102 protein-coding genes, 1 tRNA gene and 1 riboswitch (2 of these 104 only partly in view) are annotated in these 113432 nt (G+C 69.0%); of the genes, 63 read left to right on the forward strand and 40 right to left on the reverse strand.

Annotated features, from left to right (window positions below; genetic code table 11):
• Window positions 1-565, forward strand: the 3' portion of a protein-coding gene (locus tag JL100_RS04095; RefSeq protein ID WP_202681728.1) for a zinc-dependent alcohol dehydrogenase family protein. The gene continues 422 nt to the left of window position 1, outside the view; only the last 565 of its 987 coding nucleotides appear in the window; its start codon lies beyond the left edge, outside the window; it ends in the stop codon at window positions 563-565.
• A 77-nt stretch (window positions 566-642) separates the two neighbouring features.
• Window positions 643-1086, forward strand: coding sequence for a hypothetical protein (locus JL100_RS04100; RefSeq protein WP_202681727.1), 444 nt, complete (start codon window positions 643-645; stop codon window positions 1084-1086).
• 313 nt (window positions 1087-1399) lie between these two features.
• Here the strand turns inward: JL100_RS04100 and JL100_RS04105 are convergent, their stop codons facing one another.
• Entirely contained in the window at window positions 1400-3370 is a 1971-nt protein-coding gene (locus JL100_RS04105) for a YjbH domain-containing protein (RefSeq protein WP_202681726.1), read from the reverse strand.
• Between the two features lie 141 nt (window positions 3371-3511).
• Window positions 3512-4735, reverse strand: a complete 1224-nt coding sequence (locus tag JL100_RS04110) for a pentapeptide repeat-containing protein (RefSeq protein WP_228421302.1) — start codon at window positions 4733-4735, stop codon at window positions 3512-3514.
• 271 nt (window positions 4736-5006) lie between these two features.
• Here JL100_RS04110 and JL100_RS04115 point away from each other — a divergent pair, with 271 nt between their 5' ends.
• The 6 genes from JL100_RS04115 (at window position 5007) to JL100_RS04140 (ending at window position 12375) form a co-directional block, all read left to right on the forward strand.
• Window positions 5007-6686 (forward strand): L,D-transpeptidase family protein, encoded by a 1680-nt coding sequence (locus tag JL100_RS04115; protein ID WP_202681724.1) that lies wholly within the window; start codon window positions 5007-5009, stop codon window positions 6684-6686.
• A gap of 239 nt (window positions 6687-6925) precedes the next feature.
• The gene (locus tag JL100_RS04120; RefSeq protein ID WP_202681723.1) at window positions 6926-7507 is read left to right on the forward strand and encodes a DUF882 domain-containing protein; all 582 of its coding nucleotides are present in this window, start codon (window positions 6926-6928) and stop codon (window positions 7505-7507) included.
• A 508-nt stretch (window positions 7508-8015) separates the two neighbouring features.
• On the forward strand, window positions 8016-9056 hold the full coding sequence (locus tag JL100_RS04125; protein WP_202681722.1) for a polysaccharide deacetylase family protein: 1041 nt from the start codon (window positions 8016-8018) through the stop codon (window positions 9054-9056).
• Between the two features lie 63 nt (window positions 9057-9119).
• A complete protein-coding gene (locus JL100_RS04130) occupies window positions 9120-10940 on the forward strand; it encodes a tetratricopeptide repeat protein (RefSeq protein WP_202681721.1) in 1821 nt (606 codons plus the stop codon).
• Window positions 10937-11851, forward strand: a complete 915-nt coding sequence (locus JL100_RS04135; protein WP_202681720.1) for a 4-(cytidine 5'-diphospho)-2-C-methyl-D-erythritol kinase — start codon at window positions 10937-10939, stop codon at window positions 11849-11851. Before JL100_RS04130 ends, JL100_RS04135 begins: the two co-directional genes overlap by 4 nt.
• A gap of 95 nt (window positions 11852-11946) precedes the next feature.
• Window positions 11947-12375 (forward strand): flagellar basal body-associated FliL family protein, encoded by a 429-nt coding sequence (locus JL100_RS04140; protein WP_202681719.1) that lies wholly within the window; start codon window positions 11947-11949, stop codon window positions 12373-12375.
• A gap of 275 nt (window positions 12376-12650) precedes the next feature.
• Here the strand turns inward: JL100_RS04140 and JL100_RS04145 are convergent, their stop codons facing one another.
• The 3 genes from JL100_RS04145 to JL100_RS04155 all read right to left on the reverse strand — a co-directional run bounded on the left by JL100_RS04145 (window position 12651) and on the right by JL100_RS04155 (window position 15235).
• On the reverse strand, window positions 12651-13460 hold the full coding sequence (locus JL100_RS04145; protein ID WP_158043979.1) for a MetQ/NlpA family ABC transporter substrate-binding protein: 810 nt from the start codon (window positions 13458-13460) through the stop codon (window positions 12651-12653).
• Window positions 13461-13536: 76 nt separating this feature from the next.
• Window positions 13537-14205 (reverse strand): methionine ABC transporter permease, encoded by a 669-nt coding sequence (locus JL100_RS04150; protein WP_158043980.1) that lies wholly within the window; start codon window positions 14203-14205, stop codon window positions 13537-13539.
• Window positions 14174-15235, reverse strand: coding sequence for a methionine ABC transporter ATP-binding protein (locus JL100_RS04155; protein WP_202681718.1), 1062 nt, complete (start codon window positions 15233-15235; stop codon window positions 14174-14176). Before JL100_RS04155 ends, JL100_RS04150 begins: the two co-directional genes overlap by 32 nt.
• 43 nt (window positions 15236-15278) lie before the next feature.
• Window positions 15279-15356, reverse strand: a riboswitch (SAM riboswitch).
• 200 nt (window positions 15357-15556) lie between these two features.
• On the opposite strand from JL100_RS04155, the gene JL100_RS04160 reads away from it, so the two are divergent.
• The 4 genes from JL100_RS04160 to JL100_RS04175 all read left to right on the forward strand — a co-directional run bounded on the left by JL100_RS04160 (window position 15557) and on the right by JL100_RS04175 (window position 17472).
• Window positions 15557-15631, forward strand: a tRNA-Gln gene (locus tag JL100_RS04160).
• Window positions 15632-16020: 389 nt separating this feature from the next.
• The gene (locus tag JL100_RS04165) at window positions 16021-16257 is read left to right on the forward strand and encodes a hypothetical protein (RefSeq protein ID WP_202681717.1); all 237 of its coding nucleotides are present in this window, start codon (window positions 16021-16023) and stop codon (window positions 16255-16257) included.
• A 2-nt stretch (window positions 16258-16259) separates the two neighbouring features.
• A complete protein-coding gene (locus JL100_RS04170) occupies window positions 16260-16853 on the forward strand; it encodes a DUF2335 domain-containing protein (RefSeq protein ID WP_202681716.1) in 594 nt (197 codons plus the stop codon).
• Between the two features lie 292 nt (window positions 16854-17145).
• A complete protein-coding gene (locus JL100_RS04175) occupies window positions 17146-17472 on the forward strand; it encodes a helix-turn-helix domain-containing protein (RefSeq protein WP_202681715.1) in 327 nt (108 codons plus the stop codon).
• 715 nt (window positions 17473-18187) lie between these two features.
• Here the strand turns inward: JL100_RS04175 and JL100_RS36460 are convergent.
• Window positions 18188-19414: a DUF4384 domain-containing protein gene (locus tag JL100_RS36460; protein WP_202681714.1), complete on the reverse strand. Its 1227-nt coding sequence runs from the start codon at window positions 19412-19414 to the stop codon at window positions 18188-18190.
• Between the two features lie 330 nt (window positions 19415-19744).
• Here JL100_RS36460 and JL100_RS04185 point away from each other — a divergent pair, with 330 nt between their 5' ends.
• The 8 genes from JL100_RS04185 (at window position 19745) to JL100_RS04220 (ending at window position 30746) form a co-directional block, all read left to right on the forward strand.
• The gene (locus JL100_RS04185) at window positions 19745-20380 is read left to right on the forward strand and encodes a TetR/AcrR family transcriptional regulator (RefSeq protein WP_228421062.1); all 636 of its coding nucleotides are present in this window, start codon (window positions 19745-19747) and stop codon (window positions 20378-20380) included.
• 114 nt (window positions 20381-20494) lie between these two features.
• Window positions 20495-21682 carry an efflux RND transporter periplasmic adaptor subunit gene (locus JL100_RS04190; protein WP_228421063.1) on the forward strand — a complete coding sequence of 396 codons (1188 nt, stop codon included), beginning with the start codon at window positions 20495-20497 and terminating at the stop codon, window positions 21680-21682.
• On the forward strand, window positions 21679-24810 hold the full coding sequence (locus JL100_RS04195; RefSeq protein WP_202681713.1) for an efflux RND transporter permease subunit: 3132 nt from the start codon (window positions 21679-21681) through the stop codon (window positions 24808-24810). Before JL100_RS04190 ends, JL100_RS04195 begins: the two co-directional genes overlap by 4 nt.
• A gap of 37 nt (window positions 24811-24847) precedes the next feature.
• Window positions 24848-25855, forward strand: a complete 1008-nt coding sequence (gene denD, locus JL100_RS04200; protein WP_202681712.1) for a D-erythronate dehydrogenase — start codon at window positions 24848-24850, stop codon at window positions 25853-25855.
• Between the two features lie 184 nt (window positions 25856-26039).
• Window positions 26040-27251 carry an ROK family protein gene (locus JL100_RS04205; RefSeq protein ID WP_228421064.1) on the forward strand — a complete coding sequence of 404 codons (1212 nt, stop codon included), beginning with the start codon at window positions 26040-26042 and terminating at the stop codon, window positions 27249-27251.
• Window positions 27248-28738, forward strand: a complete 1491-nt coding sequence (locus JL100_RS04210) for a sugar ABC transporter ATP-binding protein (protein ID WP_202681711.1) — start codon at window positions 27248-27250, stop codon at window positions 28736-28738. The genes JL100_RS04205 and JL100_RS04210 overlap by 4 nt, the downstream gene beginning before the upstream one ends.
• A gap of 9 nt (window positions 28739-28747) precedes the next feature.
• Entirely contained in the window at window positions 28748-29755 is a 1008-nt protein-coding gene (locus JL100_RS04215) for an ABC transporter permease (protein WP_202681710.1), read from the forward strand.
• A gap of 28 nt (window positions 29756-29783) precedes the next feature.
• Window positions 29784-30746 carry a substrate-binding domain-containing protein gene (locus tag JL100_RS04220; protein ID WP_202681709.1) on the forward strand — a complete coding sequence of 321 codons (963 nt, stop codon included), beginning with the start codon at window positions 29784-29786 and terminating at the stop codon, window positions 30744-30746.
• 60 nt (window positions 30747-30806) lie between these two features.
• Here the strand turns inward: JL100_RS04220 and JL100_RS04225 are convergent, their stop codons facing one another.
• Window positions 30807-33875, reverse strand: a complete 3069-nt coding sequence (locus JL100_RS04225) for an autotransporter outer membrane beta-barrel domain-containing protein (protein WP_202681708.1) — start codon at window positions 33873-33875, stop codon at window positions 30807-30809.
• 119 nt (window positions 33876-33994) lie between these two features.
• Complete coding sequence (locus JL100_RS04230) at window positions 33995-34243, reverse strand: helix-turn-helix transcriptional regulator (protein WP_202681707.1); 249 nt, start codon at window positions 34241-34243, stop codon at window positions 33995-33997.
• 114 nt (window positions 34244-34357) lie between these two features.
• Between JL100_RS04230 and ybaL the strand changes: the two genes are divergently transcribed.
• From ybaL to JL100_RS04310, 16 genes are all read left to right on the forward strand, one after another.
• Window positions 34358-36130 (forward strand): YbaL family putative K(+) efflux transporter, encoded by a 1773-nt coding sequence (ybaL, locus tag JL100_RS04235; protein WP_228421065.1) that lies wholly within the window; start codon window positions 34358-34360, stop codon window positions 36128-36130.
• A 54-nt stretch (window positions 36131-36184) separates the two neighbouring features.
• The gene (locus tag JL100_RS04240; RefSeq protein WP_202681706.1) at window positions 36185-36937 is read left to right on the forward strand and encodes an IclR family transcriptional regulator; all 753 of its coding nucleotides are present in this window, start codon (window positions 36185-36187) and stop codon (window positions 36935-36937) included.
• Window positions 36934-37704, forward strand: a complete 771-nt coding sequence (locus JL100_RS04245) for an enoyl-CoA hydratase/isomerase family protein (RefSeq protein WP_202681705.1) — start codon at window positions 36934-36936, stop codon at window positions 37702-37704. The genes JL100_RS04240 and JL100_RS04245 overlap by 4 nt, the downstream gene beginning before the upstream one ends.
• 1 nt (window position 37705) lies before the next feature.
• Window positions 37706-39370: an acyl-CoA mutase large subunit family protein gene (locus tag JL100_RS04250; protein WP_202681704.1), complete on the forward strand. Its 1665-nt coding sequence runs from the start codon at window positions 37706-37708 to the stop codon at window positions 39368-39370.
• Between the two features lie 61 nt (window positions 39371-39431).
• A complete protein-coding gene (locus tag JL100_RS04255; RefSeq protein ID WP_202681703.1) occupies window positions 39432-39830 on the forward strand; it encodes a cobalamin B12-binding domain-containing protein in 399 nt (132 codons plus the stop codon).
• Window positions 39827-40951 carry a CaiB/BaiF CoA transferase family protein gene (locus JL100_RS04260; RefSeq protein ID WP_202681702.1) on the forward strand — a complete coding sequence of 375 codons (1125 nt, stop codon included), beginning with the start codon at window positions 39827-39829 and terminating at the stop codon, window positions 40949-40951. Before JL100_RS04255 ends, JL100_RS04260 begins: the two co-directional genes overlap by 4 nt.
• The gene (locus JL100_RS04265) at window positions 40948-41865 is read left to right on the forward strand and encodes an ArgK/MeaB family GTPase (RefSeq protein WP_202681701.1); all 918 of its coding nucleotides are present in this window, start codon (window positions 40948-40950) and stop codon (window positions 41863-41865) included. The genes JL100_RS04260 and JL100_RS04265 overlap by 4 nt, the downstream gene beginning before the upstream one ends.
• A gap of 112 nt (window positions 41866-41977) precedes the next feature.
• Complete coding sequence (gene dctP / locus JL100_RS04270; protein ID WP_202681700.1) at window positions 41978-43006, forward strand: TRAP transporter substrate-binding protein DctP; 1029 nt, start codon at window positions 41978-41980, stop codon at window positions 43004-43006.
• Window positions 43007-43082: 76 nt separating this feature from the next.
• Window positions 43083-43652: a TRAP transporter small permease subunit gene (locus JL100_RS04275; protein WP_202681699.1), complete on the forward strand. Its 570-nt coding sequence runs from the start codon at window positions 43083-43085 to the stop codon at window positions 43650-43652.
• Window positions 43649-44959: a TRAP transporter large permease gene (locus tag JL100_RS04280; protein ID WP_202681698.1), complete on the forward strand. Its 1311-nt coding sequence runs from the start codon at window positions 43649-43651 to the stop codon at window positions 44957-44959. Before JL100_RS04275 ends, JL100_RS04280 begins: the two co-directional genes overlap by 4 nt.
• Window positions 44959-45744, forward strand: coding sequence for an enoyl-CoA hydratase-related protein (locus JL100_RS04285; protein WP_202681697.1), 786 nt, complete (start codon window positions 44959-44961; stop codon window positions 45742-45744). The genes JL100_RS04280 and JL100_RS04285 overlap by 1 nt, the downstream gene beginning before the upstream one ends.
• 96 nt (window positions 45745-45840) lie before the next feature.
• Window positions 45841-47139, forward strand: coding sequence for a nickel-dependent lactate racemase family protein (locus tag JL100_RS04290; protein WP_202681696.1), 1299 nt, complete (start codon window positions 45841-45843; stop codon window positions 47137-47139).
• The gene (larC, locus tag JL100_RS04295; RefSeq protein ID WP_202681695.1) at window positions 47136-48308 is read left to right on the forward strand and encodes a nickel pincer cofactor biosynthesis protein LarC; all 1173 of its coding nucleotides are present in this window, start codon (window positions 47136-47138) and stop codon (window positions 48306-48308) included. Before JL100_RS04290 ends, larC begins: the two co-directional genes overlap by 4 nt.
• Window positions 48305-49096 (forward strand): adenine nucleotide alpha-hydrolase family protein, encoded by a 792-nt coding sequence (locus JL100_RS04300; RefSeq protein WP_202681694.1) that lies wholly within the window; start codon window positions 48305-48307, stop codon window positions 49094-49096. The genes larC and JL100_RS04300 overlap by 4 nt, the downstream gene beginning before the upstream one ends.
• Window positions 49093-49746: a nickel pincer cofactor biosynthesis protein LarB gene (gene larB / locus JL100_RS04305; RefSeq protein ID WP_202681693.1), complete on the forward strand. Its 654-nt coding sequence runs from the start codon at window positions 49093-49095 to the stop codon at window positions 49744-49746. The genes JL100_RS04300 and larB overlap by 4 nt, the downstream gene beginning before the upstream one ends.
• An 81-nt stretch (window positions 49747-49827) precedes the next feature.
• On the forward strand, window positions 49828-51282 hold the full coding sequence (locus JL100_RS04310) for an FHA domain-containing protein (protein WP_202681692.1): 1455 nt from the start codon (window positions 49828-49830) through the stop codon (window positions 51280-51282).
• Window positions 51283-51513: 231 nt separating this feature from the next.
• Here the strand turns inward: JL100_RS04310 and JL100_RS04315 are convergent, their stop codons facing one another.
• Window positions 51514-52032: a TspO/MBR family protein gene (locus tag JL100_RS04315; protein ID WP_228421066.1), complete on the reverse strand. Its 519-nt coding sequence runs from the start codon at window positions 52030-52032 to the stop codon at window positions 51514-51516.
• 138 nt (window positions 52033-52170) lie between these two features.
• Between JL100_RS04315 and JL100_RS04320 the strand changes: the two genes are divergently transcribed.
• Window positions 52171-52479 (forward strand): hypothetical protein, encoded by a 309-nt coding sequence (locus tag JL100_RS04320; protein ID WP_202681691.1) that lies wholly within the window; start codon window positions 52171-52173, stop codon window positions 52477-52479.
• Here JL100_RS04320 and JL100_RS04325 read toward each other — a convergent pair.
• From JL100_RS04325 to JL100_RS04340, 4 genes are read right to left on the reverse strand one after another with little or no spacing between them, the layout of a single operon-like run.
• On the reverse strand, window positions 52447-54543 hold the full coding sequence (locus JL100_RS04325; RefSeq protein ID WP_202681690.1) for a hypothetical protein: 2097 nt from the start codon (window positions 54541-54543) through the stop codon (window positions 52447-52449). The genes JL100_RS04320 and JL100_RS04325 overlap by 33 nt on opposite strands.
• Window positions 54540-57287 (reverse strand): DUF4159 domain-containing protein, encoded by a 2748-nt coding sequence (locus JL100_RS04330; protein ID WP_202681689.1) that lies wholly within the window; start codon window positions 57285-57287, stop codon window positions 54540-54542. The genes JL100_RS04325 and JL100_RS04330 overlap by 4 nt, the downstream gene beginning before the upstream one ends.
• Before the next feature lie 4 nt (window positions 57288-57291).
• A complete protein-coding gene (locus JL100_RS04335; RefSeq protein ID WP_228421067.1) occupies window positions 57292-58203 on the reverse strand; it encodes a DUF58 domain-containing protein in 912 nt (303 codons plus the stop codon).
• Between the two features lie 6 nt (window positions 58204-58209).
• Window positions 58210-59217 carry an AAA family ATPase gene (locus tag JL100_RS04340; RefSeq protein WP_202681822.1) on the reverse strand — a complete coding sequence of 336 codons (1008 nt, stop codon included), beginning with the start codon at window positions 59215-59217 and terminating at the stop codon, window positions 58210-58212.
• 196 nt (window positions 59218-59413) lie between these two features.
• Here JL100_RS04340 and JL100_RS04345 point away from each other — a divergent pair, with 196 nt between their 5' ends.
• Genes JL100_RS04345 through JL100_RS04365 form a run of 5 tightly spaced genes read left to right on the forward strand, consistent with a single transcriptional unit; the run spans window position 59414 to window position 62518 of the window.
• Window positions 59414-59971, forward strand: a complete 558-nt coding sequence (locus JL100_RS04345; protein WP_202681688.1) for a DUF1285 domain-containing protein — start codon at window positions 59414-59416, stop codon at window positions 59969-59971.
• Window positions 59911-60594 (forward strand): CoA pyrophosphatase, encoded by a 684-nt coding sequence (locus JL100_RS04350; protein WP_202681687.1) that lies wholly within the window; start codon window positions 59911-59913, stop codon window positions 60592-60594. Before JL100_RS04345 ends, JL100_RS04350 begins: the two co-directional genes overlap by 61 nt.
• Window positions 60588-60890 (forward strand): DUF6111 family protein, encoded by a 303-nt coding sequence (locus JL100_RS04355; protein WP_202681686.1) that lies wholly within the window; start codon window positions 60588-60590, stop codon window positions 60888-60890. Before JL100_RS04350 ends, JL100_RS04355 begins: the two co-directional genes overlap by 7 nt.
• Before the next feature lie 3 nt (window positions 60891-60893).
• Window positions 60894-62081 (forward strand): CCA tRNA nucleotidyltransferase, encoded by a 1188-nt coding sequence (locus JL100_RS04360; protein ID WP_228421068.1) that lies wholly within the window; start codon window positions 60894-60896, stop codon window positions 62079-62081.
• Window positions 62082-62104: 23 nt separating this feature from the next.
• Entirely contained in the window at window positions 62105-62518 is a 414-nt protein-coding gene (locus tag JL100_RS04365; RefSeq protein ID WP_202681685.1) for a hypothetical protein, read from the forward strand.
• Window positions 62519-62624: 106 nt separating this feature from the next.
• Here the strand turns inward: JL100_RS04365 and JL100_RS04370 are convergent, their stop codons facing one another.
• Genes JL100_RS04370 through JL100_RS04380 form a run of 3 tightly spaced genes read right to left on the reverse strand, consistent with a single transcriptional unit; the run spans window position 62625 to window position 64503 of the window.
• The gene (locus tag JL100_RS04370; RefSeq protein WP_202681684.1) at window positions 62625-63125 is read right to left on the reverse strand and encodes an REP-associated tyrosine transposase; all 501 of its coding nucleotides are present in this window, start codon (window positions 63123-63125) and stop codon (window positions 62625-62627) included.
• On the reverse strand, window positions 63126-64010 hold the full coding sequence (gene hemF, locus JL100_RS04375; RefSeq protein ID WP_202681683.1) for an oxygen-dependent coproporphyrinogen oxidase: 885 nt from the start codon (window positions 64008-64010) through the stop codon (window positions 63126-63128). It lies immediately after the preceding gene.
• A gap of 4 nt (window positions 64011-64014) precedes the next feature.
• Window positions 64015-64503, reverse strand: a complete 489-nt coding sequence (locus tag JL100_RS04380; protein ID WP_202681820.1) for a tRNA (cytidine(34)-2'-O)-methyltransferase — start codon at window positions 64501-64503, stop codon at window positions 64015-64017.
• A 289-nt stretch (window positions 64504-64792) separates the two neighbouring features.
• Here JL100_RS04380 and petA point away from each other — a divergent pair, with 289 nt between their 5' ends.
• The 5 genes from petA to JL100_RS04405 all read left to right on the forward strand — a co-directional run bounded on the left by petA (window position 64793) and on the right by JL100_RS04405 (window position 68884).
• Window positions 64793-65362, forward strand: a complete 570-nt coding sequence (petA, locus tag JL100_RS04385) for a ubiquinol-cytochrome c reductase iron-sulfur subunit (protein ID WP_202681682.1) — start codon at window positions 64793-64795, stop codon at window positions 65360-65362.
• Between the two features lie 20 nt (window positions 65363-65382).
• Window positions 65383-66642, forward strand: coding sequence for a cytochrome b (locus JL100_RS04390; RefSeq protein ID WP_158044014.1), 1260 nt, complete (start codon window positions 65383-65385; stop codon window positions 66640-66642).
• 1 nt (window position 66643) lies between these two features.
• On the forward strand, window positions 66644-67411 hold the full coding sequence (locus JL100_RS04395; RefSeq protein ID WP_202681681.1) for a cytochrome c1: 768 nt from the start codon (window positions 66644-66646) through the stop codon (window positions 67409-67411).
• A 94-nt stretch (window positions 67412-67505) separates the two neighbouring features.
• A complete protein-coding gene (locus JL100_RS04400; RefSeq protein WP_323378410.1) occupies window positions 67506-68051 on the forward strand; it encodes a DUF924 family protein in 546 nt (181 codons plus the stop codon).
• Window positions 68051-68884, forward strand: coding sequence for a VOC family protein (locus tag JL100_RS04405; protein ID WP_202681680.1), 834 nt, complete (start codon window positions 68051-68053; stop codon window positions 68882-68884). Before JL100_RS04400 ends, JL100_RS04405 begins: the two co-directional genes overlap by 1 nt.
• 3 nt (window positions 68885-68887) lie before the next feature.
• On the opposite strand, the gene JL100_RS04410 is transcribed toward JL100_RS04405, so the two are convergent.
• Both JL100_RS04410 and ychF read right to left on the reverse strand, forming a co-directional pair.
• Window positions 68888-71332, reverse strand: a complete 2445-nt coding sequence (locus JL100_RS04410; RefSeq protein ID WP_228421069.1) for an EAL domain-containing protein — start codon at window positions 71330-71332, stop codon at window positions 68888-68890.
• Window positions 71333-71487: 155 nt separating this feature from the next.
• Entirely contained in the window at window positions 71488-72588 is a 1101-nt protein-coding gene (ychF, locus tag JL100_RS04415; protein WP_202681678.1) for a redox-regulated ATPase YchF, read from the reverse strand.
• A gap of 154 nt (window positions 72589-72742) precedes the next feature.
• Between ychF and JL100_RS04420 the strand changes: the two genes are divergently transcribed.
• On the forward strand, window positions 72743-72967 hold the full coding sequence (locus JL100_RS04420) for a hypothetical protein (RefSeq protein ID WP_202681677.1): 225 nt from the start codon (window positions 72743-72745) through the stop codon (window positions 72965-72967).
• A gap of 21 nt (window positions 72968-72988) precedes the next feature.
• Here the strand turns inward: JL100_RS04420 and pth are convergent, their stop codons facing one another.
• The 6 genes from pth to lgt all read right to left on the reverse strand — a co-directional run bounded on the left by pth (window position 72989) and on the right by lgt (window position 78313).
• A complete protein-coding gene (gene pth, locus JL100_RS04425; RefSeq protein WP_202681676.1) occupies window positions 72989-73552 on the reverse strand; it encodes an aminoacyl-tRNA hydrolase in 564 nt (187 codons plus the stop codon).
• Between the two features lie 4 nt (window positions 73553-73556).
• Window positions 73557-74168 carry a 50S ribosomal protein L25/general stress protein Ctc gene (locus tag JL100_RS04430; RefSeq protein WP_202681675.1) on the reverse strand — a complete coding sequence of 204 codons (612 nt, stop codon included), beginning with the start codon at window positions 74166-74168 and terminating at the stop codon, window positions 73557-73559.
• 161 nt (window positions 74169-74329) lie between these two features.
• Complete coding sequence (locus JL100_RS04435; RefSeq protein WP_158044023.1) at window positions 74330-75265, reverse strand: ribose-phosphate pyrophosphokinase; 936 nt, start codon at window positions 75263-75265, stop codon at window positions 74330-74332.
• 294 nt (window positions 75266-75559) lie between these two features.
• A complete protein-coding gene (gene pgeF / locus JL100_RS04440) occupies window positions 75560-76330 on the reverse strand; it encodes a peptidoglycan editing factor PgeF (RefSeq protein ID WP_202681674.1) in 771 nt (256 codons plus the stop codon).
• 44 nt (window positions 76331-76374) lie between these two features.
• Window positions 76375-77472, reverse strand: coding sequence for a class I SAM-dependent methyltransferase (locus JL100_RS04445; protein WP_202681673.1), 1098 nt, complete (start codon window positions 77470-77472; stop codon window positions 76375-76377).
• The gene (gene lgt / locus JL100_RS04450) at window positions 77465-78313 is read right to left on the reverse strand and encodes a prolipoprotein diacylglyceryl transferase (RefSeq protein WP_202681672.1); all 849 of its coding nucleotides are present in this window, start codon (window positions 78311-78313) and stop codon (window positions 77465-77467) included. The genes JL100_RS04445 and lgt overlap by 8 nt, the downstream gene beginning before the upstream one ends.
• Before the next feature lie 219 nt (window positions 78314-78532).
• On the opposite strand from lgt, the gene JL100_RS04455 reads away from it, so the two are divergent.
• The 5 genes from JL100_RS04455 (at window position 78533) to JL100_RS04475 (ending at window position 81184) form a co-directional block, all read left to right on the forward strand.
• Entirely contained in the window at window positions 78533-78907 is a 375-nt protein-coding gene (locus tag JL100_RS04455; protein WP_202681671.1) for an accessory factor UbiK family protein, read from the forward strand.
• A 262-nt stretch (window positions 78908-79169) separates the two neighbouring features.
• Window positions 79170-79676: a type III secretion system chaperone family protein gene (locus JL100_RS04460; protein WP_202681670.1), complete on the forward strand. Its 507-nt coding sequence runs from the start codon at window positions 79170-79172 to the stop codon at window positions 79674-79676.
• Window positions 79677-79679: 3 nt separating this feature from the next.
• Window positions 79680-80495, forward strand: coding sequence for a pyrroline-5-carboxylate reductase (gene proC, locus JL100_RS04465; RefSeq protein WP_202681669.1), 816 nt, complete (start codon window positions 79680-79682; stop codon window positions 80493-80495).
• 99 nt (window positions 80496-80594) lie between these two features.
• Window positions 80595-80876, forward strand: a complete 282-nt coding sequence (locus JL100_RS04470; protein WP_202681668.1) for a type II toxin-antitoxin system RelE/ParE family toxin — start codon at window positions 80595-80597, stop codon at window positions 80874-80876.
• A gap of 14 nt (window positions 80877-80890) precedes the next feature.
• Window positions 80891-81184, forward strand: coding sequence for a HigA family addiction module antitoxin (locus JL100_RS04475; protein WP_202681667.1), 294 nt, complete (start codon window positions 80891-80893; stop codon window positions 81182-81184).
• Window positions 81185-81250: 66 nt separating this feature from the next.
• Here JL100_RS04475 and JL100_RS04480 read toward each other — a convergent pair whose 3' ends face one another.
• A complete protein-coding gene (locus tag JL100_RS04480) occupies window positions 81251-82114 on the reverse strand; it encodes a sigma-70 family RNA polymerase sigma factor (RefSeq protein ID WP_202681666.1) in 864 nt (287 codons plus the stop codon).
• A gap of 197 nt (window positions 82115-82311) precedes the next feature.
• Between JL100_RS04480 and JL100_RS04485 the strand changes: the two genes are divergently transcribed.
• The 4 genes from JL100_RS04485 to JL100_RS04500 all read left to right on the forward strand — a co-directional run bounded on the left by JL100_RS04485 (window position 82312) and on the right by JL100_RS04500 (window position 85290).
• On the forward strand, window positions 82312-82947 hold the full coding sequence (locus tag JL100_RS04485) for a TetR/AcrR family transcriptional regulator (RefSeq protein WP_202681664.1): 636 nt from the start codon (window positions 82312-82314) through the stop codon (window positions 82945-82947).
• 116 nt (window positions 82948-83063) lie between these two features.
• Window positions 83064-83516 carry a phasin family protein gene (locus JL100_RS04490; protein WP_202681663.1) on the forward strand — a complete coding sequence of 151 codons (453 nt, stop codon included), beginning with the start codon at window positions 83064-83066 and terminating at the stop codon, window positions 83514-83516.
• Between the two features lie 154 nt (window positions 83517-83670).
• The gene (locus JL100_RS04495) at window positions 83671-84006 is read left to right on the forward strand and encodes a tRNA-binding protein (RefSeq protein WP_202681818.1); all 336 of its coding nucleotides are present in this window, start codon (window positions 83671-83673) and stop codon (window positions 84004-84006) included.
• A gap of 141 nt (window positions 84007-84147) precedes the next feature.
• Window positions 84148-85290, forward strand: coding sequence for a cache domain-containing protein (locus tag JL100_RS04500; protein WP_202681662.1), 1143 nt, complete (start codon window positions 84148-84150; stop codon window positions 85288-85290).
• Window positions 85291-85318: 28 nt separating this feature from the next.
• On the opposite strand, the gene JL100_RS04505 is transcribed toward JL100_RS04500, so the two are convergent.
• From JL100_RS04505 to JL100_RS04525, 5 genes are all read right to left on the reverse strand, one after another.
• Window positions 85319-87256, reverse strand: a complete 1938-nt coding sequence (locus JL100_RS04505) for a glycosyltransferase (RefSeq protein WP_228421070.1) — start codon at window positions 87254-87256, stop codon at window positions 85319-85321.
• A 31-nt stretch (window positions 87257-87287) separates the two neighbouring features.
• Window positions 87288-88409, reverse strand: coding sequence for an HlyD family secretion protein (locus JL100_RS04510; RefSeq protein WP_228421071.1), 1122 nt, complete (start codon window positions 88407-88409; stop codon window positions 87288-87290).
• 192 nt (window positions 88410-88601) lie between these two features.
• Window positions 88602-89969, reverse strand: a complete 1368-nt coding sequence (locus JL100_RS04515; protein WP_202681659.1) for an ATP-binding protein — start codon at window positions 89967-89969, stop codon at window positions 88602-88604.
• Window positions 89970-90012: 43 nt separating this feature from the next.
• Entirely contained in the window at window positions 90013-90696 is a 684-nt protein-coding gene (locus JL100_RS04520; RefSeq protein ID WP_202681658.1) for a response regulator, read from the reverse strand.
• A gap of 54 nt (window positions 90697-90750) precedes the next feature.
• The gene (locus JL100_RS04525; RefSeq protein WP_158044038.1) at window positions 90751-91257 is read right to left on the reverse strand and encodes a MarR family winged helix-turn-helix transcriptional regulator; all 507 of its coding nucleotides are present in this window, start codon (window positions 91255-91257) and stop codon (window positions 90751-90753) included.
• 77 nt (window positions 91258-91334) lie between these two features.
• On the opposite strand from JL100_RS04525, the gene JL100_RS04530 reads away from it, so the two are divergent.
• Together JL100_RS04530 and JL100_RS04535 are read left to right on the forward strand one after the other, a co-directional pair.
• Window positions 91335-92231, forward strand: coding sequence for a branched-chain amino acid aminotransferase (locus JL100_RS04530; protein ID WP_202681657.1), 897 nt, complete (start codon window positions 91335-91337; stop codon window positions 92229-92231).
• Between the two features lie 362 nt (window positions 92232-92593).
• Window positions 92594-94267: a methyl-accepting chemotaxis protein gene (locus tag JL100_RS04535; protein ID WP_202681656.1), complete on the forward strand. Its 1674-nt coding sequence runs from the start codon at window positions 92594-92596 to the stop codon at window positions 94265-94267.
• Window positions 94268-94455: 188 nt separating this feature from the next.
• On the opposite strand, the gene JL100_RS04540 is transcribed toward JL100_RS04535, so the two are convergent.
• Window positions 94456-95370 (reverse strand): phytanoyl-CoA dioxygenase family protein, encoded by a 915-nt coding sequence (locus tag JL100_RS04540; RefSeq protein WP_202681655.1) that lies wholly within the window; start codon window positions 95368-95370, stop codon window positions 94456-94458.
• Between the two features lie 230 nt (window positions 95371-95600).
• Here JL100_RS04540 and JL100_RS04545 point away from each other — a divergent pair, with 230 nt between their 5' ends.
• The gene (locus JL100_RS04545) at window positions 95601-98663 is read left to right on the forward strand and encodes an NACHT domain-containing protein (RefSeq protein ID WP_202681654.1); all 3063 of its coding nucleotides are present in this window, start codon (window positions 95601-95603) and stop codon (window positions 98661-98663) included.
• A 357-nt stretch (window positions 98664-99020) separates the two neighbouring features.
• A complete protein-coding gene (locus JL100_RS04550) occupies window positions 99021-99689 on the forward strand; it encodes a terminase small subunit (RefSeq protein ID WP_202681653.1) in 669 nt (222 codons plus the stop codon).
• Window positions 99690-99708: 19 nt separating this feature from the next.
• On the opposite strand, the gene JL100_RS04555 is transcribed toward JL100_RS04550, so the two are convergent.
• The 7 genes from JL100_RS04555 to JL100_RS04585 all read right to left on the reverse strand — a co-directional run bounded on the left by JL100_RS04555 (window position 99709) and on the right by JL100_RS04585 (window position 108428).
• Window positions 99709-101019 carry an OmpP1/FadL family transporter gene (locus JL100_RS04555; RefSeq protein ID WP_202681652.1) on the reverse strand — a complete coding sequence of 437 codons (1311 nt, stop codon included), beginning with the start codon at window positions 101017-101019 and terminating at the stop codon, window positions 99709-99711.
• Window positions 101020-101222: 203 nt separating this feature from the next.
• Entirely contained in the window at window positions 101223-101657 is a 435-nt protein-coding gene (locus JL100_RS04560; protein WP_202681651.1) for a CBS domain-containing protein, read from the reverse strand.
• Window positions 101658-101791: 134 nt separating this feature from the next.
• Entirely contained in the window at window positions 101792-102319 is a 528-nt protein-coding gene (locus JL100_RS04565; protein WP_202681650.1) for a hypothetical protein, read from the reverse strand.
• Window positions 102320-102334: 15 nt separating this feature from the next.
• Window positions 102335-103477, reverse strand: a complete 1143-nt coding sequence (locus tag JL100_RS04570) for an NAD(P)/FAD-dependent oxidoreductase (RefSeq protein WP_202681649.1) — start codon at window positions 103475-103477, stop codon at window positions 102335-102337.
• A gap of 112 nt (window positions 103478-103589) precedes the next feature.
• A complete protein-coding gene (smc, locus tag JL100_RS04575) occupies window positions 103590-107051 on the reverse strand; it encodes a chromosome segregation protein SMC (RefSeq protein ID WP_202681648.1) in 3462 nt (1153 codons plus the stop codon).
• A 58-nt stretch (window positions 107052-107109) separates the two neighbouring features.
• Window positions 107110-107880 (reverse strand): DsbA family protein, encoded by a 771-nt coding sequence (locus JL100_RS04580; protein WP_228421072.1) that lies wholly within the window; start codon window positions 107878-107880, stop codon window positions 107110-107112.
• An 83-nt stretch (window positions 107881-107963) separates the two neighbouring features.
• The gene (locus tag JL100_RS04585) at window positions 107964-108428 is read right to left on the reverse strand and encodes a DUF721 domain-containing protein (protein ID WP_202681647.1); all 465 of its coding nucleotides are present in this window, start codon (window positions 108426-108428) and stop codon (window positions 107964-107966) included.
• Between the two features lie 160 nt (window positions 108429-108588).
• Between JL100_RS04585 and mutY the strand changes: the two genes are divergently transcribed.
• Window positions 108589-109665: an A/G-specific adenine glycosylase gene (gene mutY, locus JL100_RS04590; RefSeq protein ID WP_202681816.1), complete on the forward strand. Its 1077-nt coding sequence runs from the start codon at window positions 108589-108591 to the stop codon at window positions 109663-109665.
• Window positions 109666-110379: a DUF1194 domain-containing protein gene (locus JL100_RS04595; protein ID WP_202681646.1), complete on the forward strand. Its 714-nt coding sequence runs from the start codon at window positions 109666-109668 to the stop codon at window positions 110377-110379. It abuts the gene before it with no gap.
• A 29-nt stretch (window positions 110380-110408) separates the two neighbouring features.
• On the opposite strand, the gene JL100_RS04600 is transcribed toward JL100_RS04595, so the two are convergent.
• A complete protein-coding gene (locus JL100_RS04600) occupies window positions 110409-111407 on the reverse strand; it encodes an NAD(P)/FAD-dependent oxidoreductase (protein WP_202681645.1) in 999 nt (332 codons plus the stop codon).
• A gap of 137 nt (window positions 111408-111544) precedes the next feature.
• Window positions 111545-113432: the 3' portion of a malate synthase G gene (locus tag JL100_RS04605; RefSeq protein WP_202681644.1), read on the reverse strand. The gene runs 293 nt beyond the window's last position; 1888 of the gene's 2181 nt are visible here — the last part of the coding sequence; its start codon lies off the right edge, out of view — the gene reads right to left on this strand; the stop codon is at window positions 111545-111547.

Consider the following 113432-nt stretch of genomic DNA (forward strand, 5'->3'; position numbering starts at 1 on the left):
GCCGGGCGACACGGTGCTGGTGACGGCGGCCGGCTCCGCCCTGGGGCGCATCGTCATCCAGCTCTCCCGGCGTCTCGGCTTCAAAGTGATCGGCACCGTCCGCCGGCCGGCCCAGGCCGACGAGCTGATGGCGCTCGGTGCCCACGCCGTCGTCTCGACCGCTGACGAGGACCTGCGCGGGCGCGTGCTGGAACTGACCGGCGGCCGGGGCGCCGACGGCGCGATCGAGGCGGTCGGCGGCGCGGTCGGGGCTGCGGCGGCCGGCGCGCTGGCGCCGGGAGGCACGATGCTGGTCTATGGGCTGATGTCCGGCGAGCCGATCCCGGTCCCGGTGTCCGACATGATCTTCAAGACCCTGTCGATCAGGGGATTCTGGCTGGCCGACTGGGCCAGGCAGGCGCCGGACGACGTGCGAAGCGACGCCATCTCCCATGTATTCGGCCTTCTGGCCCAAGGGGAGGTCGATCTTCCGGTATCCGCCGTCTATGATCTGGCCGATATCCGCGATGCGGTCATGGCCGCGGAATCTTCCGGCCGTCCCGGCAAGGTCCTGCTCGGCGGGTAGGCTACCAGTATTTAGGATTTCCCCGGACCTTCGCCCTGGTGCATAGAACCTGCCGCAAAAAAGAGGAGGACTCCATCATGAAGACGAACCGCGCTCCGGCCATGGCGATTCCCGTCATGCTCGGAGCCATCATCCTCGGCGCCGCCGGACCGCTGGCGGCCCAGCAGTCCGCGCCCGCCGTCACGGCGACCCCCAACCGCCAGATGCAGCCGTCCGCCACCGGCCGCACCCAGGCTTCGCCGGCGGTTCCGATGGCCCCGTCTTCCGGCGCCTCGACCGGGACCCAGCTCAGCCTGGAGCAGGGGCGCCCGTCCGTCACCGACCGCATGGGCGACGACCAGCGAGAGATGGAACTGGTGCAGACCAGCCTGCTGAACCGCTTCGGCGGCATGGGCTTCGCGGAGATGCGCAATTTCCGCAAGATCGGGGAGAACTACGCGGCCGAGGTGCGGACCGTGGAAGGGGTCTGGGTCAACGTCGTGATCGATCCGGCGACCGGCGCGGTCACCGTCCAGCAATAGAGCGGTGCCCGATCAGATGGATCCGCATCCGGCCTGCCTTGTTCGAAGCCGGCATGGGATGAAGAAAATCGGCCACAGATGACGGCGATATCCTCAGATTATCCAGCCCGTATCTTTGTCCATCGCCGTAATCTGTGGCAAGAACCTGAATTACGGCTGCGTCGCCCCCGCTGGAGCGGTGCCCGATCAGGTCGATCCGCCCCAGGGCAGCCGGACCGATGCGTTGGGCGGCAGGCCGCATGGACCGGAGCGGTTCGACCTGGTCGGAAACCGCTCTGGCGATACCCTCCGGGTGCGGCACCGTCCGGCCGGCTCACTCCAGCAGGCGGTCCCAGGTCCCCATGATCCGGCCGACGCCGGAGCGCCCCGTCAGGTCGTACAGGCGCAGGGGCTGGTCGACCCGCTGGCCGGCATCCCGTCCCAGGGATCTGACGGCCGCTTCCGACGCCAGCCCGCGCCCGGAACCGGACAGCGGTCCCGGCAGCAGTCCGAGCGGTATGCGGATGCTGATCCCCTGGTCCATCGCCCCGGTTCCCGCGTCGGTGACCGTCGCATAGGCGCCGATGCGCACGCCGCCCTCGAAGCCCCGGCTCAGCTCCAAGGTCGCCCCGAGGTCGCCCGCCAGGTAGCGGCCGGCCCTGATCGTCCCATGCGTCAGGCCGTCGCGGCTCTCGTAATACAGGCTGGCATGGGCCGAGGCGTAGCCCTGCGCCTCGAAATAGAGCAGGTTGCCGGGAACCCGCTTCGCCACCAGGTCGGCATCGATTCCGACCGCCCAGCGGGCGCCGAACGGCCGGTACAGCACCTCGCCTTCCCAGCCGCCGAACATCTCGTCCAGATGTCCCGCGGACAGGCGGGCATGCCAGTCGGAGACCGGGTTCCACAGCCACGCGGTGTACAGGTGGTCGGCCGTGACGGCGACGCCGTCGGCGTACCGGGCGATATCGCCGCGCACCGTGGGCAGGCCCGCGTCGGGCTCGTCGCGCTCACCGGCCCGCAGCCCGGCCAGGTCGCCGCCCAGGTTGAAGCGCAGCCCGGCGCCGGTGACGAAACCGCCCGCCAGCCCGCTGACCACCGCGGCGTCGAGGGTCGCGCGGTAGGCCGGCGAGCCGGAGCGGAAGGCGGGCGCCAGTTCGAGCCGCGGGGTCAGCCTGAAGTCCCAGCGCTCGCCCGGCGGCCGCGGCGGGGCGTCGGTGCTCGCGGCGCGGTTCAGCTCCGCCGTCCGCCGGATCTCGGCGGGCGAACCGGCGTTGCGGCCGGCGCGCTCCAGGTCGGCGCGCAGGATGGACACCGCGGTCCCGTTGAGCTCCGCCGGGCCGAGCACCACGGTGAGCATCTCGACCTCTGCCGGTGCGCGCGCCGCCATGACCCGGGCTGCCCGGCCGGCCGTGCGGGCGGGCGGTCCGTCGGGAACCTCGTCCAGCCAGGCCGTGGCCTCCTGGTCGTCGACCCTGACCGCCCGGGCGGCCATCCCGGCGGAGCGGAGCGCCGCCAGGATGCGCCGCTCGGCGGTCCGCGGCGTCGTCCGGGCCGGGCGGGCTCCCAGCGGGGGGCGGGCGTCTTTTCCGGGCGGATCGGCGGAGGCGCGACCGTCCAGCCCGGCGGCGTCGAGGACGAGCGCTGCCCGCAGCATGGCGAAATGCCCCTGCTCGAGCCCGGCGCCGACCTCGATCCAGGGCAGGGGGCGCCACGCCAGCCCGACATTCACCGGGAACGGGCGGGACAAGCCGGGATGGGCCGCCCGCTCGGCCCGCAGCAGGTCGCCGGTATAGTCGAGTTTCAGCGACAGTCCGTCGACCGGGGTCCGGATCTCGACCCCGCCGATCGGCGAGAGGCCGGAGCCGAACAGGTTTCCCTGCCCGAACCGGCCCCAGCCGAGCCCCAGGGTCCAGTCGGTGTCGAACCACCGCCGGCTCATCACGAGGTAGCGGGCGGCCTGCCCGCCGCCCTGGAACAGGCCGCGGGCACCGACCGCGACCTCGGGCCGGGTGGCGTTCTCGCGCAGCAGCCTGAGCTTCAGGTCCAGCCCGCCCCACTGTCCACCAGGACGCTCGAAAGTCGCGACACCGGTGGACTGGCGGAGCGTCGCCTCCAGGTCCGGCAGGGCCTGGAGCGTGACGAAGCCGTGCCGGTACAGCGGCGTCCAGGCCGCGCCCATGGCCAGGGTGTCGGGCGGCAGCATGCGGGCGCCGGGGACCTGCAGCAGCCCGGCTCCGCCGGTGTCGGTCAGGGAGGGGCCGGCACCCGCGGGAGAAGCCAGGGTGGCAGCCAGGAGCGCCGCCATACCGACGAGGGCGTGCCTGCATGACCCGGTGGATGGAACCATTGCCGACACGCGCACCGACCGTATAGGAACTTGGAGACGTCTCCTATTTAGACGCGGCATGCATGCGTGTGCAACCACCGGAGCGTCGCACAGGCCCCGTCAGCGGAGATAGGTCGCTCCGGGCAGCTTGGCCCCGGTCAGGTCGGCGCCTTCCAGGTCGGCGAGGTCGAGGTTCGCCTCGCTGAGGTTGGCCGAGGCCAGCTGCGTACCCACCAGATGGGCGCGGCGCAGGTCCGCCCCGAGCAGGGAGGTCGCCCAGATCCGGCCGCTCGGTTTGCCGTTGCCGTCCAGGATCTGCGCGGGGCACAGAAGCGCGTCGTGCAGGTCCGCGCCGATCAGGCGGGCATAGCCGAGGTTGGCGCCGGACAGGTCGGCCCCGCTGAGGTTGGCACCGGACAGGTCGGCGCCGGACAGGTCGGCCATGATCATCTTGGCGCCCGCCAGCAGGGCCTTGACCAGCGACGCTCCGCGCAGGGTGGCGCCGCTCAGGTTGACGTTGCGCAGATCGACGCGGTTGAGGTCGGCGCCGTCCAGCTCGGCCCGGGCGCCCCGCGCGCCGCCGCTCCCGATCCAGCGCTCATGGTTGTTGATCACCCGCTGGATCTCCAGTCCCAGGGTGTCCAGCATCTTGGTGAAGTGCGCGCCGGCCAGGTCGGCATGGGTCAGGTCGCAGCCCGAAAGCCGGGTGCCGACCAGATCCGCGTTGTGGAACCGGGTGCCGACCAGGGCCGCGCCGTCCAGGTTCGCGCCGCACAGGCGGCATTCCGACAGGTTCGTGCCGGTCAGGTCGGCTTCGCTGAGATCCGCATTCTGCAGGTTGCACCCGGTCAGGTCCGCCCCGGTGAGGTCGGCGCGCCGCAGCGACGCGGCGGTCAGGTCGGTCCGCGAACACAGTCCGGCGGGCACCGGCAGGCGGGGCGGCACCGTCCTGTCCCGCGTCGGCAGGCCGTGCCGGGGGGTACGAGGCATGGCCCCCAGGTCCGGCGGGCCGCCGTCGGCGGGGGGCACCAGGTTCCCCTCGCGCAGATCGGCATCCCGGAAGTTCGCCCCGGTGCAGTCCGCCGAATGGAGCCGGGCGCCGCGCAGATCGGTGCCGGAAAGGTCTGCGCCGCGCAGGTCGCAGTGGCGCAGGTCGACGCAGAACAGGTCGGCGCCGGACAGATGCGCGCCCGCCAGGGTGGTCCTGGCAAGCTTGGCGCCGCCCAGGATGGCGCCGCGCAAGTCGACGCCGCGGAGATCCAGTCCTTCGAGGTTCGACAGCGAAAGATTGGCGCACGCCCCGCCCGCCAGACCCCTGACCCAGCGCGAGTGCCTGTCCAACACATCCTGCAAGAATTCGGGCGTCATCGTCTTCCGTCGGCGGATCTTAGCACCAGGCGAGCACCCTGGTGTCCGCTCATGCTTTGCGTGCAGAATGGCCGTAATTCATTACAGAACAATAAACCCTTATGATTTTGCGGTTGCCCTCGAAGCCTGCCCTCGAAGCCAGCCCGGCGTGGTCGCCGGACCACGATCCGGGACAAAATTGGAACCAAGGTGCCTACCACTTCATTTAGGTGTATAGTCGGACCGAAAGAGTTGTGGTGGAAAGTCGATGAGAGCCCTTTTCCGTGGAGTCCTGGTCCTTTGCGCTCTCGGCGGATTGCCGGGCGCGGCGTCGGCGCAGGCGGTCGAGCCGTTGCTTCCGACGCTGGCCGAGGCGACCGAAGCCGATGTCGCGATCGCGCGCCGGCTCAGCAAGGACGGACCGCTCGAAGTGGACGGCCAACGTCTGCGCAATCTTGCGGCACTCCGCCGTTTCTATGCCGAGAGGGGCTTCGATCCGGCCTGGACCGACGGCGCCGGCCTTGCTCCCGCGGCACCCGGGCTGGTGGCACTGGTCAGGCAGGCGGAGCGGGAAGGGCTGGAGCCGCAGCACTACCATCCCGACGCGATCGAGCGGCGGCAGGGCATGGCCGGCGTGGCGACGCTGGCCGAACTGGACCTGCTGATCACCGACGCGGTCATGGAGTATGCGGTCGACCTGCGCGCCGGGCGCCTGACGCCCCGCCAGATCGCCCCGGACCTGGCCGCCGTGCCGCCCCGCCTCGACCCGCAGGAGATCGCGCGGACCGCCCTGGCGGCGCCCGACCTCGCCGCCTTCCTGATCGGCTTCACGCCGCCCCATCCGCAATACGCGGCCCTGCGCGACGTGCTGAAGCGCTACCGGGCGGTCGCGGCGGCGGGCGGCTGGCCCGCGGCGGGCGACGGGCCGGTGCTGAAGCCGGGCATGCAGGATGCCGGCGTGCCGGCCTTGCGGCGGCGCCTCGCCGCGACCGGCGACTATGCCGGCAAGGACCTCTCCTCCACGCTGTACGACGGGCCGCTCCAGGCGGCGGTGAAGCGGTTCCAGTCCTACAACGGCCTCGACCAGGACGGCGTGGTCGGGGTCTCGACGCGGGCGGCCCTCAACGTCCCCGCCGCCCGGAGGGTCGGCCAGATCATCGCCAACATGGAGCGCTGGCGTTGGCTGGAGGACGACCTGGGCGAGCGGCACGTCATGGTGAACATACCCGGCTACACGCTCAAGGCGGTGGCGCCGGGCGCCGATCCGCTGCGCATGCCCGTGATCGTCGGCACCGTGGAACGGCCGACGCCGGTTTTCAGCCACCGCATCACCCATCTGGTGTTCAATCCGACCTGGACGATCCCGCCGACCGTCGCCCGCAACGACATCCTGCCGAAGCTGATCCGCAATCCCGGCTACCTGAAGGAACACGACATTACCTTGTACGAGAGCTGGGCCGCCGGCGCGCGGAGGATCGACGCGCGGGGGATCGACTGGCGCGGCGTCGGACCCAGGATCACGCGCTACCGGATGCGCCAGGACCCGGGGCCGAAGAACTCCCTGGGCCAGGTCAAGTTCATGTTCCCCAACGATTTCGACGTCTATCTGCATGACACCCCGGCGCGCGACAAGTTCAGCCGCAACGCCCGCGGGTTGTCGTCGGGCTGCGTCCGCGTCGGCAACCCCGACGCCCTGGCCGGGTTCCTGATGGAGGGGATGGAGGACTGGACGGCGGAGCGCCGCCGGCAGGTGCTCGACGCCGGGGAAACAAAGACCGTCTGGCTGCGGCAATCCATCCCGGTCCACCTGACGTACCAGACCGTCTTCGTCGACGACGCCGGCCGGACCCAGTTCCGCGACGACATCTACGACCACGACGGCGCCTTCATGAACGCCCTGACGAAGCGGCTGCCGGTGCAGCAGACGGTGGCGCAGGCGGTGAACTGACCCGCCTCGCGCCGGTCGCCCCGGCGCGGCCCGCCCGCGACCGGCGACCGAGGCTCCTCGGCATGTCTCGAAAAAATCACCTCGCAACCGCCGGATTATAGCGGTATCAGCGGCTTCTCCCGTGTATGTAAACCTTTGCTTAACCCGCCCCGGCAATGCTGGGGCAGTCACGACGACATATTCATACCGTCGATGGGTTTTATTTGGAATTTTAGGCGTTTTTCACTGGGGGCGGGACGATGCGGGACGAGCGCGCGGAGCAGTGCCGGGCAGATACGGTCGGACGTCGTTCATTCCTCGGCTTCGGCCTTGCCGCCGCCGCCACCGCCTTCGTCCTGGATCCCGTCCAGGCCCTGGCCGCCAGCCGGGTCGTTCCGCCCCGCCGGGTGTCCCTCCTGAACACCCATACCGGCGAGAGGCTGACGGCGGAATACTGGACCCGGGGGCGTTATCAGCGCGACGCGCTGCGCGCCATCGACAGGATCCTGCGGGACCATCGCACCGACGCGGTACACCCGATCGACCCCGGGCTGCTGGACACGCTCCACTCCCTGCAATCCCGGCTCGGCATCCGTGCGCCGCTACACGTCATTTCCGGCTACCGCTCGCCGGAAACCAACGAGATGCTTCGGGAAACCGGAGGCGGCGGGGTTGCCCGGAGCAGTTTCCACATGCGCGGGATGGCGATCGACATCCGGGCGCCGGGGACCGACACCCGGATCGTCAGGCGCGCGGCTCTGCGCCTGCGGGCGGGCGGCGTCGGCTTCTATCCCCAGAGCGATTTCGTCCATGTGGATGTCGGGCCGGTCCGCTCCTGGTGACTGCGGAGATGGCGGCACTCCCGAAGTAGTTTTGCCGCTTTTTTCATCATCGAACGAATTTTTATCTGCATCCGCCCATTCCCTCGATAGATGAATCGGGGGCGGGCGCTTCTGGTTTATGGCGTAGAAACATGCCCGGCACCTTCGTGTAAGGTGAGCGACATGGCCGCAAGTCTAGTGCTGCTTGGTGCGATCTGCCAATTACTCGAAGGGTTACGGTAGATCAAAATATTTTTCATTAAAAGTCTATTCCGTTCGAAGTAACGTTTGAGGGGTGTTATCCTCGAAATAAAAAGCATACCGGGACGGGGCAAACGATTTCTGCGATCGGGGTAGCCGATTTTCTTCCGGCTGTCGGCACTGGTAGCGCACTCCTGGCGCTTTAAGTGAAATAATGGGTCACTTGATCATTTCCTCTTTTCGAAGCAATGTATTGCTTCATGGATCGGGGACAGACAGCTGTTTTGGTGGTTGTCGATGCAGGCATTTTCAGCCCAGGGGACATTCGTTGGGTAAATTCATCATCACGATAGATACCGAGGGCGACAACATATGGAACGGTCCGCGTGAAACCACCACGCGCAATGCCGCGTATCTGCCACGCTTCCAGGATCTTTGCGAACGGCACGGGCTGAAGCCGACATATCTGGTGAACCACGAGATGGCCGTTTCGCCGGCCTTCGTCGAGTTCGGCCGGGACGTCCTGGCGCGGGGGCAGGGCGAGGTCGGCATGCATCTGCACGCGTGGGACTCCCCGCCGTCGGCACCGCTCACCAAGGACGACCATAAGTACAAGCCGTACCTGATCGAGTATCCGGTCGAGGCCATGAGGGCCAAGATCGACTATATGACCAAGCTGCTGCAGGACGTCTTCGACACGCCGATCACCAGCCACCGCGCCGGGCGGTGGGCGATGAACGAGACCTATGCCGGCATCCTGATCGAGCACGGCTACCTGGCCGACTGCTCGGTGACGCCTCATGTGGACTGGCGCGGGACCCCGGGCGATCCGGCCGGCGGCGGCGGCACCAATTACCAGGGCTATCCCAGCGTTCCCTATTTCGTCGATCCCGCCGACATCAGCCGGCCGGGCCAGTCGCAGCTCCTGGAAGTGCCGATGACGGTATGCAAGCGCCTGCCGCCGGCGTTGCGCGACGTCTTCGACGGATACCTGCCGCAGGGCGGCCTCCCGGTGCGGCTGCTCAACCGGATGCTGAAGAACCACTGGCTGCGCCCGAACGGCAGGAACGGCGCCGACATGGTGACCCTGGTGCGGTCCGAGGCGGCGGCCGGGGCCGCCCATGTGGAATTCATGCTGCATTCCTCCGAGTTCATGCCGGGAGGCAGCCCGACATTCCGCGACGCGGAGTCGATCGAGCGGCTCTACGCCGATATCGACTCCGTCTTCCACGAAGCCGCCGCCCGGTTCGAAGGAGCCACCCTGGCCGAGTTCCGCTCGGGCTTCGCCACGGCGGTCCAGCCGATCGCCGACCCGATCGAGGCGATGGCGTCGGGCGGCAACGTGGTTATTGATGGCTTAAGGAGTTGACCGCTACGGTATAGTCCATCAGGTATGGATGGACCGGCTCGGCCGGGGCAGGATGAGGACGGCATGGACACTCTCTTCGTCGCTCTGAAGCGCGGCTTTCTCGCCGGTACCATGGCGGGAGCCATTGCCGTCGGCGGGGCCTCGGCTCCGGCTCCGGCCCGCGCGATGACGGCACAGGCGGGGACCGAGGGCCGGCTGTCCGTCGAAACCCTGTCCGCGGTCACGACGGTCACCGGCAGCTACCTGGCCGGCCGGCACGCGCAGCAGTCCGACGACTGGGCAGCGGCGGCCGAGTTCATGGCGCGGGCGCTGGCCGACGATCCGGGAAACCTGGCGCTTCTCCGGCAGACATACCTGTTGCAGCTGGGCGACGGACGGCTGGCCGATGCCGCCGGCTTGGCGCGCCGGCTTACCGTGGCGGAACCCGGCAATCATCTGGCGGCGACGCTTCTGGCGGCGGACGACGTGATCGCCCGACGCTTCGCGGAGGCGCAGGCCCGGCTTGCCGGCGGCACCGACGGCGCGCTGGCCCGCTATGTCGAACCGATCATGCTGGCCTGGATCGCCGTCGGCCGGGGCGACCTGCCGGCCGCCTGGGCCGCGCTGAAACCCATGTCCAGGGCGCAGGGCTTCGCGGTCCTGCACAATTACCATGCCGGGCTGATCGCGGAGCATACCGGCGACGCCGTCGCCGCGGAGAGCTGGTTCCTGAAGGCGATCGGCGCCGGGGCGCCGCTGCGGATCGTCCAGACCGTCGGGGGCTTCTTCGAGCGGGCCGGACGGACGGAGGAAGCCCGCGCCCTCTATGAAAAATTCATCGCCGACAATCCCGGAACCCTGCTGCTCCAGGGCGACCTGGACCGGCTGGCACGCGGCGAGAAGCCGGCCCCGACCGTCGCGGACCCGCGCCAGGGCATCGCCGAGGCGCTGTTCGACATCGCGAGCGCCCTGAACCAGGAGGGTGCCGGCGAACTGGCGCTGATGTACGGCCGCATCGCGGTCCATCTGCGCGCCGACCTGCCGCTCGCCCGCCTGATGATCGGCGACATCCTGGCCCAGCGCACCCGCCACGAGGCGGCGCTGGCGGAATACGCCGCTGTCGGCGGCGGCGACGGGCTGCGCTGGACCGCCCGGCTGCGCAGCGCCGGCCTGTTGGAGAAGCTGGGCAGGACCGACGAGGCCGTGGCCCTGCTGGACGCCATGGCCGCCGAGCGGCCCGAGCGGGCCGACGCGCTGATCGAGCTGGGCGACGTGCAGCGCGGGGCGGAGCGGTTCGACCAGGCGATCGCCGCCTATGACGCGGCGCTGGAACGGCTGGGCGAGCCGCAGGCGCGCCACTGGCTGCTCTACTACACGCGCGCGATCTCCTACGACAAGACCAAGCGCTGGACCGAGGCCGAGCGGGATCTCCAGCGGGCGCTGGAACTGTCCCCCGACCAGCCGTTGCTGCTGAACTACCTGGGATATTCCTGGATCGACCGGGGCGTCAACCTGGACCGCGGCCGGTCCATGATCGAGCGGGCGGTCGAGCTGAAGCCGAGCGACGGCTACATCATCGACAGCCTGGGCTGGGCGCTCTACCGCCTGGGCGATTTCGGCGGCGCCGTCACCCACCTGGAACGCGCGGTGGAGCTGAAGCCGCTCGACGCGACCATCAACGACCATCTGGGCGACGCCTACTGGCAGGTCGGCCGCCGGGCGGAGGCCCGCTTCCAGTGGCGCCGCGCGCTTCAGAACGCGGAGGAGCCCGAACTGGCCAAGACGATCCAGGCCAAGCTCGACAACGGGCTGCCGCGCCACCAGACCGCCGCCGACCTGAACGCGCCCGCTCCGCAGTCGCCGGCTCCCCCGGGTCCCGCGCAGGGCCAGCCCGCCGCCAGATGACCTCCGGCCCGATCACCTCCGGCCCGATCACCTCCGACCGGTCCTCGATCGTCGAGCACGCCCCGGCGAAGCTGAACCTTTACCTGCACGTGCTCGGCCGCCGCCCCGACGGCTACCATGAACTGGACAGCCTGGTCGCCTTCGCCGACGTCCGGGACACCGTGACGGTGCGCCCGGCCGACCGCCTGACGCTGGAGATCGACGGCCTCTTCGCGCCCGCCCTGACCGGGGAGGCCGCCGGCGACAATTTGGTGACCCGGGCCGCCGTCCTGCTCGCGCGCGCTCTCGGTCGGGACGAGCCCGGCGTCGCGATCACCCTGACCAAGCGCCTGCCGGTCGCGTCCGGCATCGGCGGCGGATCGGCCGACGCCGCCGCCTGCCTGCGGGCGCTCGCCCGGCTGTGGGACATCGGCGCGGACGATGCCCGGCTGGCACCGATCGCCGCCCGGCTGGGGGCCGACGTGCCGGTCTGCCTCAGCGGCAGGCCCGCCTATTTCGGCGGGATCGGCGACATCGTGGATCCCGCGCCGCCGCTGCCGTCCTGCGCCGTGGTGCTGGTCAATCCGGGAACGCCGCTGGCGACCCCGGCGGTGTTCAAGGCCCGGAGCGGCCCGTTCTCCCTCGCGGCCCGCTTCGACGGGGAGCCGCCGGCCGACGCCGCGGCCCTGGCGGAACTGCTGGCTGGCAGGGGCAACGACCTGACCGCCCCGGCGCGGACCCTGGTCCCGGCCATCGGCGACGTGCTGGACGCGCTGGGCCGGACGCCGGGCTGCCTGCTCGCCCGCCTGTCGGGCAGCGGCGCCACCTGCTTCGCGCTCTATGCGGACCGGGATGCAGCCGCCGCCGCGGCCGCCGGTCTGGAGAGCGACCATCCCGGATGGTGGGTGCGGGCGGGCGGGCTGCTGGCCTGAGAGATTTTTTCTTTTCCGGTTCTTCACGATTGGTAAGCCCGTGCCGGTGTATGGAGGGAACCGGTAACCCGATCCCTTCCGACGGCGGTGCGTCCATGAGCGATTTCGTGAAGTTCCTGCGGGCGGGCCTCGTCCTCGCGGGCGTCCTGGCTTGCGCCGCCCCCGCGTCCGAGGCGCAGGCGTCCGAGAAGAAGGAAGGCCCGGTCTCGCTCAGCGTACCGATCACCAACCTGACGCTGCCCCTTCTTCTGGAGGACCGCAGCATGGTCGGCCGCCTCGACCTTGTCCTGGACGTCCAGGCGACCGACGCCGCGGCCGTGACCCGGATCGAGGAGCAGCTCCCCCGCATCCGCGACCTGCTGCTGACCCGCGTCACGCCGGCGCCGATCCCCGGCAGCAGCAACGTATCGGCCGAGACGCTGACCGACATGAAGAGCCGTATCCTGGCCCTGCTGCGCGAGGTGGTCGGGGCCGACGCGGTGAAGGCCGTCTATATCGTCAAGGCGATGACCCGGCGGAGCTGAGCCGCCCGCCGAGCCATGCGCCACGTCCTCGCCGGGTCACCAGCACGGCTGTCCGGCACGGTGATTGCCCCATGAGGAAAAGTATTGGCCGTAGGCAGAAACACCCCCTTTTCGTCATGGCCGGACTTGATCCGGCCATCTTATCGCAGGTCTCATCAGGGCTCCGTGGCCGGAGATGCCCGGATCAAGTCCGGGCATGACGATAAAGGGAAGACAAAGTATTTTTAGGATCACCTTCAGGTTGATAGGTAAGTGCCGTGCCGGACAGCCGGGAGTCACCAGCCGGCGACTACCGAGCCCTTGAACTTGTCCTGGACGAACTGCTTGACCTCCGGCGAGTGGTAAGACTCGACAAGCTGCTTGACCCAGGGCTTGTCCTTGTCCTGCTCGCGCACCGCGATGACGTTGGTATAGGGGGAGTCCGCGCTCTCACGGGCGATCGCGTCGGTCAGCGGGTTCAGGCCGGATTCCAGCGCGTAGTTGGTGTTGACCGCCGCCGCCGTCACGTCGCCCAGCGAGCGGGGGAGCTGCGCCGCGTCCAGCTCGACGATGCGGATGCCCTTCGGGTTCTCGACGACGTCGATCGGGGTGGCCTTCAGCCCGGCGCCCTCGGCCAGCTTGATCACGCCCTCGGCTTCCAGCAGCAGCAGCGCCCGGCCGCCGTTGGTCGGGTCGTTCGGCACGGCGACGGTGGCGCCCTCGGGCAGCTCGGCCAGGCTCTTCACCTTGTTGGAGTAGATCCCCATGGGGAACACCACGGTCTTGCCGACCGAGACCAGGTCCAACCCCCGGTCCTGGACCTGGTTGTCCAGATAGGGCTGGTGCTGGAAGGAGTTCGCCTCAATCTCGCCGGCGGCCAATGCCGCGTTGGGAATGACGTAGTCGGTGAACTCGATGACCTTGATCTCCAGCCCCTGCTTGGCGGCGATCGGCTTGACCGCGTCCAGGATCTGGGCGTGCGGGCCGGCCGAGACGCCGACCCGGACGGTCTCGGCGGAGGCAGCACCCGCGAGGGCGATGGCGGCGGCGCCGACCAGGGCGGCGCCGAAGCGCCGGGACAGGATCTTGGCGGAGGGGATGTTCATGAGGGTCCCACTTTCTTCAGGCTGTTGTATTTCAGGCTATCGGACTTCACGCTGTCGAAACCGTTGTCCGTCTTGGTCAGCGGGTTCCGATGGCCCGCTTGTTGAGCTTGCGGGCGAGCCGGTCGCCCAGGCTCTGGACGATCTGGACCAGCACGATCAGCACCAGGACGACGGCGGCCATCACCTCCGGCAGGAAGCGCTGGTAGCCGTACCGGATGCCCAGGTCGCCCAGGCCCCCGCCGCCGACCGCGCCGACCATGGCCGAGTAGCCGATCAGGCTGACCACCGCGAGCGTCAGGCCCAGCACGATGCCGGGCAGCGCCTCGGGCAGCAGGAACTTGGCGATGATCTGGAGCGGCGTGGCGCCCATGGCCTCGGCCGCCTCGATCAGGCCGCGGTCCACTTCCCGGATGGCGCCCTCGATCAGGCGCGCGATGAACGGGATCGCCGCCACGGTCAGCGGCACGATCGCCGCCGAGGTCCCGATCGAGGTGCCGGCGACCAGCCGGGTGAAGGGGATGATCGCGACGACCAGGATGATGAACGGGGTGGAGCGGGTGGCGTTGACCACCACGCCGGCGATCCGGTTGAACGCCACGTTCTGGAGCAGTTCGCCCCGCCCGGTGGTCGCCAGCAGCACGCCCAGCGGCAGCCCCAGCAGGGTGCCCAGCAGCGCTGCCAGGCCCACCATGTAGAGCGTTTCGACGGTGGCGTTAACCAGCAGCGCGTAGACTTGCGGGGACATGTCCGAGGACCTCTACCGACAGGTTGTTGACTTGGATGAACGAGATGGCGGACTGCACCGCCTCGGCGCCGCCGACCGCCTCGACCACCAGGATGCCGAACGGGGCGCCCTGGATATGGTCGATCCGCCCGTGCAGGATGTTCACGTCGAGCCCGAAGCGCCGGGTCATCTGGCTGATGATCGGCGTGTTGGCCATGGCGCCCTTGAAGGTGATGCGCAGCACCGGGTTGCCGCCGGGCAGCGGCTCCGCCACCAGCCGGGCGGCCAGGGTCTCCGGCAGCTCGGCCCCGGCCACGGCCGAGACGAAGCTGCGGGTCGTCGGGTGCCGGGGCGCCGTGAACACGTCGAACACGTCGCCGCGCTCTATGATGCGGCCGGCCTCCATGACGGCGACGCGGTGGCAGATCTCCTTGATCACCGCCATCTCGTGGGTGATCAGGACGATGGTCAGGCCGAGCTTCTCGTTGATGTCGGCCAGCAGGCGCAGGATCGACGTGGTGGTCTCCGGGTCCAGCGCCGAGGTCGCCTCGTCGCACAGCAGCACCTTGGGCTCGCTGGACAGGGCGCGGGCGATGCCGACCCGCTGCTTCTGGCCGCCGCTCAGCTCGGCGGGATAGCGGTCCCGCTTGTCGCCGAGGCCGACCAGGTCGAGCAGCGGCTCCACCTTCGCCTTGATCTCCGCCTTGCGCAGCCCGGCCAGTTCCAGCGGCAGCGCCACATTGTCGTACACGGTGCGCGACGACAGCAGGTTGAAATGCTGGAAGATCATGCCGATGCCGCGCCGGGCGGCGCGCAGGCCGGAGCCGTCCAGCGCCGCCATGTCGACACCATCGACCGTGACGCGCCCGGCGGTCGGCCGCTCCAGCATGTTGACCACGCGGATCAGCGTGCTCTTGCCCGCCCCGCTGCGGCCGATGATCCCGAAGATCTCGCCGCGGCCGACGGAAAGGTCGATCCCGTCGAGCGCCCGAACCTCGGGACCGCCGCCCCGCCCGGGAAACACCTTCTCGACACCGTGAAACTCGATCATCCCCATACCCCGCAAAAACAAAAATCCGCCCATAGCAGCTACGCTGGGCGGATCCCCACGCTCTTTAGCTGCATTTATAAAGCGCCCGCAATCTGGTGCTCAAATCGGCGCTGTGAATTGCTATATAATCACATGCTGCGCTGCGTCAAATGGATTTTCCGACGCATCTCCCATGTGGTTTGTGCAGGCGACGGCTCCGGACTCCCTCCGGAATTCCACTGGAATCTCCCCGGGACAAGGGCTTCCCGCACCCGGAGAGGGTGCCAAGCAGCCGCTTGCGGAAGCACGCTTTTGTGGCTATGGTCCGCCCCACCTCAAGGCTGGGGCGTCGCCAAGCGGTAAGGCAGCGGTTTTTGGTACCGCCATACGCAGGTTCGAATCCTGCCGCCCCAACCAGCCAACCCCTTCCAGGGATCAGGCTTTCAGGGGGCTCTCTCCTCCGGAACGTGTCGCAGGGCGTTCAAACGAAGAGCCGCCGATTTCCGCCATCTTCCAGTCTTCGAAAGTATCCCGGGCAACACAGGGTAAGGTTGGTGTCCTTTCTTGTTTGTGCTCGGAGAAGCAGCGCCGACGCTGCGGTGCTGCCTAAGAGATCCATCGGGTACTGGGTTTGCCACAATGGATACAAAGCCACACTTATTCACATTGGATTGACGCTTCCGACGTAAATTCGGTTATGCTGAGGACGTTGGATGGCGTCTGAGAGTTTCGATTAGCATCGAACGATGCAAATCAACGTCAGGTAATGTCGCGCGACGCCGGAAGAGCCTACCAGGGAGAGCACCGTGGCACACGCCAACAAAGCAGCGAAGACCAAGCCGATCTCGTATCGCGCCCAAGCCGCTGCACAGGCTGGCCGGGGCCTGTGGTCGGGTTTCCTGATGGGGCTCGGCGCCATTCCCACCCTGTACAGCGTCGATTTCAGCCCACCGCGTTACAGAAGTGCTGGTGTCGCTGGGGATTGGCAGGCTGTAGGCACCGACATCCGCAATGCGATGCGCGGCCATGAGGAACGTTCCTGAAATTGACCGGCGACAGTCAGTTTGCAGTGGTTGACGGGAAGAAACCGTCTCTCACCCGTCCTCAGGAAGCTGAGGCCGGGCTTTCCATCCCGGGTCCAATCGAGCGGCAGCTTGAGCAGGCTTTGGAGCCGCTGGTCGAGCCGGAACAGCGTGGTCAGTTGCTCACAGCCGTGATGCGCGTTGTGACCGAGTCGTACTCCGGCCCCCTGCCTCATCCCGCGCATTTCGAGGCCTACGAGGATGCTCAGCCGGGTTCGGCCGATCGCATCCTCATGATGGCCGAGAAGCAGCAAAGCCATCGGATATGGTGGGAGAGGTTCGCCTTGATCGCGCAGTTCTCCCTTGCTGGCTTTGGTTTACTATGCGCCCTGCTTGTCAGCCTGTCGCTGATCTATGGCGCCATCAAGCTTGGCATGGCCGGCCACGATTGGTTGGGAGGAGTTCTGGTGGCAACAAGTGCCATTGGGATGGTTACCTCCTTCATCAAGGGCAGAAGCCTGTTCAATCATATCGCTCAGCCTGGAACTGAACCGGCTGCCGATCCGACACCGCCCAAAAAGCAGAACCCGAAACCAGAGCGACGTCGCCGACGCTGAGCGGTGCGGGGCGCCCTTGGCGTTTCATCTCCCAGTTCGCGCCCAGACGTGGAACGATGCCCGATCCAGGTTGCCCCGGCCCGGACAGGGGGGGGGCCGACGAGTGGAACGACAGGCTGTATGAATCGTATCAACCTGGTCGGAAACCGGTTGCCCAAACTCATGCCGGGAATCACTTTCCGCGACAGCATTGACGTGTCCGACACTGCCTTATCGGACCGTCACCAAAGTTTTGGCATAGCTCACGTGTCTGTCCTGCTGGTCCACCGCGTTCGACACCGGAGAGAAGCCTATGACTGAGACGCTCACCATTTCCCGCGCCGAGTACGACGCGCTCACCGATCGGGTCGAGGACCTGGAAGACATCCTGGCCGCGATGAACGCGCGCGGTGGTCAGCCGATGCCGCTGGAGTGGGCCGGGCGAATCATCAATGGGGAGAGCGCCGTCCGGGTCTGGCGCGAGTTCCGGGGGCTGTCGCTGCGGGTGCTCGCCGCCAAGTCTGGCGTGAACACGGCCTATCTGTCCGAGATCGAGGCGAGCAAGAAGCCCGGGTCGGTGGAGGCCTACAAGGCGCTCGCAGAGGCCTTGGACACATCCGTTGATTGGCTGATCCTATGACGGCGGGGCGGGGTCCGCGGTGGCCCGCCTGATAGGGCGGGGTACAGTGGTGGCGCTGGTCGGCTACGTGCGCGTCTTGGCTGAAGCCTGAGCTACCCTCAGGCAATACGACGAGTTGAGGGATGCCACCGGCGCCGTGGTCTTCAAGGAGAAGTACAGACACGTCAAACCACTCTCGGTCCTGGGAAGCGATCCGATCCGGCTCCACGCCAGGATTGAGGATTGCAATCCTGAAAGCGACAGGATAAAAAACCTTGAAAGCTCCGCTATCCTTCTCTTCATCCAACGGCGCACGCTGATGTCTCGCGTGCTGGCGGAGCGCTGCACAACATGAGGTCTCCAGATAGGAATGACCACGTTTGTTGACATCCCGGAGGGGGTGTAGCCATCACCGATACGGTCGCCCGTGCCGTTTCCGGCAACGCCGGACATTCACGCCAAGGAGTACGCATGACGACGTTTGTTGACATCCCCGAGGGGGCGTAGCCACCGCTGGCACCCGTGGCCCGGGAATCTATGGCGCTTCCCGACAGTCACACCGAGGAGTACGCATGATGACGTTCGCTGACATCCCCGGGGGGGGGGAGACCACCGCCGGCACCCCACCCCGGAACGCGCCGGCAACTCCTGACAGTCACACCAAGGCGAACGGATGATCACGTTTGTTGACATGCTCCCGGGGGGTGAGCGGCATGGCGGGCACCCCGCCGCCCGGCTACTCGCTGCCCGCCGACAGACCGGCGTTCTGAAGATAGGGGGAAAGACGTGCCGCCGCCGTCACGGTGATGGGCATGGTGGCGCTGTCCACCCCCGGACCCGACAGCCTCGCGAAGGCGCCCAGGATATCCTGCAACTCCAGCCCGGGGATCGGGAGCAGGTCGTCGGTGCGGACGCCGTCGATCCCGTCGAGCGCGGTGCCGTCCACTGGGGTCGGCGATGCCACGCAGGCGACCACCTCCGGTCGTCCCGGCGTGTCCAGGCGGATGTGGAAGGGCCGTTCCGGTCCGGGCGGCACCTCCACGACCCTGCCGGCCGGAACCAGGGCGTCGGTCTGGAACCGGTTGGGGAAGAGCCGCGCCACTTGGCCGAGCCCGTCCGTGTAGTAGCAATAGACGAAGCTGTCCGATGCGGTCTCGACCCGCACCACGATGGTCTCCCCGGCGGGCAGCACCGGGGCCGCGCCGTGGTCGCTGGAAACCAGCAGGCCGACAGCCGCCTTCGCCGGTTCCGGCGCTTCCGCTGCTTGGACCGCTTCCGTCGCTTGTACCGCTTCCGGACGGACCGGGGAGGGCTCCGGCCCGGTGGCGACAAGCCAGCACGCCGCAGCGGCAGCCGCGACGCAGGCCAGGGCGGGGATGCGAAGGCGGTGCGGACGGGAAGGGGCCGGGGGCGGCCTTTCGCCGGGGGATGCCTGCGGAAGGCCCGCCTCCCGCGGCGGGGCGAGATGCCACCGGGACACCGGGCGGTCCGGATCCAGGTCCAACCCTGCGGTCCCGGCCAGCAGCACCTGGAGCAGGCGGCCCTCTCCCAAATCCGCCTGGGACAGCGCCACCAGCCTGCCCAGCAGGTCCGCGTCCAGGGCATGGGCCTGCAGGACGACGAGAAGCCCGGCATCCTCCCTTCGGAGCAGGCGGGAAGCCAGCGCCGCGGGGCCGCCGGCGGTCTGCCCTCCGGCCGGGACGGTCCGCGAGGGAGCCGCCTGGTCGAGCAGATCTTCCAGCGTCGTGCCGGGCTGGGCGACGGCGGTCATGACCACGGCACCCGCCGCCTCCAGGCGCGATCCGACGGCCTGGGCCAGAAGGGCGGCGTCGTCCTCCCGGTCGGCGGTCACGGCCAGGGCCCTGCGCCCAGCCATGGCGGAGAGGATCACGGCGTTCAGGATCTCCCCGGCATCCGCTGGGGCGCCGTCCTGGCCGCCGCCCGGGTGCCGCGTCCCGACCAAGGGCACCCCAACCGATGTAGTCCGCGACGTCGCCATCCCGATGCCTCGCGTTCCGGAGTTCCGCGTTCTGCGCAGCCGGGGCCGAGGACCCGGACGCCTTGTTCCGGATTGGTTAAGGCCGATCCCGCCCGCCCGCTATGAACCGGTTCACATCCCGGCCCAGTCCCGGCCCAAGCCCCGGCCCAGCCCCCGGGGTGGCGTCGGTGACGAATCAACGTTATCATCACCCATAACGGCCGGCAGCCGGGCCGGTGGCCGGTGGTCACCCGGCCCGCCGCCCAGGCCCTTTCGGCCAGACCATTTCGGAGCGTTCGGGAGAACCCAGCGACCATGACCGGCATGATCGATGACAAGAGCCCGCAGCCGCCGCCGTCCGGCCGGCGCGGACCGGCGGAGCACGAGCGGCGCGGGCAGATCCTTGCCGCGGCGGACGAGCATTTCCGCCACTACGGCTACAAGAAGACCACGGTCGCCGACCTGGCGAAGGCGATCGGGCTGTCGACCGCCTACGTCTACAAGTTCTTCGAATCGAAGCAGGCGATCGGCGAGGCGGTCTGCGGCCGGTGCCTCGGCTCCATCGAGGCCGAGCTGCGCGCCATCGCGGGGGAACCGAAACCGGCGGCCGACCGGCTACGGCGGATCTACAAGACGCTGGGCAAGCGCAGCGCCGAGCTGTTCTTCAACGACCGGAAGCTCCACGACATCGTCCAGGCCGCGGTGGAAGAGAACTGGCAGGCGCCCATGACCCACAAGGCCGCCCTGCAGGACATCGTCCGGCAGGTGGTCGGGGACGGCAGGGACGCCGGGGAGTTCGAGCGCAAGACACCGCTGGACGAGACCTGCCGGGCCATCATCCAGACGATGCTGCCGTTCTGGCATCCCCTCATCCTGGAGCGGACCCTGGACGACCTGGACGACAATACGACCGCCGTGGCGACCCTGGTCCTGCGGGGGCTGAGCGCATGACCGGCGGGGCGGCGGCGCACCCCCTATCCTTTGGGTGATGAGTAACAAGTGACGGATTGACAAATTCATCACTCGTGAATTAGCGTGGTCTTCGATGTCCCACGGAGGCCAGCCATGACGCGTTCCAGCAGGTTCAGTACCTCCACCGCCTTCTTCCCGCTCGCCCTCTCCCCGCTCGCCTTTCTTCCGGCCACCCGCCGCATCCCGGCGACCCTCCCGCTCATGGCGCTGGCGCTCGCGCTCGCCGCCTGCACCCCGTCGCAGTCGGCCGAAGAGGCGCCGGCCGATCCCCGGACCGGTCCCCAGCTGGTCCGCGTCGCGGCGGTGCAGCCCGCCGGCTCCGCGGTCCGCGGCTTCACGGGCACCGTCTCCGCCCGCATCCAGAGCAACCTGGGCTTCCGCGTGCCGGGCAAGATCGTGGAGCGGCTGGTCGATGCCGGCCAAGTGGTCCGTTCCGGCCAGCCGCTCATGCGGATCGACCGCACCGGGTACGAGCACGCCATCGCGGCGCAGCTCGGCAACGTCGCGGCGGCGAAGGCGCGGCTGATCCAGGCCGCCGCCGACGAGACCCGGCTGCGCGGGCTGGTGGCGTCCGGCGCGGTCTCCACCGCGGCCTACGACCAGGCGAAGGCGGCGGCCGACAGCGCGCGGGCGCTGCTGGCCGCCGCCGAGGCGACCCTGAAGATCGCGCGGGACGAGGCCGACTACGCGACCCTGGTCGCCGATGCCGACGGCACCGTGGTGGAAACCCTGGGCGAGCCCGGGCTGGTCGTCGGCGCCGGGCAGCCGGTCGTCCGGCTGGCCCATGCCGGCCCGCGCGAGGCGGCGGTCAGCCTGCCGGAAACCCTGCGCCCCGCCCTCGGCTCCGCCGCGCGGGCAAGCCTCTACGGCAGCGGCGCGGAGTGGCCGGCCCGCCTCCGCCTGCTGTCGGATGCCGCCGATCCCGTCACCCGGACCTTCGACGCCCGCTACGTCCTCGACGGCGAGGCGGCTCGGGCGCCGCTGGGCGCCACCGTCACGGTGTACCTGGAAGGGGCCGCAGCACCTGCCGCAGGCACGGTCCCGCTCGGCGCCGTCGCCGACCGGGGCGACGGGCCGGGCGTCTGGGTACTAGACCCCGGCCCCGAGCCCGGCGGGGCGACCGTCTCGTTCCGGCCGGTCTGGATCGGCGCGGTCGGCGGGGAAACCGTCACCCTGGACGGCGGCGTCGGCGTCGGCGAGCGGGTCGTGGCGCTGGGCGGGCGCTTCCTCCACGAAGGGCAGCGCGTCCGCGTCGCCGAGGATCTCGCGGTGCTGCGATGACGGGCTTCAACCTCTCCGCCCTGGCGGTCCGCGAGCGCTCGGTCACCCTGTTCCTGATCGTCGCGATCATCCTGGCCGGCGGCTACGCCTTCGTGAAGCTGGGACGCGCCGAGGATCCCGTCTTCACGATCAAGGTGTTGACGGTCTCGGCGGTGTGGCCCGGAGCGACCGCCCGGGAGATGCAGGATCTCGTCGCCGATCCGCTGGAGAAGCGCCTCCAGGAGCTTCGCTGGTACGACCGCGTCGAGACCTTCACCCGTCCCGGCCTGGCCTTCATGACGGTCACGCTGAGGGACGACACGCCTCCGTCCGAGGTACAGGCCGAATTCTACCAGGCCCGCAAGAAGCTGGACGACGAGGCCCGCAACCTTCCGCAGGGCGTCCTGGGGCCCTTCGTCAACGACGAGTTCTCGGACGTGACGTTCGCCCTCTTCGCGGTCCAGGCGCCCGACATGCCGCCGCGGCTGCTGACGCGGGAGGCCGAACGGCTCCGCCAGCGGCTGCTGCAAGTGGAAGGGGTCAAGAAGGTGAACATCCTGGGTGAGCGTCCGGAACGGATCTTCGTCGAGTTCTCCCACGCGAGGCTGGCGACCCTCGGCATCGGGGCCAGGGACATCTTCGACGCGCTCCAGCGCCGGAACGCGGTCACGCCGGCCGGATCGATCGAGACCGACGGGCCGCAGGTCTTCGTCCGGATCGACGGCGCCTACGACGACCTGCAGCAGATCCGCGACACGCCGATCGTCTCCGGCGGGCGCGTGCTGAAGCTGTCCGACATCGCCTCGGTCGAGCGCGGCTACGAGGACCCGGCCACCTTCCTGATCCGCCACGGCGGCGAGCCGGCCCTGATGCTCGGCGTCGTCATGCAGGACGGCTGGAACGGCCTGGACCTGGGCGCGGCGCTGGAGGCGGAGCGGGCGCGGATCTCGGCGGAACTGCCGGCCGGCCTCGCGCTCACGAAGATCACGGACCAGGCGGTCAATATCCGCGAGTCCGTGGACGAGTTCATGCTCAAGTTCTTCGCGGCCCTGGGCGTGGTCATGGCGGTCAGCCTCGCCAGCCTGGGATGGCGGGTCGGCATCGTGGTCGCGGCGGCGGTGCCGCTGACGCTGGCGATCGTCTTCGTGGTCATGCTCGACACCGGGCGGGCGTTCGACCGGATCACGCTGGGCGCCCTGATCGTGGCGCTCGGCCTGCTGGTGGACGACGCGATCATCGCGATCGAGATGATGGTGGTGAAGCTGGAGGAGGGCTTCGAGCGCGCCAAGGCCGCCGCCTATGCCTGGAGCCACACCGCCGCCCCCATGCTGTCGGGCACGCTGGTCACCGTCATCGGCTTCACGCCGGTCGGGTTCGCCAGGTCGACCGCGGGCGAATATGCCGGCAACATCTTCTGGATCGTCGGGTTCGCCCTGGTCGCGTCCTGGTTCGTCGCGGTGATCTTCACCCCCTATCTCGGGGTCAGGCTGCTGCCCGACATCAAGCCGGTCCCGGGCGGGCACGCGGCGATCTACGCGACGCCCAACTACCGCCGGCTGCGCCGGATCGTGGGCTGGTCGGTCCGCCGCAAGTTCCCCGTGGCGGGCGCGGTGGTCGGCCTGCTGGTCCTGTCCGGGCTGGGCCTGGGCATGGTCAAGCAGCAGTTCTTCCCAGCCTCCGACCGGCCGGAGGTGCTGGTCGAGGTGCAGATGCCGGAAGGGACCGGCATCGCCGCCACGTCGGCCGCGACGGCCAAGGTTGAGGACTGGCTGAAGCTCCAGCCGGAGGCGGAGATCGTCACCAGCTATGTCGGCCAGGGCGCCGCCCGGTTCTTCCTGTCCTACAGCCCGGAGCTGCCCGATCCGTCCTTCGCCAAGCTGATCGTCCTGACCCCCGACGCGGAGGCGCGCGACCGCCTCAAGCTCCGCCTGCGCCAGCGAATCGCGGAGGGGCTGGCCCCGGAGGCGCGGCTGCGGGTGACCCAGCTGGTGTTCGGCCCCTATTCCCGCTTCATGGTCAATTTCCGGGTGATGGGTCCCGATCCGGCGCGGCTCCGCGCCATCGCCGACGAGGTCCAGGCGGTGATGCGGGCCAATCCCCACACAAGGCAGGTCAACCAGGACTGGGGCGAGCGCGCGCCGACGGTGCATTTCGTCCTGGACCAGGACCGCCTGGGCCTGATCGGCCTGACGCCCCGGGACGTGGGCGAGCAGCTCCGGTTCCTGCTGGCAGGCGTGCCGGTGACCCAGGTCCGGGACGGCATCCGCGCGGTCGAGGTGGTCGCCCGCAGCGCCGGCCCGGAACGCCTGGACCCGTCCAGGCTCGGCGAGCTGACCCTGACCGCGCGCGACGGCCGGCCGGTCCCGCTCTCCCAGGTCGGCCGCATCGAGATCCGGCCGGAGGACCCGATCCTGAAGCGGCGCGACCGCACGCCCACCATCACCGTCCAGGCCGACATCGACGAGTCCCTGCAGCCGCCCGAGGTCTCGCTGGAGATCCTGGAAGCGCTGGCGCCGCTGATGGCGCGGCTGCCCGACGGCTACTGGATCGAGGCGGGCGGCAACATCGAGGACGCGGGCAAGGCCAACGCGGCGCTGCTCCCGCTGTTCCCGGTCATGATCCTGCTGACCCTGCTGGTCCTCGTCGTGCAGACCCGGTCGCTGTCGGCGACCGCCATGGTGTTCCTGACGGCGCCGCTGGGGCTGGTCGGCGCCGTTCCGGCCCTGCTGCTGTTCCAGCAACCCTTCGGCTTCAACGCGATCCTGGGGCTGATCGGGCTGTCCGGCATCCTGATGCGCAACACGCTGATCCTGATCGGCCAGATCCACGCCAACCAGCGGGACGGGCAGGATCCCTACACCGCCGTGGTCGAGGCGACCGTCCAGCGCGCCCGGCCGGTGATCCTGACGGCGCTGGCCGCCGTGCTGGCCTTCATCCCGCTGACCACGTCGGTCTTCTGGGGCTCCATGGCCTATACCCTGATCGGCGGTACGGCGGCCGGCACGGTGCTGACCCTGGTGTTCCTGCCGACCCTCTACGCGATCTGGTTCCGGGTCCGCGCCGGCGAGGTGCCCGCCGCGCCGCGGGCGGCGCCGGATGGCCCCATCCCGGGGTTGACGGTCTCCGGCTCGCGCCATAGCGTCGTCTGACAAGCCGCGACAAGAAGGCGGCGGAGGGGGAAAGAGCATGCATATCCTTATCATCGGCGCGGCCGGCATGGTCGGCCGCAAACTGGCCGGGCGTTTGGCGGTTGACGGCCAACTTGGCGGGCAGGCCGTGGACATCCTGACCCTGGCCGACATGGTCGAGGCCGAGGCGCCGGCCGGCTTCACGGGCGAGGTTCGAACCGCCGCGCTCGACATCTCCAAACCGGGCGAGGTCGAAAAGCTGGTCGCCGCGCGGCCGGACGTGATCTTCCACCTCGCGGCGATCGTCTCCGGCGAGGCGGAGGCGGATTTCGAGAAGGGCTACGCGATCAATCTCGACGGAACCCGCTTCCTGTTCGAGGCGATCCGGCTCCAATCCACCCGGGAGGCCGCCCGGGAGCCGTACAAGCCGCGCGTCGTCTTCTCCTCCTCCATCGCGGTGTTCGGGGCGCCCTTCCCGGAAAAGATCGGCGACGAGTTCTTCACCACGCCGCTGACCAGCTACGGCACCCAGAAGGCCATGGGGGAACTGCTGCTGGCGGATTATTCGCGGCGGGGCTTCTTCGACGGCATCGGCATCCGGCTGCCGACCATCTGCATCCGCCCGGGCAAGCCGAACAAGGCGGCGTCGGGCTTCTTCTCCAACATCCTGCGCGAACCCCTGGCCGGACAGGAAGCCGTGCTGCCGGTCGGCGAGGATGTCCGGCACTGGCACGCCAGCCCGCGCTCCGCGGTCGGGTTCCTGCTGCACGCCGCGACCATGGACCTGGAGCGGCTGGGCTGGCGCCGCAACCTGTCGATGCCCGGCCTGTCCGCCACCGTGGGGGAGCAGATCGAGGCGCTGCGCCGGGTCGCCGGCGACAAGGCCGTGAAGCTGATCCGGCACGAGCCCGATCCCTTCATCATGAAGATCGTGGCCGGCTGGTCGCGCGACTTCGATACCAGCCGGGCGGAATCCCTGGGTTTCACGGCGGAAAAGACTTTCGACGAGATCATCAGGGTCCATGTCGAGGACGAATTGGGCGGGAAACTGCCGACTTATTCCTGAAACGGGTCCAAGTGCCCGCGGGTCGGTTCGATCTTCGGGCTTGACGGTCTGAAGCTCCCGCCGTAGCGTTCCCTGCAAGCCGCGATCAGACGGCTGTCGTGGGGAGCGTTCCGGTGTGGCTGTCTTGAATCAAGGTCCAGGGTCTTCGACCGCATGGTCCGGCCTGTCGGCCAGCGAAAGGGCCGTGCTGGACCTGCTGTTCTGGTCCCCGGGCCTGTCCCGCGACACCATCTCGACGCGCGCCGCCTTCTCCAAGACCCGCACCAACGCCATCGTGGCCGGACTGATCGAGCAGGGCCTGGTCGAGGAGATCGGCCTTCAGGAATCGACCGGCGGCCGGCGCGCCGAGACGATCCGCATCAACCGCGGGTTGGGCGTGCTGCTGGGCGTCGATCTCGACGCCACCCGGTTCGACGTCGCCGTCTTCACCCCCGACCTCCACCTGCTGGCCCGCGACGGCGAGGAGATCGACGTGCGCCGGGGTCCCGGACTGGTGCTGTCCCATGTCCGCGCGCGGATGCGCGGCCTGCTGGCGCGCTGCGGCGCCACGGCGGATCAGGTGCTGGGCATCGGCATCGGCGTTCCCGGCCCGGTGAACTTCGACACGTCGGAGCTGGTGGCGCCGCCGCTGATGCCGGAATGGGACAGCTTCTCGATCCGCGCCGACCTGCGCGCCGACTACGCGGCGCCGATCTTCGTGGACAACGACGTGAACCTGATGGCCCTGGGCGAGCTGTGGCACCTCCGCCGCCGGCTCCAGGACTTCCTGGTCATCAAGGTCAGCACCGGCATCGGCTGCGGCATCGTCTGCCACGGGCAGGTCTATCGCGGGGCCAACGGCTCGGCCGGGGATGTCGGGCATATCTGCGTGGACAGCCACGGCCCGCGCTGCCATTGCGGCAATATCGGCTGCGTCGAGGCCATGGCCGCCGGTCCCGCCATCGCCCGCATGGGGGCGGAGGCGGCCCAGGCCGGCGAAAGCCCCGTGCTGGCCGACATGCTCGCGGCCAAGGGGGCGATCGACCTGGGCGACGTGGCCCAGGCCAGCCGCGCCGGCGACGCCGCGTCCAACATGATCATCCAGCGCGCCGGGGCGAGGATCGGGCAGATGCTGGCCTCCGTGGTCAACTTCTTCAACCCGTCCCACGTCTTCATCGGCGGGGAGGGGGCGCGCATCGGGCCGCTGTTCCTGGCCTCCGTGCGGCAGAGCGTCTACCAGCGCTCCCTGCCGCTCTCCACCCGGAACCTCCAGATCCAGTACACCCCGCTCGGCGAGCAGGCCGGGCTGATCGGCGCCGGGGTCCTGGCGATGCAGGAGGCCATGAGGGCCGGGGCGCGGAACGGGGCGCGGGGAAACCTGCTGGAACCCAGCCAGCTTGAGAGTGCCGGCCCATGAGCATCGCCGTCCGGTTCGACGGTATCGTCAAGGAGTTCGGCTCCGTGCGCGTGCTGCACGGCGTCGGCTTCGAGCTGGCGCCCGGCCGGGTCTACGGCCTGCTGGGCGAGAACGGCGCCGGCAAGTCCACGCTGATGAAGATCCTCAGCGGCTACGAGCAGCCGACCGGCGGCACCGTCCATGTGGACGGCCAGCCGCGGACCTTCCGCAGCTCCCGCGACGCCGAGGCCGCCGGGATCGTCCTCATCCACCAGGAATTCAACCTGGCCGAGGACCTGACGATCCAGCAGAACATCTTCCTCGGCCACGAGAAGAAGCGCGGCTGGTGGCTGGACGAGGCGGCGATGCGGGCCGACACCGTCCGGGTGCTGGCCCAGGTCGGCCTTGACCGCGACCCCGACACGCCGGTCCGGCAGCTGATCGTGGCCGAGAAGCAGCTGGTCGAGATCGCCAAGGCGCTGGCCCGCAATGCCCGCCTGCTGATCATGGACGAGCCGACCGCCTCGCTGACGCCGGGGGAGACGGAGGCGCTGTTCGCCCTGATGGCCAGGCTCCACGCCGAAGGCGTTACAATCGTCTATATCTCCCACAAGCTGGACGAGGTGGAGCGCACCACCGACGAGGTGATCGTGATGCGCGACGGCCGCTTCGTCACCCGGCAGGCCACCCGCGACGTGACCCGCCACCAGATGGCCAACCTGATGGTCGGGCGCGAGCTGTCCGACCTCTACCCGCCCAAGGACCCGGCGCCCACCGGCAAGCTGCCGCTGCTGAGCGTGCGCGGGCTGAACGTGCCCGGCTGGGCTTCGGGTATCGGCTTCGAGGTGCAGCCCGGCGAGATCCTGGGATTCGCCGGCTTGGTCGGCGCCGGCCGGACCGAGCTGTTCGAAGGACTGCTGGGCCTGCGCCCGCACAGCGTCGAGCGGATCGAGCTGGACGGCCGGGCGATCCGCATCCGCAATCCGCGCGAGGCGGTGGACCAGGGCCTGACCTACCTGAGCGAGGACCGCAAGGGGAAGGGCCTCCATGTTGGCTTCGGCCTGAGCGAGAACCTGACCATGATGGCGCTGGAGCACTACGCCAAGCCCTGGCTGCGCCCGCGCGAGGAGCGCCGCGCGCTGGAGACGGCCGTGAAGGATTTCGGAATCCGCACCGGGTCGCTGGACGTCCGCGCCGCCTCCCTGTCGGGCGGCAACCAGCAGAAGCTGGCGCTCGCCAAGGTTCTCCACCCCCGGCCCAAGGTCGTCGTCCTGGACGAGCCGACCCGCGGCGTCGATGTCGGCGCCAAGCGGGACATTTATTTCCTGATCCAACGGCTGGCGCGCGAAGGGCGCGGCGTCGTCGTGGTCTCGTCGGAGCTGATGGAACTGGTCGGCCTGTGCCACCGCGTCGCGGTGATGCGCGCGGGCCGCATCCAGGCCGTCGTCGACGCGCAACATCTGACCGAAGAGGAGCTGATCTCCCATGCGACGGGAACGAAGCAGTGAGGGGGCGGCGTGGTAGAGCGGCAAGCTGAACCCCGGACGGTGCCCCGGTTCCAGCAGGTGCGGTCGCTGGGCTCGTGGCTGCACGGCGTCGGACCGATCGCGGGGCTGGTGCTGCTGTGCGTCGTCGGCACCCTGCTGAACGGCGATTTCGCCTCGCTCGACAACGCGACGAACGTGCTGACCCGCACCGCCTTCATCGGCATCATCGCGGTCGGCATGTGCTTCGTCATCATCTCGGGCGGCATCGACCTGTCGGTCGGCTCCATGGCGGCGCTGATCGCCGGCCTGGTCATCCTGCTGATGAACACGCTGGCCGGGTGGATCGCCCAGCCGGTGCTGGTGGTGGCCGCCGGCATGGTCTGCTCGGTCCTGCTGGGCGCCGCGTTCGGCCTGATCCACGGGCTGCTGATCACCCGCGGCCGGATCGAGCCCTTCATCGTCACGCTGGGCACGCTCGGCATCTTCCGCGCCTACCTGACCTACTTCTCCAACGGCGGCGCCATCACCCTCGACTACGAGCTGTCGGACGTCTACAGCCCGGTCTACTACGCGACCCTGGCCGGCCTCCCGGTCCCCGTCTGGGTGTTCCTGCTGGTGGCGGTCGCGGGCGGCCTGATCCTGAACCGGACCGCCTACGGGCGCTACGTCCAGGCGATCGGCTCCAACGAGCAGGTGGCGCGCTACGCCGCGGTAAACGTCGACCGGATCAAGGTGCTGACCTACGCGCTGCTGGGCGCCTGCGTCGGCATCGCGACGCTGCTGTACGTGCCCCGGCTGGGCTCGTCCTCGCCGACCACCGGCCTGCTGTGGGAGTTGGAGGCGATCGCCGCGGTGATCGTCGGCGGCACCGCGCTGAAGGGCGGGTCGGGCAGCATCGTCGGGACCGTGGTCGGCGCCATCCTGCTGTCGGTCATCAGCAACATCCTGAACCTGACCAGCGTCATCAGCGTCTACCTGAACGCGGCGGTCCAGGGCTTCGTGATCATCATCGTGGCGTTCCTGCAAAGGCGGAAATGACCACATAAGCAAGGGGGAGGAAGAGACCATGACGTTGAAGTCCTGCATAGTCGCGATGGCCGCGGCGGCGGTCGCGTTCGGAGCGCCCGCGGCGGCGTTCGCCCAGAACAAGGTCAACCTGGGCGTCGCCATCCCGGCGGCGACCCACAGCTTCACCGCCGGCATCGTCTGGTGGGCCAACGAGGCCAAGAAGGAACTGGAGGCCAAGCACCCCGACCTGAAGGTCACGATCAAGACGGCGGCCAACGCCGGCGAGCAGGCTAACCAGCTCCAGGACCTGACGACTGCCAACAAGATCAACGCGCTGGTGATCTTCCCGTTCGAGTCAGCGGCGCTGACCCGGCCGGTGGCGCAGGTCAAGAAGCAGGGCGTGTACGTGACCGTGGTCGATCGTGGCCTGACCGACACCAGCGCCCAGGACGCGTACGTGTCCGGCGACAATACCGCTTTCGGCAAGGTGCCCGCGGAGTACATCGCCAAGGCGCTGGACGGGAAGGGCAATGTCGTGGCCCTGCGCGGCATCGCCACCACGCTCGACAACGAGCGGATGGACGCCTTCAACTCCGTGATGAAGAATTATCCCGACATCAAGCTGCTGGACGCCCGGTACGCCAACTGGAACCGCGACGACGCCTTCAAGGTGATGCAGGACTACCTGACCCGCTTCAAGCAGATCGACGCGGTCTGGGCCGCCGACGACGACATGGCGGTGGGCGTGCTGAGGGCGATCGAGCAGGCCAAGCGCGAGGACATCAAGATCGTGTTCGGCGGCGCCGGGGCCAAGGGCATGATCAAGACCCTGATCGACGGAACCGATCCGCTAATCCAGGCCAACGTCTCCTACTCGCCGAAATTCATCTACGACGCGATCAAGATGACGGCCGAGGCCCGCCTGAAGGGGGAGGCCCTGCCCGAAACCACGATCGTCCCGTCGGTGCTGATCACCAAGGACAACGCGAAGGACTTCTACTTCCCCGACAGCCCGTTCTGAGGAACTCCGGGGCGGACCCGGCCGGGCCCGCCCCGCCCCATTCCCTGACGACCGTAACCCCTACCACTGGTAGCGGATGCGGCCGAGCAGCGCGTAGGCCTGCTGGCCGTCGCGCAGTTCGGCGGCCCCGCCCAGGTTCAGGGCCAGCCCCATGGGCAGCTCGGCCGAGACGCCGGCGGCGAGGATCACGGCGTTGCGCGACGGCTCGTTGCCCTCGACCGTGAAGCTGCCGCCTGTCGCCCCCGCGAAGCGCGAGGTGATGGTGGCGTCCGGCTGCACCAGGTCATAGCCCCAGCGGACCTCGAGCGACGGCGTGACGGTCCCCAGCGTCTCGGTCCGGAACGGGGCGGACGCTGCGACGCCGAGGGTGGCGGTCAGGGCGTTCTCCGCCTTGCCGGAGACGGCCAGTTCCGCCCCGGTGGCGCCGTTCTCGGTATAGCTGTCCTGGACGAAGCGGGTCCAGGACAGCCCGGCGGCGGGCCTGACGTCGAACCCGTGGACATCGTAGGTGCGGCCTCCCTCGACCGCGGCGGACAGCTCGGTCCCGCCGAAATCCGACGTGGCGAGGCCCGGGTTCGGCACGAAGTCGATCCGGCGCGATCCGTGATAGTCGTTCTGCGCGACCCCGACCTGGACGTTCAGGTCGGTCCGTCCCCAGGTCTGGCTGCCGTAGAGGCCGAGCTGGTAGCTGCTGACGTCGCCGTCGGTGCCTGCCCGCTCATGCAGGACGATGGTGCGGGAGAACCCGGCCGACACGCCGACCACGGTGCCCGGCGCCACCTCGGCGTCGGCCCCGAACTGCATGCCGCCGCCCCGCCAGTCGAAGCCGTTGTCCATGCCGGCATCGCCGTCCGCCCGTCCATAGAGGCCGAAGCCGCGGCCCCAGACCCCGCCGCGGGAGCTTTCCGCGGCCGCATCGGCGGGTGCGGCCGCCAACTCGGCCGGATTGCCAGCGAAGGCGAACTGCTGGCCGGGAGCGTTCGCGCCCCCGGCGCTCCTCACGGCGCCCAGCCGCTGCCCGACCGCGTCCCGGAACCGGGACGACGCGCCGGTGGCGATGGTGCTGAAGGCGTTGGAGGCGTCGGGCGCCATCTGGTCGAACGCGCTGGCCGCCTGGGCGGCGTCCAGCTGGTTGAGCCGGCCCAGGGCCGTCTTCAGGTTCCCGGTGGCGCTGCCCTGCGCCTGGTCCAACGCGCGGGCAACCGCGGTGCCGGCCGCGCCGCTGGCGACCGACTCGTAAGTCGTCGCGTTGCGCACGACGGTGACCCGCACGGCATCCGCCCCGTAGCTGACCTCCGGCATCAGGAACAGGCTCGGCAGCGATCCGCTCAGGGTGGCGAAGCGCCCCGTCACGCCCCCGGTGGCGGACAGGACCGTATAGGCGGTGTCCTGCGCGTAGGTGCCGGACGCAGCGGTCAGCGCCAGGGTGCCGCCGTCCAGCACCGCGGTGCCGTCGGCCTGGAGCAGGTCCGACCGGCCTGCCGCGTCGATGTCCACCGCCAGGGTGCCGGTGGAGGCGTTGGTGAAGCCGCCGGTCACGGCCAGCGTTCCGATCGACCCGGTCTCGCTTCCCGGCGACACCGTCCCGGCGTTGGCCAGCGTCGCGGTGGCGATCGACGCCGAGCCGCCGAGGCCGGCGCCGGCGGCGACCGTCACGCGGCCCGTGCTTTCCAGCGATCCGGTCAGCCGAACGGTGCCGGTGTCGATGCGGGTGGTCTCGAACCCGGAGAACGCGTTGGCGTCACCGTAGGTCGCCCCGTCTCCGACGGCGAAGACAAGGGTGTCCGACCCAGCGCCGCCCCGGACTGCGCCGGAGAAGCCGCCGCCCCGGACCGTCAGGCTGTCGTTGCCGGCCCCCAGGTCCAGCGCGACCGCGCCGGTCCCGGCGCCGGAAATGGTGCCGCTGTTCGTCACGGTGTCGTCGTAGGTGCCGACCAGGGTGATGCCGGCCCCGGCGAGGCCCGCGATCGTGCCCTCGTTGGTGATGGTGGTGGCGCCGTAGGCGCTGCCCGACGCTCCGTCGTCGATCAGGATGCCGCGCGTGGCGCCCGTGATGGTGGCGCCGGCGGCGTTCAGGATGGTGCCGCCGCCGGCCGCGATGCCCTCGCTGCCGTTCGGTCGCCCGCCGCTGTCCACGCCCCCGGCGCCGGTCCCTCGGATCGTGCCGTAGTTGGAGATCGTCGCGATCAGGTCGATATCGACCCCGTCGCCGTCGCCGTTCGCGGAGGCAGTTCCGCTGCTGTTGAAGATGTTGCCGGCGCCGGCATAGTCGCCGGAGATCGTGCCGCGGTTTACGACCATGCCGTTGCCGTCGGACCCGACGCCGGACCCGTTGCGCCCGGTGATGGTCCCGCCCGCCAGGTTGGTGACGCTGATGTCATTGTCGGCGGTGATGCCGTGCCGCGCGCCGGAGATCACGCCGGTCGCCTGGTTGGTCACCGCGACGCCCGTCCTGGCGCCCGCGTCGATCGCGTCCGATGTGCCGTTGGCCCCGCCGCTGGTATTGGCGCCGAAGCTTCGGATGGTTCCGGCATTGTCGATGACCGCGTTCAGGCCGGGCCGCAGCGCGTCGTCATTCAGCGCCTCGATCAGGCCGGTCGCGGTGTTGGTGACGGTGAGCGCCACGCCGGCCCTGTTCATGGTGCGCAGGTCCAGCGCCTGTCCCTGCACCGAACTGGCTGTGTCGGTCGGTGCCGCGGCGCGGATCGTGCCGGAATTGGTGATGGTGACCGAGCCGCCGGTGATGTTGGTGTTGATCCGGAACGCGTCGCTGACGTCGGACTGGAACAGCGCGCCGGCGCGGTTGACCAGGGAGAAGGTCCGGGCATTAGCGGCGCCGGAGGTGTCGAAGCTGCGGCTGCCGGTGGAGCGGATCGTGCCGGCATTGTCGAGCAGGGCGCCGGTCGCGGAGTTGTTCAGCGTGACGGAGGTGCCGGTGGTCTGGAGCGTCCCCGTCGCCTCGACGGTGCCGGTCTGCGTGCCGCTCAGGGTCCTCGACGTGGTGCTGGTGGATCCGGCGCCGACCGTGAACTGGGCCGAGGCCGGCGCCGCGCCGGTGAGCAGGAGGCCGGCGGCGACGGGCAGGCCGAGGATCAGGGGGCTGACGCTGGAAAGAAGGATGCGCTTCATGAACTGATGGACTCCGTCGGCTGCGACCGGCCCGCCGGCAGGGAGCGGCGTCCGGTGTATGCCGAAGGAATTAATCCATTCGATTTTCAGAAATGTGACAGGATTAGGGCAAATGGAATTTAGTTCGGAAGTACGGGTCCCGACAGCCTGACGCCTGGCCCGCTGGTCCCGTCGGCATCCAGGAAGCTCACGCCCGCGCCCTCCAGCGCGCGGCGGATTGCCGCCATGGTCGCCCGCTGCATGTCCCTTTGGCCGCTTTCGAAGCCCCGCACGGTGCTCCGGCTCACTTCCGCGGCGGCGGCAAGCTCGTCCTGGGTCCAGTCCAACAGCCCGCGCGCGGCGCGGCATTGCTCGGGGGTCAGCGGCATCAGGCGAAGATGGGGACGTGACTTAAAAGGTCAAGATGCGCCATTTTGGTTGATTCGAATGCGGGGGCAACCATGTAGCAGGTGCAGCAGATCCGGATTCGGAGGGAAAGAACAGTGCCGGCGCATCACACACCGCTTGTCTCGATGATCGCCATCGGCCTTGTCCTGGCCTTTCTCCTGGGGCTTGTCGCTCACCGCCTGCGCGTCTCCCCGCTGGTGGGATACCTGCTGGCCGGGATCATCGTCGGTCCCTTCACGCCGGGCTTCGTCGCCGACCAGGCGCTGGCGAACGAACTGGCGGAGATCGGCGTGATCCTGCTGATGTTCGCGGTCGGCCTGCATTTCTCGCTCAAGGACCTGCTGTCGGTCAGGGCGGTGGCACTGCCCGGGGCCGTGGTGCAGATCGGCGTCGCGACCCTTCTCGGCATGGCCCTGGCCTGGGCGCTCGGATGGCAGGTCGGGGCGGGGATCGTCTTCGGCCTGGCGCTGTCGGTCGCCAGCACGGTCGTCCTGATCCGCGCCCTCCAGGAGCGGCGCATCATGGACACCGACCGGGGCCGCATCGCGGTCGGCTGGCTGATCGTCGAGGATCTGGCGATGGTGCTGGTGCTCGTCATGCTGCCGGCGCTCGCCGGGGCGCTGGGCGGCGCCGGGGAGACGCCGGACTGGTACGCCATCGCGTTCTCGGCCGGGATGACCCTGGTGAAGGTCGCCACCTTCGTCGCGATCATGCTGATTGCCGGGCGCCGCGTAGTTCCCTGGATCATGCATTACGCCGCCCACACGGGATCGCGCGAGCTGTTCCGCCTGTCGGTCTACGCGGTCGCCCTGGGGATCGCCTACGGCGCCGCCGCCCTGTTCGGCGTGTCCTTCGCGCTCGGCGCCTTCTTCGCCGGCATGGTCCTGGCGGAGAGCCCCCTGAGCCAGCGCGCGACCGAGGAGGCGCTGCCCCTGCGCGACGCCTTCGCCGTGCTGTTCTTCGTCTCGGTCGGGATGCTGTTCGACCCCGGCGTCCTGGTCCGGTCTCCCTGGTCGGTGCTCGCCACGGTGACCATCATCGTGATCGGCAAGTCGATCGCCGCCTACTCGATCGTCCGCCTGTTCGGCCGTTCCAACGGGACGGCGCTGACCATCTCCGCCAGCCTCGCGCAGATCGGCGAATTCTCCTTCATCCTGGCCGGCCTGGGCGTCGGCATGGGCGTGCTTCCGCAGGAAGGGCGCGACCTGATCCTGGCCGGCGCCATCATCTCGATCCTGCTGAACCCGCTGATCTTCGCCGCCGTGGACCGGCCGCGGTCCCGCAAGGCGCCGGACCGGACGCTCCCGACCTCCGCCGGGGATAATGCCGTGCCGGCGGCCGCGGACGATGCCGTCGGGGCGGTCGTGCCCGACGCGGCCGCCGATCTGACGCCGACCAGCCTGACCGACCACGACGTCCTGATCGGCTATGGCCGGGTCGGCTCCCTGGTCGGATCGGGCCTGCGCGCCGCCGGGCGGCCGGTCCTGGTGTTCGAGGAGCGGGCCGACGAGATCGAGGCGGCGCGCCGCGACGGCGCCGAGGTGGTGGTCGGCAACGCCGCCGATCCCGAGATCCTAGCGACCGCAAACCTGCCGGCCGCCCGCCGGCTGATCGTCACCGTTCCCGAAGCCTTCGAGGCGGGCCAGGTGGTCGAGCAGGCCAGGGCGGCGAACCCGAACCTGGAGATCGTCGCCCGCGCCCACACCGACGCGGCGGTCGAACACCTGACCGACCTGGGTGCCAGCCTGGCGGTCATGGGCGAGCGGGAGATCGCCCTGCGGATCCTGGAGCGGATCGAGCACGACGACGAGGCCGCCGGAGCCCGTCTCCAGGCCGGCGGAGGGCGAGCGGACCCGCCCGCGGATTAGCCGGCCCGTCCGCTTCCGCTTGACTCGCTCTTTCAAGCGAGTGAAGATGCTTTCATGAATGTGAATGGCAACGTCAAGACCGCGGGCCGGACGCTGGATGTGTTCGAGGCGTTCGAGGATATCGGCAAGCCCTTGACCCTGTCCGACCTGGCGCGCCGGCTGGAGATGCCGGTCAGCAGCTGCCATGGGCTGGTCGGCACGCTGAAGGCGCGGGGCTACCTGTACGCGGTCAATCGGCGGACGCTCTATCCGACGCGCCGGCTCCTGGAGATGGCCCGCCGCATCGTCGCCAGGGACCCGATGCTGGAACGGATGGCCGCTTTCCTGGAGCGGCTGCGCGACGACACCGGGGAGACCGTCATCCTGGGCAAGCGCCAGGACGACGCGGTGATCTACCTGGAAGTGGTCGAAGGGCTGCGCACCATCCGCTATTCCGCCAAGCCGGGCGAACTGAAGCCGCTGCATTCCAGCGCGATCGGCAAGGCGATGCTGGGGGAGATGCCCCCGGCCGACCTCGCCGCGTGGCTGGCCGGACATTCCCTGAACGCCATCACCGAAAACACGCTGGTCACGGCGGAAAGCCTGGAGCGCGACCTCGCGGCCGGCCGGGAGCGCGGCTACCAGGTCACGCGGGGCGAGAACGTGGCCGACGTCATGGCCGTGGCGACCGCCATCCATCTCAACGGCGAGCCGATCGGCGTCGCGGTCGCGGGACCGCTGGAGCGGATGAAATCCGGCATGGCCGCCCACGCGGAAAGGCTGCTGGCGATGAAAACGGCCGTCGAGGCCGGCGAGGAACACCCATGAACGACGAATTGCTGGTCGAGCGCCGCGACGACGTCCTGTCCGTCACCCTGAACCGGCCGGAAAAGCGCAATCCCCTGAGCCGCGCCCTGCTGGAGGCACTCCGAGGATGCTTCGAGGCGCACAAGGACGACCCGGCCCTGCGGGTCGCCGTGCTGCGCGGGGCGGGCGAGAAGAGCTTCGCGGCCGGCGGCGACCTGAAGGACCTGGGCATGCTCCGCTCGGCCGAGCAGGCCGGAGAGATGGCGGACCATGCCAAGGCGGCGCTCGACGCGGTCCGCCGGTTCCCCGTTCCCGTGGTCGCCGCCCTCAACGGCGACGCGCTGGGGGGCGGGGCGGAACTGGCCGTCGCCTGCGACTTCCGCGTCGGCGCCCGCCATGCCCGGATCGGCTTCGTCCAGGGCAGGCTCAACATCGCGACCGCCTGGGGCGGGGGCATCGACCTGCTGACCCTTCTCGGGCCGGCCGCCGGGCTGCGGCTGCTGGCGCGCTCCGATCTCCTCGACATGGAGGCGGCGCAGGCCATCGGGCTGGTGGACGCGGTGGCCGAACCGGACCAGGGGCTGGACGAGGCCGTCGCCGACTTCATCGGGCCGATGCTGCGCCAGGCCCCGCAGGTGCTCCGCGCCTTCAAGGCGCTGGCGGCGGCGCATCGCGCGGGAGCTTCCCGCATCGACATGGAACGGCTGGAAACCAGGCTGTTCGCCGGAACCTGGGTCCATGACGACCACTGGTCCGCCGTCGAGCGGCTCAACCTGGGACGGAGGTAGCATGACCGCCGCGCAATCCAACAAGGCAGAAAGCACCAAGACGGCCGTCGCGGCCGAACTGGAAGCCGCGAGGCCGGGTCCCGGCGCGCCGAAGCCGGTGACCCCCTCGGGGATCGAGATCCCGGCGGTGGTCACGCCCGACATGCTGACGCGGCCGGACCCCGGAATGCCGGGGGAGGCGCCGTTCACGCGCGGGATCTTCGCCGACGGCTATCGCGGGCGGCTCTGGACGATCCGCCAATATTCCGGTTTCGGCACGGCGGAGGAGTCGAACCAGCGCTACCGCTTCCTGCTCGACGGCGGCCAGACCGGGCTGTCCGTGGCGCTGGATCTGCCGACCCAGTGCGGGCTGGACCCGACAGACCCCATCGCGAAGCCCGAGGTCGGCAAGGTCGGCGTCTCGCTGTCCAATCTCGCCGAGGCGGAGATCCTGTTCGACGGTATCGACTTGTCGAAGATCTCCACCTCCTTCACCATCAACGGCACCGCGGCGATCATCTACGCCATGTATTGCGCGGTCGCCGACAAGCAGGGCGTGCCGCGCTCCAAGCTGACCGGCACGATCCAGAACGATATCCTGAAGGAATACGTGGCGCGCGGCACCTGGATCTTCCCGGTGCGCCCGAGCATGCGCCTGATCGCCGACACCATCCTGTTCTCCAACGAGGAAACGCCGCGCTTCAACCCGATCAGCATCGCCGGCGCCCATGTCCGCGACGCCGGGGCGACGGCGGTGGAGGAACTGGGCTACACCCTCGCCAACGGCCTCGCCTATGTCGAGGAACTGCTGCGGCGGGGCGGCGACGCCACGAAGTTCGCCCAGCGGCTCAGCTTCTTCTTCTATGTCCACATGGATTTCTTCGAGGAGGTCTGCAAATTCCGGGCGGCCCGGCGGCTGTGGGCCAGCCTGCTGGAGGAGCGGTTCGGCATCACCGATCCCAAGGCGCAGCGCTTCCGGTTCGGCGTGGTATGCGGCGGCTCCTCCCTGACCTCGGCCCAGCCCTACAACAACATCGTGCGCGTCGGCATCGAGACCATGGCGGCCGTCATGGGCGGCGCCCAGTCGATCTTCACCTGCGCCTACGACGAGGCGTTCCAGATCCCGACCGAGTTCAGCGCCGAGATCGCCATGCGGACACAGCAGATCGTGGCCCACGAGACCGGCATCTCGAAGACCGTCGACCCGCTCGGCGGCAGCTACTTCGTCGAGTGGCTGACCGACCGCATGGAACAGGAGACCCGCGCCGTCATCGCGGAGATCGACGACTACGGCGGCGTGATCAAGGCCATCGAGGACGGCTATCTCCAGATGCGGATCGCGGAGCGGGCCAAGCTCCGCAAGCAGGGGATCGACAGCGGCGAAACCGTCGTCGTCGGCCAGAACCATTTCCGGCGCGACAACCAGACCGACGATTTCGGCGAGGTCTTCCGCCTGGACCCCCAGGCGGCCCGCCGGGTGCGCGAGAAGTACGACGGCGTCATGGGGCGCCGCGACGAAGCCCGCGTGGCCAGGAGCCTGGAGGCGCTCGGCATCGCTGCGGCCGATGACGGCGAGAACATGATGCCGTACCTGATCGAGTGCTGCCACGCCTACGCCACCGTCGGCGAGATGGTGGCCGCGCTGAAGAAGCACTGGGGCGAGTTCCAGGAACCGATCCGACTGTGATCATCCGCGCATCGCGGCCAGGAAACGGCGGGCCTGGAAACGTAGGGGGGAGGAAACGACAATGAGCCTTAAGGGCAAACGCATCCTGATCGCCAAGCCCGGCCTTGACGGGCACGACGTCGGCGCGAAGGTGATCGCCCTGGCGCTGCGCGACGCCGGGGCCGACGTGATCTATACCGGCCTGCGCAAGAGCCCCGACTACATCGCCCGCGTCGCGGTCGAGGAGGACGTGGACGCGGTCGGCCTCAGCCTGCTGTCGGGCAGCCACAACGAACTGGTGGCCGAGACACTGCGCTGTCTGCGCGACCTGGACGGCGGGGACATCATGATCTTCGTCGGCGGCACCATCCCGGCGGAGGACCAGCCGGAACTGCTGCGGATCGGCGTCCGGGGGGTCTTCACGGCGGACCAGAAGCTGGAAGACGTGGTGGCGGCCATAGACCGGGAACTGGCCGCATGAGCGGGCCGCTTTCCGGCATCCGCATCCTCGAAGCCGGCCATATGCTGGCGGGTCCCTATTGCGGCATGCTGCTGGCCGACCTGGGCGCCGAGGTGATCAAGATCGAATCGCCCGAAGGCGACATCGCCCGCCGGCTCAGCCCGCACAGCGTCGGTCCCCACAACGCCTATTTCGCCTCCCTCAACCGCAACAAGCGGAGCGTCGTGCTCGATCTCGGGTCGGCCGAGGGGCAGGCGGCCCTGGGGCGGCTGGCCGCGTCCAGCCACGGGCTGCTGACCAACATGCGGCCGGCGGTGATCCGCAAGCTCGGCCTGACCTACGACAGCCTGTCGGTCCACAATCCCCGGATTGCCTGCCTGGCGCTGACCGGCTACGGGTTGGACGGCCCCTACGCCGACCGGCCCGCCTACGACTACGTGATACAGGCGCTGGTCGGCATCATGGCGCTGACCGGCGACCCCGGCGCGCCGCCGGTGAAGTGCGGCTACTCGGCGGTGGACAATTCCGCCGGGATCATGGGGGCGCTCGGGCTGGTCGCCAAGATCCTGGAGGGCAAGGGCGGACAGATCGACGTGTCGCTGTTCGACACCATGCTCTCGCAGCTGAACTATGTGGCCGGGGCTTGGCTCAACGCCGGCGAGTCCCCGAGCCGGTACGAGAGCGGGGGGCATCCCTACATCGTCCCCGCCCAGATCTTCGAGACCGCCGACGGCCACCTCGCCCTGTTCATCACCCACGACGATTTCTGGCGGCGCTTCGCCCGCGAGGCCGGACGGCCGGAATGGCTGTCCGACGCGCGTTTCGGGACCATGGCGGGACGCACCGCCAACCGCGACCTGGTGATCCGCGCGGTCGGCTCGCTGCTGCGGACCCGCGGAACGGCGGAGTGGGTCGGACGGCTGGCGCCCCTGGGGATCGTCGTCGCCGGCGTCGAGCGGCTGGAAGACGCGCTGGCCGGCGATCTCGCGCGCAGCCATGACATGGTGGTGTCGATCCCGACCGGTGACGGCGACCTGGCCGTCGTCGGCAACCCGATCCGCTTCCCGGGCGAGCCCACCCGCTACGGGCCGCCGCCGCTGCTCGGCGAGCATACCGCGGCGCTCCTGGCGGAGGGGGGATGAGCATGGCCGGAAGCCCGTCCCGCCGCCGGGAACTCAGCCGGATGCTCAGCCGGATCAGCCGGGCCGACGTGCGGCAGACGCTGGCCGGGCACGGCGATACGGCCACGCCGGACCGACCCGCATACCGCATCGGCGTCACCGGCGCGCCGGGTGCCGGCAAGAGCACGCTGATCGCCCGCCTCGCCGCGCGCCGGCTGGAACGGACCGCCGGAGAGGTCGCCGTGCTGGCGATCGACCCGACCAGCCCGATCACCCACGGGTCGATCCTGGGCGACCGCGTCCGGATGGACGCCATCGCCGGCGACCCCCGCCTCTATATCCGCTCCCTTCCGAGCCGGGGCAGCCATGACGGCCTGGCCGACAACCTGCCGGACCTGCTGCTGGCGCTGGACCGGTACGGCTTCGACGAGGCGCTGGTCGAGACGGTGGGGGTAGGGCAGGCCGAGCATGCGGTACGCACCCTGGTCGATACGGTCGTGCTGGTGCTCCATCCCGAATCGGGGGACAGCGTCCAGGCCATGAAGGCCGGCATCCTGGAGATCGCCGACATCTACGTGGTCAACAAGGCCGACCTGCCCGGCGCCCGGAAGACCGCCGCCGAAATCCGCGCCGTCACGCGGCGGGTGGGGGACGGCGGCGACTGGACGCCGCCCGTGGTGCTGTGCGCCCAGGGCGACGAGGCCGGCTTGGCGGAGCTGGACGGGGCGGTGGAGCGGCATCGCGCCTGGGCGGCGGAACGCCGCGACGCCGGTGCGATGCGCCTCGCGCGCGCCCGGCACCATGCCCAGGCGCTGCTGTCCCGCCGGGCCGCCGAACTGGTCGAGGAGGCCGATCCCGCCCTGTTCGACGGGCCGCCGGAGGACATTTACCGCCGGGTCCTTCGCCGATGGGCCGATGATTTGGGAAGCGAATAATCCGCATTACGACGATCCGGGGTGGCTCCCGCCGCCCGGATGGTCTTAAATGAATGAAAAGAGGGAGAAAATCCCCGGGACAAGAATGCAATCAGAAGAGGAGGAGACGTTCATGGGAAATATAAGCATGTGGAAGACGGGCAGGTTCCTGACCGGATTAGCGCTGGGTGCTGCTCTGACCCTGTCGGCCGCGGCGGCCGGTGCCCAGACCCTCAAGATTTCCCACCAGTGGAAGGCGCAGACCGATGCCCGCGACCGCGCCGTCCGGGTGTTCGTGGAGGAGGTCGGCAAGAAGGCGCCCGACCTGAAGTTCCGGATCTTCCCCGGACGCTCGCTGATCCAGAACCCGGTCGCCCAGTTCGACTCGCTCCAGAACAATTCGCTGGAGATGGCGATCTACCCGCTGGTCTACGCCGTGGGCAAGGTGCCGGAGTTCTCCATCACCATCATGCCCGGCCTGGTCAGCAACCTGGACGAGGCGGTCAAGCTGAAGGACTCCGCCTACCATAAGCGACTCCAGGAGATCGCCCACGCCAACGGCGTCCATATCGTCACCTGGTGGTGGACGCCCGGAGGCTTCGCGTCGAAGAACCGGGAGATCCAGGGGCCGGATACGGTCAGCGGCCTCAAGATGCGCGCGGCCGATCCCTATTTCGAGACGGTCCTCCAGGCGGCCGGCGCCTCCGTCCAGTCCATGCCCTCCACCGAGATCTACTCGGCGCTCCAGACCGGCGTACTCGACGGCGTCATGACCTCGGCGGAAAGCTTCGTCAGCATGCGGATCTACGAGCAGACCAGCAACGCGACGGTCGGCGGCGACAACATCCTGTTCATGCTGCTCCAGCCGCTGATCATGTCCAAGCAGGCCTGGGACAACCTGACGCCGGACCAGCAGAAGGCGTTCGAGGAGGCGGCCACGGTCAGCGAGGAGTTCTTCAACGGCCTCCAGCGGGAGGCGGACGCCGAGATGCGGAAGGCGTTCGAGGAGGCCGGTGCCGACGTGAGGCCGCTGACCGACGCGGAGTTCGAAGCCTGGGTCGACCTGGCGCGCGAGACCGCCTGGAAGAAGTTCGAAACCGAAGTCCCCAACGGCAAGGAACTGATCGGGCTGGTCGAGACCTCGCTCCAGAACGCCCAGTAAGGTAAGAACGAAGAAAAGAAAGATGCGGGGGTCGTCGAGCCGGCCCCCGCGAATGCCAAACGGGGGAGGACAGTCGATGCGTGCAGTGATCGCGCTGATCGACCGCCTGTCGATATCATGTGCCGTCGTGGCGTCGGTGCTGCTGGCATCGGCGGTCGTGATCGTCTGTTACATGGTCGTGATCAGGACGTTAGGTTACTCCAGCTATTGGGAGATCGAGGCGTCGATCTACATGGTCGTCGCCGCGACCTTCCTCGCGTCGCCCTATACGCTGATGACCAGGGGGCATGTCTCGGTCGATTTCCTGCCCTGGATGATGGGGCCGCGCGGCGCCCGCGCGATCCAGGCCGTGATCGCGGTGGTCGGGATCGTCATCTGCCTCTACATGGCCTGGCTCGGCTGGCACCTCACGCTCGAGGCGATCGCGAGCGACGAGCGAAGCACCAGCATGTGGCGCCCGGTCAAATGGCCGCTCTACGTCATGATGCCGATCGGCCTCGGCCTGACCGCCCTCCAGTATCTGGCGGAGATCTTCCGGAGCGCTTCGGACGAGGCACCGGCCAAGGCGCCCCTGCCGCGGATGGAGGCGATCCCGGAACCTGCCCCCGGACGGAACGAACATGAACGGAGGGTTTCCGCCCGATGACCGAACTCCAGATCGGCTCCCTCATCCTGGTCTGCACCACCCTGGTGCTGTTTTCCGGAATCCCGATCGCGTTCGGGCTGACCGTCGTCTCGATCGCTTTCCTCTACGTCTTCGACGGGCCGGGCAGCCTGTCGGCCGTGCCGCGCACCTTCCTGGACGAGATCAGCGGCTTCGCGCTGCTCGCGGTGCCGATGTTCGTGCTGCTCGGCTCCCTGATCGGGTCGTCCCGGGCGGGCGCCGACATCTACGAGGCGCTTCACCGATGGCTGGCCCGCGTGCCGGGCGGGCTGGTGATCGCCAACATCGGCGCCTGCGGCCTGTTCTCCGCGCTGTCCGGCTCCAGCCCGGCGACCGCCGCCGCGATCGGCAAGGTCGGCGTGCCGGAGATGCTGAAGCGCGGCTGCCCGGCGGGCCTCGCGACCGGCGCGATCGCGGCGGGCGGGACGCTGGGCATCCTGATCCCGCCGTCGGTCACCATGATCCTGTACGGCGTCGCGACCGAGACCTCGATCGGGCGGCTGTTCGTCGCCGGCGTCGTTCCGGGCGTCCTTCTCGTGGTGGTCTTCTGCGTCTACGCCTGGGCCGCCACCGCCTTCGCCGAGCGGCACGTCGACCAGCCGCGCGACCATTATACGCTCAAGGAGAAGATACGCGCCTCGGGCACGGTGGCGCCCCTATTCGGTATCATCGCGCTGATCATCGTGGCGCTGTACGGCGGATACGCGACCCCGTCCGAGATCGCGGCGCTGGCGGCCATGCTGGCGTTCCTGTACGTGGCGCTGGTCTACCGCATCGTGAACCGGGAGAACCTGTGGCCGATCTTCGGCAACGCGGTGCGCGAGAGCTGCATGATCCTGCTGATCATCGCGGCATCGGGCCTGTTCTCCTACATGATGTCGCTGCTCTACGTGACCCAGACCATGGCCGACATGCTGGTCGGCTGGGAGTTGAACCGCTGGGTCATGCTGCTGGTGGTCAACGTCTTCCTGCTGGTGGCCGGCTGCTTCCTGCCGCCGGTCGCGCTGATCCTGATGACCATGCCGATCCTCCAGCCGGTGCTGGAGGCCAACAATTTCGACATGATCTGGTTCGGCGTGCTGATGACGATCAACCTGGAGATCGGCCTGATCACGCCGCCGGTCGGGCTCAACCTGTACATCCTGCGGAACGTGGCGCCTCAGGTGCCGCTGATGACCGTGCTGTGGGGATCGGTTCCCTTCGTCCTGATCATGATGGGGTTCATGGTGCTGCTCTGCTTCGTTCCCGGCATCGCCCTGTGGCTGCCCAACCAGATGTTCGGCCCCTGATGGCGGGGACCATCCGCTTCGAGAGCCGCGACGGGATCGGGTTCGTCGTCATCGACAACCCGCCCCGCCGCAACGCGCTGACCGTCGGCATGTGGGCGGCGCTGGGCGAGCTGGTCCGCGGGATCGACCGCGAGGGTGGGCACCGCTGCCTGGTCCTGCGCGGTGCCGGAGAGGAGGCCTTCGCCTCGGGCGCCGACATCAGCGAGTTCGAGCACGAGCGGTCCGACCGCGAGCAGGTGACCCGCTACCACGAGCGCTATGTCGGCCCGGGGCTGGCCTCCCTGCTGGAGTGCGGCATCCCGACGGTCGCCATGATCCGGGGCACCTGCATGGGCGGCGGTCTGGAGATCGCGACCTGCTGCGACATCCGGATCGCCGCCGACGACGCGAAGCTCGGAATCCCGATCAGCCGCATGGGCTTTCCCCTGGCGTTCGGCGAGACCGAACTGCTGTTCAGGCTCCATGGCCGGGGCATCGCGGCCGAACTCCTGCTGGAGGGCCGGATCTACGACGCGCAGGAGGCCCTGTCCAAGGGGCTGGTCGAGCGGGTCGTCCCGGCGGAGCGGCTGGAGGAGGAGGCGCTGGCGACCGCCCGCCGGGTCGCCGCCGGGTCGCCCAAGGCGCACCGGAGCACCAAGGCCCAGTTCCTGCGCCTGCTGCGCGATCCGTCGCCCGTCACCGCCGAGGAGCGCGCCCGGTCCTACGATTTCGCCGATACCGAGGACTACCGGATCGGCTACCGGGCGTTCCTGCAAAAGGTCAAGCCGGTCTTCGAGGGACGGTGACGGTCCGGCGCAGGGGTGGTCGGCATAACTGATTGTTTCCCGAACCTGTTATCTCCTTCAGAATGACGCGACCAACGTTCCGCTGAGGAGATGGCCATGCAGCCGTTCAAGACCGTCGATATCGCCTTCGGCCGGGGTCACCTGACCGTGGGTCTGCCCGAAGAGGCCGAGGTGACGGTGATCCGGAAGGCCACCCTGCCGAAGCTGGCCGACCAGGACGGCGCGGTCCGGGCCGCCTTCGCGAACCCCGTGGATTCGGCGCCGCTCGCGGAGCTGGCCAAGGGCCGGGGCAGCGCCTGCATCCTGATCTGCGACATCACCCGGCCGGTGCCCAACCGCCTGTTCCTCCGACCGATGATCCAGACCCTGGCCGAGGCCGGCATCCCCAAGGACCGCATCACCGTGCTGGTCGCGACCGGCCTGCACCGGCCCAACGAGGGCGCCGAGCTGGCCGAGCTGGTCGGCGACCCCTGGGTGCTGGAGAATGTCCGCGTCGAGAACCACTTCGCCATGCGCGACGAGGACCATGCGGACCTCGGCCGCACCGCCACCCGGAACACGCCGGTCCGTATCGACCGCCGCTTCCTGGACGCCGACCTGCGGATCGCGACCGGGCTGGTCGAGCCGCATTTCATGGCCGGCTGGTCGGGCGGCCGCAAGGTGGTGGCGCCCGGCGTCGCCGGGCACGAGACGATCCGGACTTTCCATTCCGCCCGGTTCATGGAGGACCCGCTGGCGGTCCAGTGCAACCTGGTCGGCAACCCCCTGCACGAGGAGCAGCTGGAGATCGTCCGCATGATCGGCGAGATCTACGCGCTCAACACGGTGATCGACGAGGATCGCGATCTCGTCCACGTCACCTTCGGCGAGATCATCGCCAGCCACCTTGCCGCCGTCGGCTTCATCCAGGACGTGACCCGGATCAGGCTGCCCCAGCGCTTCAAGACCGTCGTCACCTCCTCGGCGGGCTACCCGCTGGACAAGACCTATTACCAGACGGTCAAGGGCATGGTGACGCCGCTCGACATCCTGGAGCCGGGCGGCACCCTGATCATCGCGTCGGAATGCTCCGAAGGCATGGGCTCCAAGGAGTTCCGCGCCGCCCAGGAGCGTCTGGTCGAGCTCGGGCCGGAGCGGTTCCTCGCCACCCTGACCGCCAAGTCCCTGGCCGAGGTGGACGAGTGGCAGACCGAGATGCAGCTGAAGCCCATGCGGATCGGCCGGGTCCAGCTCTACACCTCCGGCCTCGACGAGGAGGAGCGGCGGATCACCGCGGTCGAGGTGATCGGCGACCTGGACGAAGCGGTCGCCGAGAGCATCCGGCGCCACGGCGACAGCCGCGTCGCGGTGATCCCGGAAGGACCCTACGTCGTCCCCGTCGTCGAGGCGGCATGACCCTCCGCCACATCCACCTGGACGCCGTCGGGGGCATCGCCGGCGACATGTTCGTGGCTGCCCTGGTCGATGCGGTGCCGGTGCTGCGGGACCGGGTGCTCGATGACGCCGCCGCCGTCCTGCCGCCCCGGGCCGGAACGCCCGTGTTCTCGACCGGAGCCAGCGCCGGGATCTCGGTGCTGCGCTTCGGCCTGGAGGGCGGACGGGACGGCGGCCATGACCACCATGAAGGCTACGGCAGCTACCGGCACATGGCCGGGCTGATCCGGGAGGCCCGCCTGTCCGAGGGAACCGCCGGCCACGCGGTCGCGATCCTGACCCTTCTGGCGGAAGCCGAAGCGGCGATCCACGGCGTTCCGGTCGAGCAGGTCCATTTCCACGAGATCGGCGATTGGGACAGCCTGATGGACGTGGTCGCGGCCGGCTCGGTCGCCGCGGCGCTCGAGTCCACCTGGAGCGTTTCCGACCTGCCGCTGGGCGGCGGGCGGGTCCGCGCTGCCCACGGAATGCTGCCGGTACCGGCCCCGGCGACCGCGCGCCTCCTGGAAGGGTTCGACTGGCGCGACGACGGCGTGTCCGGCGAACGGGTCACCCCGACCGGCGCCGCCATCCTGCGCCACCTGGTGAAGGGTCCCGGCCGTCCCGGCGGGCGGCTGAAGGCGACCGGGAGCGGGGCCGGCACGCGGGAACTGCCGGGCATGCCCAACATCCTGCGGGCCCTGGTGTTCGACACGGCCGCCGCGGAAAGCCGGAATATCGGGCAGGAGGTGGCGGTGCTCAGCTTCGACGTGGACGACATGACGGGCGAGGAGATCGGCGTCGCCGCCGACCGGCTCCGCGCGCTGGACGGCGTGCTCGACCTGGCGCTGGCGCCCCTGGCCGGCAAGAAGGGCCGCCCGCTCACCGGGTTCCGCCTGCTGGTGCGCCCCGACGCCCTGGCCCCCGTCCGGGAACGTTGCCTGCTGGAGACCTCCACCATCGGGCTGCGCTGGCGGACGGAGCGGCGGACGGTCCTGTCCCGCGTGTCCTCCGGCGAGACGGTCCGGGTCAAGCGGGTGGAGCGGCCCGGCGGCGCGACCACCGCCAAGGCGGAGAGCGACGACCTCGCCGGGATCGACGGCCTCGCCGCCCGGCGGGCGTGCAAGGCCGAAGCGGAGTCTGGTCGATGAGCGCGCAGGAAGCCCAGGCCCGCCTCGTCGCGGCGCTCGACCGTCATGACGAACTGGTGATCGCGGTTTCCGGCGGGGTGGACAGCATGACGCTGGCCTTCGTGGCGCACCGGTTCTCCCGCGGGCGCGTTTCCATGCTGCACGCGGTCTCCCCGGCCGTCCCGTCCCATGCCACGGCGCGCGTTCGCGACCATGCCGGGCGGGAGGGCTGGGACCTCGCCGTCGCCGACGCGGGGGAGTTCGCCGACCCGCGCTACCGCGCCAACCCTGTGAACCGCTGCTTCTTCTGCAAATCGAACCTGTACGACCGCATCCGCTCGGTCACCGAAGGGACGGTCGCCTCCGGCACAAACCTGGACGACCTGGGCGATTTCCGGCCCGGGCTCAAGGCGGCGTCCCAGCGGGGCGTCGTGCATCCCTTCGTGGAAGCCGGCATCGACAAGGCGACGGTGCGGGCGCTCGCCCGGCTCCACGGCCTGGACGATCTCGCGGAACTGCCGGCCCAGCCCTGCCTGTCCAGCCGGGTCGAGACCGGCATCGCCATCGACGCCGACGACCTGGGCTTCATCGATCAGGTCGAGACCGCCGTCGCGGCCTTGGTCCCGGCCGGGTCCAGCGTCCGCTGCCGGATCACCCATGCCGGCGTCGCCCTGGAACTGGACGACCCCGAAGCCGCCGGCGAGGCCGCCGGGCGCCTGGTCTCGGACCTGTGCGCCCGCACCGGCCGCACCTTCGGCGGCGTGCGCCCCTACCGCCGGGGCTCCGCCTTCCTGCGGAACACACCATGAGCGACTTCGTGATCGACTGGGAGCGGGAACGGCGCACCGGCGTGCCGGAAGCGGTCCTGTGCGCCTCGAAATCGGTGGCACAGGTCGAGGCGATCCTGAAGGAGGCGGCCATGGCCGGCCGCCGCTTGCTGTTCACCCGGCTGGAGCCCGCCGCCTTCGAGGCCTTGGCGCCGGAATGCCGCGCCATGCTCGATTACGACTCCCTCTCCCGCACGGCATGGTGCGGGTCCCTGCCGCCGGCGGGGGCCGCGCGGGACGGCATCGGAATCGTCGCCGCGGGAACCTCCGACCTGCCGGTCGCCCGCGAGGCCGCCCGGTCGCTGGAGTTCCTGGGTTTCTCGGCCCCGGTGATCGCCGATGTCGGCGTCGCCGGCCTGTGGCGCCTGATGCGCCGGCTGGAGGAGATCCGCGGCTGGCGCGTCGTGATCGCGACGGCCGGCATGGAAGGCGCGCTGTTCAGCGTGCTCGCCGGGCTGGTCGACGCTCCGGTGATCGCCGTTCCCACCTCCGTCGGCTACGGCGTCGCTGCGGGCGGTACGGTCGCGCTGCACACGGCGCTCGCGTCCTGCGCGCCGGGCGTCCTGACCGTCAATATCGACAACGGCTTCGGAGCTGCGGCGGCGGCTGTGAAAATAATGAATAAAATATGAGACGAATTGTCGTTTGTTCGGCATGCCATATGATGCGATAAAGGAGTAGTTGCCAGAGAGCGGAAAGGACGCCCCGCAGCGATGTTCTCCTGGAAGAAGCATGCCCGGTACGAGGTGGTCGCCGAGCAGGCCGGCCATGCGAGCATCGACGGCATCTTCGAGACGGAACACGAGGCGGTCGAACGGGCGACCTACCTGCTCAGCCTCGCGAAATTCACCCGGGTCCAGGTCGTCCAGGTCGCCAAGCATACCCAGACCGTCGTTTTCGAGCGGGCGTCGCAGGCCGGCGGGACCGGGGTCGTCGGCATCACGGCGATCGAGGACGCCTATTTCTGCACCGACGTGCTGGACGTCTACGGCCACCCCAGCCGCATGACCCTGCTGCGCCTGACCCGCCGCTATGCCGACCGCCAGATCGCGATCCCGTGCGAGACGCTGCACGACTACCTGGCGCTCCGCACGATCGAGCGGGAGGGCATGCTGCTCAATTCGGGGATCTCGCGGCTCGCCCGGGTCCAGTCCAGGGAAGTCGCGACGGTCGCCGCCGAGCGTGAGCGGGAACTGGGGGCCCTGTGGCTCCGCCTGAAGCAGCTCGCCCAGACCTCCGACAGCCTGTCCGGATATGGCAAGCTGCTGATCCAGAAAGGTTTGGGCGCGTTGCAGGAGCAGGTGGCATCGACCTGCGCGCCGGCCGAATGCGACCGCGTCGTCAGCTACGCCTTCGCCCGCCTGCTGGAGGGGCATCGCGACTGGGGCACCAAGACCCGCGCGCTGATCCAGGTGCTGGAGGAGGACGACGGCGACGCCGCGGGCATCGCCTGGGTCGATCAGGTCCTGGCGGAGACGATCGACGGCCGCGACCCGATCAAGGTGCTGATCGGCTACTCGCCGGATCTGGGCTCCGCACTCGGCAGCCTGCTCGCCACGCTGAACGGCCGGCTCGACGACCGCCACCCGTTCACGCCGGTGCTGATGGACCTGAGCAACGCCCTGGCGCGCTGGCACCTGCCGGAGGTCGAGGCCGCCCTGCTGCGCCGCGTCGCGACCGGGCTGAACGGCAGCCATCCCCTGACGAAGGAAGGACCGTGGGCCGATGCCGCCGCCTTGCGCCGGATCGTCGCCGGACTCGCCTGCTTCAGCGGCTTCCGCGGCGGTCCGAACATGAGCCAGGCGCTCCTCCGCCGGGCGAAGACGGCGCTGCGTTCCGGGGAAGCCGACCTGCCGTTCGAAACGGCGGTCCAGCAGCTCTGCGGCAGCCTCAAGGGACCCGGCGCCCAGATCGGCTTCCTGCTGGACTTGGCGGAGACCGAACTGGGGCGCCAGAAGGGCGTCTTCCTGTTCGGCAGCCTGTCGCGCATCTTCTCCCGCCTGCGCAGCGCCCGCGACCTGGCGCCCGCCCACGTCCCGGCGGAGGACATTCGCCGCGAACTCGGCGGCCGGCTGCGCCGCGCCGGCATCCCGCGCGACCTAGCCGACCAGCTGATGTACAAGATCTCGTCCCTGCCGGCCGAAGCGCCGAGAGCGCTGCTGCGTTAGAGCGGTTTCCGACCGGGTTGAACCGCTCCAGCGGGGGCGACGCAAGCGTACTTCAGGTTCTTGCCACAGATTACGGCGATGGACAAAGATACGGACCGGATCATCTGAGGATATCGCCGTCATCTGTGGCCGATTTCCTTCGTTCCATGCCGGCTTCGAACAAGGCAGGCCGGATGCACGGGCCAACGCTTTGAAGCAAATATCTTTTCCGGCAATCGAGTGCACCAAGCCTCACGGGTTCAGCAGCCACACCGAGGCGTTCAGCACCGCCGCGTAGCTGACCCACAGCAGGTACGGCACGAACAGCCAGCCCGCCAGCGGACGTACGCGCCAGAACGCCACCATCGTGGCGGCCACCGCGATCCAGAGCGCCGATATCTCCGCGAAGGCCAGGCCGGGCTGCTGCATGCCGAAGAAGATCAGCGACCACAGGATGTTCAGCCCGAGCTGGAGCCCGAACAGCAGCAGCGGCCCGCGCGCCCCGGCCAGGCCGCGGTCCCGCCAGACCAGCCAGCCGGCGACCGCCATCATGCCGTAGAGCACCGTCCAGACCGGCCCGAACAGCCAGTCCGGCGGATTGAACCAGGGTTTCTGCAAGCCGGCGTACCAACCGCCGATCTGCGGCAGGGTCACCGAGGATGCCGTCGCCGAAGCGACCGCGACGAGGATCACGAACGCCGCGAGTCCGATCAGGGACCGGCTCCGGCTGCCCGCCCGGCCAGGGGCGGCGATGGTGGACTGGGTCATCATGGTGCGTGACATCGGACGCGGAGCGGCGCCGGTCAAGGGTCCTCTATTCCGGTACTCCCCCCAAGGGAGCCTTGTCGCGGGGACAGCGGCGGCAAATGTCTGGTTCGATCCTCGACATCGCAACCCTGGACCACCACCATGAAGCCGGAAGACATCATCGGCGCATGGCTCGCAGGCCTTGCCATCTGGGCGGCAGCCATGCTCTGCGTCGTCCTGTTCGGGCCGCTGCCGGACCGGGCCGGCCCGCTTCCCACGCCGGCCGGCATCACCATCGACGATTGGTACGCCGGCGCGTGGCGGGACGAGGCCGACCGGGAATGGGATGAGGCGGACCGGCCCTCCCGTCACGACGCCGAACCGCCCCGGTTGGCCGGGGAGGACGGGACCGGCCAGCCATCGGGGACCGAGGTCAGCCTATCGCCCCTCGCGACGCCAAGCGGCCAGTAGGGCGCCGACCACCAGTAGGACGACCAGCCCCGCGGGAAGCAGCGACGCCTCGCTGACGCCGGTCACCACGTAGTCGCCGTTGGCCCGCAGCCCGATCCAGTTGTTGCCGGTCTGGTCGCGGTCGGGCCGGGTGCGCCGCACGTCCACCTCGCCGTCGGCCAGCCAGTGGATGCCGCCGCCGCTGGCCTGCGCCGCGGGAGCCATGGGGTCCCCGGTGGTGCGGACATCGGCCAGTTCCGGCGGGTTGACGGCGCCGACCACGGCCAGGGCGGTACGCTCGCCGTCGCTGACGCGGTAGATGCCGGGCTCGGTGGCCAGCACCGCGGCGGTCGCGAGGCCGTTGCCGTCCTCGACCAGATCGACCCCGCGCACCTGGTCCGACGGGCTGGTCAGCTCGACCGACCGCGGGTCGGGCTCCAGGCTGCGGCGCTCGATGGTGATGCGGTTGCCCTCGACCTTGGCGCGCAGGTCGTTCTCCTCCAGCTCCGGCTCCTTCATGAGCCAGTGGGCGAGCCGCCGGAGCAGTTCGGCCTGCGGGCCGCCGCCCTCGTAGCCGCGGGACCACAGCCAGATCTGGTCGCTGGCGATCTGGGCGACCCGGCCTTCGCCGACTCGGTTCAGGATCATCAGGGGACGGCTGTCGGCGCCTTCCATCACGACGCTGCCCTGGAGCGGCGTCACGTCGGTCTGGCGGAACCACCGGCCCCAGCTCGGCTCCTGTCCCTGCGGCGCGCCGGCCGGCACGTCGCCGGGCAGGCCGGCGGTGACGGGATGGCGTCGGCCCAGCTCGGTCACGGTCGGCTTGAACGGCCGCTCGATCACCTCGCCCGTCGGCTCGCCGGGCAGCACGGCGCCCAGGGGCGTGCGGAACAGGCTCATGGCGGTGGAGAAGGTCGGTCCCCCCGCTTCGAGCAGGGCGCCGCCGTTCTCCACATAGCTCGCGATGTTGCTGAGATAGAGCTGGGGCAGCACGCCGCGCCGCCGGTAGCGGTCGAAGATGATCAGGTCGAACTCGTCCAGCTTGATCTCGAACAGTTCCCGGATCGGGAAGGCGATCAGCGACAGCTCGCGGATCGGCGTGCCGTCCTGCTTCTCCGGCGGGCGCAGGATCGTGAAATGGACCAGATCGACGCCGGGGTCCGCCTTCAGCAGGTTGCGCCAGGTCCGCTCCCCCGCGTGGGGCTCGCCCGACACCAGCAGCACCCGCAGCCGGTCGCGCACGCCGCTGATCACCACGGCGGCCCGGTTGTTGGCCAGGGTCAGTTCCTGGGGGGCGGCGGCCACCTCCATCTCCAGGACGTTCTGGCCGCCATGGTCCAGGGTGAACTCCAGCGGCACGTCGCGGCCGACCGGCACCCGGAACGGGCGCGGGGCGCCGCCGTCCTGGCGCACGTTGACGACGGCGTCGGGCGACTGGCTGCCCGGCATGTCCTCGACCCGCACGGTCACGGTGACTTCCTTGCCGACCAGGCCGAAGCTGGGCGCCCGGACCACGGCCAGCCGGCGGTCCGCCTCGTCGCGCTCTCCCGTCAGCAAGGTGTGGATCGGACCCAGGCCCTCCAGCCCCTTGCCGCCGCCCGGAACGTCGTGGACCTGGCCGTCGGTGATGAAGACGGCGCCGGCCATGCGCCGGCGGGGCAGGTCGGCCATGGCGTTGTCGAGCACCTCGAACAGCCGCGTCTCCTCGATCGCGCCGCCGACGCCGCCCTCGGCGCCGCCGGTGCGGACCACCCGCACCTCCAGGTCGGGGAAGCGCGACAGCCGCTCCTGGAGGTCGGCCAGCGCGCGTTCGGTGCGGGCGCGGCGCTCGCCGATGTTCTGGCTGGGCGATTCGTCCACCACCAGGACGGCGACGTCCCGGATCGGCTCCCGGTCCTCCTGGACCAGCGCCGGGTTCAGCAGCGCCACCGCCAGGGCCGCGAGGCCCAGCGTCCGCCACGCCGTGCCGCGGGCGCGCCGGAACGCCGCCACGGCGATGCCGGCCGCCGCCAGCACGAACAGCGGGATCAGCACCGCCCAGGGCAGCAGCGGGGAGAAGTCAATGGCGGTGCCGCCACCCATCATTGGCCGAGCCTTTCCAGTATGGCGGGCACATGGACCTGATCGGCCTTATAATTGCCGGTCAGGGCGTACATCATCAGGTTGACGCCGAAACGGTAGGCCATCTCGCGCTGGCGCTCGCCGCCCGGCACGACGGCGTTCAGCGGCCGGCCGGCCTCGTCCACCGCCCAGGCGCCGGCCCAGTCGGCGGAACCGATGATCACCGACGACACGCCGTCATTGTGCCGGCCCTCCTGGGCCTCGACCCAGACGTCGCCGCCGCCGAACCGGCCGGGGAAATCCTGGAGCAGGTAGAAGGCCTTGGTCAGCACGTGCTCGGGCGGGACCGGCGCCAGCGCCGGCACGTCCAGCCCGTCCACCAGCTGGCGCAGCCGCTGGGCGCCTGGCCCGCCGCCGGTCAGCGCGGAGCCCGGGCCGTACTGCCGGTCGCGGGTGTCGAACAGGATGGTGCCGCCGTTGCGCAGGAACTCGTTCAGCCGGAGCCGTGCCGAATCGCTGAGGTCGGGCTGCGACGGCGAGATCGCCCAGTAGATCAGCGGGAAGAAGGCGAGCTCGTCCTGCTCCAGGTTCACCGCCATGGCGCCGGCGGTCTCTACCGCGGTGCGGCGGTTCAGGATCTCGCTCAGCCCTTCCAGCCCGGCCCGGGTGGTGTCGTCCACCACCCGGTCGCCGGTCACCACATAGGCCAGGTAGGTCTCGCCGCTGGCCTTGACCGCGAACTCGTCCGACGCGCGCGCCGGCCCCGGCCCCGCGGCAAGCAGCCCCGCGGCCAGCAGGACCGCCGATGCGGCCGCCGCGGCGCGGCGCCGGCGGCCGAAACGGATGTTGCCGAGCAGCCCGCGCAGCACCAGCGCCACGAACAGGTCGATGATCGCCAGCGCCATCGCGGCTCCCAGCAGCCAGGGTTTCAGGTCGATCTCGCCGCGCGCCGCATAGGTGCCCTGGGCGACGCCGGCGGGCAGCCGGCGCAGGGGTTCGACCGCGGTCACCAGCGAGGTCAGGTTGAGCGCCCGGCGCGCCTCCTCCGTGCCGTAGAAGCCGGGCGGATGCCGGGGACCCAGGGTTTCGGGCCGGAACGCGTCGCCGGCGATCGGGAACACCGTGGCCGGCGGCGGGATCAGCTGGCCCAGCCCGTCGAGCACCTCGATCGGCGCGAAGGTCGCCGCCTGGACGTCGCCGGACACGCCTTCGCTCAGCGCCGTCACCCGCCGCAGCATGTCCACGAACAGGCCGGACAGCGCCAGGTTCGACCAGTCGGAATTGGCCGTGGTGTGGACCAGCACGATCCGCCCCTCCTCGCGCTCCTCCGCGGTGACCAGCGGGGTGCCGTCGGCCAGCCTTGCCCAGGTCTTCTCGGCGAGGTCGATGGACGGCTCGGCCAGGACCTGGCGGTCCACGACGACGTCGGGCGGAACGGGCAGGCCGGCGAAGGGACTGGCGGGCGGGAAGGGCGCCAGCCGCGCCGGCTCCGACCAGGACAGCGCGCCGCCCAGCGTCCTGTCGCCCAGGCGGAGGCGCACCGGCACCAGCTGGTCGGTATGCTGGGCGAGACGCGGCCCGGCGAAGCGGACCAGCACCCCGCCGCGCTCCACCCAGGATTCGACGGCCTGCGCCTCGGTCTCGGTCAGGGCGCCGATGTCGGCCAGGATCAGCACCGACAGGTCGCGGCCCATCAGGTCCAGGACGCTGCCCCGGCGGATCTCGCTGAACGGGGCGAGCGCCCGCTCCAGGTAATAGAGATCGCTCAGCAGCGGCTGGTTCTCGCCCTCCGGCCGTCCGGACACCAGGCCGACCGGGCGGCGGCGCCAGCGCTCGTCCAGCAGGACGGTCGCCCCGGCGGTCGCCTCTCCCTCGATCGCCAGCCGGGTCACCTCGTTGCGCAGCTCCACGGGGAGGGAGAGCGGGACCTCCAGGCTGTCCGAACCGGGCGCGAAGGTCGCTTCCTGGCGCGCCAGCAGCCGCCCGTCGGCGGCGGTCGCGCGGATGGTGACGGGGGACGGCAGGGTCGTGTCGGCCCGCCGCACCCGGGCCACCAGGTCGTTGCCCTCGACGCTGGGCGGCAGCAGCAGGTTGGGCAGGCGGTCGGCGCCGTTCATCAGCACCTCGGCCCCGCCCAGTTGCTGGAGCCTCTGGGCCAGCGGCAAGGCCGCCGCGTCGGCCAGCCCGTCCGACAGCCAGACGGTGTGGGCGGAGCCCGCCACCTGAAGGCCGCGAAGCGCTTCCAGCACGGAGGCCCGGTCGGTCGGCCAGGGCCGGGGAGCCAGCGACTGGGTCAGCCGCCGGGCGTCCGCCGGCCGGAGCAGGGTGCTGGGCTGCGGCTTCTCGCCGGAGGCGGACGGCGCGGTCGCCACCACGATCAGGTCGCGGCCGTTCCGCTCCGCCTGGTCGACCAGATCGGCCATGGTGCGCTGGCGCGCCTGCCAGTCGCGGGCGGCACCCCAGCCGTTGTCCACCACCAGGATGATCGGGCCGCTTCCCGGCAGCCCGGCGCGCGGGTTCAGCAGCGGCTGGGCGAGCGCCAGGATCACCAGCGCCGCCAGCACCATCCGCATGATCAGCAGCCAGAGCGGCGTGCGTGCGGGGGTCTCCTCCCGCGCCACCAGGTCGCGCAGCAGGCGGATCGCCGGGAATTGCACGATCCGGGGGCTGGGAGGCGTCAGGCGCAGCAGCCACCACAGGACCGGAAGGACGATCAGGGCACCGAGTATCCAGGGTGCGGCGAAGGCTATCGGTCCCAGTCCCAGCATATGTTCAGCTCTTCAGTGCTAGGGCGATCGCCCCGTGAAGTGCAAGGAGCGCCGTCTGCGGCGGCCTGTCGGTCCGGTGCGTCGCGAAACTCCATCCGGCGGCGCGGGCCAGGGCGGCCAACCCGTCGCGGTGGGCCTCCAGCCGTTCCAGATAGGTCTGGCGGACCGCCTCGACCCGCGGGATCAGCAATTCCTCCTCGCCCTCCATGCCCTCGAACTCGATCCGGCCGGCGAACGGCAGCGTCTCTTCCGCCGGGTCGAGCACCTGGACCAGGTGGCCGCGCACGCCGCGGCCGCTGAACGACGCCACGGTCCGCTGGATTTCCGCCAGGGGCGACAGCAGGTCGCCGATCAGGACGGCCTGGGCGTGGCGGGGCAGGAGCGGCACCACGGGCAGCCCGTCCCTGGGCAACTGGCCCTCGACTAGGGTCATGGCAAGGCGGTTGAGCGTCACCTTGTTGCCCGAGGGCGGCAGGCCCGATCCCAGCAGGGCGAACCGTTCGCCGCCGCGCACCAGCAGGACGGCGAGCGCCAGCAGCAGCAGTTCGGCGCGCTCCTTCTTGGTCGGCAGGCCGGGGGAGGAGCGGTAGTCCATGGACGACGAGGCGTCGGTCCAGAGCCAGACGCTCTGCGCCGCCTCCCACTCGTTCTCGCGCACGAAGACCGGCTGCGATTTGCCCGACTGGCGCCAGTCGATCATCAGGGCGCTGTCGCCGACCTCGTACCGGCGGTACTGCCAGAAGGTCTCGCCGGTGCCGACCCGCCGCCGGCCGTGGACGCCCTGGGCGACGGTGGATGCGACCCGCTCGGCCGCCACCAGCAGGGGCGGCAGCCGCGACGCCAGCGCTTCCGACCTGTGCTGCGCCCGCAACGCGGTCGCCGCGAGGTCGGGCTTGCCCATCCTGTCGCGCGCCATCTCCGGCTACCGCAGCGGGGCGCAGAGGCGGTCGATCACGTCGTCGAGCGTGATGCCGTCGGCACGCGCCGCGAAATTGAGCGCCATGCGGTGCTTCAGCACCGGCTTGGCCAGGGCCAGCACGTCGTCGAGCGAGGGCGCCAGCCGTCCGTCGAGCACCGCGCGGGCGCGGGCCGCCAGCATCAGCGCCTGGCTGGCGCGCGGTCCCGGCCCCCAGGCCACGTGGTTGCGGATCTCCTCCAGCTCACTGGTTTCCGGCCGGCCGGAACGGACCAGCCCCAGGATGCCCTCGACCACGCTTTCGCCGACCGGGATGCGGCGGACCAGCCGCTGGGCCGCCATCAGGTCCGCCGGGTTCAGGACGGCGACCGCGGCCTCGTCCTCCGTCCCGGTGGTGGCGATCAGCATGCGCCGCTCGGCGTCGTAGTCGGGATATGTGACGTCCACCTGCATCAGGAAGCGGTCGAGCTGCGCTTCCGGCAGGGGATACGTGCCTTCCTGCTCCAACGGGTTCTGGGTCGCCAGGACGTGGAACGGCTGGGGCAGGGGATGATAGTGGCCGGCGACCGAAACCCGGCGCTCCTGCATCGCCTGGAGCAGGGCAGACTGGGTCCGCGGGCTGGCGCGGTTGATCTCGTCCGCCATCAGGAGCTGGCAGAACACCGGACCGGGGATGAAGCGGAACGACCGGCGGCCGGTCTCGTCTTCCTCCAGCACCTCGGACCCCAGGATGTCGGCCGGCATCAGGTCCGGGGTACATTGCACGCGCTTGTCGTCGAGCCCCAGCACGATGCCCAGCGTCTCGACCAGGCGGGTCTTGGCGAGGCCGGGGACGCCGATCAGCAGGACGTGCCCGCCCGCGAGCAGGGTGATCAGGGTCAGGTCGACGACGTCCTGCTGGCCGAAGATGACGCGGCCGATCCGGTCCCGCACCATGGACAGGCGGCCGCCCAGCGTCTCGACTTCGGCCAGCAGCTGGGCCGGATTCTCGATCCCGGCAGACCCGTGGCGCATTGCATCGGTAGCGGTCAAATCAGGGATCTCCTGTGCTCTCAAGACAACCGGCCCCGGAAACCCGGCCCGAAACCCGTGTGGCGCGACGCCCGTTCGTATTCCGGGTATCGGACCTAGATTAGCAGTATGGCGAAATTGCGTACCCGGGTTCCGATATTAACAGGAAATTCGGCTTCACAAGGGGGAAAGCAAGCCTATGACCAGTTCGATTCCGACGCCGGGCCTGCCGTCCGGCCTGTTCAGGCCCGATGACCTGAGACCGGACCAGGGTTATCCGATTCGCATCGATCGCGACGGCACTTGGTATTATCATGGATCGCCGATCCGTCGGCTGGAACTGTCCAGGCTGTTCTCGACCGTGCTCCGCCGAGACGAGGCGGGCGATTACTGGTTGGTTACTCCGGCGGAACGGGGCAGGATACAAGTGGACGAGGTGCCGTTCACCGCGGTCGGGTTGACCGTCAGCGGGGAGGGCGCATCCCAGCGGTTGATCTTCCGCACCAACCTGGACGCCGAGGTGACCGCCGGGCCGGATCATCCGATCAGGGTTGAGGAGGATGATGGAACCGGCGAGCCGAGACCCTATATCCTGGTGCGTGACAATCTGGAAGCCAGGATTACGCGGGCGGTCTTCTACGATCTGGTGGAGCGTGCCGAGACGCGCGAGGACGGAGAGGAAGTTCAGGTCGGAATATGGAGCATGGGCACATTCTTTCCTCTGGGGCGGCCGATGAACAGGGCGATGGGGGGCTGACCGTCGGCGACTTCACCAAGGAGCGGATCAGGGGGCTGATCCCGCGGTTCGCGGCCAACCCAAGCCGCACCCTCAACGTCAGGGGCGATCACGACCTCAATCCCGGCACCGGCGCCCCGGCCCAGCTTCGCCACGCGGCGGTGCTGGTCCCGCTGGTCGAGCGGCCGGACGGGATGACGATCATCTTCACCCAGCGCACCGCCCATCTGGCGGCCCACGCCGGACAGATCAGCTTTCCCGGCGGCGGGATGGAGCCGACCGACCAGGACGCGCTCGCCTGCGCGCTGCGCGAGACCTCGGAGGAGATCGGGCTGGCGCCCGAGCGGGTGGAGGTGGCCGGGCGGCTGGACACCTACGTGACCCGCACCGGTTTCGAGATCACGCCGGTCGTGGGCTTCGTCCGTCCGCCCTTCATCCTGAACCCGGACCCGTTCGAGGTGGCCGAGGTGTTCGAGGTGCCGCTGGACTTCTTCCTGAAGCCGGGGGCCGCCCGCAAGGAAACCCGACAGTTCCAGGGCACCCAGCGGTTCTTCTACGTGTTTCCCTACGAGCACCGATACATCTGGGGAGCGACGGCCGGGATGCTGGTCAACCTGGTCGACGTGCTGCACGGGCGATGCTGAAGAAACTGCTCCTGGTCGTGCTGCCGCTGATGCTGCCGACCCTGATCTACATGGGGTACATGCTGATCGAGCGCCGCAAGGCGGTCGCGTCCGGCGGCACGGCGCTGCCGTGGTGGGCCGGGGCGCCCTGGACCGCGCTGGTGGTCGGCGGGGTCGCGCTGGCCGGCCTTTCGCTCACGACCCTGGCGCTGACCGGCGGTTCCGACACGACGGCAACGTATCACCCCGCCCGCCTGATCGACGGACGGGTGGTGGAGGGCGACACGACCCCGTCCGCTCCCGCGCCGGGGCGCTGAGCCGTGGAGCCCGCCGGCAGGATCGAGCTGCCCCCGGCCATGGCGGCGCCCGGGACCGCCCGGGTGTTCGACGCGATCACGGCGGACGGCGCCAAGGCCCGCTTCGTCGGCGGCTGCGTCCGCGACTCCCTGCTCCGGCGGCCCGTCAAGGACATCGACGTCGCGACCGATGCGGAACCGGAACGGGTCATGCGGCTGCTGGAGTCCGCCGGCCTCCGCGCGATCCCGACCGGGCTTGCGCACGGCACCGTGACCGCCGTGGCGGACGGTGCCCATTACGAGATCACGACGCTTCGTCACGATGTCGAAACGTTTGGCCGCCATGCCCGCGTGGCTTTCACCGACGACTGGATGATCGACGCGTCGCGCCGGGACTTCACCATGAACGCGCTGTTCTGCGCGATCGACGGCACGCTGTACGACCCCTTCGGCGGCGTCCGCGACGCGCTGGACGGCCATGTCCGCTTCGTCGGCGATCCCCGCGCCCGCATCACCGAGGACGTGCTGCGCCTGCTCCGCTTCTTCCGTTTCCAGGCCCATTACGGCCGCACCCCGCCGGAGCCGGCGGCGCTCCATGCCTGCGCCGACCTGGCGCCGCTGCTGCCCCGCCTGTCGGGCGAGCGGGTCCAGGGCGAGCTGTTCCGGCTGCTGGGGGCTGCCGACCCGCTGCCGGTGCTGCGCCTCATGGCCGAACTGGGGATCATGGCGCACCTGCTGCCGCGGGCGACCGCGCTCGACCGGCTCGGCCTGCTGCTCGGCATGGCGCCGGACCGGTCCGACCCCGTGCTGCGCTTGGCCGCCCTGCTGGACGTGGACCGCGCCGGCGCCCTGGAGGTCGCGGAGCGGCTGCGGCTTTCCAACGCCGACGCCGACCGGCTGGCGCTGCTGGCCGCGCCCCCGGTGGACCCGGCCTCCGCCAATCTCCGCCACGCGCTGTACCGGCTGGGTCCCTGCAAGGTCCGCGACATCGCCCTGCTGCACGCTCCGGACCGCATGGCCGAGGTGGAGCGGGCGATCGGCGCCTGGGAGGACCCCCGCTTCCCGCTCCAGGGGCGAGACCTGCTTGACCTGGGCATTCCGCGGGGCAAGCTGGTCGGACAGCTCTTGCGCGACCTGGAGCGCTGGTGGGAAGATCGGGACTATCGCCCCGGCCGCGATGAATGCCTGGCCGAACTGCGCGCCCGGCGGTGAATCCGGGGAAGGGGACCAAAGCGATGCGCGCCCTGATCGTCACCGTCGTCCTGGCCGCCGTCCTGATAGCGCTGGTCTTCGGCAACGCCGCCTTTTCCATCGCCGTGCTGGCCGACCGCATCGGCGGCGTCAACGCCTTCACCTACCGGATCGCCTCGACCGCCGTCCTGATCCTGGCGGTGGCTTGGCTGCACGCGCGCCTGACCGCCGGTCCCGGCTGGCTCCTCCGCGCGATCCTGGCCGGCGTGCTCTGGCTCGCCGCCTCGGTCACGCTGGAACTGACGATCGCCCGCGCCGTGATGGGCGTGAGCTGGCCCAACCTGCTGGCCAACTACGCCTTCTGGCGCGGCGAGCCCTGGCCCTTCGTCCTCCTCCTCGAATTGGCCGCCCCCATCCTGTTCGGCTGGCTGCGCAACTACAGGGATATACAATCGTAGGTCGGGTAGAGCGAAGCGGCACCCGACAAAGCCGGCGCGTGGATGTCGGGTGCCGCTTCGCTCTACCCGACCTACGGAGTCTCCCGGTCAATTGATGTCCGGGAGATCAAATATCCGATTGGCCGGCTCCGAACGGCAAGACAGGTTCGACCTTCGGACGCCAGTCATGGCCATAGTATCCGCGCTGCTGGTACTTACGAAAACTGGACCACGGCCATTCTCCCGGTGCCGTCACGAGGCCGTGCCTGACTGGGTTCCAGTGGATATAGTCGATATGTCGGGCGTGGTCCTCGTCATCCCTGATGCGATGTTCCCAGAAGCGCTTTTGCCATGCGGTGCCTCCGTCCCGGCGACTGAAACGCGCCTTGATCATCTGCCATCGCGTCGAATAGTCCGTATCGCCCTCCGGCAGCTTCCAGAGGGCGTGAATGTGCTCCGGCAGGACGACGATGGCATCTATGGAGAACGGCCGCTCGCTCCGCACCTCGCGGAATACCTCGCGAAGTATGTTGACTTGAGGGTCGGCACAGAATACCGGATGCCGCCCGCGCGTCACCACCGTGAAGAAATAGGACGCTCCAGGCGTTTGATCCCGTCGATATCGCATCTACGGCCACTTCACCTCCGGCGGCATGGACATCAGGATCGCCTCCACGTTGCCGCCGGTCTTCAGGCCGAAGGTCGTGCCGCGGTCGTAGAGCAGGTTGAATTCCACGTAGCGGCCGCGCCGGACCAGCTGGTGGTCGCGCTGCTCGGGCGTCCAGGGGTCGTTCATGTGCCGGCGGACGATCCGGGGATAGACGTCCAGGAAGCCCAGTCCGACATCGCGGGTGAAGGCGAAATCGGCCTCCCAGTTCCCGGAATCCAGGTTGTCGTAGAAGATGCCGCCGATGCCGCGCGGCTCGTTCCGGTGCGGCAGGAAGAAGTAGCGGTCGCACCATTCCTTGAAGCGCTCGTAATAGTCCGTTCCATGGGCGTCGCAGGCCCGCTTCAGCGCCGCGTGGAAATCGGCGGCGTCCTGCTCGGCCGGGAACATGGGCGTCAGGTCGGCGCCGCCGCCGAACCAGCCGAGGCTGGTGACGATGTGGCGCGTGTTCATGTGGACCGCCGGGACCAGCGGCGAGCGCATGTGGGCGACAAGGCTGATCCCGGCGGCCCAGAACCTTCCGTCGTCCGCCGCGCCCGGCATGTTCTTGCGGAACTCGGGGCTGAAGGTACCGTGGACGGTCGAGATGTTCACGCCGACCTTCTCGAACACCCGGCCGCGCATGATCGACATCACGCCGCCCCCGCCGTGCGACCCCTCGGCGTCAGGCCTGTCCCAGGCCTTGCGCTCGAACCGGCCGGCCGGCATGTCCGAATGGGTGCCGGTCAGCTCGTCCTCCAGCGCCTCGAACGCGGCGCAGATCCGGTCGCGCAGCTCGGCGAACCAGGCGGCGGCACGGGCCTTGTGCTCCTCGGTCGGGACCGTGCGGTCCTTCGTGTCGTTCATTCCCTCAGTCCCTTCCCGTTTCCATTCCCATACCGTCGGTTCCCATACCGCCGGGGGCAGTCTGCCGCAACGCCTCGCCCAGCACCATGGCCGCGGCGAGGGCCACGTTCAGCGACCGCAGGCCGGGCCGCATCGGGATCCTGACCCGGGCGTCCGCGGCCTCGGCGACATCGTCCGGCACGCCGGCGCTCTCGCTGCCCATCAGCAGCGTGTCGCCCGCCTCGAACGCGAAGTCGAGATAGGGGACCGAGCCGCGCGTCGTCAGGAGGACGAGTCGGCCTCCCTTGGTTCCGGTGACGTATTTTTCCCAGGAGGCATGGCGGGTCAGATCAAGATGATCAATATAATCCATGCCGGCTCGGCGCAGCCTGCGATCGTCCAGGATGAAGCCGCAGGGCTCTATGATGTCCAGCGGCACGTCCAGGCAGGCGGCCAGGCGCATCATCGCGCCGGTATTCTGAGGGATATCGGGCTGGTAGAGCGCGAGCCTGATGCGGCTAGTGTGTGTCGTCGGAAAAATCAAGAGTCATTCTTTCTGCGAAACGACCCAGTCGGGCAAGCGCGACACTATGTCCCCGGAACTCCGGCTTTCCTTGACCGGGAACCAGAGGTATATCCCTGTCGCAACTGCGGCCGGCGCGAACCGGCCCCTAGTCCCGAGGTTTTGGGCTCGAGGTTTTGGGCAAGGTCCGAAGCAGACACGGCCGAAAACTATTGTTAATGTCCGTCCGGTTTGCAAGCGCACGCCAGTGCGCTTGCCAGGGCCAAGGAGAGAAAAGCTAATGTCGGATACCACCCATCCGGCCGGTGCTGGCGGTCAGGGAGGCCATGAAGGCGAGGGAGCGACCCGTCGCGATTTCCTCTATCTCGCTACCGCGGCAGTCGGCGCGGTCGGCGTCGCGTCGGTGGCCTGGCCGTTCATCAACAGCATGAACCCGGCCGCCGATACGCTGGCGCTCGCCCAGATCGACGTCGACCTGACGCCGGTCCAGGTCGGCCAGGCGATCACTGTCACGTGGCGGGGCAAGCCGGTCTTCATCCGCCGCCGCACGGAGGAGGAGATCGCGGCCGCCCAGGCGGTCAACCTCGCCGAGTTGCCCGACCCCGCGCCCGACAGCGCCCGCGTCCAGCAGCCGCAATGGCTGGTCATGGTCGGCGTGTGCACCCATCTCGGCTGCGTCCCGCTCGGCCAGAAACCGACCGATCCCAAGGGTGATTACGGCGGGTGGTTCTGCCCCTGCCACGGTTCGCACTACGACACCTCGGGCCGCATCCGCCGGGGGCCGGCGCCGCTGAACCTCGCCGTTCCGGAATACGCTTTCCTGACGGACACCTCGATTCGCCTCGGCTAGTTGGTCAACTGGAGCTGAACATGGCTGCCCCGCAGTTCAAGAACCCCATAGTCCGGTGGATCGACTACCGCCTGCCGATCTTCACCGGGCTCCATCACGAGTACAACGAATACCCGATGCCGAAGAACTGCAATTATTTGTGGTCCTTCGGCGCGATCGCGATGGTCACGCTGATCATCATGATCGTCTCCGGCATCACGCTGGCGATGAGCTACACGCCGCATACCGACCATGCGTTCCAGTCGGTCGAGCGCATCATGCGCGACGTCAACTCGGGCTGGCTGATCCGCTACGTCCACATGAACGGCGCGTCGATGTTCTTCATCGCCGTGTTCATCCACATCTTCCGCGGCCTGTATTTCGGGTCCTACAAGGCCCCGCGCGAGATCCTGTGGATGCTGGGCGTCGTCATCCTGCTGCTGATGATGGCCACTGCCTTCATGGGTTACGTGCTTCCCTGGGGCCAGATGAGCTTCTGGGGCGCCACCGTCATCACCAACCTGTTCTCCGCCTTCCCGATCATCGGCGACCATATCGTCACCTGGCTGTGGGGCGGCTTCTCGGTCGACAACCCGACGCTGAACCGGTTCTTCGCGCTGCACTACCTGCTGCCGTTCGTCCTGCTGGGCGTGGTCTTTCTGCATGTCGCCGCGGTCCATGTCCACGGCTCGAACAACCCGGTCGGCATCGACATCAAGGGCCCGCAGGACAGCCTGCCGTTCCACCCCTACTTCACGATCAAGGACACCTTCGGCCTCAGCATCTTCCTGCTGGTGTTCGCCGGGTTCGTCTTCTTCGCGCCGAACTTCATGGGCCATCCGGACAACTACATTCCGGCCAACCCGCTGGTCACCCCGGCGCACATCGTCCCGGAATGGTACTTCCTGCCGTTCTACGCGATCCTGCGCGCGGTCCCCGACAAGCTGGGTGGCGTGCTCGCCATGTTCGGCGCCATCGCGGTGCTGTTCTTCCTGCCCTGGCTGGACACCTCCAAGGTCCGCAGCTCCAACTACCGGCCGATCTACCGCCAGTTCTTCTGGGTGCTGGTCGTCGCCTGCCTCGTGCTGGGCTATGCCGGCGCGATGCCGGCCGAAGGTATCTGGCTGACCCTCGCCCGCGTCGCGTCGATCTACTACTTCGCCCACTTCCTGATCATCCTGCCCCTGCTCGGCAAGCTGGAGCGCCCCCGGCCGCTTCCCAGCAGCATCAGCGAACCCGTTCTGAAGGGCGGTGGTCGTCTCGCGACCGCGGCAGCCGCCAAGCCGATGGAGAAGGCCTAACATGCGCGCGTTGAAGACGGTCATCCTGGCCGCGGCCGTCGGTCTCGGCCTCACGGGCACCGCCCTTGCCGCGGCCGAAGCCCCCGTTCCGCCTCCGCAGGAATGGTCCCACAGCGGCATCTTCGGAACCTTCGACCGGGCGGCGCTCCAGCGTGGCTTCCAGGTTTACAAGGAGGTCTGCTCGACCTGCCATTCGATGGACCTCGTCGCCTACCGCAACCTCCAGGCGCTGGGCTTCAGCGAGGACGAGGTCAAGGCGATCGCGGCCCAGTACGAGGTCACCGCGGGGCCTAACGACAACGGCGAGATGTTCGAACGGCCCGCCATCCCGGCGGACCGTTTCAAGAACCCGTTCCCGAACGAGCAGGCCGCCCGCGTCGCCAACGGCGGCGCCTATCCGCCCGACCTGTCGCTCATGGCGAAGGCCCGCCCGCATGGCGAGGATTACATCCACGCCCTGCTGGTCGGCTACGAGGATCCGCCGGAGGGCTTCACCGTGCCGGACGGCCAGTACTACAACAAGTACTTCCCCGGCCACCTGATCGGCATGCCGCCGATCCTGCAGGACGACAGCGTCACCTACGCTGACGAGACCCCGGCCACCCAGGCCCAGCTGGCGCACGACGTCGCCGCCTTCCTGACCTGGGCGGCGGAGCCTCACCTGGAGACGCGCAAGCAGACCGGCGTGAAGGTCATCCTGTTCCTTCTGGTCTTCGCGGGTATGATGTACGCCGTGAAGCGCAAGGTCTGGGCCGACGCGCACCCTTGAGTGCCGCCGGTATCCGTTGGAACCATGGAAAAGGGCGCCCCGGGCGCCCTTTTCTGTTTTCAGGTCCCGTGTGGCCAAGGGGAGGAAACGACGAATGATGACGTTCCATGACATCAACGGCTTCTGGTTCAGTCCGGCGACCCGGCCGAACTGGTTCGAGAGGAGCGACGCTTTCGACGCCGAGGTCCGGCGGCTCCTGCTGCCCGCCTACGAGCAGGCGGCGGCGAACCGGCTGGCCGACTGGCGGGATCACCCGCGGGGCTGCCTGGCCCTGGTCATCCTGCTCGACCAAGTGCCCCGCAACGTCTTCAGGGGCAGCCTTCGGGCATTCGCGACCGATGCCGCCGCCCGCGACCTGACGAAGCTGGCGGTCGAGCGCGGCTATGACGGCGGCTTCGACAAGGACGAGCGCACCTTCCTCTACCTGCCGCTGGAGCACAGCGAGGATCTGGCGGACCAGCGGCTCTCGGTCGAACTGTTCCGCGACCGGGTGGGCGACCCCGGCTATCTCGACTATGCCGAGCGGCACCTGCGGGTCATCGAGCGGTTCGGCCGCTTTCCCCACCGCAACCGGATCCTGGGTCGCGTCTCGACGGAGGAGGAAGAGGATTTCCTGAAGCAGCCGGGATCGTCGTTCTGATGGCCGCCCCGGCGATCGGCCCGATCTCGGGCATCGACCATACCCTGGTGGGCGTCCGCGACCTGGAGGCCGCGCGCGCGACGTGGCGGCACCTCGGCTTCACCGTGACCCCGCGCGGCCGCCATATCGGCTGGGGGACCGGCAACTACTGCATCATGTTCCCGGGCGACTATGTCGAGCTGCTCGGCATCGTCGATCCCGGCCAGTTCCTGAACCGCCTGGACACCCTGCTGGAGACGCAGGGCGAAGGATTCCTCGGGCTCGCCTTCGCGGCGGCGGACGCGGACGCCGTCCACCTGGCCCACCCCGACGTCACCGAACCGCCGAAGGACCTCGGCCGGTTGCTGGAATTGCCCGAGGGGACGGTCACGCCGCGCTTCTCGCTGGTCCATTTCAAGCCCGAGGCGATGCCCGGCCTGTCGGCCTTCTGCTGCACCCACCTGACGCCCGGCCTGCTGCGCCGTCCGGACTGGCTCGACCATCCCAACGGCGCCGTCGGCCTGGAGGGGGTCACGGTCCCGGCCGATGATCCCGCAGCACTGGCGCCCGCCTACGCGGCCCTGTTCGGCCCGGCGGCGCTTCATGCAGGCAGGGGCCGCCTCGACGTCCGCGCCGGGGGCCACGCCCTGCGCTTCGTCGCTCCGGACCGTCTTGCCCGCCGCTACCCCGGCCTGGAGCCCGCGCCGGTGATGACGGTGCTCTGCCGCGACCTGGCGGGGACCCGCGCCTACCTGGGCGGTCAGGGGATCGCGACGGCGGAAGCTCCGGGCGCCCGCATCGTCGTGCCGCCGCTCCAGGCCAACGGCGTCATCCTGGAGTTCGCCGTGTCTTGAGTCCTATATCGCCAGCCGGCGGACCAGCGCCGGGATGTCGGCGACCGGCGTCGGCGGCGCGAACAGGAAGCCCTGCATGCGGTCGCACCGGTAGGCCCTGAGGAAGATCAGCTGCTCGTGGGTCTCGACCCCCTCGGCGACCACCCGCATCTTCAGGGCATGCGCCATGTTGATGATGGCATTCACGATGGAGGCGGCGTCGGGGTCCTCCACCATGCTCTGGACGAAGCTCTTGTCGATCTTGATCGCCTCGATCGGGAAGCGCTTCAGATAGCTGAGCGAGGAATATCCGGTTCCGAAATCATCCAGCATGAAGCGGACGCCGGCCGCGTGGAGTTCGAGCAGCGCGTCGCGGATCCCCGGCGTGCTGCGGAACAGCGCCGTCTCCGTCAATTCCAGCTTCAGGTGCGATGCCGGCAGGCCGGAGTCCCTCAGGATCGCCAGCGCCTTCCGGCTCAGGTGCGGGTCGCTGACCTGACGGCCCGACAGGTTGACGGAGACCGGCACATCGACCACCCCGGCGCGCCGCCACTCCGCCATCTGGCGGCAGGCGTCGCGCAGCACCAGCTCGCCCAGCGGGATGATGAGGCCGGTTTCTTCCGCAGCCGGAATGAACTCGCCGGGGGAGATCAGGGCGCCGTCCTCGCCGCGCCAGCGGACCAGAGCCTCGAAGCCGGTCAGCTTCAGCGTCTCGACCTCGATCTTGGGCTGGTACAGCAGTTCGAACTGGTCGGCGTCGATCGCGCGGCGCAGCCGGCTCTCCAGGGAGAGCTGGCGGGCCGCATGGGTCTCCATGTCGGGCGAGTACAGCTCGTACCGCGAGGTGCCGAGGTCGCGGGCGCGCTGAAGGGCGGCCCCCGCCATCCGGACCAGCTCGTCCGGTCCGGTGGCGTCGGACGGGAACAGGCTGACCCCGATCATCGGCGGCAGCAGGAAATCCTGCCCGTCTGCCTCGATCGGCGTTCCGAAGGTGGCGATGATGCTCTTCACCGTCGCCAGCGCCTCGTCATGGTCCGCCAGGTCGGGCAGCAGCACGGCGAACAGGTCGTCGCCGATCCGGCCGACCAGGTCGCCCGGACCCAGCGCCCGGCGCAGCCGGTCGACCAGCCGCCGCATCAGGTGTTCCGCGGCGCTGCGGCTGTGCGCGAACCGGATCGGGTCGAGCCGGTCGAAGCTGATCGCCAGCAGGGCGGCGACCCGGCCGGCGGATTCCGACTGCTCCAGCGCCGAGGCGACCCGCTCGCTGAACAGCGACAGGTTGGGCAGCCCGGTGACCTGGTCGAACGAGGCCAGATAATGGATGCGCTCGCGGGCGCGGCGGGTTTCCGTCACGTCCTCGAACAGCCCGATGATGTATTTGGGCCGCCCCAGCGGATCGCGCACCAGCGATGCCGTGGTGCGCGCCCACAAGGCGGTGCCGTCGCGGCGCTGGAACCGGCGCTCGGTCTGGAAGGTCGCCCTGCGGCCGCTCAGCAGCTCCTGGAACCGGCCGGTGACGTGGGAGATCTCGTCCACATGGACGAAGTGCTTGAACGACTGGTCGATCAGCTCGTCCCGCCCGTAGCCCAGCATGGTCTCCAGGGTGCGGTTGACGTCGATGATCCTGCCGTCCACGGCCGCATAGCCGATGCCGACCCCGGCATGCTCGAAGATCGAGCGGAAGCGCTGTTCGCTGTCGCGCAGCGCCTGCTCGGCCACCACCCGCTCCGAGATGTCGATGCTCGACCCGAACAGGCGGGTGACCCGCGATCCCGCCACCCCGCCGGTGATCGGCACCAGCCGGGTTTCCCAGTGGCGGCGGCCGGTCGGCAGGTGGAGCACTTCCTGGAAGGTGGTCGGCAGCCGGCGCTTGACGCAGGTCCGGTAGTGGGCGAGCACGCTGGCGGCATCATCCGGCGGCAGGACCTCCTCCGGGCTGCGGCCGACCACGTCGGCGGCGATCAGGCCGGTCTGTTCCTCGTGACGGCGGTTCAGCATCGCGTAGCGGAAGCTGCCGTCCGGCAGGACGTCCACGATGAAGACGGCGGCCAGCAGATGGTCGATGACCAGGCTGATCTGGCCGTCGCTCGGTCCGGTATCCTCGGTGACCAGGATGTGCGAAGCCGGGGCGCCTCCGGTCACAGCGATCGGCTGGATGATCAGCGCGACCGGGCCGGCCGTCAGGTTCAGGATGACGGTCGCGACCTCGTTCGCGGCCAGTACCTCGGCCAGACGGGCGATATCCTCCGGGCGGGCCGACCGTGCGGCCAGCTCGCCCAGCGGCCGCCCGACGATCTCGTCGGTGGTGGCGCCCAGCAGGTGCGTGAAGCGGCCGTTCACCGCGACGACCTCGGGTTCGCCCGAGGGGGCCGCCGGTCGCTTCAGGATCGCGTGACCGGTTCCTTCGGACGCCGGTTTGCGCGGATGCGCGATCAGCGCCTCCAGACCAGCGGCCATCACATCAAACATGCCTGTACTTGAACCCATTGATCCGGCCCATCGATCCGGCTCGTGCCGTACTAACTCCTATCAGAAGTAACACAGGAAGTCGGATCATCGCCCCATTTTTAATAAAAAATCTTTTCTCCTATCGTTTGGGGTAACGCGGCAGCAACTTCTCAGGTCTACACGTTGAAGCGGAAATGGAATATGTCGCCATCCTGAACGATGTACTCTTTGCCCTCCTGCCGCATCTTTCCCGCTTCTTTCGCAGCCTGCTCGCCGCCCAGCGTGACAAAGCTGTTATAATCGATCGTCTCCGCCCGGATGAAGCCCCGTTCGAAGTCACTATGGATCGCGCCGGCGGCTTCGGGAGCCTTCGCGTTGCGCCGCACCGTCCAGGCACGCGCCTCCTTGGGGCCCACGGTGAAGAAGGTGATGAGGTCGAGCAGGGCGTAACCGGCGCGTATCACCCGGTTCAGGCCCGGCTCTTCCAGCCCCAGGGTCTCCAGGAATTCCGTCTTCTCCGCCGCGTCGGCGAGCTGGGCCACCTCGGATTCGATCGCCGCGGAGACGACGACGCTGGCCGCGCCCTGGGCCTTCGCCATTTCGGCGACCTTGGCCGACAGGGCGTTGCCGGTGGCGGCCGAGGCTTCCTCGACGTTGCAGACATAGACGACCGGCTTGCCGGTCAGCAGCAGCAGGGACTTGAACAGCGGCTCCTCGTCCGCGGATATCTCGAGCGTCCGGGCGGGCTTGCCGGCCTGGAGGACCGCCAGCGCGCGCTCCATCATGTCGGCGGTCGCCTTGGCTTCCTTGTCGCCGCCCTTGGCCTTCTTCTGGGTGGCGGTCAGCCGGCGCTCCAGCCCGTCCATGTCGGCCAGCATCAGCTCCGTCTCGACGGTCTCGGCGTCGCGAATCGGGTCAATCCCGCCTTCCACATGGGTGATGTCGTCATCCTCGAAGCAGCGCAGCACATGGACGATGGCATCGACCTCGCGGATGTTGCCCAGGAACTGGTTGCCCAGCCCTTCGCCCTTGCTAGCACCCCGGATCAGCCCGGCGATGTCGACGAATTCCAGCTGGGTCGGGATGATCTTCGCCGACTTCGCGATCGCCGCGATCTTGTCCAGCCTCGGGTCCGGCACGCCGACGCGGCCGACGTTCGGCTCCTTGGTGCAGAAGGGGAAGTTGGCCGCTTCGGCCGCCTGGGTGGCGGTCAGCGCGTTGAACAGAGTGGACTTGCCCACATTCGGCAGGCCGACGATGCCGCAGTTGAAACCCATGGGGATGCCGTCGCTTTCAAGAGATTTTCCGGGGGCCGGCGTCCGGCCCGTCTGGCAGCTTATATGCGGCACCGGGACCTAAAACGAAAGTCCCGTACGGCTCCGCGCGGATCATGCTATGATAGCCCTATCGAAAAGGGGAGATCCGCCGACCATGTCCGATCCGCGTCAGGAACTGCTGCGCCAGATGGCCGCCCTGCGGAGCAGCCTTGACCCCAAGGTGATCGAACGCCTCGACCTCGCCAGCGAAGGCAAGGTGCCCTACGACCGGGATACCGCCCAGAGTGCGGTCCGGCAGTTCCTGGCGACCCGGCGCGACGGCGGCAGGTTCCAGCGCAAGCTTGTGGATGCCTTGAAGAAGGGCGGCGGAAAGGACTGACGGGGCAGGGACCGAGGGGGTTCAGGCGGCCAGCGCCACTCGGCTGGCGAACTTCTCGGGCTGGCCCGCGACCATCAGGGGAAACTCCCGCGCGACCGTGTCGAGCAACGGCTCCAGCCAGGCCTGCTCGGTCTTGCTGAAATCATGCAGGACATAGCCGTGGACCTGGTCCTTGTGGCCGGGATGCCCGATGCCGAGCCGGATGCGCCAGTAGTCCTTGCCGATATGGTCGTCGATCGAGCGCAGGCCGTTGTGGCCGCCATGGCCGCCTCCCTGCTTCACCCTGACCTTGCCGGCGACCAGGTCGAGGTCGTCGTGGATCACGATCACCTGGGGCGGGGTGAGCTTGAAGAAGCGCATCGCCTCGCCGACGGACTGGCCGGAAAGGTTCATGAAGGTATGCGGCTTCAGCGCCAGCACCTTCTCCGCATCGACCGAGCCGTCGCAGCTCTGCCCCTGGAAGCGCCTGCGCCAGGGGCCAAAGCCATGGCGGCGGACGATCTCGTCCACCGCCATGAAGCCGATATTGTGCCGGTTGCGGGCATATTCCGATCCTGGATTGCCCAGACCCACCAGCAGCAGCATTGGCTTACTCCTGCTCCTCCGGCTCCTCGCCGGCGGCTTCCGACTTCACCGCCGACGGGGCGGCGATGGTCGCGACCGTGAAGTCGCGGTCGGTGATGGTCGGCTTGACGCCGGCCGGCAGCGTGACCGAGCTGATGTGGATCGAGTCGCCCAGGTCGAAACCGGTCAGGTCCACGGTGATGTGCTCCGGGATCTCCTCGGCGCCGCACTCGACCTCGATCGCGTGGCGGACGATGTTCAGCATGCCGCCGCGCTTCAGGCCCGGCGACTTCTCCTGGTTGACGAACTCGACCGGGACTTCGACGGTGATCCTGGCTTCCCCGCTGACGCGCAGGAAGTCGACATGGATCGGCGTGTCGGTGACCGGGTCGAACTGCACGTCGCGCGGCAGCACGTGATAGGACGCGTCGCCGACCTTGACGTCGAACAGGTGCGTGAAGAAGCCCGGGGTGCGCAGGATGCGGTCGAACTTCAACCGGTCCAGCGAGATCATCACCGGCTTTTCCTTGTTGCCGTAGATCACGGCGGGGATCCGGCCTGCGCGGCGCGTCTGACGGGCAACCCCCTTGCCGGCCCGGTCGCGCGCCTCGGCGGCGAGAACTGTAGCTTCGGACATACTCTACTACTCCAATGACAAGGCGGCCGCTCCGGGCCGCCTTTGGGTGAACGCCAGCCTCCAGGGGTGCTGGCGTACCGCGGCCGCCTTGCTCGGCGCCGACCGCAGGTCCCTGTGCGGGGAGCCGTACCCGGCTTCCCGCGAATTCCTGAATGATCCGATCAGTTGAACAGGCTGGAAACCGACCGTTCCTCGCTGATCCGGGTGATCGCCTCCGCGATGAGCGGGGCTATGGTGAGCTGGCGCACGTTGCGCGACACGCGCACTGCCTCGGTCGCCTGGATGCTGTCGGTGGTCACCAGCATCTCCAGCGGCGACGACGACACGCGGGCGACGGCGCCGCCGGACAGCACGCCGTGGGTGACATAGGCGCTGACCGACTTCGCGCCTTCCTTCATCAGGGCGGCGGCGGCGTTGCACAGGGTGCCGCCGCTGTCCACGATGTCGTCCACCAGGATGCAGCGCCGGCCCTCGACCTCGCCGATGATGTTCATGACCTCGGACACGCCGGCCCGCTCGCGGCGCTTGTCGATGATCGCCAGGTCGGCGTCGAGCCGCTTGGCGATGGCGCGGGCGCGCACCACGCCGCCGACATCCGGCGACACGATGACAAGCTGCTCGCCGTGCTTGGTGGTCTCCTGGATGTGGCGGACGAAGACCGGCGCGCCCTCCAAGTTGTCCAGCGGGATGTCGAAGAAGCCCTGGATCTGGCCGGCGTGCAGGTCCAGCGTCAGCACGCGGTTGGCACCGGCCATGGTGATCAGGTTGGCGACCAGCTTGGCCGAGATCGGGGTCCGCGGACCCGTCTTGCGGTCCTGCCGGGCATAGCCGTAATAGGGCAGCACGGCCGTGATGCGGCGCGCGGAACCGCGGCGCAGCGCATCGATCGTGACCAGCAGCTCCATCAGGTTGTCGTTGGCCGGGTACGAAGTCGACTGGATGACGAACACGTCCTCGCCGCGGACGTTCTCCAGGATCTCGACGAACACTTCCATGTCCGAGAAACGACGAATGCTGGCCTTGGTCAACGGCACGTTGAGTGCGGCCGAGATCGCTTCGGCCAGCGGCCGGTTGCTGTTGCCGGCTATGACTTTCATACTTCGCAGCTCTCTTCTGGAAATAGTGCCGTTGACGCCGTCCCGACTATCGGGAACCGGTGCAACACGAAATCGGCCGGGACCATATCAGCCCGCCCCCGTCATGTAAATGTTCGATGACGGCCATCGCGGTCCCCATGCACCCTGCACATGGGGTCAACGCAAGGAGGCCTCGCCCTGTTCCTTGCCGGGCGGAAAAGGAAGCGGAAAGCCACGTCAGATGACGCAGCTCACCATCAGTCCCAGCACGCAAAAAGCGATCAGCATGATCACATAGGGCATCTGGGCGGGTCCTCAGGACTGCCGGACGATGACCGAAATGCCGCGGCCGTAGTCCGCCTCGCCGCGCAGGGTCGCCCGGCGATAGCTGAAGAAGCGGTCCTCCTCCGCGACCGTGTCGTTCGGGCAGCGCTGGAGCGCCGCGACGCCGCTGAGGCCGAGCCGCCGCCCGACATAGCCGCCTACGTCGAACATGAAGTGCCCGGCCCGCCGCGCCGGCGCGAAGAAATCGGCGTTGGCCGCGTCCTCGGCGAGGAACGGGGCCGGGAACTCCGGCCCCACCTCGTAGGACCGCTGGGCGATACAGGGGCCGATCGCCGCCACGATCCGCTCCGGGCGGGCGCCCAGTGCCTCCATGGCGCCGACCGTCGCCTCGATCACGCCGGCCTTGGCGCCCTTCCACCCGGCATGCGCGGCCCCGATCACCCCGGCCTCGGAGTCGGCGAACAGGACCGGGACACAGTCGGCGGTCAGGATGCCGAGCGCCACGCCCGGCATGGCGGTGACCATGGCGTCGGCGCGGGGCGGCGTCTCGCCGGGCCGCCAGGGCCGCTCCACCGTCACCACGTCGGGGCTGTGGACCTGGTAGAGCGTGACCAGCCGGTCCGGTTCCAGGTCGAACGCCGCGGCGCAGCGGCGCCGGTTCTCCGCGACGTGGCGGGGGTCGTCGTTGGATCCCAGCCCGCAGTTCAGGGAAGCGTAGATGCCCGTGCTCACGCCTCCCCGCTTGGTGAAGAAGCCGTGCCGGATGTCCGGAATGTCGTTCAGCGCGCCGAGTGTGATCACTTCAGGGTCCAGTGTTCCGTTTCGGGTCCTTGCCGCTCGGCCCGTCACAATCCCGCGGCACCCTCCTGCCGGGGATCGGTGAGGGCCAGGACCTTGAACAGTGTGCCCATCTCGGTCCCGTCGATCAAGCGATGCACGGCCGAATCGATGTCCGTCGCCTGCGCCGGCGTCGCCCGCCGGCGCAGCTGGCCGGCCCGTTCCCGGATGCCCAGCGCCGTCAGGAACGCGCCCTGCGTCGTCGGCCCCCAGGCACTGGCACCGCCCGACCGCGCCGCTTCGATCAGCATCCCGAAATCCACGTGGGCGGTCAGGTCGGCTGTTCCGGGCGACTCCAGCACCGGTACGAAGGCGTGGCGCCGAACCGCCTGCAACGTCTCGCCAGCCGCGGAAACGGGATGGCCGTAATCGCAGATCAAGGCGGCTCCGCCCGACGTCGCCAGCCGGGCGCCCAACTCGTGCGCGACCGCCAGCGCGGCGGGGCACGCCTCGAACACGCTGCCCGGCGGCAACTCCCGGATGTCGGCCGGGATCAGCGCCTCGACGGGACCCGGCCGGCGGTCGAGCACGAAGCGGAAACCGCCGCCCGCCTCGTCGACATCGACCATCCGCTCGGTCCAGCCGTGTGCGGTCTTGACGAATTGCCGGATCGGCAGGGCGTCGAAGAACTCGTTGGCGATCACCAGGAGCGGGCCGTCGGGCACCCCGGCCAGCGCGTCGTGCCAGCGGGGAGGGCAATCCTCCAAGACCGGCGCCAGCAGTTCGCGCTGCCGTTCGCGCAGGACCGGGCTGGTCTCGACCAGATGGACCCGGGCGGCGTCGCGGAACTTGGGCACCATCGCGGCGGCGCGCAGGGCGTCGCGCATCAGGGTGCCGCGCCCCGGTCCAAGCTCCACCAGGTTGACCCGGTCGGGCGCTCCCATCGCGGACCAGGTATGGGCGCACCACAGTCCGATCAGTTCCCCGAACATCTGGCTGATCTCGGGCGCCGTCACGAAGTCGCCCGCGGCGCCGAACCGGTCGGCGGTGATGTAGTAGCCATACCGGGGGTGCCCCAGGACGTCGCCCATGAAGGTCGCCACGGAAATCGGCCCCTCGACGGCGATGCGCCGCTTCAGGTGCCCGACCAGGCCGCCGTCATCCATCCCGCGCATCCGCCCGGCCGGCCGGGCGCCGCCCTTCCGCCCGGCCCCGGCGCCGGGCATGGACCACCAGCGCCAGCCCGAACAGCACCATGGGGACGGACAGGATCTGGCCCATCGTCGCGTGGCCGCCCAGCAGGAAGCCCAGTTGCGGGTCGGGTTCCCGGAAATATTCGGCGAAGATCCGCGACAGGCCGTACCCGATGAAGAAGATCCCGGCCAGCAGCCCGGGCTTTGCCCTGACCGAGGGGCGCCGGGCCAGCACGGCCAGCACCGCGAACAGCACAAGCCCCTCCAGCGCCGCCTCGTACAGCTGGCTGGGATGGCGGGGCAGGCCGCCCGCCCGTTCCCCCGGGAAGATCACCGCCCACGGCACGTCGGCCACGCGGCCCCACAGCTCGGCGTTCACGAAGTTCGCGATGCGCCCGAAGAACAGGCCGATCGGGGCGGCGCAGGCGATGAGGTCGCCGAGTGCCAGCGGTGAGAACCCGCGCCGGCGCGAGAACAGCAGGATCGCCGCCATCACCCCGAGGAGCCCGCCGTGGAAGGACATGCCGCCGTGCCAGACCGCGAGCGCCTCCAGCGGATTGCTCAGGTAATAGCCGGTATTGTAGAAGAGCACGTAGCCGATCCGGCCGCCCAGGATCACGCCGACCACCGCCCAGGTCAGGAAATCGTCGAAGTCTACCGCGGTCGGCGGCCGCTCGTCCTTGCGCGCCAGGTGTATGCAGTACCGCCAGCCGGCGACGAAGCCGATCAGATAGGCCAGGGCGTACCAGCGGATCGCAAGGGGACCGATCTGGATCGCGACCGGGTCGATGGCGGGGAACAGGATGGCAAGCATGGCGCGGTTCGACTTCGGTGCGGCGGCGGCCCCGGGAAATACCGCCCGCGGGACTGGCCAGGGGACGGGGTAACCCGCCGGGGCTGGCGCCCTTATAGGCTTCCTTGCCGCGCCGCCGCAAGGCACCCCTGCCGCACCGGCCGCGCCCCCCGGACGATGCGGCGTTGATTCGGCCCCGGCCCATGCCCATAATAGTGTCTCTTTGGAGGATACGGATCCATGCAGGTCGATAACAAGCTTCTCGACGATCTGGCCCGGGTGGCGGGCGGCGCTGTCGGCGCGCTGACCGGCTTGCGCGGGGAGGTCGAGGCGCAGGTGCGCCAGCAGTTCGAACGCATCCTCAGCCGGATGGACCTGGTCAGCCGGGAGGAGTTCGAGGCCGCCCGCGAAATGGCGGTGAAGGCCCGCTCCGAGCAGGAGGAACTGTCGGACCGGGTGACCGCGCTGGAGGCGCTCGTCGCGACCCTTCTGGCCGAACGCGAGCTGGTCCACGAGACGGCCGGCCCGAAACGCCCGGCCGGCGGCCACGCCGCCAAGCCCGCCGGGGACCAGGCGGGGGGCGCCGCGTCAGGTTCCGCGCCCGGCGGCGCCTGATCGTCCCGTCCCGGCCGTCGATACGTCCGCGATCCGTCCGGTCGCGGGCGGGCCGGGATGCGTCCGAATTTATGGAATTCTGTTGCGAGCGCGGGGCCGTTCTGTCACGGTCCTCGGGGTAGTAGCCCCATGACCATCCGGATACGACATCTCGGGGCATAGCACATCAGACGGTACATGCCGGCTGGGCCCTCGGGATCGGGCCGTTTCCGGTGGCGACCGGGGCGAACGCCGTTCACCGCGCGATTAGGGAGTCGCAGGCATGTCGGCAGTAGCCGTCGAAGAAACGCCCACGTCAACGCTCAATCCCCTGGACATCGTCGAAGAGATCGTCGTGGCCAACGAGTGGCCGTTCGACCGGTCCAACGAGGATGAGCTGATCGTCGAGATCGCCGCGCGCTGGTGCGATTACCGCCTCTATTTCGTCTGGCAGGGCGAGGTGAGCGCGATGCAGTTCTCCTGCCAGTTCGACATGAAGGCGACCAAGGCCCGCCGGCACGAGCTCAACGAGCTTCTGTCCGAGGTCAATGCCAAGATGTGGCTGGGCCATTTCGACGTCTGTCCGGACGAGCACACCCCCATGTTCCGCCACACGACGCTGCTGCGGGGAGCGCCCCGGGCGAGCATCGAGCAGATGGAAGACCTGGTCGAGATCGCTCTGATGGAGTGCGAGCGCTTCTATCCCGCCTTCCAGTTCGTCATCTCCGGCGGCAAGTCGGCGTCGGAGGCCGTGACCGCGGCCATCCTGGACACCGTGGGGGAGGCCTGAGCGATGGGGTGCTCGCTGCTTCTGGTCGGATGCGGCAAGATGGGTGGCGCCATGCTGGACGGCTGGTTCGCCGCGCGGACGGTCGACGACGTGGTCGTGGTCGAGCCGCAGGGCGCCTTCGGGGCTGATTCCGCGCCTGGCGAGCACCGGATCGTGCGCTGCGCCGGCCCGTCGCGGATCCCGCCGGGCTTCGATCCCGACGTGGTCGTGTTCGCCGTCAAGCCGCAGGTGATGGACGAGGTTGTTCCCGGCTACGCGGACTTCGCCCGTCCGGGCACGGTGTTCCTGTCGATCGCCGCGGGCAAGACCATCGGCTATTTCGCGGAGCGCCTGGGCGCGCAGGCGGCCATCGTCCGCGCCATGCCGAACACCCCGGCCGCGGTCGGCCGCGGCATGACCGTCGCCGTCCCGAACGCCGCGGTGAGGGATGACCAGCGCCGCCTGTGCGATACGCTGCTGGGCGCGGTCGGGCAGGTCGCCTGGGTCGAGGACGAGGGTCTGCTGGATGCCGTCACCGCGGTATCGGGCGGCGGTCCCGCCTATGTCTTCCTGCTGATCGAGACGCTGGCGAAAGCCGGCACGGCGGCCGGGCTGCCGGAGGATCTGGCGATGCGGATCGCCCGGGCGACGGTCGCGGGCAGCGGCGAACTGGCGATGCGGTCGGCCGAGCCGGCCTCCGTGCTGCGCCGGAACGTCACCAGCCCCAACGGGACCACCCAGGCGGCGCTGGAAGTGCTGATGGCGGAGGACGGGATCCAGCCCCTGTTCGACCGTGCCGTCGCCGCCGCCACCGCCCGGTCGCGCCAGCTCGCGGGCTAGTGGTCTCGCACGGTGTTTTCCCTCGGTCGCCGGCCGGCAGGTCGAGCGACTGATTCCGGGCCGTCTTGCATCCGACAGCGGCGATCGTTAGCATCGGTCATGATCAAGTCGTTCGGAAATCAGGCGGCGGAGGCCACGTGGCAGCGGCGTTTCATCAAGGCGCTGCCGAACGATATCGTAAAGGCCGCCCACCGCAAGTTGACGCAGATCCACAACGCCAGGAGCCTGAACGACCTGAGAGCGCCGCCCGGCAACCGATTGGAGGCTCTTTCCGCCGATCGGCTGGGCCAGCACAGCATTCGGATCAACGATCAGTGGCGGGTCTGCTTCGAATGGCGGGACGGCGATGCCTATGATGTCGAGATCGTCGATTACCATTGACCGTGAGGCTGATCATGGCGGATTTCCCACCAACGCATCCCGGAGACGTGCTCGGGGAAGACTTCCTGAAGCCGTTGGGCATGAGCGGTTCCGTGCTGGCTCGATCCATCGACGTTCCCGAAACGCTGGTCGGCGATCTGCTCGACGGCCGACGCGGCGTGACGCCCGACATGGCCCTGCGGCTTGCCCGGTATTTCGGCACCTCCGCCGAGTTCTGGCTCGGTATGCAGACGACCTATGATCTGGAAACGGCCCGCGATGCGGTTGGGGCCGAGATCGAGGCGCGGGTCCGGCCCAGGGCTGCCTGATCCCGCTCTACCTGCCCTAGATGCCGAGGTGCGGAGCCGCCGGCGCGCTCCGAATCGGACGGCCGGTCAGCCGCCCGGCATGCCGTGGGCGGCCGCGAGCGGCTGAAGCATCTCGCGCAGGCGCAGCAGGGCGCGTTTCTCGAGCTGCCGCACCCGGTCCTTGGAGATGCCGAGTTCCCGCCCGATCGCCTCGAAGGTCGGCGCCGCCTCGCTCATGTGGCGGTGGCGGATGATCGCGGCCTCGCGCGCCGGCAGCATGGCCAGCGCCCGGTCGATCAGGTTGGTCCAGGTCCGGCCCATGCTGCGCTGCTCGACGATCTCCTCCGGGCTCGGCTGGTCGGCGGGCAGCCGGTCCAGCAGGCTTTCCGCCTCCTCGCCGTCGCCGGCCGGCAGGTCGAGCGACTGGTCGAACCTCGCGATCCTGTGGGCGAGGCCCGAGACTTCGGCGCGGGGCATGTCGAACCGGGTCGCCAGCACGGCCAGCGCCTCGTCGTCGAGCCCGTCGGACGAGGTCTTCCGTTCCGCGGCGACCTTCTTGAGGGCGAAGAACAAGGCCTTGTGCGCGGCGGTCTTGCCGACCCGCACCAGCGACCAGGATCGGACCACGTAATCCTGGATCGAGGCCCGGATCCACCACATGGCGTAGGTGCCGAGGCGCGACCCGCCGTCGGGGTTGAACTTGCGGACGGCCTGGATCAGGCCGAGCGTGCCCTCCTGGATCAGGTCGTTCACCGGCAGGCCGAACCGCCCGTAGCTGCGGGCGATCCGGACCACGACGCGCAGGTGGCTCGCGACCAGCCGCTCGGCCGCGACCTGGTCGCCGGCCGCCGAGCGCAAGGCCAGGTCGCGCTCCTCATCCGGGGTCAGATAGGGAAGCCGGTGAGCCAGTGTCATGAGGCAGCCGGAGGCCCAGCCGAACGAAGCAGTCATGGTTTTCATGCCCGAAGCAGGTTTCGCGCCCGACGGGGGAGGCGCGGCAGCATCGCATGCCCTTGCACACAGTCAACTCCTCATCGCGCCGATCGTCACCGCCGGACAGGGCAATTCGGCCAGGGGGCTTTGGCATCCGCGCCGCCGGCCCAATCTTAAGGGCATGGCAAACGAACTGCACGGGAATCACTGAAACCATGGCCAAGAAGGCTGATCTGTCGCGTCAAATCATCGATGCCGCCATGAAGCGGGCCGCGGACAAGGGGTGGCGGGCCACGACCATGGCCGACATCGCCGCCGAGGCGAAGCTGTCGCTGGCCGACATATACCGGGTCTTTCCGGGCAAACCCGACATCCTGCGCGGGTTCTCCCGCCAGATCGACGAGGCGGTGCTGTCCGGGGATGGGGAGGCCGACGAGGGGGAGTCCCCGCGCGACCGGCTGTTCGACGTCATGATGCGCCGCTTTGACGCACTGACCCCCTACCGGGCCGCGGTGGAGAGCATTTCCCGCGACCTGCGCTCCGATCCGGTCGCCGCGGCGTGGCACGCCTGTTCCCTGCGGCGGTCGCTCGCCTGGATGCTGGAAGCCGCCGGGATTTCGGCGGACGGTTTCGCCGGCGCGTTACGGGTCAAGGGGTTGGGGGCGGTTTACCTGGCGGTCATGAGGGTCTGGCTGACTGACGACAGCGCCGATCTGTCGCGCACCATGGCGGCTCTCGACGCTAGGCTGCGCCAGGCGGAGCAGTTCTCCCGCACCCTGCGCTCCCGCCCGGGCCGCAGCGGCGGCTCCCGGCCGGATGACATTCCGGACCAACCAAGCGTAACGGCCTGAGGGACGTCGTTGTTGCGCTGCACAAAAGAAGTTGACGCAGAATTGCGCAATCTGCATGATGCGGCATCACACCTGTTGCGGCGCAGCAACGACGAATGCTCTCAAGGGGATGGCACATGGCAAAGACTAACCCGTTCTTCGACGTCGACGTTTCCAAGTTCACCGACGTTTCGAAGCTGATGTCCGAATTCAAGCTTCCGGGCGTCGACGTCGAGTCCGCGCTCGCCGCGCAGCAGAAGAACATCCAGGCCCTGACCGCCGCCAACCAGCTCGCCTTCGAGGGCTTCCAGGCCGTTGCCCGCCGCCAGTCCGAGATCCTGCGCCAGACCATCGAGCAGACCACCTCCATCGTGTCCGAGCTGCTCGCCGCCGGCTCGCCGGAGGAGAAGGTCGCCAAGCAGGCCGACCTCGTGAAGGCCGCTTTCGAGAAGGCTCTGGCCAACACCCGCGAGCTGGCCGAACTTGTCACCAAGTCCAACACCGAGGCCGCCGACGTGATCAACAAGCGCGTCAGCGAGAGCCTGGAAGAGCTGAAGTCGGTCGTCGCAAAGGCCAAGGCCGCGAAGTAAGGCCCATCGAGGCAGGATCCGGTTTCCTCCGGATCGGGGCCGCCGCCGGGCAACCGGCGGCGGCCTTGTTTTTCAGGTGTCCTGCCGGTAGCCTGCGCGCCCTGAAAAAGAAGGGGGACTGCGGATGACGGGCAAGACCGAAATGACGGCCACCATGAACATCGGCTTCGAGGATTTCCTCAAGGTCGACATCCGCGTCGGGACGATCACCGCCGTGGAGCCCTATCCCGAGGCGCGCCGGCCGGCCTACAAGCTCCAGGTGGATTTCGGTCCGGAGATCGGGGTCCGCCGCACCTCCGCCCAGATCACCCGCCACTACACGCCCGAGACGCTGGTCGGCCGCCAGGTCGCCGGCGTCGTCAATTTCCCGCCCAAGCAGATCGGCAAGTTCATGTCCGAGGTGCTGGTCCTGGGCTTTCCCGACGAGAACGGCGACGTCGTGCTGGTCACGCCGGAGCGCAAGGTTCCGGACGGCGGGCGGCTGTACTGACACCGCTTTCCCGGCCCCGGCGGACAGACACCGTATAAATAAATCCCCGCTCGTTCATCCGATGTAAAGCGGGGATGACTTACTGCGTCCTGTAAATGGCGATGCATCATGCTTGCCGTTACTACAGTTTTGCGGTAATTCATGAAAAATCCAAGAAGCCTTTCCACTCTCCTGTCCGTCAGCATCGCGGTACTGTGCATCGCGCCGGTGGCCGGGGTCAGCCTGCTCGCCAACGGGACGATCGGCAGCCGCCTCCGCGACCAGGCGGGCGCCGGCGCGCTGGATCTCAGTGCCCAGATCGCCGACAAGCTGGACCGCAGCATGTTCGAGCGGTGGCAGGACATCCGGATGATCGGCCGGATCCAGGAAACCCTGGAACCCGATTCCGATCCCGACCGGCTGCGGGTCAAGCTCGAGACCCTCCAGCGGAGCTCCCCCGAATATGCCTGGGTCGGCCTGGCGAGCCCGGAGGGCAAGGTCCTCGTCAGCACCGGGCGCCTGCTCGAGGGCGCCGACGTGTCGGGCAGGCCTTGGTTCCGGGCCGGCAGCCGGAACATGTTCGCCGGCGACGTCCACGAGGCGCTGCTCCTCGCCAAGAAACTGCCGCCGAACGCCGATGGCGATCCGCTGCGCTTCGTCGACGTCTCCATGCCGCTCAGGCGTGCCGACGGCGTTCCGCTCGGTGTGCTGGGAGCCCATCTCAGCTGGTCCTGGGGAGAGGAGATCACCGCCTCGGTCCTCGCTGTCCGCGGCGACCGGAGCGAGAGCGTCGAAGCGCTGATCGTCAGCGCCGAAGGCGACGTCCTGATGGGTCCCGACGGCCTGGTCGGCGGGAAGCTGGACCTGCTCAGCCTGGGCGCCGCGCGCCAGGGCGGCACGCGCTACGGCCTGGAGACATGGCCCGACGGCCGCGACTACCTGACCGCCACCACCCTCACGGCGGGGCATCGCGATTATCCGGGGCTCGGCTGGGCCGTGGTGGTGCGCCAGGACGCCGACAAGGTCCTGGCCCCGATCCGGCGGTTCCAGTGGAACCTGGCGCTGCTCGGCCTGGGCGCGGCACTTGCCGCCGCGTTCGTCGGATCTGTTCTGGCGAAGCGGATCACCCGGCCGCTGCTGGAGATCGCGGAGGCTGCCGACCGGATCCGCGAGTACGACCACGACGCCCGCATCCCCTACGCCCGCTCCTATGCCGAGGTCTTCCGGCTCTCCAGCGCGCTGGTCGACCTCGACGCGAGGCTGCGGCGACGCGTCTCCGGCCGGTCCAAGGCTCCCGCCGCCTGAACCGGCCGGGCTCCGCGCCGCCGGCGGCCTACTGGGTGGCCCGGCTGCCGAGCCCGGCCAGCAGGCCCCGCCAGTTCACCCGCGACACGTTGAGCTGGTAATCGTCCGAATAGATCTTCCGGATCATCCTGTCGCGGGTCTCGGCGTCGTGCAGGAACTTCACCATGAACGCGCCGTCGCGCTCGTCGACGACCGTGACCGGCATCACCCCGACATCGGCGACATGGAGCAGGAAACCCTCGCCGACATCCGTCGGGACGGTCCCATGGATGCGCGCTCCGCCGATCGAGATATCGATCAGGCGCGCCGGGATCAGGTCGCCGGCCAGTTCCATCTCGACCTGCTCGTCGGTCGGATAGCGTTCGTCGCCGCGCAGCCGGGGCAGTTCGATGCAGACGGTCATCGCCAGCAGCAGGACGATCAGGTTGTAGAAGCTCCAGAACAGGATCACCAGCTTGCCGTCCCCGGCGCCGCCGTCCGGGGCGTAATCCGACAGCATGGCATAGGCCATGCCGCCGGCCGTCATCAGCGCCAGCGCGCCGAACCGCCGCATCATGACCCATTGCACGATCCGCCGGCTGCGCTCGCCTCCCTTGGCGGTGACCTTGAACTTCTGGCCCTCGGGCCGCAGCAGGCCGGTGAATACCGCCCGGTTGATCTCGAACATGGTCAGCACCTGGCTGACATCGTTCATGATCGGGATGATCTTGCCGTGCGTGGTCCAGTTCAGCGCGATCATGACGGCGACGAAATAGGGTATGAAATATACCACCACGTCGTGGAACGGCGCGTTCACCGCGCTGATGCCGAACCACCAGTAGAGCGCCGGGATCAGCAGGCAGACCAGCCGGAAATAGAAGGTCGAGCTCCAGTAGAGCAGGGCGTCCAGCAGGCCGAGCCGGTCCATCCAGTCCAACCGGTTGCGCCGGAACGGGCTGAGCGGGCCGCGGACGATCTGCATCAGCCCCAGGCACCAGCGCCCGCGCTGGGTCACGTACTCCTTCATCCCCTCCGGGGCCAGGCCGTCGCTCAGCCGCTCGTTCAGGTAGACGGTACGCAGCCCATGCTGCTTCAGGCGCAGCGTGACCAGGAAGTCCTCGGTCACGCTGTCGGTCGGGAAGCCGCCGATCGCCTTCAGCCCGTCCCACCGCATCATCGAGGAGGTGCCGCAGCAGAAGGCGATGCCCCAGGCGTCGCGGCAGGCCATGAGATGGTCGAAGAAGAAGCGCTGCTCGTCCGGATAGGCCCGGCCGATCCGCAGGTTCGACTGGATCGGGTCGGGATTGAAGAAATGCTGCGGCGTCTGGACAAGCCCGACCGTCGGGTCGTGGAACAGGGCCAGCGTGCGGCTGACGAAGTCGTCGTGGGCGACGAAGTCGGCGTCGAGCACGACGATGAATTCCGGTTCCCTTTCCAGGGTCGCCAAGTGCGCCAGGCCGTTGTTGATGTTGCCGGCCTTGGCGTGGCTGTTGTCGGACCGCGTCAGGTAACCGATGCCCCGGGCGGCGCACAGATCGCGCAGCCAGTCCCGCCGGCCGTCGTCCAGCACCCAGACCCGGAGCGCGGGGTGGTCGATGCCCACCGCGCCGGCGATCGTCCGCGACAGGATCGCCTCTTCCTCGTTGTAGGTGGTGATCAGGACGTCCACTTGGGGCGGCCGGTCGGCCGGCCACCACCGCGCGTTCGCCGTCGCCTCGTCCCGCCGGTCGCGGGTCCTGGACAGGATCAGCGACGACAGGGTAGACCCCAGCATCACCAGGGTTTCCAGCGTCATGAAGGCGGCGCCGCAGACGAAATCGGCGTCGAGCGCCGGCGGCGGCAGCGTCTCGGCCAGCCGCCACGCGATATAGCGCCAGCCCATGCCGACCGACACCAGGAACAGCACGGCGCGCACCCGCACGTCGGAGGTCGAGCAGAACGGCAGCACCGCCAGGGCCAGCCCGGCGATCACCAGCGACGGCGCCATGCCGGCCTCCAGGGCCGAGAAGACCATCGGCCTACAGGCCCAGCCAGGAGCGCAGCCGTCCGGTCGCGCCGCCGATGCCGGAGAACGAGATCTTGCCGGTCCGGCCGACCGCGCAGTTCGCCTCCGGGTCGTGCAGCAGGCCGGGCACCGACAGGGCCACGTCGTAGCGCTGGAGATGGTCCGGCCCCGGGCTGATCGCCATGTTGTTGTAGACCGTCGCGGCGCCCGAGCCGGCGAGCCGGAGGACCACCGCGTCGTAGCTCCGGCGCGTGCCGGCCAGCCGGAACCGGGCGGGGTCGCCGACCCGCAGGCGGTTGTAGTCGCGCTCGCCGACCGACGCGGTGACCACCGTGGTCGAGCAGTCCAGCAGACGCAGGATGTCCTGGCCCTTGCGGGCATATTCGCCGGCGCCCAGCGCCGCTTCCCAGACCCGGCCGTCCACGGGGGAGTTCAGGAACGCCTCGCGCATCCGGCCGACCCGCTGGCGCTCCACGGCGATGTGGTCGCGCACCTTGGCGAGCCGGCCGGTGCGCTCCTCCAGGCCGGCGCGCAGTTCGGCGGCCAGCAGGTCCAGTTCCATCGTCCGCTGGCTGGAATAGGGCGTGTCGTTGTAGCTGTCGCCCAGGAAGGTGCCCTTGGAGGCCGCCGCGTGCTGGATCCTCAGCGTCTCGACCCGGGCGGCGGCCGCCTTCGCGGCCAGGGCCGCGACGCTGTGGCTGGCGCTCGCCTTGTCCAGCACGGCCGCGGACTGGATGCCCTTGGCCTTCAGCTCCTCGGCCCGCACCAGGGTGGCTTCGGACTCGTGGCTGGTCGCCCGCGCGCCGGCCAGCATGGCCTCCGCCTCGTCGATCTGGGCGCGGAGCTGGCGGAGCCGGCCCTCCTGGTAGGACAAGGTACGTCCGGCCAGTTCCGCCCTGCTGCCCTTCAGGTCGGCGAGCCTGGCCCGGAGCAGGGCGGTCTCCGCCGCCAAGGCGTCGGCGGCGCGCTCCAGGTCCTGGACCCGCGCATCGTCGGCCCGCTCGTCCGTGACGCTGCCCAGCGGCTCGCGGGCATGGACGCGCTGGCCGATCGCCAGGGGTTTCATTTCCAGATACCCGTCGATCGGAGACCTGACCATGGCGACCCGGGCATTGATCACGGCATCGCTGCTCACGATCGAGAAACCTTCACCGATCAGGATATATACACCCAAACCGGATATTACCGCTCCGGCTATCAGCTTAGCCGATTTGTTGGGCACCTTGATCTTCCCATATAGTATACTTCCAACTCCAGAAAGTATTACTGGAAGATTGTTGAGAATCGGTAAGCGTACCGGGATATGCAGGGCGTCGGCGCCGACGGGTCAGACCGGCAGCCGCACCACCGCGCGCAGGCCGCCGCGCGGGCTTTCCGCCAGCGTGATGTCGCCGCCGTGGCTTCGGATCACGTCGCGGGCGATGGTCAGGCCCAGGCCGACGCCGCCGGTCGACCGGTTGCGCGACTCCTCCAGCCGGAAGAAGGGGCGGAACACGTCCTCGTGGGAACCGGCCGGTATGCCGGGACCGTCGTCGTCTACGGTGATCTCGATCGCGTCTTCGCGCCGGCCGGCCTGGACCCAGACATGGTCGGCGTAGCGCCGCGCGTTCCCGATCAGGTTGGCCAGGCAGCGCTTGACCGAGTTCGGGCGGAGCGGCAGGCTCATCTCGTCCTCCAGGTGGACGTCGACGATTGCCCCGTCCCGGCGCGCGGCGCTGACCGCCTCGTTGATCAGGCGGTTCAGGTCGGTCGGGACCGGCGTCTCGGCGCCCTCGCCGCGGGCGAAGGCCAGGTAGCCCTCGATCATCTGCTCCATCTCGATCACGTCGGTCTTCAGGTCGTCCACGTCGGGCCCGTCGCCGAACAGTTCCAGCTGGAGCTTCATGCGGGTCAGCGGCGTGCGCAGGTCGTGGGAGACGCCGGCCAGCATCTCGGTCCGCTGGCTGATCTGGCGCTGGATGCGCTCGCGCATCACCAGGAAGGCGGCGGCGGCCTGCCGGACCTCCGAGGCCCCCTCCAGCTTGAACCGGGTCACGTCGCGGCCCTTGCCGAAGGCGTCCGCCGCCGCGGCCAGCCGGCGGATCGGCCTGATCTGGTTGCGCATGAAGATGATCGCGATGGCGAACAGCACCATGGCGGCGCCGACCATCCAGAGCAGGAAGATATAGGTCGTCGAGCTGAACAGGCGGCGCTCGGGCGCCATCACCGACAGTACGCCGTCGGCCATCTGCACGCGGATCTCGACCCAGTTGCTGGCGACCCGGGTGTCCACGGTGAAGGGCTTCCGCACGCGCTCGTCCAGCGCCATGCCGAGCGTGCGCTCCAGCAGGCTGCTCAGCTCCTGCCGCCGGTTCGGGATGACCGCCTCCGGCTCGAAGGTGATGATCAGGTCCATGGTGCGCGCCGCCATGGCCAGCGTGTCCGTCCGGTCGGCCATGGAGACGTCGCGTTCCAGCTGCTCGATCACCATGCCGATCTCGCCGGCCACCGCGAAGGCGAGCCGGTTGGTCATGGTGTCCCAGTGCCGGTCGTAGAAGATCCAGGTGGCGACCACCTGGAGCAGGATCACCGGCGTGACGATGATCAGGAGCGACCGCCCGAACAGCGTCTGGGGCAGCATCCGCTTGATCAGCCCGCGCGGCCCACGCCGGTCGGGGCCGTAGCTGCGCGCGGTCAGTTCATGTATCGCCGTCATGGCCCTGCCTCGTGAACCCGGGAATGGGACCCGGCCGGTATAGTCATTCCGGTCTCAGAACATAACCCTCGCCGCGCACGGTGTGGAGATAGCGCGGAAGCCTGGGGTCGTCCTCCAGCTTGCTGCGCAGGCGACTGACCTGGACGTCCACGGTGCGGGCATTGCCCACGATGCCGGCGCGGTCGGCCAACTCCTCGCGGGTCAGGATGGCGCCGGGCCGGCCCGCCAGCACCCTCAGCAGGGCCGCCTCGGCGCTGGTCAGGCGCACCGTCTCGTCGCCGGCGCGCAGTTCCTCCCGGTCGGGGACGAAGGTCCATTTGCCGATCCGCAGGTCGGCCATCGGCTCGACCGGGCGGGGCACCCGGCGCAGGATCGAGGTGATGCGCAGGACCAGTTCGCGCGGCTCGAAGGGCTTGCTCATGTAGTCGTCGGCACCGGCTTCCAGCCCGGCGATGCGGTCGTCCAGCTCGCCCCGCGCGGTCAGCAGCAGGATCGGCACCTGGCTATCCCGCCGCAGGCTCTCGGTCAGGTCCAGGCCGCTTTCCCCCGGCATCATGACGTCCAGCACGATCAGGTCGAAGGCGAGGCTGCCGAGCTTGGCCCGGGCGTCGGCCGCGTGCTGCGCGGTGGTCACCATGAACCCGTTCTTCACCAAGTACTTGCGCAGCACCTCCCGCAGCCTCAGGTCGTCGTCGACCACCAGGATGTGGGGCATCTCCTCGGTCATGGCGGCATCCTGTCAGCGTTGTCCGGTCAGCGTTGTTCTGTCAGCGTTGTCCTGTCAGCGTTTGGGGGGCGGGCGGTCCATCCTGGCGGTGAATTTCGGGCGGTCCTCGTCGTCGATGATCCCCAGCATGACCTCGCGGAAGCCCTCCACGGCGACGGCGCCGGCCTTGCGGTAGGCCTTGGCGATCCGCTGGCGCTGGCTCTCGGACAGCTGGCGCTCCAGCTCGACGCCCTTCTCGGTCAGCTCCAGCAACCGCTGGCGGCGGTCGCGCACGCCCGGCCGCTGGGTCACGAAGCCCAGGCGGACCAGCTCGCTCAGCACGCGCGACAGGCTCTGCTTCGTTATGCGCAGAATCGATAGCAGCTCTGTAACTGTGATCGCCGGGTTCCGGCCGATGAAGTATATGACCCTGTGATGGGCCCGCCCGAGGCCGATTTTGCCAAGGATTGCATCGGGTTCGGCGGTGAAGTCGCGATAGGCGTAGAACAGCAGCTCCATGCCCTGGCGCAATTCCTCCTCGCGCAGGAAGAGGGGGTTCACCCCGGTTTTTACGTCAGCCATGTTGACACAAGTGCAATCCGAATGTTACGTGTTACCCGCCATGCCGAGACATAATCTAACAATGAAAGTGGTTTGTGATGTCCATGCTTCCCTTCGATGACCGCGAGGGCCAGATCTGGTTCGATGGCGAACTGATCCCGTGGCGCGACGCCAAGGTCCATGTCCTGACCCACGGCCTGCACTATGCAAGCTGTGTATTCGAAGGTGAGCGGGTTTACAACGGTTCCGTCTTCAAGCTGACGGAACATTCCGAGCGGCTCGCCAAGTCCGCCGAAGTGCTGGGCTTTTCGCTGCCTTACAGCGTCGAGGAGATCGACGCGGCGACCAACCTGGTGGTCAAGGCGCAGGGCTACACCGACGCCTATGTGCGGCCGGTCGCGTGGCGCGGCAGCGAGATGATGGGCGTCTCCGCCCAGCAGAACACCATCCACGTGGCGATCGCCTGCTGGGAGTGGCCGAGCTATTTCTCGCCGGAGGCGCGGATGGCCGGCATCAAGCTGCAGACCAGCAAATGGGCGCGCCCGGCTCCCAACACGGCGCCGACCAGCAGCAAGGCCGCCGGCCTCTACATGATCTGCACCATGAGCAAGCACGCGGCCGAGAACGAAGGGTTCCACGACGCGCTGATGCTGGACTACCGCGGCCGCGTGGCCGAGGCGACCGGCGCCAACTTCTTCATGGCGGTGGACGGCAAGCTGCACACCCCGACACCGGACTGCTTCCTGGACGGCATCACCCGCCGCACCGTGATCGACCTCGCCAAGCGGCGCGGCATCGAGGTGATCGAGCGGGCGATCATGCCGGACGAACTCAAGACGGCCGAAGAGATCTTCCTGACCGGCACCGCCGCCGAGGTGACCCCGGTCGGCCAGATCGACGACCTGAAGTTCACGCCCGGCCAGATGTGCAAGACGCTGATGACCGACTACGACACCCTGGTGCGCGGCGCCACCGCGGCGGCGGCGGCGGAATAGCCTGTCGGCTCCGGCCATGGAGTGCTTCGGGGCGGCGGAAGTTTCGGCTTCCGCCGCCCTTCTGCTTTTGCTCCGGCCGCGCTTCACTTTGAACCGCCCCCGGTCAGCCGATGTAGTGCGGCGTATCAATGCTTTCCCTGGCTGTAACGTGCGCGGGCGTACATTGCGAAAGCGACAGATTACGAAAATTACATAGACTTATAAGCTTTGTCATCACCTCTGCGACATCTTGTTCAGATACAATCCCGAACTTCCGACTATTGTAGTGTCGGGGCGGGGCTGCCGGTTCTCGGACTGGACGCCCATGGTCTTGGACTGTGCAACCAATGCAAATCGGCTTCGGTGGTCAAGGAGGGTTCGTGATGGGAGGGCGTGTGGAGCAAGGCTTGGAGCCGGTCAGGAGCAGGTTTTCGCTCAAGAGCATCAATCAGAAGGTCATCCTGTCTGTTGCGCTGCTGCTGATCGGCGGGCTCGGCGGGCTCGTCGCCTATCAGAGCTACACGTCGCGCGTCCTGGCGCTCAGCACCTTCGACGACAGCAACGCCATCCTCACCGCGACGCTGAGTGACAACATGTCCAGCGCGGTGAAGTATGCGCGGGCCGAGGCGCTGGCCAACTCCTACAAGGAGATCGCGCAGAACCCGCGCGCCGGGCTGGACGGGGTGATGGTGCAGGCCATCGACGGCAAGCTCCTCAACGAGTTCGCGCAGCCCGGCTTCGACAAGTCCCTGCTCCAGGCCTTCGTCGAGTCCCACAAGCTGCCGGCCGACAGCAACATCGTGACGGCCTCGACCGACGACCACACCTACATGATCATCCCGGTGGCGTTCGGCAGCCAGCGCGAGCGGATCGGCACCCTGGCGGTCGCCTGGAGCCGGGCCGCCGTGATGAAGGCGATCGCGGACGACACCATGGCGTCGGCCCTGATCTCCATCGGGATCGTGGCGCTGCTCGTCACCGCGCTCTACCTGCTGCTCCGCCTCGTGGTCATTCGCCCGACCGGGGTCATCTCCGAAGCCATGGCGAAGATCACGCGCGGCGACCTGAACTTCGAGCTGGACCTGGTCCGGCGCGGCGACGAGATCGGCACCATGGCGCGCGCGGTCGGCGTGTTCCGCGAGAACGCGCTCAAGGTCCTCGACTTCGCCCGCGAGCAGGACCGCCTCAAGGCGGAGGCCGAGCAGAAGCGGGTCGAGATGGTCGGCAACATGGCCAACGACTTCGACCGCAAGATGGCGTCCGTGCTCGACACCGTGTCGCGGTCGGCCGACGAGATGGCCTCCTTCGCCCGCGCCATGTCGGAGAAGATGAACGAGGCCGAGCGCGGCACCGCGGAGATCACCCGCGCCACCGACACCACCATTTCCAACGTCGGCAACATCGCCGCGGCGACGGAGGAGCTGTCCGCCACCACCAGCGAGATCGCCCAGCGGATCAACGAGAGCGTCGACGTCGCCCGCAAGACCGCCAGCGCCGCCGACCAGACCAGCCGGACCATCGCCGACCTCGCCGCCCAGGCGCTCAAGATCGGCGACATCGTCCAGCTCATCAACGACATCGCGGGCAAGACGAACCTGCTGGCGCTGAACGCCACCATCGAGGCGGCGCGCGCGGGCGAAGCCGGCCGGGGCTTCGCCGTCGTCGCGTCGGAGGTCAAGGCCCTGGCCAGCCAGACCGCCCAGGCGACCGACGAGATCACCCACCAGATCATGGGCGTCCAGCAGGTCACCAACCGCGCGGTGGAGGAAATCCGCACGATCTCCGCCGTCACCGACGGCGCGCGGGAGATCGCCTCCGGCATCGCCGCCGCCGTGGAGGAGCAGAACATCACCACCCAGGACATCTCGCAGGCGGCCGCCCACGCCGCCAACGGCACCCAGGCGGTCGCCAGCAACATCAACGTGGTCACCCTGGGCGTGGTCGACGCCAGCCAGACGACCCGCCAGCTGCTGGAGGCGAGCCAGGAGGTGACGAAGCAGTTCGACTACCTGCGGACCCAGGTCAAGCAATTCCTCAACGACATGCGGGCCGCGTAGGCGCGGCTTCAGTGGCGTAGGTCGGCCTTCGCCCGTCAGGGCGAACGCCGACACACTGCGTCAACGCTCCGGCCACGCTGTCGGCGTCGGCCTTCGGCCGAGGCCGACCTACGGCAAACCGATCAAATCCACTGTGCAGGGCTACTAGCCGCGGCCCGTCCCATCCCATCCCCGTCTCAGCGCCCGCCTCAGCCGACGACCCGGTGCAGGGTGCTGGACAGGGCGTTCTTGATCCTCCGCTGCGCCCTGTTGGACCAGCGCTGCTCATAGGCCCGCTTGCGCTCCAGCCGGGCGGTCGGCTTGTCCACGTTCCAGGGATAATCGACCGCTACCACCGGCTCCGGCTTCTGCACGGCGAACAGCAGCGAATAGACCTTGCGGGGCCGGTTGGACAGATTCGGCCCGGCATAGTGCAGTGTGCGGCTGTGGTGGATCGAGACGGAGCCCTTGCGCAGCGGCACCGTCACGACCTTGTCCAGATCGACCCCGACCGCCTCCAGGCCCTCGATCCGCTTGTCGTCGCGGTAGTTGCGGTGAGTCAGCATCGGCCCGGTATGGCTCTCCGGAACGAAGGTCAGGCAGCCGTTCTCCTCGTCCACGTCCTGCAGGGGCAGCCAGATAGTAATGTTCTCCACATGGCTCCCGGCCCGGTGGAACGCCTGGTCCTGGTGCCAGGGGGTGGCGGAGTCGGGATGCGGCGGCTTGCTGATCGCGTGGTCGAATGAGAAGCGGGCGTCCGCGCCGAGCAGGGCCTTCGCGACCGCCTCCGCATTGGCCCAGAACGCCGTGCGCAGCAGTTCCGGCGCGTATTTTGCGGGGTGGAGCAGTTGCGGAAGCTTGAACTCGTCGCCCTGGTCCAGCCCGGCGATGTCGTAGAAATCGCCTTCCTTCCAGCCGGCACGGGTCCGGAACAGCCGCTGGAAGGAGCGGTCGATCTCGTCGACCTGGGCGGTATCGATGAAGTCGGGGATCGTCAGGTGCCCCTCCTTCCAGAAAGTGTCGATCTGATGCTTGCTGAGCGCCACCCGGGGCCGGCGCTTCACCAGGTTCCAGCGCATGTCGAACGGGAGCGTCTTGTGGAGAACCACGTCGAGGACGGTCAATTCGATCTCCGAACGAAACTAGTTACAGTTGATCCGATGCCGTCATCTTCCACGCCCGGGTAACGGAAATCATTCCGGAAGTTGTTCTAATCCGAGGTCGCGGCGCCGGAATCCCGGACACGCCGTCCTGGGCGCAAAGGTCGCGCCGACCGGGTAGGTAAATCGGATTGCGACAGGGATCCGTCCATATTACTACCAAGTGCGTTTGGTTTTTCATCGGGGATCGAATCATGGTCGGTCGGGCGGAAATCTTCACGAAGATCCTCGGCGGCCCGATCGCGGATTTGCTCCTGAAGTCCGCGGGACTGGACGGCGTTGCCCGCGGCGCCCATGCCGCCATGGACCTGCTGGCCAAGGATATCGACCAGCGGGAGGCCGCGGACAAGGTCAAGCGCCTCGCCGACCTTCTCGCCCGGGAGATCGCGACAGAAGGGGCCAAGGCGTTCGACGCGGAGTCCGTCGCCGTCGATGCCGGCCGGGTGGCGGAGGCATTGGCATCCGCCGTGCGCACCCTCGCGTCCGCCGAGGCGCTGTTGGCTCGGAACCTTGATGCCGGCCGCGTCGCCGCGACCCTGCGGGAGGTCCCAAGGCCGGACGATCTGGGCACGGCGGAGGCGGAACTCTATGACCATGCCCTGCCCAGGCTGGCCCGAGCGCTGGTCGCCAAGGCCGACTCGCTGCCCCGTTTCACAGGGGAGATGTCCCGCGCCTTCCTCGACCGCATCGACGCGCTGCTGGCCGGGCAGGGGCGGATGGCCGGAACCCTGTCGGCCATCGGAGCCGGCGTATCCCGCTTGGCGGGTGATTTCGCCGATTACGAAAGCCGCTTCCGGAACTGGATGGCGCGCACCAACGAAACCCTGGAACTGTTCGGCGCCGATATTCCCGAAGCTGCCAAAGAGCAAGCGCTGTCGGTCGCCTATGTCTCGCTCAGCTTGTCCCGGACCCGCAGGGATGGTGATTCGGAAAGCCGTACCGCCGAAGGTCTGTTCAATGCGCTGCCGGGTCTGGGCGGCCGGATTCTCATCCGCGGCGATGCCGGCAGCGGCAAGACCACGCTGATGCGATGGGCGACGGTGAAGATGGGGCAGGGGCTGGACGGCCGGTCATGGGAGACGGCACGCAAGGGTCGATCGGATGAAGACCCGAATCCCCCTCGCGATTGGCGTACGCTGGTCCCCTTCCTGCTCAGGTTGCGCGAATACGACGGCGACCTGCCAGACGTCGAGAGATTCGCCGACAAGGCCGCGGCCGACATCGGCACTCCGCCGGCGGGATGGATTCTGGATGTCCTCAGATCCGGCCAGGGCTTCATCCTGCTCGACGGGGTGGACGAGATCCCGAAGTTCCGCCGAGCCAAATACGCCAAGCGCATCAGATCGTTAACTGAGAACTATCCCGATTGCCTGTTCGCCGTGACGAGCCGCCCGACGGCGGTGCCCGGCGATTGGCTCGCCGACTGCGGCTTCGTCAATGCCGACATCAACCCCTTGGCCCCGCTTGACCAGACCCATCTGGTTGAGAAATGGCACCTCGCCATGAGCAGCGGAGCGGACGCGAAGAAGAAGGAAAGCCTCAGGGAGCACGAGGCGGCACTGAAGGACCGCCTTGTCGCAGAACCAGGACTGGCAAGGCTCGGCAGTAATCCGCTGATGTTGGCGATGCTTTGCGCTCTGCATTACGGCAGTCGAGGCAATCTGCCTCTACGCCAGTATAAGCTGTGCGACGTCCTGTGCCGGATGCTGGTCCACGACCGCGATATCCTGAGCAGGCTGAATGTCGGGACGATCGACCCGGATTACGGCCGCCTCGATGATGATCAGAAGCGCATGCTGCTCCGGGATATCGCCTATCACATGGTGGACGATACCAAGCGGCCGGGGGGATCGACCATCAGGCTTGATGCCCTTGACGGCATCCTTAAGGAAGCCCTGGCGAAGTTCGGCCAGACCGTCACTGACCCTGCGGCGCTCCGCGACGTGCTGATCGACCGCAGCGGCGTGCTGCGCAAGGCGACCAACGACCATGTGGATTTCATCCACAACACCCTCAAGGAATTCCTCGCCGCCGAGAAATTCATCACCTGTGGCTTCGCCGAGAAACTGGCGGCGCGGGCGGATCAGCGGGAGTGGTGGCCGGTCATCCTGCTGGCCGCCGGCGGCAACAACCAGGATTTCTCGGATCGGCTGATCGGGGATATCCTGGAGGCGGCCTCCAAGGTTCCGGAAAAGAAGAAACGCCCGCTGCACATCCTCGCCTGGACCTGCGGTGTCAATGCGGTCGCAGTCTCTCCAGAGCTTCGTGCCGAGTTGGCGAACCTTGAAGACGATCTGGTCCCGCCCGCCAATCTTACCGAGGCGGACATGCTCGCCAGCGGCGGGGAGAGGGTGCTCGATCGCCTGGCCCGTCGAAAACCGCGGGGTACGGCCCAGACCGTCGCGACCATTCGTGCTGTGCGCACGATTGGGACGAGCAAGGCAAAGTGCGAAATTCTGAAGTTTCGCGATACCAAAGCCAAGGCTGTCCTTGACGAGCTTGTGCAGATTCTCAATCCCCTAAGCCTGCCGCATGTTTTGGAGCGGCTCCGTAAGGGAGAAGGTCTGGAAGACGGCTGGCGCCGCTTTGTCAGCGACCTGTCCCCGCTATCCGGCCTCAAGGGGCTGCAATCCCTCGATTTGATGGACACGGGCGTGACGGACGTGTCAGCGCTGTCCGGCCTCACGGGGCTGGAATACCTCGATTTGGGACGCACGGGCGTGACGGACGTGTCAGCGCTGTCCGGCCTTACGGGGCTGCAAATCCTCGATTTGAGCGGCACGGGCGTGACGGATGTGTCAGCGCTGTCCGGCCTCACGGGGCTGGAATACCTCGATTTGGGACGCACCGGCGTGACGGATGTGTCAACGCTGTCCGGCCTCACGGGGCTGCAAATCCTCGATTTGAGCGGCACGGGCGTGACGGATGTGTCAGCGCTGTCCGGCCTCGCGGGGCTGGAACTCCTCAAATTGGGACGCACGGGCGTGACGGATGTGTCAGCGCTGTCCGGCCTCACGGGGCTGCAAATCCTCGATTTGAGCGGCACGGGCGTGACGGATGTGTCAGCGCTGTCCGGCCTCACGGGGCTGGAATACCTCGATTTGAGACGCACGGGCGTGACGGACGTGTCAACGCTGTCCGGCCTCACGGGGCTGCAAATCCTCGATTTGAGCGGCACGGGCGTGACGGATGTGCCTGCGATGTCCGGCCTCACGGGACTGCGTATCCTTGGCATGGATCGAGCCTCGCGGGCGTGACGGACATGGCCGCATTCTTCGATTTGAAGACGAGACCATTCATTGCGGGCTATGGAGCGCCCCGTTAATGAAGATGGCGCCGCAATCCTGAGCGCCACCGTGGATCACCTCTGCGGAATTAGCCGTCTCCCCTGTGCGTCGATGCGCCGGGCGCAGGCTGTGCCCTCGATGATCGCAGGTAGCGCAAGTCACATTCCCCGTACCGCCGGTGCCCGCTTCGCCGGGCCTGCCAGAGGGGTTCCCCCAATACGTGTCCATCCGTGTTCGCTAAACCCCAGTCCGATTCAATGTTCTTGTTTTGTTCAAAAAACTCCGATAAGTTTATGCATCCACCGTTCCTGCCCAAGGTCCGCCGCCATGCAACCAGCCCCCGGTACCTCCTCAACCCCGGTGATCCGCCTGACCGCCCGCCAGGAGGCGTTCTGCCAAGCCATGGCCGCCAATGTGGGCGGGGCGGAGGCGGCCCGGCGGGCGGGCTATTCGCCGAACGGGGCGAAGCAGCGCGGCGCCTTCCTGATGACCCAGCCGGAGATCCGCATCCGCGTCGATCAGCTCCGCGCCGCCCGCGCCGGCAGCCACGAGGCCGACCTGGAGGAGGCGGCGGAGACCGTCAAGACCATCATCGCCGAGGCCATGGACAAGAGGTCGCTGTCGCTCGCCCTGCGCGCGGTCGAATTGCGGCTCAAGCTGCGCGGCGTGATCCGGGACAAGCGGATTCCCCACCACTATGTCAGCGACGCCCCGCACCCCGACGCCGACCTGGAGCAGCTTGATTTCGACCCGGCCGAGGATGACGACACCCCCGCCGCCGAGATGCCGTCAGAGACCCCGGAAGAGGCCACGTCAGAGGCTGCGGCCGAGGCGCCGGCCGAAACAGTGACCCCGGATAGTGACCCTGCGCCCGCGCCCGTCACCTCTCCGGCCGGGCGGCCGACGTCGGCAAACCCCACGCAGAAGCCGTTCCGCCACCGCGAGCGGGGCGGCAGCCCGGGCCGCGAAGGGCACCGGGACCGCCGCGCCGCTTAAACCGGCCCCGCCGCCCGCCTCAGAATTTATAGCGCAGGGCCGCCGCGATGATGTCGACGCTGCCCTCGCTCACGGCGCGGGTGTTGGTGGACAGCGCCGCGGCGGCGCCGGGCTGGGTGGTGTTGATGTTGGCGTCGTCGATGATGATGTGGGTATAGGCCACGTCCACGACGAAGCTCTCCGACAGGGCATAGGAGGCGCCGGCGCTCAGCCAGTAGCGGTCGGCGTCCGGCGTCCGGGTCGAGCGGAAATTGTCCACCGTCGGGGTCTCGTCGTACTGGAAGCCGCCGCGCACCGTCCAGGCGTCGTTGAGCTCGTACTGGGCGCCGACGGCCAGCGAGAAGGTGTCCTCGTAGTTCTGGCCGACGACCTGATCGGGCAGACCCGGCCGCTGGACCCGGATCTCCTCGAAGTTGCTCCAGCCGTACCAGTTGTACTCCGCCATCAGGGTCAGCTTCGGAGTCAGCTCGTGGGCGACGCCGACCGCGATGATGTCGGGCAGGTTGAGGTCCGCGGTGCCGGGCGAGTTGTTGAACGTGGTGCCGGCACGGCTCAGCTGGACGTCGCCGTCAAGCGTGTGCTCGATCTGGGACCGGTAATGGATACCGATCCGGGTCGTCGGGATAGGCTCGAACAGCACGCCGACATTGTAGCCGAAGGTCCAGTCGTCGCCCTCGACCTTGGAGATGATGTCGGGTCCGGTCCCGGTGAACACCGCGTTGGTCAGCTTGGCGTCGGCATACTGGATGTCGATGCCGCCGCCGATCGAGATCCAGTCGTTGACCCGGTACGCGACGCTGGGCGCGATGTTCAGGGTCAGCAGGTCCGTCTCGATCGAGTCGTAGCGCCCGAACCAGTTCGCGTCGTACTTGTTGGCGAGGCCGAACGGGGCGGAGATGCCAAGGCCCACCCACAGGTCCCGGTCCATCAGCGGATAGGCGAAATAGGCGTTCGGCACCGGCGTCGGGTCATAGGGGTTGCCGCCGTCGTTGCCGCCGATCGGGCGGGTCAGGGCGCCGGCAGGTGTCTGGACGGTCGCGGTCGATCCGCGGTTCTCCAGGTCGGCGCGCGGGATCAGGAGATGGACGCCGGCGGTGGCTTCGGGGCCTTCCAGCCGGGTCATGCCGGCGGGATTGAAGAAGATGGTGCTGGCGTCTTCGCTGATCGCGGACTCGCCGGCGAAAGCGCGGCCGAGCCCGGTGACGCTCTGCTCCTTGATGTAGAAGCCGGCGGCTTCGGCGGCCTGGGTGCCGGCGAGCAGGGCGATCGCCGAGGTGGCGGCCAGGACGGACGCCGACGTACGTCCCGGGAAACGCTTGAAGGGGGTCATTGGGTGTCTTCTCCCGATTGATTCTTTCTTCTGCGGATCGTTGATCTTTTCCGCAGGTATGGGAGAAAGGGGTAATGGCAGTTTACGTAAACGTCAAGCTTCCCGTGAAGGATTTGAGACGAAGCGCCCGCAGGTGTGGCGCTTCGTCAACACGGCACCTATCCGGGAGCGCCGGTCAACCCTGTCCGGTCACCCCTGTCCAGTCACCCCTGTCCAGTCACGTAGCCGCGCAGGGTCTCCACCTCCAGCTCGGTTTCGTCCAGCCGCTGCTTGACCACGTCGCCGATGCTGATCATGCCCAGCAGCTTGCCGTTCTCGACCACCGGAATATGGCGGAAGCGCCGCGTCGTCATGATGGTCATGATCTCGGCGATGGTGTCGGTGGGGGAGCACTGCTGCACCTCACGGGTCATGACCTCCTCGACCCGCCGGTTCAGCGCGTCGGCGCCGAATCGGGTCAGGGCGCGGATGATGTCGCGCTCGGAGATGATGCCGCGGATGCCTTCGCTGCCGTCCAGCACCAGGATGGCGCCGATCCGGTTGTCGGTCAGCAGGTTCGCGGCCTCCCCGATGGTTCGCTCGGGCGCGATGGAAACGACCTTGGAGCCCTTGCGCTTGATGACGGCTGCGACATGCATGGACCTGCTCCTCCTTGTCAGGGCGGTCCGTGCGGAAGATGCGGCCGGACCGCCATCGTTGGTCTTGTCGATGGACAGGCCATGATACGTCCATTCCAGGGTCGCCGTGCAAGCCGGAGTTGTCGCTCCTCTCTTTATTGTCCCGGCCCCGAAGGCCCGATTTGAGGCGAACGCCCGGGAACCTGGGCCAGGCAGTTCTCGATAATGGTCTGGCACTGGGCCAGTTGGCTGCCCCCGATGCCCTCCGGGCCGCCATAGACGATCCGCTCGACCACACCGTCGCGGAGCGTGAAGGTCGCTTGGCAGCTGAAGTTTCGGAAATCGTAGGTCGGCGCGAAGGAGCCGTAGTAGGGAAAACCGTAGCCATAGCCGTGATACGGATAGCGGCTGAAGCCGATCAGCGGCGTATGGCTCTGATAGACCACCGTCCGGTTGCTGGTGTAGGTGAAATATTCCAGGTTGTCGACCGTCGCCGTCCGTTCCGGGACGCCGGCGCAGGACAGCAGCGTCTCCTTCGGCATGCCGACGAAAGCCGTCTGCGCGAACAGCGCCTCATCGGCGCGCGGGTTGGCGCAGGACGCCAGCGCCGCGGCGCAGATACCCAGCAGGGCGAGGCGCACCGGCAGGGTCGAACGCAGGGGGAATGCCGCAAGGGAGATCATCGTTCGCTTCCTCGTTCAGGGCGCCCGCAACCGCTCCGGCGCCAGATCCACCGCCTTCACGCCGAGGGCGGCGAGATCCTCCGGCACCCTGCCGTCGGCCAGCAGCCCGGCGGCTGTCCGCGCCATGCCCGGCGCGGTCTGGATGCCGTAGCCGCCCTGGCCGGCCAGCCAGAAGAACCCTTCGGCTTCCGGGTCGGGTCCCACCACCGGGCTCTTGTCCGGGGCGAAGGTCCGAAGCCCGGCCCAGCGGTGGCTGATCCGCCGGACCTTGAACAGGCATGCCCGCTCGATCCGGTCAACCGTCAGGGCGATATCGAGTTCCTCCGGCTGGACGTCGCAGGGCTCGACCGGCGTCTCGTCGGCCGGCGAGCCGAGCAGCCGGCCGCCCTCCGGCTTGAAATAGAACGTCTCGTCCACGTCGCACACCATCGGCCAGCGGGGCAGGCCGGCCTCGTCGGGAATCGGCGTGGGGTCGAAGGTGATCGCGGTCCGGCGTTTCGGCATCAGCCCGACCGGCGCCAGCCCGGCCATTCCGGCGACCGCGTCGGCCCAGGCCCCGGCGGCGTTCACGACCCAGGGGGCATCGAAGGCCCCGGCGCGGGTCTCCGCCCGCCAAATCCCGTCCCGGCGGGCCAGCGCCATCAGCTCCGCGTCGGTCGCGACCTCGCCGCCCCGGGCGCGCAGCCCGCGCAGATAGCCCTGGTGTATCGCGGCGACGTCCATGTCCATGGCGTCCGGCTCCCATACCGCGCCCGCCACATAGTCGGGCCGCAGCATCGGGGCGAGTCCCAGGGTGGCGTCGCGGTCCAGCAGACTGACCGACGGCGTCAGCACGCTGCCGGATCGGAACGCCTGGTCCAGGCTGTCCGTCTGGTCCTCGCGACCGACCAGCACCACGCCGCGCGGGGTCAGCACCGGATGCTCGGCGAAGCCGGAGGCCACGGCGGCGTCGTAGAAGGGGCGGCTGCCGACGGTCAGCGCCCGGATCACCGCGTTGCCGTAAGTTTCGGTATAGAGGGCGGCGGAGCGGCCGGTCGAGTGATAGCCCGGCTGTGCCTCGCGCTCCAGCAGCACGACCCGGCCGCGGGACGAGAGCTCATACGCCGCGGAGGCTCCGGCGATGCCGCCGCCGATGATCAGGAAGTCGCAGGAAGTCATGGTGCGCAGTACCGGTCCGCCGTCGATGTTCAGGGATTTCCCATAGTCTATGCCCTGCGGACCGCTTAGTCACATCCCCTGGAGGAGGATGGACACGGAAGAACTGGCGGGATCAGGCGGCGCCCCGCAACTCCTCGGCGCGGCGCAGATCGACGGAAACCAGCTGGGAAACGCCGCGTTCGCCCATGGTGACGCCGAACAGCCGGTCCATGCGGGCCATGGTCAGGCGGTGGTGGGTGATGATCAGGAAACGGGTGGCGCCGACCCGGGCCATCTCCTCGACCAGGGTGCAGAAGCGGTCGACGTTCGCCTCGTCCAGCGGGGCGTCCACCTCGTCCAGCACGCAGATCGGCGCCGGGTTGGTCAGGAACACGGCGAACAGCAGCGACAGCGCGGTCAGCGCCTGCTCGCCCCCCGACAGCAGGGACAGCACCTGGAGCCGCTTGCCCGGCGGGCTGGCATAGATCTCCAGCCCGGCGTCCAGCGGGTCCTCCGCCTCGGTCAGCTTCAAGTACGCCTTGCCGCCGCCGAACAGCCGGACGAACATGTCCTGGAAATGCCGGTCCACCGTCTCGAACGAGGCCAGCAGCCGCTCCCGCGCCTCCTTGTTGAGGCTGGAGATGCCCTGGCGAAGCCGGCCGATGGCGGATACGAGGTCGGCGCGCTCGGCCTGCATGCCGGCGATCTGCTGGTCCAGCTCGGCCGCCTCGGCTTCAGCCAGCAGGTTGACCGGACCCATGTTCTCCCGTTCGCGCACCAGCTTGTCCAGCCGGGCCTCGACCCCGGCCGGGTCGGGAAGCGGCTCGCCGGGCGGCAGGTCGGCCAGGGCGGCCGTCTGCTCCGGCGCGCATTCCAGCTTCTCGGCGATCCGCTCGCGCACCGCGTCCAGCGTCTGGCGGGCCGAGGCCACGGCGGCTTCCGCCCGCACCCGGGCCTCGCGGGCGTCGCCCAGCCCCGTCTCGGCCTGTTTCAGGCGCTTCTCGGTGGCGGCCAGCGTCGCTTCGGCCTCGTTCAGGGTATCGGCGGCGCGCTTGCGCACCCGCTCGGCGTCGGCGATCCGGGTCGCCAGGTCGGCGCGCTCGGACTCGATCTCGTCCGGCCGGCCGGCCAGTTCCTCCAGTTCGGCCTTCGCGGTCTCGGCGCGCTCCATCAGCTCGGCGAGGCGTTCGTCCGCCCCTTCGGACCGGCCGGTCCAGCCGCGCCGTTCCGCCTCGATCGCGGCGAGGCGCTGGCGCCGCCCCTGGGCCTCGCGCAGGATGCGGTCCAGCGCGTTCTGCCGGCCGGAAAGCTCGGCGCGGGTCTCGGCCAGGGTGGCGCGCAGGTCGGCGACCCGCTCCCGCGCCTGTCCCGATTCGGGCAGCGAGTCCAGGGCGGAGCGGGCCTCGGCGAACTGGCGCTCGGCCTCCCGCCGGTCGGCGTCGAGGCGTTCCACCGCCTCGGTCAGGGCGGTCAGGCGGGAGGCCGCGGCGGCGGCGGCCTGGGCCAGCTTGGCGTGCTGGTCGCGGGCGCGGCCGACCGCTCCGAAGGCGTCCCGCACGGCGTCGCGGCAGCGCCGTTCCTGGGTCGCGGCCTCCGAGGCGGCGGTGCGGGCGGTCTCGAACTCCTCCCGCGCGTGGGCGGAGGTATCCTCGGCGCTCTCCAGCTCCAGGCGAAGCTCGGCGAGGCGGTTGCGCTGCTTCAGCCGGATCGCGGCGGCCGTCGGCGCTCCCGCCGCGACCGAGAGCCCGTCCCACCGCCAGGACGCGCCGTCGCGCGTGACCAGGATCTGGCCGGGCAGCAGGGTCGGGGCCAGCGCGTTGCCCTCCGCCGTACCCGCGACGACGCCGATATGGTCGAGGCAGCGGGCCAGGGCAGGGGGCGCCGTGACCCGGGAGGCCAGCGGCTCCGCCCCCGCCGGCAGGGGCGCGGTATGGTCGAGCGCCGGGTGCGCCCGCCAATGGACCGCCGCGGCCTCGTCCAGCGGGGCGGTCAGGTCGTCGCCCAGCGCCGCGGCGATCGCCACCTCGTAGTCCGGCGCCACGGTGACGGCATCGATCAGCGGCGGGAACAGGTCGCCGGAGCCGGACTCGAGAAGCTCCGACAGCGCCCTTTCCTCCGCCTTCAGCCGGGCGCGGGCACCGTCGGCCGCCTGCTGGGCCTCGCGGCTGCGGGCCTGGGCCGCTTCCGCCGCCATCTTGGCGTGTTCCGCCGCCTCGGCCCGGTCGCGGGCGAGGTCCAGCGCCTCCTCCGCGGCGGCGACGGCTTCCTCCGCCGCCTCGATGTCGGGCCGGGACGCCAGTTCGGACTCCAGGGCGGCGCGCTGGCGCTGCTGCTCGTCGAGCCGGCGGATCGCGGTCGCCAGCCGCTGCTCCAGCTCGGCGGACTGCCGCTGGAGGGCGGTTCGGCGGGCCTCGTCCGCAGCGGTCCGCTCGGTCAGCGCCGTCAGTTCGCGGTCCAGGCCCTCGACCCGCTCGCGCGCCTCGGCCAGGGACTCGCGGGCGGCCTCCTCGACGGCGGCCTCGTCGCCCTGTTCCTCGACCAAGCCGTCCCGCTCGTCGGCGAGACGGGCCAGCGCCGTCCCGGCGTCCTCCGCCAGCGCCCGCTCGCGCGCCAGGTCGGTCGCGACCTGGGCCAGCCGGCGCTGGTTGGCGGTCCGGGCCTCGGCGACCCGCTTCTCCTCCGCGTCAAGCGCCTCGCGGGCGATCACCAACCGCTGGAGCGCCTGGGCCGCCTGGGCTTCGGCCTGGCGGAGGCGGGGCAGCCCTTCGGCGTCGGCGGCGCGCCGGGTGGTCTCGGCCGCGACCTCGCCCATGCGGTCGCGCACCAGCACCTCGGCGTCGTTGAAGGCGAGCCGCGCCGCCGCGAGCGCCGCCTGGGCCGCGACCCAGCGGATATGGAGCAGTACCGCCTCGGTCCGGCGGACCTGTTCGCTGAGGTTGCGGTAGCGGGAGGCTTGCCGCGCCTGCTTGCGCAGCGTGCCGAGCTGGGCGTCCATGGTGACGATGACGTCGTCCAGGCGCATCAGGTTGGCCTCGGCCGCCTTGAGGCGCAGCTCGGCCTCGTGGCGCCGGGAATGCAGCCCGGTGATGCCGGCCGCTTCCTCCAGCAGGACGCGGCGCTCGGTCGGCTTGGCGTTGATGATGGTGCCGATGCGGCCCTGGCTTACCAATGCCGGGGAATTGGCGCCGCTGGCATTGTCGGCGAACAGCAGCTGGACGTCGCGGGCGCGCACCAGCTTGCCGTTGATCCGGTAGTCCGACCCGGAGCCGCGCTCGATCTTGCGCTGGATCTCCAGGTCGTCGAACTCGTTGAAGCCGGCGGGGGCGGTGCGCCGCGAATTGTCCACCCCCAGCGTCACCTCTGCGATGTTGCGGGCCGGCCGCTTGTCGGTCCCGCCGAAGATGACGTCGTCCATGTCGTCGCCGCGCATCTTCTTGGCCGAGGTCTCGCCCATGACCCAGCGGAGCGCTTCCACCAGGTTGGACTTGCCGCAGCCGTTGGGGCCGACGATGCCGGTCATGCCCGGCTCGATCACCAGTTCGGTGGGGTCGACGAACGACTTGAAGCCCGAGATGCGGAGCTTTACGAACTGCACGGCGCGGCCGACCCCAATCCTGTCCAGTACCTGCTGCGATCGCCGGCCCGAGCGCCGCTCAGGAACCCAGCTTGTCGAGCACGCGGGCGAACTCGTCGATCGGCTGGGCGCCGACGATCTTCTCCGTGGTGTCGCCGCGCAGGATCACGAAGGTCGGCGTGGACTGGACCTGGTACTTCTGCTCGGCCTCCAGCCGGCGCTCGATCAGCTTGTTGGCCAGCGCCTCGTTGCCCATGCAGGCCTGGAACTGCTGCTCGCCGACGCCCGCCAGCTTGCCGGTCTGGGCCAGGGCCTGGGCCGGATCGCTGGCGCCCGCCCACTTGTTCTGGCTCTTGAACAGCACGTCGAGGAAGCCGAAGTACCGCTCCGGGTTGGAGCAGCGGGCCAGCATGCTGGCCTGGAGCGCCGCCCGGTCGAACGGGAAGTCGCGGAACACCAGCTTGGCCTTGCCGGTGTCGATATAGTCCTTCTTCAGCTGCGGCAGCGTGTTGGCATGGAAGCTGGCGCAGTGCGGGCAGGTCAGCGAGGAATATTCCAGGATTGTGATCGGCGCGTTGGGGTCGCCCAGCACGCGCTCGCTCAGCGGGTCGTTCTTCTCGGCGGCCTGGGCCACCTGGGCCTGGGTCGCCTGACCCTGGGCGAGCTGGGCCTGGACCACCTGGGTCGGCTTGGGCGTGGAGTCGTCGTCCGGGACGGCCCCGGCCTGTGCGGGCACGATGACTTCGGGTGCCGGTTTCTCCTTGGCGATGACGCCTGTGTTCACGAGGCCGGCTCCGGCCCCGACAGCGACCACGGCAACCATGGCCAATCCCAGCATATAGCGGCGCAAGATGCCCTCCTGCATACAAGAGCTAGTGAGTATAAGGTTGGCTCACCCGGTCGGGCAAGCACTGGACGGGGTAGGCGGCCGGATCAGGAATTCGTCTTGGCATGGATCGCCCTTCCCAGGCGGACCAGCGCGTCGCGGAGCGACGGGTCGTCGACCGGGCCGGCGGCCCGCTGGATCCCGGCTTCCTCCTCCGCCGTCATGGGGCGCTGGACCTTCGGGCGCCGCGGCGCACCGGGCAGCGGTCCCTGGATCAGCTTGATCCGCTCGACGGCGCGGAAGCCGAAGAAGGCGTTGATCCGCTCGATCACCTGCGGTTCGGAGTGCTGGACATCGAGCGCCGCGGCGCCTGAAACCTTGAGGTGCAGCGTGGCGCCCTCGCGCTGGCCGGGCGGAAAGGCCAGCTTCTGGGGCAGGGTGCTGCGGGCCAGTTCCGGCCCCATGATGGTCGGCCAGTCCGTGATCAGCGTGCCGAACGCCATGCCGCGCTTGCCCAGCGCCTTGCCGGCCACCTTGGGCACGATCCTGGCGAGAGGGCGGGGGGCTGCCATTTGGGGATCTCCGAAACGTGAGGGACTGAGGCGGGTGGGTAAACGGAGCGCAGAGACTATTCTCATCGAAGCTATTGTTAAAGCACCTGTTGCGGGGCGACAACACACCATGACACTGCACTCGAAACCAAGTCTTTTCCCCGCACCGCCCGCCCGGGCCATGCGACCGGACGAGCTGGCCCGGTCGATGCTGGGCTGGTACGACCGCCACCGGCGCGTGCTACCCTGGCGCGCGCCGGCCGGCGGGACCGCCGATCCCTACCACGTCTGGCTGTCAGAAATCATGCTGCAGCAGACGACGGTCGTCACCGTCGGACCCTATTTCCAGGAGTTCCTGCGGCGCTGGCCGACCGTCGCCGATCTGGCGGCGGCCGACCTGGATGCCGTCCTCCACGCCTGGGCGGGGCTCGGCTACTACGCGCGGGCGCGCAACCTTCACAAGTGCGCCCGGGTGGTGGTCGACCGGTACGGCGGCCGGTTTCCGGATAATGAACAGGAATTGCGGCAACTTCCGGGCATCGGCGCCTACACCGCCGCGGCCGTCGCCGCAATCGCCTTCGACCGCCGCGCCACCGTGCTGGACGGCAACGTGGAGCGGGTCATGGCGCGGCTTTTCGCGGTCGAGGAACCGCTGCCGGGCTCCAAGGAGAAGCTCCGCGCGCTGGCCGACACCATCACGCCCGACCGGCGCCCCGGCGACTACGCCCAGGCCGTGATGGACCTGGGCGCCACGGTCTGCACGCCGCGCAAGCCGAAATGCCCGCAATGCCCGTGGCACGACGGCTGCGCCGCCCGGGCCGCCGGCATCGCCGAGTCGCTGCCGCGCAAGACGCCCAAGGCCGACAAGCCGACCCGCCGCGGCATGGCGTTCTGGCTGCTCAACCCCGAAGGCGCGGTGCTGCTGCGGCGCCGGCCGGAGAACGGCCTGCTGGGCGGCATGATCGAGGTGCCGTCGGGCGACTGGCTGGAGCGGCCGGCGCAGAGCCTGGCCGCGGCCTCGGTCCAGGCGCCTGCCGCCGCGGCCTGGCGGCTGCTGCCCGGGCTGGTCCGCCATACCTTCACCCATTTTCACCTGGAACTTCAGGTCGCGGCAGCCCGACTCGGCGCCGGGGACGGCGACGGCTGGAAGCGGGCCGACGGCATCTGGGTGCCGGTCGACCGGCTGTCGGAACACGCCGTTCCCACGGTGATGCGCAAGGTGGTACGGCACGCGCTGGGCAGCATTGGAGTTCCTTGAATGACGCCTATCCGGACCTTGGCTGCGGCCGCGATCCTCCTTCTGGCGGGTAGCCCGGCGCGGGCCGACCAGCCGGTCGACCTCGAACTGGTGATGGCCGTGGACGCGTCGGGCAGCATCACGACGGGCGCGCTGGAATTCCAGCTGCGCGGCCACGCCGCCGCCTTCCGCAGCGCCGAGGTGGCGGAGTCCCTGACCGTCGGCGGCACCCGGTCGGTCGCGGTCACGCTGGTGCAGTGGGCGGGACCCAACACGCTGGAGACCGTGGTGCCCTGGACGCGCGTCGCCGACGCCGCCGACGCCAAGGGCTTCGCCGACCGCATCGGCGCCGCGACGCGACCTCCCCTGGACGGCAGCACCGCGATGGGCAGCGCCATCGACCGGGCCGCCGGCTTGTTCGACGGCAACGGCTTCGAGGCGCCGCGCCGCGTCATCGACATCTGCAGCAACGGCTTCAGCAACAGCGGCGTGGACGTCGAGGGTGCCCGCGACCGCGCCGTGGCGCGGGGCGTCACGATCAACGCCCTGGCGATCCTGGACGAGTACGACTGGCTGGAGGAGTATTACGCGGAAAGCGTCATCGGCGGCCCGTTTTCCTTCGTCCGCACCGCCGAGAACCGCGACAGCTTCGCCGACGCGATCCTCCGCAAGCTGGTCGAGGAGATCGCGGGCGTGGACGGGATACGGGAGGGCCTGCGGTTGGCGGCGCGCTGATCAACCGGTCCGTTTGTCGGGGGAGATCATCAATGCGCGCCTTGGGCGTCGTTCGCCAGCATCGTCTCCTCCGTCCGCTTCGGTTCCGGGTCGGCGGGCGTCCTGCCGGGCGGGATCAGGCCGTCGCGCCGGCGCAGCAGGTTGTGGATCGCGGTCGCGGCGACCGCCGCTTGGCCCATGGAGACGGAGATCTGGTTCAGCCCCTCCACCACGTCGCCGACGGCGTAGAAACCGGGGATGGAGGTCTGGCAGTGGCTGTCCACGACCAGGCGGCCCTGGTTGTTCATCTCGGCGCCGAGCTGTCCCGCGAGGGTCGAGCGGGCCAGCGTGCCGAGGGCGGAATAGAGCGTGTCGAAGGCCAGCTCGGTTCCGCTCTTCAGGATCACCTTGGTGATCCGGCCGGCCTCTTCGGTCACCCGCTCCACCTGCTCCTCGACGATCGCGACGCCCAGGTCCGACAGCTTGGCCCTGTCGTCGGCCGTCAGGTTCATGGGCGTGCCCAGCGTCAGCAGGGTCAGGTCCGACGTATATCCTCGGATGAACAGCACCTCGCCCAGGGCGTCGCGGCCATGGCCGATCACCGCCACCTTGGTGTCGATCACCTCGTAGGCGTCGCAGATCGGGCAGACGCGGATCAGGCCGCGCTGCACCGTGTCGAACAGGTTGGGCAGGCGGGGCTGGTCGTCGATCACGCCGGTAGCGAGGATGACGGTCTCGGCGTCCAGCTCGACGCCGTCGGCGGTGGTGGCTCGGAAGCCCCGGTCGCCCAGGCGGCAGAGCGAGGCGATCGACCCGGTCTCGATGCGGGTGCCGTACTGCCGGGCCTGGCAGCGCATCCGCTCCAGCAGCTCGATGCCGTTGATGCCTTCCATGAAGCCGGCGTGGTTGTGGGAGGTCGGAATCCACGAGCAGCGGCTCTTGGCCTCGTCCACCACCAGGATGTTGCGCCTGAAACGCACGAGATAGATGGCGGCCGTCAATCCGCCGGGTCCGCCGCCGACGATCAGGCAATCGAGCATGCCGGTCATGGTTATTTTCGACTCCAACGCTGTGGCTGAAGCCATCAACGGGACTCGGTGCCGGCCGTTCCCGGATAGTTTGGGCGGGGTGACGCGCGGTTCCGAGTCCGCGCGTCACCCCGCAGGCCGGTATCAGCCGGCCAGTATCAGCCGGCCAGCCTGGCCTTCAGCTCGCGCCGGCGCCGGTGCAGGACCGGCTCGGTGTAGCCGTTGGGCTGCTCGCGGCCCTTCAGCACGAGGTCGAGGGCCGCCTGGAAGGCGATGCTGCCGTCGAAGTCGTCGGCCATCGGACGGTAGTCCGGGTCACCGGCGTTCTGCCGGTCGACCACCGCGGCCATCCGCCTCATCGTCTCGACCACCTGTTCTTCCGAGCAGATGCCGTGGCGCAGCCAGTTGGCGATGTGCTGGCTGGAGATGCGGAGCGTCGCGCGGTCCTCCATCAGGCCGACATTGTTGATGTCGGGCACCTTGGAGCAGCCGACGCCCTGGTCGATCCAGCGGACCACGTAGCCCAGGATGCCCTGCGCGTTGTTGTCCAGCTCCTGCTGGATCGCCTCGGGCGTCCAGTTCGGCCGCTCGACCAGCGGGATGGTCAGGATCTCGTCCACCTTCGCCCGCTTCTTCCCGGCAAGCTCGGCCTGGCGCGCGGCCACGTCGACCTTGTGGTAGTGCAGCGCGTGCAGCGTCGCGGCGGTGGGCGAGGGGACCCAGGCGGTGTTGGCGCCGGCCTGCGGGTGGCCGATCTTGGCCGCCAGCATCTCGGCCATGCGGTCGGGCATCGCCCACATGCCCTTGCCGATCTGGGCCTTGCCCTTCAGCCCGGCGGCAAGGCCGGTATCGACGTTCCAATCCTCGTAGGCCTTGATCCAGTTGGCGCCCTTCATGTCGCCCTTGCGCAGCACGGCGCCGGCTTCCATGCAGGTGTGGATCTCGTCGCCGGTGCGGTCCAGGAACCCGGTGTTGATGAAGGCGACGCGGTCCTTGGCGGCGCGGATGCACTCCTTGAGGTTCACCGTGGTGCGGCGCTCCTCGTCCATGATGCCCATCTTGACCGTGTACTTGGGCAGGCCCAGGGCGTCCTCGACCCGGCCGAACAGCTCGTCGGCGAAGGCCACTTCCTCCGGCCCGTGCATCTTGGGCTTCACGATGTAGAGCGAGCCGGCGCGGCTGTTGCGGAGATCCCCTTCGCCCTTCTTCAGATCGTGCATCGCGATCAGGGTCGTGAACACCGCATCCAGGATGCCTTCCGGCGCCTCGCTGCCGTCATCGAGCTTGACCGCGTCGATCGTCATCAGGTGGCCGACGTTGCGCACCAGCATCAGGCTGCGGCCGGGCAGGGTCAGGGTGCCGCCGTCGGGCCTGGTATAGGTGCGGTCCGGGTTCAGCCGGCGCTCGATCCGCTTGCCGCCCTTCTCCAGGGTGGCGGTGAGCTTGCCGGTCATCAGGCCGAGCCAGTTGCGGTAGACGGTGACCTTGTCCTCCGCATCGACCGCGGCGACCGAGTCCTCGCAGTCCATGATGGTGGTCAGCGCCGACTCCGCCACGACGTCGGCGATACCGGCCGGGTCGTCCTTGCCGATGAAGTGCTGGCGGTCGAAGCGGATCTCCAGGTGCAGGCCGTGGTTGGCCAGCAGCACGGCGGACGGGGAATCCCCCTCGCCCTGGTATCCCGCGAACCGCGCCGGGTCCTTCAGGCCGGTGGTACGGCCGTCCTTCAGCGTGACGGCCAGCTTGCCCCCCGCAACGGCGTAGCCGGCGGCTTCGGCGTGGGAGCCGTCGGCGAGCGGGGCCGCCTCGTCCAGCACCTGGCGCGCGAAGGCGATCACCTTGGCGCCGCGATGCGGATCATAGCCGCCGGCCGGCGTCTTCCCGTCTTCGGAGGGGATGGCGTCGGTGCCGTAGAGCGCGTCGTACAGGCTGCCCCAGCGGGCGTTCGCCGCGTTCAGCGCGTAGCGGGCGTTCATTACCGGAACGACCAGCTGGGGACCGGCGATCGTCGAGATCTCGGGATCGACGTTGGCGGTCGCGGCTGTG

It is taken from the genome of Skermanella mucosa, from assembly GCF_016765655.2.
Classification (GTDB): Bacteria; Pseudomonadota; Alphaproteobacteria; order Azospirillales; family Azospirillaceae; genus Skermanella; species Skermanella mucosa.

Excerpts from the sequence above, each read along its gene's own strand:
- petA (WP_202681682.1), top strand. The coding sequence starts at position 64,793 with ATGTCGGATACCACCCATCCGGCCGGTGCTGGCGGTCAGGGAGGCCAT.
- JL100_RS04520 (WP_202681658.1), bottom strand. The coding sequence starts at position 90,696 with ATGACCGAGGAGATGCCCCACATCCTGGTGGTCGACGACGACCTGAGG.
- JL100_RS04250 (WP_202681704.1), top strand. The coding sequence starts at position 37,706 with ATGACCGCCGCGCAATCCAACAAGGCAGAAAGCACCAAGACGGCCGTC.
- JL100_RS04285 (WP_202681697.1), top strand. The coding sequence starts at position 44,959 with ATGGCGGGGACCATCCGCTTCGAGAGCCGCGACGGGATCGGGTTCGTC.
- JL100_RS04525 (WP_158044038.1), bottom strand. The coding sequence starts at position 91,257 with ATGGCTGACGTAAAAACCGGGGTGAACCCCCTCTTCCTGCGCGAGGAG.
- JL100_RS04225 (WP_202681708.1), bottom strand. The coding sequence starts at position 33,875 with ATGAAGCGCATCCTTCTTTCCAGCGTCAGCCCCCTGATCCTCGGCCTG.
- JL100_RS04370 (WP_202681684.1), bottom strand. The coding sequence starts at position 63,125 with ATGCGATATCGACGGGATCAAACGCCTGGAGCGTCCTATTTCTTCACG.
- JL100_RS04390 (WP_158044014.1), top strand. The coding sequence starts at position 65,383 with ATGGCTGCCCCGCAGTTCAAGAACCCCATAGTCCGGTGGATCGACTAC.
- JL100_RS04275 (WP_202681699.1), top strand. The coding sequence starts at position 43,083 with ATGCGTGCAGTGATCGCGCTGATCGACCGCCTGTCGATATCATGTGCC.
- JL100_RS04400 (WP_323378410.1), top strand. The coding sequence starts at position 67,506 with ATGATGACGTTCCATGACATCAACGGCTTCTGGTTCAGTCCGGCGACC.
- JL100_RS04260 (WP_202681702.1), top strand. The coding sequence starts at position 39,827 with ATGAGCGGGCCGCTTTCCGGCATCCGCATCCTCGAAGCCGGCCATATG.
- larB (WP_202681693.1), top strand. The coding sequence starts at position 49,093 with ATGAGCGACTTCGTGATCGACTGGGAGCGGGAACGGCGCACCGGCGTG.
- JL100_RS04340 (WP_202681822.1), bottom strand. The coding sequence starts at position 59,217 with ATGCGCCACGGGTCTGCCGGGATCGAGAATCCGGCCCAGCTGCTGGCC.
- JL100_RS04230 (WP_202681707.1), bottom strand. The coding sequence starts at position 34,243 with ATGCCGCTGACCCCCGAGCAATGCCGCGCCGCGCGCGGGCTGTTGGAC.
- lgt (WP_202681672.1), bottom strand. The coding sequence starts at position 78,313 with ATGCTTGCCATCCTGTTCCCCGCCATCGACCCGGTCGCGATCCAGATC.
- JL100_RS04150 (WP_158043980.1), bottom strand. The coding sequence starts at position 14,205 with ATGTCCCCGCAAGTCTACGCGCTGCTGGTTAACGCCACCGTCGAAACG.
- JL100_RS04560 (WP_202681651.1), bottom strand. The coding sequence starts at position 101,657 with ATGCATGTCGCAGCCGTCATCAAGCGCAAGGGCTCCAAGGTCGTTTCC.
- JL100_RS04290 (WP_202681696.1), top strand. The coding sequence starts at position 45,841 with ATGCAGCCGTTCAAGACCGTCGATATCGCCTTCGGCCGGGGTCACCTG.
- JL100_RS04140 (WP_202681719.1), top strand. The coding sequence starts at position 11,947 with ATGAGCGATTTCGTGAAGTTCCTGCGGGCGGGCCTCGTCCTCGCGGGC.
- mutY (WP_202681816.1), top strand. The coding sequence starts at position 108,589 with ATGCGACCGGACGAGCTGGCCCGGTCGATGCTGGGCTGGTACGACCGC.
- JL100_RS04325 (WP_202681690.1), bottom strand. The coding sequence starts at position 54,543 with ATGATGGGTGGCGGCACCGCCATTGACTTCTCCCCGCTGCTGCCCTGG.
- JL100_RS04455 (WP_202681671.1), top strand. The coding sequence starts at position 78,533 with ATGCAGGTCGATAACAAGCTTCTCGACGATCTGGCCCGGGTGGCGGGC.
- denD (WP_202681712.1), top strand. The coding sequence starts at position 24,848 with ATGCATATCCTTATCATCGGCGCGGCCGGCATGGTCGGCCGCAAACTG.
- JL100_RS04220 (WP_202681709.1), top strand. The coding sequence starts at position 29,784 with ATGACGTTGAAGTCCTGCATAGTCGCGATGGCCGCGGCGGCGGTCGCG.
- JL100_RS04365 (WP_202681685.1), top strand. The coding sequence starts at position 62,105 with ATGCGCGCCCTGATCGTCACCGTCGTCCTGGCCGCCGTCCTGATAGCG.
- hemF (WP_202681683.1), bottom strand. The coding sequence starts at position 64,010 with ATGAACGACACGAAGGACCGCACGGTCCCGACCGAGGAGCACAAGGCC.
- JL100_RS04430 (WP_202681675.1), bottom strand. The coding sequence starts at position 74,168 with ATGTCCGAAGCTACAGTTCTCGCCGCCGAGGCGCGCGACCGGGCCGGC.
- JL100_RS04395 (WP_202681681.1), top strand. The coding sequence starts at position 66,644 with ATGCGCGCGTTGAAGACGGTCATCCTGGCCGCGGCCGTCGGTCTCGGC.
- JL100_RS04210 (WP_202681711.1), top strand. The coding sequence starts at position 27,248 with ATGAGCATCGCCGTCCGGTTCGACGGTATCGTCAAGGAGTTCGGCTCC.
- JL100_RS04405 (WP_202681680.1), top strand. The coding sequence starts at position 68,051 with ATGGCCGCCCCGGCGATCGGCCCGATCTCGGGCATCGACCATACCCTG.
- JL100_RS04600 (WP_202681645.1), bottom strand. The coding sequence starts at position 111,407 with ATGACCGGCATGCTCGATTGCCTGATCGTCGGCGGCGGACCCGGCGGA.
- JL100_RS04135 (WP_202681720.1), top strand. The coding sequence starts at position 10,937 with ATGACCTCCGGCCCGATCACCTCCGGCCCGATCACCTCCGACCGGTCC.
- JL100_RS04120 (WP_202681723.1), top strand. The coding sequence starts at position 6,926 with ATGCGGGACGAGCGCGCGGAGCAGTGCCGGGCAGATACGGTCGGACGT.
- JL100_RS04240 (WP_202681706.1), top strand. The coding sequence starts at position 36,185 with ATGAATGTGAATGGCAACGTCAAGACCGCGGGCCGGACGCTGGATGTG.
- JL100_RS04300 (WP_202681694.1), top strand. The coding sequence starts at position 48,305 with ATGAGCGCGCAGGAAGCCCAGGCCCGCCTCGTCGCGGCGCTCGACCGT.
- JL100_RS04410 (WP_228421069.1), bottom strand. The coding sequence starts at position 71,332 with ATGTTTGATGTGATGGCCGCTGGTCTGGAGGCGCTGATCGCGCATCCG.
- JL100_RS04320 (WP_202681691.1), top strand. The coding sequence starts at position 52,171 with ATGAAGCCGGAAGACATCATCGGCGCATGGCTCGCAGGCCTTGCCATC.
- JL100_RS04585 (WP_202681647.1), bottom strand. The coding sequence starts at position 108,428 with ATGGCAGCCCCCCGCCCTCTCGCCAGGATCGTGCCCAAGGTGGCCGGC.
- JL100_RS04145 (WP_158043979.1), bottom strand. The coding sequence starts at position 13,460 with ATGAACATCCCCTCCGCCAAGATCCTGTCCCGGCGCTTCGGCGCCGCC.
- JL100_RS04460 (WP_202681670.1), top strand. The coding sequence starts at position 79,170 with ATGTCGGCAGTAGCCGTCGAAGAAACGCCCACGTCAACGCTCAATCCC.
- dctP (WP_202681700.1), top strand. The coding sequence starts at position 41,978 with ATGGGAAATATAAGCATGTGGAAGACGGGCAGGTTCCTGACCGGATTA.
- JL100_RS04565 (WP_202681650.1), bottom strand. The coding sequence starts at position 102,319 with ATGATCTCCCTTGCGGCATTCCCCCTGCGTTCGACCCTGCCGGTGCGC.
- JL100_RS04190 (WP_228421063.1), top strand. The coding sequence starts at position 20,495 with ATGACGCGTTCCAGCAGGTTCAGTACCTCCACCGCCTTCTTCCCGCTC.
- JL100_RS04495 (WP_202681818.1), top strand. The coding sequence starts at position 83,671 with ATGAACATCGGCTTCGAGGATTTCCTCAAGGTCGACATCCGCGTCGGG.
- JL100_RS04265 (WP_202681701.1), top strand. The coding sequence starts at position 40,948 with ATGAGCATGGCCGGAAGCCCGTCCCGCCGCCGGGAACTCAGCCGGATG.
- JL100_RS04500 (WP_202681662.1), top strand. The coding sequence starts at position 84,148 with ATGAAAAATCCAAGAAGCCTTTCCACTCTCCTGTCCGTCAGCATCGCG.
- JL100_RS04595 (WP_202681646.1), top strand. The coding sequence starts at position 109,666 with ATGACGCCTATCCGGACCTTGGCTGCGGCCGCGATCCTCCTTCTGGCG.
- JL100_RS04480 (WP_202681666.1), bottom strand. The coding sequence starts at position 82,114 with ATGACTGCTTCGTTCGGCTGGGCCTCCGGCTGCCTCATGACACTGGCT.
- JL100_RS04475 (WP_202681667.1), top strand. The coding sequence starts at position 80,891 with ATGGCGGATTTCCCACCAACGCATCCCGGAGACGTGCTCGGGGAAGAC.
- JL100_RS04485 (WP_202681664.1), top strand. The coding sequence starts at position 82,312 with ATGGCCAAGAAGGCTGATCTGTCGCGTCAAATCATCGATGCCGCCATG.
- JL100_RS04490 (WP_202681663.1), top strand. The coding sequence starts at position 83,064 with ATGGCAAAGACTAACCCGTTCTTCGACGTCGACGTTTCCAAGTTCACC.
- JL100_RS04100 (WP_202681727.1), top strand. The coding sequence starts at position 643 with ATGAAGACGAACCGCGCTCCGGCCATGGCGATTCCCGTCATGCTCGGA.
- JL100_RS04335 (WP_228421067.1), bottom strand. The coding sequence starts at position 58,203 with ATGGCGCGCGACAGGATGGGCAAGCCCGACCTCGCGGCGACCGCGTTG.
- JL100_RS04535 (WP_202681656.1), top strand. The coding sequence starts at position 92,594 with ATGGGAGGGCGTGTGGAGCAAGGCTTGGAGCCGGTCAGGAGCAGGTTT.
- JL100_RS04530 (WP_202681657.1), top strand. The coding sequence starts at position 91,335 with ATGTCCATGCTTCCCTTCGATGACCGCGAGGGCCAGATCTGGTTCGAT.
- JL100_RS04355 (WP_202681686.1), top strand. The coding sequence starts at position 60,588 with ATGCTGAAGAAACTGCTCCTGGTCGTGCTGCCGCTGATGCTGCCGACC.
- JL100_RS04515 (WP_202681659.1), bottom strand. The coding sequence starts at position 89,969 with ATGACGGCGATACATGAACTGACCGCGCGCAGCTACGGCCCCGACCGG.
- JL100_RS04195 (WP_202681713.1), top strand. The coding sequence starts at position 21,679 with ATGACGGGCTTCAACCTCTCCGCCCTGGCGGTCCGCGAGCGCTCGGTC.
- JL100_RS04470 (WP_202681668.1), top strand. The coding sequence starts at position 80,595 with ATGATCAAGTCGTTCGGAAATCAGGCGGCGGAGGCCACGTGGCAGCGG.
- JL100_RS04420 (WP_202681677.1), top strand. The coding sequence starts at position 72,743 with ATGTCCGATCCGCGTCAGGAACTGCTGCGCCAGATGGCCGCCCTGCGG.
- JL100_RS04350 (WP_202681687.1), top strand. The coding sequence starts at position 59,911 with ATGGAGCATGGGCACATTCTTTCCTCTGGGGCGGCCGATGAACAGGGC.
- JL100_RS04130 (WP_202681721.1), top strand. The coding sequence starts at position 9,120 with ATGGACACTCTCTTCGTCGCTCTGAAGCGCGGCTTTCTCGCCGGTACC.
- JL100_RS04505 (WP_228421070.1), bottom strand. The coding sequence starts at position 87,256 with ATGGCGCCGTCGCTGGTGATCGCCGGGCTGGCCCTGGCGGTGCTGCCG.
- JL100_RS04105 (WP_202681726.1), bottom strand. The coding sequence starts at position 3,370 with ATGGCGGCGCTCCTGGCTGCCACCCTGGCTTCTCCCGCGGGTGCCGGC.
- larC (WP_202681695.1), top strand. The coding sequence starts at position 47,136 with ATGACCCTCCGCCACATCCACCTGGACGCCGTCGGGGGCATCGCCGGC.
- JL100_RS04155 (WP_202681718.1), bottom strand. The coding sequence starts at position 15,235 with ATGATCGAGTTTCACGGTGTCGAGAAGGTGTTTCCCGGGCGGGGCGGC.
- JL100_RS04310 (WP_202681692.1), top strand. The coding sequence starts at position 49,828 with ATGTTCTCCTGGAAGAAGCATGCCCGGTACGAGGTGGTCGCCGAGCAG.
- JL100_RS04555 (WP_202681652.1), bottom strand. The coding sequence starts at position 101,019 with ATGACCCCCTTCAAGCGTTTCCCGGGACGTACGTCGGCGTCCGTCCTG.
- proC (WP_202681669.1), top strand. The coding sequence starts at position 79,680 with ATGGGGTGCTCGCTGCTTCTGGTCGGATGCGGCAAGATGGGTGGCGCC.
- pth (WP_202681676.1), bottom strand. The coding sequence starts at position 73,552 with ATGCTGCTGCTGGTGGGTCTGGGCAATCCAGGATCGGAATATGCCCGC.
- JL100_RS04255 (WP_202681703.1), top strand. The coding sequence starts at position 39,432 with ATGAGCCTTAAGGGCAAACGCATCCTGATCGCCAAGCCCGGCCTTGAC.
- JL100_RS04115 (WP_202681724.1), top strand. The coding sequence starts at position 5,007 with ATGAGAGCCCTTTTCCGTGGAGTCCTGGTCCTTTGCGCTCTCGGCGGA.
- JL100_RS04185 (WP_228421062.1), top strand. The coding sequence starts at position 19,745 with ATGACCGGCATGATCGATGACAAGAGCCCGCAGCCGCCGCCGTCCGGC.
- JL100_RS04435 (WP_158044023.1), bottom strand. The coding sequence starts at position 75,265 with ATGAAAGTCATAGCCGGCAACAGCAACCGGCCGCTGGCCGAAGCGATC.
- JL100_RS04545 (WP_202681654.1), top strand. The coding sequence starts at position 95,601 with ATGGTCGGTCGGGCGGAAATCTTCACGAAGATCCTCGGCGGCCCGATC.
- JL100_RS04330 (WP_202681689.1), bottom strand. The coding sequence starts at position 57,287 with ATGCTGGGACTGGGACCGATAGCCTTCGCCGCACCCTGGATACTCGGT.
- JL100_RS04570 (WP_202681649.1), bottom strand. The coding sequence starts at position 103,477 with ATGACTTCCTGCGACTTCCTGATCATCGGCGGCGGCATCGCCGGAGCC.
- JL100_RS04280 (WP_202681698.1), top strand. The coding sequence starts at position 43,649 with ATGACCGAACTCCAGATCGGCTCCCTCATCCTGGTCTGCACCACCCTG.
- JL100_RS04175 (WP_202681715.1), top strand. The coding sequence starts at position 17,146 with ATGACTGAGACGCTCACCATTTCCCGCGCCGAGTACGACGCGCTCACC.
- JL100_RS04315 (WP_228421066.1), bottom strand. The coding sequence starts at position 52,032 with ATGATGACCCAGTCCACCATCGCCGCCCCTGGCCGGGCGGGCAGCCGG.
- JL100_RS04445 (WP_202681673.1), bottom strand. The coding sequence starts at position 77,472 with ATGGATGACGGCGGCCTGGTCGGGCACCTGAAGCGGCGCATCGCCGTC.
- JL100_RS04345 (WP_202681688.1), top strand. The coding sequence starts at position 59,414 with ATGACCAGTTCGATTCCGACGCCGGGCCTGCCGTCCGGCCTGTTCAGG.
- ychF (WP_202681678.1), bottom strand. The coding sequence starts at position 72,588 with ATGGGTTTCAACTGCGGCATCGTCGGCCTGCCGAATGTGGGCAAGTCC.
- JL100_RS04245 (WP_202681705.1), top strand. The coding sequence starts at position 36,934 with ATGAACGACGAATTGCTGGTCGAGCGCCGCGACGACGTCCTGTCCGTC.
- JL100_RS04550 (WP_202681653.1), top strand. The coding sequence starts at position 99,021 with ATGCAACCAGCCCCCGGTACCTCCTCAACCCCGGTGATCCGCCTGACC.